This window comes from Embleya sp. NPDC055664 (assembly GCF_053618075.1).
Window position 1 is genome coordinate 337,514 of the sequence record NZ_JBSHGZ010000005.1, and the last position, 115,343, is coordinate 452,856.

102 protein-coding genes and 1 riboswitch (2 of these 103 running past the window's edge) are annotated in these 115,343 nt (G+C 71.8%); of the genes, 52 read left to right on the forward strand and 50 right to left on the reverse strand.

Annotated features, from left to right (window positions below; genetic code table 11):
• The 4 genes from ACWGR4_RS11720 to ACWGR4_RS11735 all read left to right on the forward strand — a co-directional run.
• Positions 1–452, forward strand: the 3' portion of a protein-coding gene (locus tag ACWGR4_RS11720; protein WP_379999300.1) for a DeoR/GlpR family DNA-binding transcription regulator. It extends 340 nt beyond the left edge of the window; the window shows 452 of its 792 coding nt (coding positions 341–792); its start codon lies off the left edge, out of view; its stop codon occupies positions 450–452.
• Between the two features lie 492 nt (positions 453–944).
• A complete protein-coding gene (locus ACWGR4_RS11725) occupies positions 945–2,270 on the forward strand; it encodes an extracellular solute-binding protein (protein WP_379999302.1) in 1,326 nt (441 codons plus the stop codon).
• A gap of 78 nt (positions 2,271–2,348) precedes the next feature.
• Positions 2,349–3,230, forward strand: a complete 882-nt coding sequence (locus ACWGR4_RS11730; protein WP_379999304.1) for a carbohydrate ABC transporter permease — start codon at positions 2,349–2,351, stop codon at positions 3,228–3,230.
• The gene (locus tag ACWGR4_RS11735) at positions 3,227–4,150 is read left to right on the forward strand and encodes a carbohydrate ABC transporter permease (RefSeq protein WP_379999306.1); all 924 of its coding nucleotides are present in this window, start codon (positions 3,227–3,229) and stop codon (positions 4,148–4,150) included. The genes ACWGR4_RS11730 and ACWGR4_RS11735 overlap by 4 nt, the downstream gene beginning before the upstream one ends.
• Before the next feature lie 121 nt (positions 4,151–4,271).
• Here the strand turns inward: ACWGR4_RS11735 and ACWGR4_RS11740 are convergent, their stop codons facing one another.
• Complete coding sequence (locus ACWGR4_RS11740; protein WP_379999308.1) at positions 4,272–4,616, reverse strand: cupin domain-containing protein; 345 nt, start codon at positions 4,614–4,616, stop codon at positions 4,272–4,274.
• A 160-nt stretch (positions 4,617–4,776) separates the two neighbouring features.
• Here ACWGR4_RS11740 and ACWGR4_RS11745 point away from each other — a divergent pair, with 160 nt between their 5' ends.
• The 3 genes from ACWGR4_RS11745 to otsB all read left to right on the forward strand — a co-directional run bounded on the left by ACWGR4_RS11745 (position 4,777) and on the right by otsB (position 6,800).
• Positions 4,777–5,112, forward strand: a complete 336-nt coding sequence (locus ACWGR4_RS11745) for a DUF3263 domain-containing protein (protein WP_379999310.1) — start codon at positions 4,777–4,779, stop codon at positions 5,110–5,112.
• A gap of 9 nt (positions 5,113–5,121) precedes the next feature.
• Positions 5,122–5,835: a LytR C-terminal domain-containing protein gene (locus tag ACWGR4_RS11750; RefSeq protein ID WP_452131287.1), complete on the forward strand. Its 714-nt coding sequence runs from the start codon at positions 5,122–5,124 to the stop codon at positions 5,833–5,835.
• A gap of 113 nt (positions 5,836–5,948) precedes the next feature.
• Positions 5,949–6,800 carry a trehalose-phosphatase gene (gene otsB / locus ACWGR4_RS11755; RefSeq protein ID WP_379999315.1) on the forward strand — a complete coding sequence of 284 codons (852 nt, stop codon included), beginning with the start codon at positions 5,949–5,951 and terminating at the stop codon, positions 6,798–6,800.
• Between the two features lie 8 nt (positions 6,801–6,808).
• Here the strand turns inward: otsB and ACWGR4_RS11760 are convergent, their stop codons facing one another.
• Positions 6,809–8,128, reverse strand: a complete 1,320-nt coding sequence (locus tag ACWGR4_RS11760; RefSeq protein ID WP_379999317.1) for a M14 family metallopeptidase — start codon at positions 8,126–8,128, stop codon at positions 6,809–6,811.
• Between the two features lie 336 nt (positions 8,129–8,464).
• Here ACWGR4_RS11760 and ACWGR4_RS11765 point away from each other — a divergent pair, with 336 nt between their 5' ends.
• Positions 8,465–10,618, forward strand: coding sequence for a HelD family protein (locus ACWGR4_RS11765; protein ID WP_452131288.1), 2,154 nt, complete (start codon positions 8,465–8,467; stop codon positions 10,616–10,618).
• A 188-nt stretch (positions 10,619–10,806) separates the two neighbouring features.
• Positions 10,807–11,469 carry an HD domain-containing protein gene (locus ACWGR4_RS11770; protein ID WP_379999322.1) on the forward strand — a complete coding sequence of 221 codons (663 nt, stop codon included), beginning with the start codon at positions 10,807–10,809 and terminating at the stop codon, positions 11,467–11,469.
• A gap of 69 nt (positions 11,470–11,538) precedes the next feature.
• Here the strand turns inward: ACWGR4_RS11770 and ACWGR4_RS11775 are convergent, their stop codons facing one another.
• The gene (locus ACWGR4_RS11775) at positions 11,539–11,808 is read right to left on the reverse strand and encodes a DUF4031 domain-containing protein (RefSeq protein WP_126640748.1); all 270 of its coding nucleotides are present in this window, start codon (positions 11,806–11,808) and stop codon (positions 11,539–11,541) included.
• Positions 11,809–11,886: 78 nt separating this feature from the next.
• Between ACWGR4_RS11775 and ACWGR4_RS11780 the strand changes: the two genes are divergently transcribed.
• Positions 11,887–12,270 (forward strand): hypothetical protein, encoded by a 384-nt coding sequence (locus tag ACWGR4_RS11780; RefSeq protein WP_379999325.1) that lies wholly within the window; start codon positions 11,887–11,889, stop codon positions 12,268–12,270.
• Here ACWGR4_RS11780 and ACWGR4_RS11785 read toward each other — a convergent pair.
• From ACWGR4_RS11785 to thrC, 7 genes are all read right to left on the reverse strand, one after another.
• On the reverse strand, positions 12,234–13,241 hold the full coding sequence (locus ACWGR4_RS11785) for an ARPP-1 family domain-containing protein (protein ID WP_379999327.1): 1,008 nt from the start codon (positions 13,239–13,241) through the stop codon (positions 12,234–12,236). The genes ACWGR4_RS11780 and ACWGR4_RS11785 overlap by 37 nt on opposite strands.
• The gene (locus ACWGR4_RS11790; protein ID WP_452131289.1) at positions 13,238–14,758 is read right to left on the reverse strand and encodes a hypothetical protein; all 1,521 of its coding nucleotides are present in this window, start codon (positions 14,756–14,758) and stop codon (positions 13,238–13,240) included. Before ACWGR4_RS11790 ends, ACWGR4_RS11785 begins: the two co-directional genes overlap by 4 nt.
• Before the next feature lie 279 nt (positions 14,759–15,037).
• Positions 15,038–15,607, reverse strand: a complete 570-nt coding sequence (locus tag ACWGR4_RS11795) for a Uma2 family endonuclease (protein ID WP_452131290.1) — start codon at positions 15,605–15,607, stop codon at positions 15,038–15,040.
• Positions 15,608–15,830: 223 nt separating this feature from the next.
• Positions 15,831–17,459 carry a chaperonin GroEL gene (groL, locus tag ACWGR4_RS11800; protein WP_379999334.1) on the reverse strand — a complete coding sequence of 543 codons (1,629 nt, stop codon included), beginning with the start codon at positions 17,457–17,459 and terminating at the stop codon, positions 15,831–15,833.
• Between the two features lie 881 nt (positions 17,460–18,340).
• Positions 18,341–18,544, reverse strand: a complete 204-nt coding sequence (locus ACWGR4_RS11805; protein WP_020557826.1) for a cold-shock protein — start codon at positions 18,542–18,544, stop codon at positions 18,341–18,343.
• Between the two features lie 421 nt (positions 18,545–18,965).
• Entirely contained in the window at positions 18,966–19,244 is a 279-nt protein-coding gene (locus ACWGR4_RS11810; RefSeq protein ID WP_452133832.1) for a MoaD/ThiS family protein, read from the reverse strand.
• Positions 19,241–20,515 carry a threonine synthase gene (gene thrC, locus ACWGR4_RS11815; protein WP_379999340.1) on the reverse strand — a complete coding sequence of 425 codons (1,275 nt, stop codon included), beginning with the start codon at positions 20,513–20,515 and terminating at the stop codon, positions 19,241–19,243. The genes ACWGR4_RS11810 and thrC overlap by 4 nt, the downstream gene beginning before the upstream one ends.
• 16 nt (positions 20,516–20,531) lie before the next feature.
• Positions 20,532–20,685, reverse strand: a riboswitch (SAM riboswitch).
• 192 nt (positions 20,686–20,877) lie between these two features.
• Between thrC and ACWGR4_RS11820 the strand changes: the two genes are divergently transcribed.
• On the forward strand, positions 20,878–21,855 hold the full coding sequence (locus ACWGR4_RS11820; RefSeq protein WP_452133831.1) for a glucosyl-3-phosphoglycerate synthase: 978 nt from the start codon (positions 20,878–20,880) through the stop codon (positions 21,853–21,855).
• Positions 21,856–22,070: 215 nt separating this feature from the next.
• Entirely contained in the window at positions 22,071–23,552 is a 1,482-nt protein-coding gene (locus ACWGR4_RS11825) for an alpha,alpha-trehalose-phosphate synthase (UDP-forming) (RefSeq protein ID WP_452133830.1), read from the forward strand.
• An 89-nt stretch (positions 23,553–23,641) separates the two neighbouring features.
• Here the strand turns inward: ACWGR4_RS11825 and ACWGR4_RS11830 are convergent, their stop codons facing one another.
• The 4 genes from ACWGR4_RS11830 to ACWGR4_RS11845 all read right to left on the reverse strand — a co-directional run bounded on the left by ACWGR4_RS11830 (position 23,642) and on the right by ACWGR4_RS11845 (position 29,255).
• Complete coding sequence (locus ACWGR4_RS11830; protein WP_452133829.1) at positions 23,642–24,808, reverse strand: hypothetical protein; 1,167 nt, start codon at positions 24,806–24,808, stop codon at positions 23,642–23,644.
• A gap of 42 nt (positions 24,809–24,850) precedes the next feature.
• Positions 24,851–25,870: a hypothetical protein gene (locus ACWGR4_RS11835; RefSeq protein WP_452133828.1), complete on the reverse strand. Its 1,020-nt coding sequence runs from the start codon at positions 25,868–25,870 to the stop codon at positions 24,851–24,853.
• Between the two features lie 739 nt (positions 25,871–26,609).
• Positions 26,610–28,001 (reverse strand): hypothetical protein, encoded by a 1,392-nt coding sequence (locus tag ACWGR4_RS11840; protein ID WP_452133827.1) that lies wholly within the window; start codon positions 27,999–28,001, stop codon positions 26,610–26,612.
• A gap of 189 nt (positions 28,002–28,190) precedes the next feature.
• Positions 28,191–29,255, reverse strand: a complete 1,065-nt coding sequence (locus tag ACWGR4_RS11845; RefSeq protein WP_452132282.1) for a hypothetical protein — start codon at positions 29,253–29,255, stop codon at positions 28,191–28,193.
• A gap of 406 nt (positions 29,256–29,661) precedes the next feature.
• Here ACWGR4_RS11845 and ACWGR4_RS11850 point away from each other — a divergent pair, with 406 nt between their 5' ends.
• The gene (locus ACWGR4_RS11850; protein ID WP_452132283.1) at positions 29,662–32,079 is read left to right on the forward strand and encodes a helicase-associated domain-containing protein; all 2,418 of its coding nucleotides are present in this window, start codon (positions 29,662–29,664) and stop codon (positions 32,077–32,079) included.
• A 40-nt stretch (positions 32,080–32,119) separates the two neighbouring features.
• Here the strand turns inward: ACWGR4_RS11850 and ACWGR4_RS11855 are convergent, their stop codons facing one another.
• The gene (locus ACWGR4_RS11855; protein WP_452132284.1) at positions 32,120–32,965 is read right to left on the reverse strand and encodes a hypothetical protein; all 846 of its coding nucleotides are present in this window, start codon (positions 32,963–32,965) and stop codon (positions 32,120–32,122) included.
• Positions 32,962–33,846 carry an ABC transporter ATP-binding protein gene (locus ACWGR4_RS11860; protein ID WP_379999360.1) on the reverse strand — a complete coding sequence of 295 codons (885 nt, stop codon included), beginning with the start codon at positions 33,844–33,846 and terminating at the stop codon, positions 32,962–32,964. The genes ACWGR4_RS11855 and ACWGR4_RS11860 overlap by 4 nt, the downstream gene beginning before the upstream one ends.
• Positions 33,847–34,139: 293 nt before the next feature.
• Between ACWGR4_RS11860 and ACWGR4_RS11865 the strand changes: the two genes are divergently transcribed.
• Complete coding sequence (locus ACWGR4_RS11865; RefSeq protein WP_452132285.1) at positions 34,140–35,786, forward strand: DNA repair helicase XPB; 1,647 nt, start codon at positions 34,140–34,142, stop codon at positions 35,784–35,786.
• A gap of 40 nt (positions 35,787–35,826) precedes the next feature.
• On the opposite strand, the gene ACWGR4_RS11870 is transcribed toward ACWGR4_RS11865, so the two are convergent.
• Positions 35,827–36,036 carry a hypothetical protein gene (locus ACWGR4_RS11870; protein WP_452132286.1) on the reverse strand — a complete coding sequence of 70 codons (210 nt, stop codon included), beginning with the start codon at positions 36,034–36,036 and terminating at the stop codon, positions 35,827–35,829.
• Between the two features lie 190 nt (positions 36,037–36,226).
• Here ACWGR4_RS11870 and larE point away from each other — a divergent pair, with 190 nt between their 5' ends.
• On the forward strand, positions 36,227–37,651 hold the full coding sequence (gene larE / locus ACWGR4_RS11875) for an ATP-dependent sacrificial sulfur transferase LarE (RefSeq protein WP_452132292.1): 1,425 nt from the start codon (positions 36,227–36,229) through the stop codon (positions 37,649–37,651).
• Positions 37,652–37,689: 38 nt separating this feature from the next.
• Here the strand turns inward: larE and ACWGR4_RS11880 are convergent, their stop codons facing one another.
• On the reverse strand, positions 37,690–37,926 hold the full coding sequence (locus ACWGR4_RS11880) for a hypothetical protein (RefSeq protein WP_078976717.1): 237 nt from the start codon (positions 37,924–37,926) through the stop codon (positions 37,690–37,692).
• 203 nt (positions 37,927–38,129) lie between these two features.
• Between ACWGR4_RS11880 and ACWGR4_RS11885 the strand changes: the two genes are divergently transcribed.
• Positions 38,130–38,513, forward strand: coding sequence for a cold-shock protein (locus ACWGR4_RS11885; protein WP_078976718.1), 384 nt, complete (start codon positions 38,130–38,132; stop codon positions 38,511–38,513).
• A gap of 52 nt (positions 38,514–38,565) precedes the next feature.
• Here ACWGR4_RS11885 and ACWGR4_RS11890 read toward each other — a convergent pair whose 3' ends face one another.
• From ACWGR4_RS11890 to ACWGR4_RS11905, 4 genes are read right to left on the reverse strand one after another with little or no spacing between them, the layout of a single operon-like run.
• Entirely contained in the window at positions 38,566–39,402 is an 837-nt protein-coding gene (locus tag ACWGR4_RS11890; RefSeq protein WP_379999368.1) for a 1,4-dihydroxy-6-naphthoate synthase, read from the reverse strand.
• Positions 39,399–40,049: a futalosine hydrolase gene (locus ACWGR4_RS11895; protein ID WP_452132287.1), complete on the reverse strand. Its 651-nt coding sequence runs from the start codon at positions 40,047–40,049 to the stop codon at positions 39,399–39,401. Before ACWGR4_RS11895 ends, ACWGR4_RS11890 begins: the two co-directional genes overlap by 4 nt.
• A 3-nt stretch (positions 40,050–40,052) precedes the next feature.
• Positions 40,053–40,514, reverse strand: coding sequence for a DUF2771 domain-containing protein (locus ACWGR4_RS11900; protein WP_379999373.1), 462 nt, complete (start codon positions 40,512–40,514; stop codon positions 40,053–40,055).
• Positions 40,515–40,524: 10 nt separating this feature from the next.
• Positions 40,525–42,093, reverse strand: coding sequence for an MFS transporter (locus tag ACWGR4_RS11905; protein ID WP_379999375.1), 1,569 nt, complete (start codon positions 42,091–42,093; stop codon positions 40,525–40,527).
• A 134-nt stretch (positions 42,094–42,227) separates the two neighbouring features.
• Here ACWGR4_RS11905 and ACWGR4_RS11910 point away from each other — a divergent pair, with 134 nt between their 5' ends.
• Positions 42,228–43,079 (forward strand): DUF3027 domain-containing protein, encoded by an 852-nt coding sequence (locus ACWGR4_RS11910; protein WP_380000006.1) that lies wholly within the window; start codon positions 42,228–42,230, stop codon positions 43,077–43,079.
• Between the two features lie 200 nt (positions 43,080–43,279).
• On the opposite strand, the gene ACWGR4_RS11915 is transcribed toward ACWGR4_RS11910, so the two are convergent.
• Positions 43,280–43,537 carry a hypothetical protein gene (locus ACWGR4_RS11915; RefSeq protein WP_452132288.1) on the reverse strand — a complete coding sequence of 86 codons (258 nt, stop codon included), beginning with the start codon at positions 43,535–43,537 and terminating at the stop codon, positions 43,280–43,282.
• 246 nt (positions 43,538–43,783) lie between these two features.
• Between ACWGR4_RS11915 and ACWGR4_RS11920 the strand changes: the two genes are divergently transcribed.
• Positions 43,784–46,909 carry a sacsin N-terminal ATP-binding-like domain-containing protein gene (locus ACWGR4_RS11920; protein WP_452132289.1) on the forward strand — a complete coding sequence of 1,042 codons (3,126 nt, stop codon included), beginning with the start codon at positions 43,784–43,786 and terminating at the stop codon, positions 46,907–46,909.
• A gap of 62 nt (positions 46,910–46,971) precedes the next feature.
• Here the strand turns inward: ACWGR4_RS11920 and ACWGR4_RS11925 are convergent, their stop codons facing one another.
• Complete coding sequence (locus ACWGR4_RS11925; protein ID WP_452132290.1) at positions 46,972–49,311, reverse strand: HAD-IC family P-type ATPase; 2,340 nt, start codon at positions 49,309–49,311, stop codon at positions 46,972–46,974.
• Between the two features lie 106 nt (positions 49,312–49,417).
• Positions 49,418–50,221, reverse strand: a complete 804-nt coding sequence (locus ACWGR4_RS11930) for a hypothetical protein (protein WP_452132291.1) — start codon at positions 50,219–50,221, stop codon at positions 49,418–49,420.
• A gap of 177 nt (positions 50,222–50,398) precedes the next feature.
• Here ACWGR4_RS11930 and ACWGR4_RS11935 point away from each other — a divergent pair, with 177 nt between their 5' ends.
• The 4 genes from ACWGR4_RS11935 (at position 50,399) to ACWGR4_RS11950 (ending at position 55,052) form a co-directional block, all read left to right on the forward strand.
• Positions 50,399–51,853, forward strand: coding sequence for an NCS2 family permease (locus ACWGR4_RS11935; RefSeq protein ID WP_379999385.1), 1,455 nt, complete (start codon positions 50,399–50,401; stop codon positions 51,851–51,853).
• Positions 51,854–52,309: 456 nt separating this feature from the next.
• A complete protein-coding gene (locus ACWGR4_RS11940) occupies positions 52,310–52,711 on the forward strand; it encodes a MarR family winged helix-turn-helix transcriptional regulator (protein ID WP_235618661.1) in 402 nt (133 codons plus the stop codon).
• Between the two features lie 46 nt (positions 52,712–52,757).
• Positions 52,758–54,170 (forward strand): MFS transporter, encoded by a 1,413-nt coding sequence (locus tag ACWGR4_RS11945; RefSeq protein WP_379999387.1) that lies wholly within the window; start codon positions 52,758–52,760, stop codon positions 54,168–54,170.
• Positions 54,171–54,278: 108 nt separating this feature from the next.
• Positions 54,279–55,052 (forward strand): maleylpyruvate isomerase family mycothiol-dependent enzyme, encoded by a 774-nt coding sequence (locus ACWGR4_RS11950; protein ID WP_379999389.1) that lies wholly within the window; start codon positions 54,279–54,281, stop codon positions 55,050–55,052.
• A gap of 253 nt (positions 55,053–55,305) precedes the next feature.
• On the opposite strand, the gene ACWGR4_RS11955 is transcribed toward ACWGR4_RS11950, so the two are convergent.
• Positions 55,306–56,052, reverse strand: coding sequence for a 3-keto-5-aminohexanoate cleavage protein (locus ACWGR4_RS11955; protein ID WP_379999391.1), 747 nt, complete (start codon positions 56,050–56,052; stop codon positions 55,306–55,308).
• 156 nt (positions 56,053–56,208) lie between these two features.
• Between ACWGR4_RS11955 and ACWGR4_RS11960 the strand changes: the two genes are divergently transcribed.
• The gene (locus tag ACWGR4_RS11960; protein ID WP_379999393.1) at positions 56,209–57,258 is read left to right on the forward strand and encodes a hypothetical protein; all 1,050 of its coding nucleotides are present in this window, start codon (positions 56,209–56,211) and stop codon (positions 57,256–57,258) included.
• Between the two features lie 134 nt (positions 57,259–57,392).
• On the opposite strand, the gene serC is transcribed toward ACWGR4_RS11960, so the two are convergent.
• Positions 57,393–58,511, reverse strand: a complete 1,119-nt coding sequence (serC, locus tag ACWGR4_RS11965) for a phosphoserine transaminase (protein WP_452133167.1) — start codon at positions 58,509–58,511, stop codon at positions 57,393–57,395.
• Between the two features lie 175 nt (positions 58,512–58,686).
• Here serC and ACWGR4_RS11970 point away from each other — a divergent pair, with 175 nt between their 5' ends.
• The gene (locus tag ACWGR4_RS11970; RefSeq protein ID WP_452133168.1) at positions 58,687–61,533 is read left to right on the forward strand and encodes an FAD-binding and (Fe-S)-binding domain-containing protein; all 2,847 of its coding nucleotides are present in this window, start codon (positions 58,687–58,689) and stop codon (positions 61,531–61,533) included.
• Positions 61,534–61,865: 332 nt separating this feature from the next.
• A complete protein-coding gene (locus tag ACWGR4_RS11975) occupies positions 61,866–62,144 on the forward strand; it encodes a hypothetical protein (protein WP_395794118.1) in 279 nt (92 codons plus the stop codon).
• A gap of 457 nt (positions 62,145–62,601) precedes the next feature.
• Here the strand turns inward: ACWGR4_RS11975 and ACWGR4_RS11980 are convergent, their stop codons facing one another.
• Positions 62,602–63,255, reverse strand: coding sequence for an ATP-binding protein (locus ACWGR4_RS11980; RefSeq protein ID WP_452133169.1), 654 nt, complete (start codon positions 63,253–63,255; stop codon positions 62,602–62,604).
• A 113-nt stretch (positions 63,256–63,368) separates the two neighbouring features.
• Between ACWGR4_RS11980 and ACWGR4_RS11985 the strand changes: the two genes are divergently transcribed.
• Entirely contained in the window at positions 63,369–64,658 is a 1,290-nt protein-coding gene (locus tag ACWGR4_RS11985; protein ID WP_452133170.1) for a transcriptional regulator, read from the forward strand.
• Positions 64,659–64,913: 255 nt separating this feature from the next.
• Complete coding sequence (locus ACWGR4_RS11990) at positions 64,914–65,357, forward strand: NUDIX hydrolase (RefSeq protein WP_395794454.1); 444 nt, start codon at positions 64,914–64,916, stop codon at positions 65,355–65,357.
• Positions 65,358–65,471: 114 nt separating this feature from the next.
• Here the strand turns inward: ACWGR4_RS11990 and ACWGR4_RS11995 are convergent, their stop codons facing one another.
• Positions 65,472–66,419 carry a threonine/serine dehydratase gene (locus ACWGR4_RS11995; protein ID WP_379999407.1) on the reverse strand — a complete coding sequence of 316 codons (948 nt, stop codon included), beginning with the start codon at positions 66,417–66,419 and terminating at the stop codon, positions 65,472–65,474.
• A gap of 220 nt (positions 66,420–66,639) precedes the next feature.
• Here ACWGR4_RS11995 and ACWGR4_RS12000 point away from each other — a divergent pair, with 220 nt between their 5' ends.
• On the forward strand, positions 66,640–68,196 hold the full coding sequence (locus tag ACWGR4_RS12000) for an APC family permease (RefSeq protein ID WP_452133171.1): 1,557 nt from the start codon (positions 66,640–66,642) through the stop codon (positions 68,194–68,196).
• Positions 68,197–68,341: 145 nt separating this feature from the next.
• Positions 68,342–69,181, forward strand: coding sequence for a (2Fe-2S)-binding protein (locus ACWGR4_RS12005; protein WP_452133172.1), 840 nt, complete (start codon positions 68,342–68,344; stop codon positions 69,179–69,181).
• A 243-nt stretch (positions 69,182–69,424) separates the two neighbouring features.
• Here ACWGR4_RS12005 and ACWGR4_RS12010 read toward each other — a convergent pair whose 3' ends face one another.
• Entirely contained in the window at positions 69,425–70,537 is a 1,113-nt protein-coding gene (locus ACWGR4_RS12010) for a citrate synthase 2 (protein WP_078976741.1), read from the reverse strand.
• Between the two features lie 392 nt (positions 70,538–70,929).
• Here ACWGR4_RS12010 and pdxH point away from each other — a divergent pair, with 392 nt between their 5' ends.
• Complete coding sequence (pdxH, locus tag ACWGR4_RS12015; RefSeq protein WP_452133175.1) at positions 70,930–71,568, forward strand: pyridoxamine 5'-phosphate oxidase; 639 nt, start codon at positions 70,930–70,932, stop codon at positions 71,566–71,568.
• Positions 71,569–72,121: 553 nt separating this feature from the next.
• The gene (locus ACWGR4_RS12020) at positions 72,122–73,333 is read left to right on the forward strand and encodes an MFS transporter (RefSeq protein WP_452133176.1); all 1,212 of its coding nucleotides are present in this window, start codon (positions 72,122–72,124) and stop codon (positions 73,331–73,333) included.
• 23 nt (positions 73,334–73,356) lie between these two features.
• Here ACWGR4_RS12020 and ACWGR4_RS12025 read toward each other — a convergent pair whose 3' ends face one another.
• From ACWGR4_RS12025 to ACWGR4_RS12035, 3 genes are all read right to left on the reverse strand, one after another.
• Positions 73,357–74,160 (reverse strand): hypothetical protein, encoded by an 804-nt coding sequence (locus tag ACWGR4_RS12025; protein ID WP_452133173.1) that lies wholly within the window; start codon positions 74,158–74,160, stop codon positions 73,357–73,359.
• Positions 74,161–74,168: 8 nt separating this feature from the next.
• Positions 74,169–74,915 (reverse strand): sugar isomerase domain-containing protein, encoded by a 747-nt coding sequence (locus tag ACWGR4_RS12030; protein WP_379999415.1) that lies wholly within the window; start codon positions 74,913–74,915, stop codon positions 74,169–74,171.
• 80 nt (positions 74,916–74,995) lie between these two features.
• Positions 74,996–76,330, reverse strand: coding sequence for a cryptochrome/photolyase family protein (locus tag ACWGR4_RS12035; protein WP_452133174.1), 1,335 nt, complete (start codon positions 76,328–76,330; stop codon positions 74,996–74,998).
• Between the two features lie 272 nt (positions 76,331–76,602).
• Between ACWGR4_RS12035 and ACWGR4_RS12040 the strand changes: the two genes are divergently transcribed.
• Entirely contained in the window at positions 76,603–77,292 is a 690-nt protein-coding gene (locus ACWGR4_RS12040) for a metal-dependent transcriptional regulator (protein ID WP_078976746.1), read from the forward strand.
• Positions 77,293–77,415: 123 nt separating this feature from the next.
• On the opposite strand, the gene ACWGR4_RS12045 is transcribed toward ACWGR4_RS12040, so the two are convergent.
• On the reverse strand, positions 77,416–78,072 hold the full coding sequence (locus ACWGR4_RS12045) for a bifunctional DNA primase/polymerase (RefSeq protein WP_379999419.1): 657 nt from the start codon (positions 78,070–78,072) through the stop codon (positions 77,416–77,418).
• 445 nt (positions 78,073–78,517) lie between these two features.
• Here ACWGR4_RS12045 and ACWGR4_RS12050 point away from each other — a divergent pair, with 445 nt between their 5' ends.
• The 6 genes from ACWGR4_RS12050 to purU all read left to right on the forward strand — a co-directional run bounded on the left by ACWGR4_RS12050 (position 78,518) and on the right by purU (position 85,432).
• Complete coding sequence (locus ACWGR4_RS12050) at positions 78,518–79,894, forward strand: transcriptional regulator (RefSeq protein WP_379999421.1); 1,377 nt, start codon at positions 78,518–78,520, stop codon at positions 79,892–79,894.
• 209 nt (positions 79,895–80,103) lie between these two features.
• Positions 80,104–81,384, forward strand: a complete 1,281-nt coding sequence (locus ACWGR4_RS12055; RefSeq protein ID WP_452133972.1) for a hypothetical protein — start codon at positions 80,104–80,106, stop codon at positions 81,382–81,384.
• Positions 81,385–81,588: 204 nt separating this feature from the next.
• On the forward strand, positions 81,589–82,713 hold the full coding sequence (locus ACWGR4_RS12060; protein ID WP_452133973.1) for a uroporphyrinogen-III synthase: 1,125 nt from the start codon (positions 81,589–81,591) through the stop codon (positions 82,711–82,713).
• Between the two features lie 208 nt (positions 82,714–82,921).
• On the forward strand, positions 82,922–83,764 hold the full coding sequence (locus ACWGR4_RS12065; protein ID WP_452133974.1) for a hypothetical protein: 843 nt from the start codon (positions 82,922–82,924) through the stop codon (positions 83,762–83,764).
• Between the two features lie 201 nt (positions 83,765–83,965).
• Positions 83,966–84,412 carry an SCO4402 family protein gene (locus ACWGR4_RS12070; RefSeq protein ID WP_452134090.1) on the forward strand — a complete coding sequence of 149 codons (447 nt, stop codon included), beginning with the start codon at positions 83,966–83,968 and terminating at the stop codon, positions 84,410–84,412.
• Positions 84,413–84,523: 111 nt separating this feature from the next.
• Complete coding sequence (gene purU, locus ACWGR4_RS12075; RefSeq protein ID WP_379999429.1) at positions 84,524–85,432, forward strand: formyltetrahydrofolate deformylase; 909 nt, start codon at positions 84,524–84,526, stop codon at positions 85,430–85,432.
• Positions 85,433–85,453: 21 nt separating this feature from the next.
• On the opposite strand, the gene ACWGR4_RS12080 is transcribed toward purU, so the two are convergent.
• On the reverse strand, positions 85,454–85,672 hold the full coding sequence (locus ACWGR4_RS12080; RefSeq protein ID WP_078976754.1) for a hypothetical protein: 219 nt from the start codon (positions 85,670–85,672) through the stop codon (positions 85,454–85,456).
• Between the two features lie 426 nt (positions 85,673–86,098).
• On the opposite strand from ACWGR4_RS12080, the gene ACWGR4_RS12085 reads away from it, so the two are divergent.
• Positions 86,099–87,292, forward strand: a complete 1,194-nt coding sequence (locus tag ACWGR4_RS12085; protein ID WP_452134089.1) for an RtcB family protein — start codon at positions 86,099–86,101, stop codon at positions 87,290–87,292.
• A gap of 282 nt (positions 87,293–87,574) precedes the next feature.
• Here ACWGR4_RS12085 and ACWGR4_RS12090 read toward each other — a convergent pair whose 3' ends face one another.
• From ACWGR4_RS12090 to ACWGR4_RS12100, 3 genes are read right to left on the reverse strand one after another with little or no spacing between them, the layout of a single operon-like run.
• Entirely contained in the window at positions 87,575–88,114 is a 540-nt protein-coding gene (locus ACWGR4_RS12090; protein WP_452131451.1) for an anthrone oxygenase family protein, read from the reverse strand.
• Positions 88,115–88,152: 38 nt separating this feature from the next.
• The gene (locus tag ACWGR4_RS12095) at positions 88,153–88,632 is read right to left on the reverse strand and encodes an anthrone oxygenase family protein (protein ID WP_379999435.1); all 480 of its coding nucleotides are present in this window, start codon (positions 88,630–88,632) and stop codon (positions 88,153–88,155) included.
• A 2-nt stretch (positions 88,633–88,634) separates the two neighbouring features.
• A complete protein-coding gene (locus ACWGR4_RS12100) occupies positions 88,635–89,498 on the reverse strand; it encodes an NAD(P)H-binding protein (protein ID WP_452131452.1) in 864 nt (287 codons plus the stop codon).
• 91 nt (positions 89,499–89,589) lie between these two features.
• Between ACWGR4_RS12100 and ACWGR4_RS12105 the strand changes: the two genes are divergently transcribed.
• A complete protein-coding gene (locus ACWGR4_RS12105) occupies positions 89,590–90,612 on the forward strand; it encodes an AraC family transcriptional regulator (protein WP_452131453.1) in 1,023 nt (340 codons plus the stop codon).
• Positions 90,613–90,693: 81 nt separating this feature from the next.
• On the forward strand, positions 90,694–91,248 hold the full coding sequence (locus ACWGR4_RS12110) for a GNAT family N-acetyltransferase (RefSeq protein ID WP_379999441.1): 555 nt from the start codon (positions 90,694–90,696) through the stop codon (positions 91,246–91,248).
• Here the strand turns inward: ACWGR4_RS12110 and ACWGR4_RS12115 are convergent.
• Complete coding sequence (locus tag ACWGR4_RS12115) at positions 91,215–92,087, reverse strand: carboxymuconolactone decarboxylase family protein (protein ID WP_452131454.1); 873 nt, start codon at positions 92,085–92,087, stop codon at positions 91,215–91,217. The genes ACWGR4_RS12110 and ACWGR4_RS12115 overlap by 34 nt on opposite strands.
• Before the next feature lie 169 nt (positions 92,088–92,256).
• Here ACWGR4_RS12115 and ACWGR4_RS12120 point away from each other — a divergent pair, with 169 nt between their 5' ends.
• Positions 92,257–93,438: an SCO2583/SCO2584 N-terminal domain-containing protein gene (locus ACWGR4_RS12120; RefSeq protein WP_452131455.1), complete on the forward strand. Its 1,182-nt coding sequence runs from the start codon at positions 92,257–92,259 to the stop codon at positions 93,436–93,438.
• 37 nt (positions 93,439–93,475) lie between these two features.
• Here ACWGR4_RS12120 and ACWGR4_RS12125 read toward each other — a convergent pair whose 3' ends face one another.
• The 5 genes from ACWGR4_RS12125 to ACWGR4_RS12145 form a co-directional block, all read right to left on the reverse strand.
• Positions 93,476–94,387, reverse strand: coding sequence for a DUF2797 domain-containing protein (locus ACWGR4_RS12125; protein ID WP_452131456.1), 912 nt, complete (start codon positions 94,385–94,387; stop codon positions 93,476–93,478).
• Positions 94,388–95,055: 668 nt separating this feature from the next.
• Entirely contained in the window at positions 95,056–96,636 is a 1,581-nt protein-coding gene (locus ACWGR4_RS12130) for an acyl-CoA synthetase (RefSeq protein WP_452131457.1), read from the reverse strand.
• 2 nt (positions 96,637–96,638) lie between these two features.
• Complete coding sequence (locus ACWGR4_RS12135) at positions 96,639–97,553, reverse strand: SDR family oxidoreductase (protein WP_452131458.1); 915 nt, start codon at positions 97,551–97,553, stop codon at positions 96,639–96,641.
• Positions 97,550–98,254 carry a nitroreductase family protein gene (locus ACWGR4_RS12140; protein WP_379999461.1) on the reverse strand — a complete coding sequence of 235 codons (705 nt, stop codon included), beginning with the start codon at positions 98,252–98,254 and terminating at the stop codon, positions 97,550–97,552. Before ACWGR4_RS12140 ends, ACWGR4_RS12135 begins: the two co-directional genes overlap by 4 nt.
• A gap of 35 nt (positions 98,255–98,289) precedes the next feature.
• Positions 98,290–99,465 (reverse strand): CaiB/BaiF CoA transferase family protein, encoded by a 1,176-nt coding sequence (locus ACWGR4_RS12145; protein ID WP_452131459.1) that lies wholly within the window; start codon positions 99,463–99,465, stop codon positions 98,290–98,292.
• Positions 99,466–99,677: 212 nt separating this feature from the next.
• On the opposite strand from ACWGR4_RS12145, the gene ACWGR4_RS12150 reads away from it, so the two are divergent.
• From ACWGR4_RS12150 to ACWGR4_RS12170, 5 genes are all read left to right on the forward strand, one after another.
• Entirely contained in the window at positions 99,678–100,304 is a 627-nt protein-coding gene (locus ACWGR4_RS12150; protein ID WP_380042558.1) for a TetR/AcrR family transcriptional regulator, read from the forward strand.
• Between the two features lie 18 nt (positions 100,305–100,322).
• A complete protein-coding gene (locus tag ACWGR4_RS12155; RefSeq protein WP_380042559.1) occupies positions 100,323–101,495 on the forward strand; it encodes a cytochrome P450 in 1,173 nt (390 codons plus the stop codon).
• Positions 101,496–101,707: 212 nt separating this feature from the next.
• Positions 101,708–103,456, forward strand: coding sequence for a serine/threonine protein kinase (locus tag ACWGR4_RS12160; RefSeq protein WP_452131460.1), 1,749 nt, complete (start codon positions 101,708–101,710; stop codon positions 103,454–103,456).
• Between the two features lie 113 nt (positions 103,457–103,569).
• On the forward strand, positions 103,570–104,430 hold the full coding sequence (locus ACWGR4_RS12165; RefSeq protein ID WP_452131461.1) for a hypothetical protein: 861 nt from the start codon (positions 103,570–103,572) through the stop codon (positions 104,428–104,430).
• Between the two features lie 311 nt (positions 104,431–104,741).
• Positions 104,742–104,930: a DUF397 domain-containing protein gene (locus tag ACWGR4_RS12170; RefSeq protein ID WP_379999474.1), complete on the forward strand. Its 189-nt coding sequence runs from the start codon at positions 104,742–104,744 to the stop codon at positions 104,928–104,930.
• A 105-nt stretch (positions 104,931–105,035) separates the two neighbouring features.
• Here the strand turns inward: ACWGR4_RS12170 and ACWGR4_RS12175 are convergent, their stop codons facing one another.
• The 6 genes from ACWGR4_RS12175 to ACWGR4_RS12200 form a co-directional block, all read right to left on the reverse strand.
• A complete protein-coding gene (locus ACWGR4_RS12175) occupies positions 105,036–105,158 on the reverse strand; it encodes a hypothetical protein (RefSeq protein WP_020556480.1) in 123 nt (40 codons plus the stop codon).
• A gap of 407 nt (positions 105,159–105,565) precedes the next feature.
• Positions 105,566–106,477 carry a helix-turn-helix domain-containing protein gene (locus ACWGR4_RS12180; protein ID WP_379999476.1) on the reverse strand — a complete coding sequence of 304 codons (912 nt, stop codon included), beginning with the start codon at positions 106,475–106,477 and terminating at the stop codon, positions 105,566–105,568.
• Positions 106,478–106,700: 223 nt separating this feature from the next.
• Positions 106,701–107,639 carry a TauD/TfdA dioxygenase family protein gene (locus ACWGR4_RS12185; protein WP_452131462.1) on the reverse strand — a complete coding sequence of 313 codons (939 nt, stop codon included), beginning with the start codon at positions 107,637–107,639 and terminating at the stop codon, positions 106,701–106,703.
• A gap of 43 nt (positions 107,640–107,682) precedes the next feature.
• Positions 107,683–108,372: a TetR/AcrR family transcriptional regulator gene (locus tag ACWGR4_RS12190; protein ID WP_452131463.1), complete on the reverse strand. Its 690-nt coding sequence runs from the start codon at positions 108,370–108,372 to the stop codon at positions 107,683–107,685.
• A gap of 117 nt (positions 108,373–108,489) precedes the next feature.
• Complete coding sequence (locus ACWGR4_RS12195; RefSeq protein WP_126640807.1) at positions 108,490–108,921, reverse strand: hypothetical protein; 432 nt, start codon at positions 108,919–108,921, stop codon at positions 108,490–108,492.
• Between the two features lie 220 nt (positions 108,922–109,141).
• A complete protein-coding gene (locus tag ACWGR4_RS12200) occupies positions 109,142–110,116 on the reverse strand; it encodes a hypothetical protein (RefSeq protein WP_452131464.1) in 975 nt (324 codons plus the stop codon).
• Positions 110,117–110,427: 311 nt separating this feature from the next.
• Here ACWGR4_RS12200 and hemL point away from each other — a divergent pair, with 311 nt between their 5' ends.
• From hemL to resB, 5 genes are all read left to right on the forward strand, one after another.
• The gene (gene hemL / locus ACWGR4_RS12205) at positions 110,428–111,744 is read left to right on the forward strand and encodes a glutamate-1-semialdehyde 2,1-aminomutase (RefSeq protein WP_439675441.1); all 1,317 of its coding nucleotides are present in this window, start codon (positions 110,428–110,430) and stop codon (positions 111,742–111,744) included.
• 2 nt (positions 111,745–111,746) lie between these two features.
• Entirely contained in the window at positions 111,747–112,427 is a 681-nt protein-coding gene (locus tag ACWGR4_RS12210) for a histidine phosphatase family protein (protein ID WP_078976776.1), read from the forward strand.
• Between the two features lie 100 nt (positions 112,428–112,527).
• Complete coding sequence (locus ACWGR4_RS12215; protein ID WP_379999485.1) at positions 112,528–113,127, forward strand: TlpA family protein disulfide reductase; 600 nt, start codon at positions 112,528–112,530, stop codon at positions 113,125–113,127.
• 26 nt (positions 113,128–113,153) lie between these two features.
• Positions 113,154–113,888 (forward strand): cytochrome c biogenesis CcdA family protein, encoded by a 735-nt coding sequence (locus ACWGR4_RS12220; protein WP_380000016.1) that lies wholly within the window; start codon positions 113,154–113,156, stop codon positions 113,886–113,888.
• Positions 113,888–115,343, forward strand: partial view of a cytochrome c biogenesis protein ResB gene (resB, locus tag ACWGR4_RS12225; RefSeq protein WP_452131465.1) — the 5' portion only. It continues 269 nt past the right edge of the window; 1,456 of the gene's 1,725 nt are visible here — the first part of the coding sequence; its start codon is at positions 113,888–113,890; its stop codon lies beyond the right edge, outside the window. The genes ACWGR4_RS12220 and resB overlap by 1 nt, the downstream gene beginning before the upstream one ends.

The following is a 115,343-nucleotide window of genomic DNA, read 5'->3' on the forward strand; positions in this document are numbered from 1 at the left end:
CCGATCTGTACACCGAGGGCGACTCGAACGCGCAGGCGTTCACGATCGTCACCAACGCGCTCAACATCGCGGGCGAGCTCGCCGTGCGGCGGCACGTGAAGATCGTGCTCACCGGCGGGGTGGCGCGCCCGCAGTCGTACGAGCTGATCGGCCCGCTCGCCACCGGGATCCTGCGCGAGGTGGCCCTGGACGTGGCCATCCTGGGCGTCGACGCGATCGACGTCGAGCACGGCGCGAGCGCGCACCACGAGGGCGAGGCGAGCATCAACCAGTTGATGGCCGCCGGCGCCGGTCGGGTCGTGGTGGCCGCCGACTCGTCCAAGCTGGGCCGCCGCGCGTTCGCCCGGATCTGTCCGCTGGACAGGGTCGGCGTGCTCGTGACCGACACCGCCGCCCCCGAGGAGGCCACCGCGGCGTTCGTGGACGCGGGCGTGCGGGTCATCCGGGTCTGACACGCGGGTCGTTGGGGTCCGTTGGGGTCGTTCGGGTCGTTCGGGTCCGAGACCCACCGAAACTCCGGCCGAAACCCCGGGCATTGTCGCCTGTCAATGCTGCCGAATCGTTTTTCCAACCAACTCTCCGGCCGGTGCGACGCACAATTCGCGCACAACCGGAATGGATCATTCGAAGAAGCGTCGATGGACCACTTCAAGATCCAATAGGCGTCCTCCGTGCCGGTTCTCCGCATCCGCGCCCGCACGGGTAACGAATTGCCCGGCAAACTGCCTCGACCTCTCCAACCAATCGCAGGATTGGTGTAGACCTTTCTTCCGGCGAGGTGTTGACTGCCGACACGGCGAGTCCGCAAAATGCTCGATGCTGCTCAAGAGTTTTCTCCAAATCCGTGTTGCGAACAGTTTTGCGCATGTGCACGCATGGGGTTTAGCGCCACGAAACCCTGCCCAACGGTCCTGTTTTCCCGAAGGCATGAAGGCGGTTCTGCGATGAAGCGGCACCAGATGGCATTGGCGGCGACAGGACTGTCGGCCGCACTGCTTCTGTCAGCGTGTGGTGGGTCGGACGACGACAGCGACGACAGCAAGGGGGCGACCCCCGGCGCCTCCGGGCCCGGTGCTCCCGCCGGCGCCCCGAAGGACGGCACGATCAAGTTGGTCGTGGCGGACTACGGCAGCGGCGACGGCAGCATGCAGAAGTATTGGAACGGGGTGATTTCGAGCTTCAACGCGAAGTACCCCGGGATCAAGGTGAACCTGCAGGTCATCAACTGGGATGACATCGACAAGCAGGTCGCGACCATGGTCCAGAACAACGAGATGCCCGACCTGCTGCAGACCGGCGGTTACGCGGACAAGGTCGTCGACGACCTGCTCTACCCGGTCGACGACATCATGTCGCCCGAGACCAAGGCCGACTTCGTGGAGTCCTTCACCCCGGCCGCGACCGTGAAGGGCAAGCAGTACGGCATTCCCTTCACCTCCAGCACCCGGCAATTGATCTACAACACGGATCTGTTCACCAAGGCCGGCATCACCGAGCCGCCGAAGACCTGGGACGAGCTCAAGGCCGCCGCGACCAAGCTCAAGTCCGCCGGCGTGGCGACCCCCTTCGGCCTGCCGCTCGGCAAGGAGGAGGCCCAGGGCGAGTTCATGAACTGGGCGCTGGGCAACGGCGGCGGTTACCAGACCAACGGCAAGTACACGGTCAACAGCCCGGCCAACGTCGAGGCGCTGAACTGGGTCAACGACAACCTGGTCAAGACCGGACTGACCGAGTCCAACCCCGGCACCAAGAACCGCAAGGACGTCTACACCGACTTCTACGGCGGCAGTGTCGGCATGGTGAACAGCAACCCCACCATGATCGCCACGCTGAAGAAGGACTACCCCAACCTCAAGTACGCGACGGCGCCCATCCCCGGCAAGACCGGCCCGCTGAACGAGACGCTGGGTGTCTGCGACTGGATGATGGCGTTCAAGAAGAACGGCCACAAGGACCAGATCAAGGCGTTCGTGGACCACGCGTTCAGCACCGAGCAGCAGATCAAGTTCCAGGAGCAGTACAGCTTCCCGCCGGTGACCAAGTCGGTGATGGCCAAGATGACGGCCAACCCCGCCAACGCCGGCCTCAAGCCGTACATCGACCTGCTGCCGAAGGCGAAGTTCTACCCGCTCAACGACGTTGCGTGGGACGTGCTCTCGCCCAAGATCAAGGAGCAGCTCGGCAGCGCGGTCTCCGGCAAGTCCCCCAAGGACGTGCTCGACCAGCTCCAGAAGGAAGCCGAGTCGGCCGTCGCCCAGCAGAAGAGCTGACGCCGCACCGGACAAGTCCGCGCACCGAACGAGGAGGACGGCCCCGTGGCCGAAACCGCCGTACGCAGAGCGCCTTCCGTGGGCACCAGAGTCAAGAAGGCGCTCGCCCCGCTGCCGTGGATCGGCCCGGCCGTCCTCCTGATCGGTCTCGTGGTCCTGTGGCCCGTGGTCGTGATGGTCTGGAGCTCCTTCCAGCGCATCCGCCGCACCGGCATCGTGGTGGGCCCCAACGGCACCGACAACTACACCAAGCTGTTCGACGAACCGGACTTCGTGGCCGTGTTGTGGAACACCGTGGTCTGGGTGCTGGTGGTGGTCGCCATCACGCTCGTGTTGTCGCTGTTCCTGGCCCAGCTGTTCAACCAGCACTTCCCGGGCCGACGCTTCGCCCGCTGGGCGATGATCGTGCCGTGGGCGGCGTCGGTCTTCATGACCGCCGTCGTGTTCAAGTGGATGCTGCACGAGACCCACGGCGTGATCAACACGCTGATGGTCGACCTGCACCTGATGGACGCGGGCAAGGACTGGCTGGGCAGGCCGTCCACCGCGATGCCGTGGATGATGGCGGTCGCCGTCTTCGTCTCGCTGCCGTTCACCACCTACACCCTGCTCGCGGGGCTGCAGACGGTGCCCGGTGAGGTGTACGAGGCGGCCCGGATCGACGGCGCGTCCACGTGGCGCACCTACCTGTCGATCACCCTGCCGCTGCTCAAGCCCGCGATCCTGGTCGCGGTCGTGATCAACCTGATCAACGTGTTCAACTCGTTCCCGATCATCTGGGCGATGACCAACGGTGGTCCGGGCTACGAGACCGCGACGACCACGGTGTTCATGTATCAGCTCAAGGCGTCGGACATCGGCGAGAGCGCGGCGATGTCCGTGGCCAACTTCGCGATGATCATCATCCTGGTCGCGTTCTTCCTCGTCGTCAGCCGCGGGAACAAGGAGACCGACCGATGAGCACCGTCGTGACCGCCGAGCCGGACGCCGGCGCCCCGCAAGGACCTGCGGGCGTGGCCGGCGGCAAGGGGAGCAGGCGCGGGAAGCCCGTACTCGGGGGCTCGAAGTACAGCCAAAAGCAGCTGTGGTTCGGTGCGCTCGCGTGGGTGATCGCGATCGTGTTCGTGGCGCCGTACATCGAGATGGCGATCACCGCCCTGCGACCGAAGGACGAGTTGACCAGCGACGGCTATGTGCCGTCGAAGTTCGAGTGGGCCAACTTCGTCGACGTCTGGGACAAGTCCACGCTCGGCGACAACCTCAAGGTCTCGTTGCTGGTCGCGGGCATGTCGACGCTGCTCGTGCTGGTGGTCTCGCTGCCCGCGGCCTACTACACCGCGCGCAAACGGTTCCGCGGCCGGGGCGTCTTCCTGATGCTGGTGCTGGTCACCCAGATGTTCCAGCCGACCTCGCTCCTGGTGGGCCTGTACCGCGAGTTCTACATCCTGGATCTGCTCGACTCGTACTGGGCGCTCGTGCTGGTCAACGGCGCGTTCAACCTGGCCTTCTCGGTGTGGATCCTGACCGCCTACTTCAGCGCGATCCCGGTCGAGCTGGAAGAGGCCGCGATGATCGACGGTGCCTCCCGTCTCGGGGCACTGCGTCGGGTCACGCTGCCGCTGGCGATGCCGGGCATCGTCACCGCGGTCATCTTCACCTTCATCGCGGCGTGGAACGAGTTCACCGTCGCGCTGGTCCTGGTGACCACCCCCGACAAGCAGCCGTTGACGGTCGGGATCAACAGCTTCCTCGGCGCCTACCGGGTCGAGTGGCAGTACCTGTTCGCCGGGTCGGTGGTGGCGATCGTGCCGGTGGTGATCCTGTTCGCGTACATCGAGAAGCACGTCGTGTCGGGGTTGACGGCGGGGTCGGTGAAGTAGGTCGGGAGCGGTCGCCCGAATCGTTTCGGGCGGTCGTGCTCGACCCCGGACGACGCGAAGCCCACAGGTCTCGGGGGCCTGTGGGCTTCGGCGTGTCCGGGCGCGGGTCCTGGTGGGGCGGTTACGGCAGGGTGATGTGGTACGCCTTGCGCAGCGTCTCGTGCACGGTCCACACCGTCTCGTCGCCCTCCTGGAGCACGCACGCGTCGCCGGGGCCGACCTCGATCGTCGCGCCGCCGCGGATCTCGATCGTGGCGCGGCCGGAGACCACCACGAACAGCTCGTTGGCCTCGGTGTCGGTCACCACGCCGGGGGTGATCTGCCAGATGCCGCGGATCTGCCTGCCGTCCTCGGACTCCCACAGGACCTTGCCCGAGACCTCGGGCGTGCCGGAGACGATCTGCGCCGGGTCGAGCGGGTCGGCTTCGAGCTCGGCGTCGGGGATATGGACGGCAAAGGTAGACATGCGGCGGAGCATATAGGCCAACCGGACGGCCGCCGCCGGCGGGTGATTCGTAGGCTTTTCCGGCGAATCACCGTGCCGGTGCGGTCCCGCGTCGGTATCGGCGGGCACAATGCCCGAGAGCGGGTCGACGGGCCCGCCCGAGGCACCGAAGGGAAGACCGATGGGTGAGGAGCACGACGTGCGGCCGGAGCCGCCCGTGATTCCCGGGCAGGGCGCCGCGGCGACCGCACCCGACGCGACCCCGGCCGGCGGCCTGTCCGAGCGGGACCGGGACATCCTCGAATTCGAGCGCCAGTGGTGGAAGCACGCCGGGGCCAAGGAACGTGCCGTGCGCGACCGCTTCGGCTTCTCCGCGACCCGCTACTTCCAGGTACTGAACACCCTGCTCGACCGGCCCGAGGCGCTCGAACACGACCCGATGCTGGTCCAGCGGCTGCGTCGGCTGCGCGAGGCCCGCCAGCAGGCCCGCTCCACCGTGCGTCGTACCGGGCACTGAGAGGCCCGGGTGTTCACGCGCCGCAAGGACGAGTACGACGTATTCGACGGCTTCGGCCGCTACGGCCTGATCTGGACCAACGAGAACCCGGGAGCACCCGACCCGGAGCAGGCCGCCCCGGGAGAGGGGGAGGCCGAGGTGGACGCCGGGCGCGAACTGATCGGCGGCCTGCGGATCGACGACTCGCCCGCGCCGACCAGGTCCCGGCGAAGCCTGATCGTGCCGGTGGCCGTACTGGCGGCCCTGGCCCTGGCCGGCGCGCTCGCCATCGCGCAGGAGGAACCCGCGACGCGGGCGGCGGCGGGTCGGGAGGGCCGGCACACTCGGGCGGCGGCGCCCGCCCCGGTCCCCGCGCCGGCGTCCGCCCGCCCGGTACCGCCCGCCCCCGCGCCCCCGGTCCCGAGGGGCAGCCGAGGCAAGGTCGTCGTGCTCGACCAGACCAAGGTCCCGGCACTGGCCAAGCGCATGGCCCGCCGCCTGGAGGCGGCCGGCTGGGAGGTGACCGGAACCGACACCTTCCGCGGCGCCGTCCCGGCGACCACCGTCTACCACCCCGCCGACCTGGCGCCGCAGGCCCGAGCCCTGGCTGCCGCCCTCCCGGGGATCAGCCGCGTCAAGCCCGCCTTCGCCGGCATCCCGCGGCACCGGCTGACGGTGATCGTGGTCGACGACCAGGTGGTCCCGTTGGCGGATCGGATGCTGGGGTCGCTGACCACGCGGTAGCGACCGGGGCGCGGGAGGAACGTGATGCCCGCGCGGGCTCGTAGGGAGCGCGGCGCCCGGCGGCGTGGCCGGGAATCCGCGTCGCACTCCGGCGGCGGGTTAGGTTGGTCGGCATGACCTCGAACCGGTCCACGCTGCCCGAACCCACCACGCCCGCCGGCCGGGTCGGCCTCGCCGCGCTGCTCGACGCACCCGCCCAGGCGGTCGTCGCGCTCGATTTCGACGGCACGCTCGCCCCGATCGTCGACGATCCGGAGCATGCCCGCGCCGATACGCGCGCGGTCCTGGCGCTGTCCCGACTGACCCCGCATCTGGCCGCGGTGGTGATCGTCACCGGGCGGCCCGCCGCGGTCGCGGTGGAGTACGGCCGCTTTCGCGGCGTCGCCGGTCTGGAGAACCTCGTCGTGCTCGGCCACTACGGCCTGGAGCGCTGGGACGCGGCGACCGGGCGGGTCAGCGCCCCGGAGCCGCCGCGCGGGGTGCACGAGGTGCGGCTCGAACTGCCCGACCTGCTGCGCTCGCTCGACGCGTGGAGCACCACGTGGACCGAGGACAAGGGCAGCGCGCTGGCCGTGCACACCCGCCGCGCCCCCGATCCGCAGGCCACCCTCGACCTGCTGCGCGGCCCGCTCGGCGAACTGGCGAAGCGGCACGACCTGGTCGTCGAACCCGGGCGCTACGTGCTGGAGTTGCGCCCCCGGGGGATGGACAAGGGGCGCGCGCTGACCGGCTTCCTCGCCGAACGCCGGGCCGCGACGGTGTTGTTCGCCGGGGACGACCTCGGCGACCTCGCCGCGTTCGAGGCCGTCGAGGACCTGCGCGGACAGGGCGTGGCCGGGCTCACCGTGTGCAGCGGCTCGGCCGAGGTGCACGCCCTCGCCGAACGCGCCGACCTGGTCGTGGCCGGCCCGGAGGCAATCGCGGACCTGCTCGACGCGCTCGCCGACGCGGTGGAGGGCCGGTAGAGCCCGCTTTACGCATCCCCCTCGCCGCACGGCTCCGGTGTGCCGTCCGCGATCGCGAAGCGGGCCCTGGGGTCGAGCAGCAACGTGACCTTCACGCCCGCCGGTTGAGCCGTACGCACGCTCAGGTCCGGGGAGACCCGGATCCCGTGTTCGGTCAACGTCGCGCGCGCCGCCGCGTATTGGGCCGGGGTCAGGCGGTAGGCGCAGGGTGGTTCGAGCGGCGCCGCCCGGGTCGCGGGCAGGTCGTCGGCGCCGTCCAGGTACACCCGCTCCGGGCCGTGCTCGGATCGGGCGCGCGAGGCGCGGACCGCCGACGCGACGGCCTCGCCGCGTTCGGCCGCCATCCGCAGCGTGGCGCGGGCGGCCACCAGGTGCGCCCCCACCCGACGGCGGTGGAGCAGGGCCGCGTCGGCCCGCTCCAGGGCCGATGTGGGGTTGGCGTCGACCTCGACCAGGACCGCGACCGCGTGGTCGAGCGCCGCCGCATTGCGCAGCAGGCGCTCGTCCCCGTCGCCGCCGAGTCGGCGCCCCGCCGGGTCCACGCCGTACACGTCCGACGCCCACCCCGCCGCGCGCAGCGCCGATCCGATGCGATCGCGCGCCAACTCTGTGGCCAGTCCGCGCAGTTCGGGGTCGACGTTGAGATTGCGCGGCCACAGATACAGGGTCGGCGCGACGTAGGCGTCCGCCGGCACGTCGAACTCGTGCAGGTCGTGCACGATGTGCGGACGCGTCTCGCGCAGCACCCGCCGGACGGCCCGCGCCTCGGGCGAGGCCACCGCCAAGTGGTCGCGGTTGAGGTCCACCCCCTCGGCCGTCGCCCGGGTGCCCGCCGCCAGACCGTCGGGGTTGGGCGTGGGCAGCACCAAAACGGTGACCCGCTCCAGGAGTCGGCGACCGGCGGCCGAGCGGTCGTCGGCCAGGTCCCGGACCAGCTTCAGGCACGCCTCGCGCCCGGCCGGCTCGTCACCGTGCTGGCCGCACACGAACAACACCCGGATCGGCTCGGGCACCGTACGCACCCCGGATACCGTGATCAGCTCCACGTCCCGGCCGCGCGCGCTGCCGCCCACCCGGGTCACCGTCACCCGCGCCGGCGCCCACCCGGCGCGATCGGGGCCCGGTGCCGCCGCGATCAGCTCGCGCATGAGGTCCCGCTCCTCCGCCGGGGTGGTCCAGGACAGGCCGCCCCGACGCTCGAACCCCGTGGTGGTCCGGCCGCCGCGACCGCCGCTCGCCGGTGCCGGGCCGAGCGCGACGCCGGCCACCAGCGCCACCAGCAGCATCGATCTCGCCGCGCGCGTCGTCCACGTCCGCCACGCCCTCATCCGTGCACCACCGTCCCCTCCCACGCGCAAGTCCCCCGACCCCTGCGGGACTTGCCCGAATTGCACACCCGGAACGGCGGGAATCGCGCACCCGGGACACCGAGCATGGCCCGGCAAAGGGAGTTGATGGCAGAGCCCGACTGGCCTAGGCTCGCTGATTCCGCTGTCCCACCCAGTGCAGTGATCGGGAGCCGTGATCGGTGCCCGGCACCGGTGGGCCGCGCGGGCCGCCACCCGAATCGGGCAGCCGGCCCGTGCCCTCGCAGGGGCGCACCAGGACGGGCCACCGAGCCCGGCCGGGCTCCGATATGTCAGCGCCACGAATCGGAGACAGTCATGTCCGCGCCCGCCGCCGTCCCCGACCCCACCCTGCCCGCCGACCCCGCCCCGACCGCCGCCGACCGGGCCGAGGCGAACCCCGGCACCGACGCGCTCGCCGTCGAACGCGCCTACCTGGACGCCTCCCGCGCCGCCCTGCGCCGCATGCGCGAGGAAACCGAGGCACTGGACCTGCGCGACGTCGGCGCCACCGCCGTCGCGACCGAGACCGCCCGGCACCTGATCGCCAAGCGGCTCGCCGCGCTCGGCGACCACGCCGGATCCCCGTTGTTCTTCGGCCGGATCGACGGCCGCTTCGCCGACGGCGTCGAGGGTGTCGAGCCGATCGAGGTCACCGCCGACCCGGACAAGGCCGTCGAGTCGTTCTGGATCGGCCGCCGGCACGTGCACGACGAACTCGGCGACCCGATGGTGGTGGACTGGCGCGCCCCGCTGTCGCGCTCCTTCTACCGGGCCAACCGGGCCGATCCGCTGGGCGTCGAACTGCGCCGTCGGTTCGGCTGGACCGCCGGCGAGCTGACCGCGTTCGAGGACGAGCACCTGACCGACCCCGACGAGGCGGAGAGCGCCAGTGGGATCCTCGCGGCCGAGATCGAGCGTCCCCGCGTCGGCCCGATGCGCGACATCGTCGCCACCATCCAGCCGGAGCAGGACGAGATCGTACGCTCCGACCTCGGCCACACGCTCTGCGTCCAGGGCGCGCCCGGCACCGGCAAGACCGCCGTCGGCCTGCACCGCGTGGCCTGGCTGCTCTACGCCTACCGCGACCGTCTCGCTCGCAGCGGCACCCTCGTGGTCGGCCCGAACCGCTCCTTCCTCGACTACATCCAGCAGGTGCTGCCCGCTCTCGGCGAGGTCGAGGTCGGCCAGACCACCGTCGAGGACCTGGTCACCCGCACCTCCAAGATCAAGGTCCGGGCCCTCGACGAAGCGGTGCCCGGCACGATCAAGGGCGACGCGCGGATGGCCGCGGTGCTGCGCCGCGCGGTCTGGTCCGGTCTGAGCGAACCGCGGGAGTCGGTGGCCGTGGTCCGCGACTCGCGCACCTGGCGGCTCGCGGTGTACGAGGTCGAGGAGCTGGTCACCGCGCTGCGCGGGCGCGACGTGCGCTACGGCGCCGCGCGCGACATGCTCCGGCAGCGGATCGCGCACGCATTGTTGACCAAGATGGAGGAGCGCGGCGAATCCCCCGACGACCGGGTGCAGGACGCGGTCGCGCGCAGCCGGCCGGTCAAGGCGGCGGTGGACGCGATCTGGCCGGCGGTGGACCCGCTCAAGCTGGTCTTCCGGCTGCTGAGCGAACCCGAGTTCCTGGCCGCCTGCGCGGACGGCATCCTGACCGCCGACGAACAGGCCGCGATCGTCTGGGCCAAACCCCCGCGCTCGGCGGGCGCCGCGCGCTGGACCGTGGCCGACGCGGTGCTCGTGGACGAGACCGCCGACCTGCTCCACCGCACCGGCGGCTACGGGCACGTGGTGATCGACGAGGCGCAGGACCTGTCCCCGATGCAGCTGCGCGCGGTCGGCCGGCGCTGCCCCACCGGCTCGGCCACCGTGCTCGGCGACATCGCGCAGGGCACCACCCCGTGGGCCACCCCCGGCTGGGCCGAGACGCTGCGCCACCTCGGACACGAGGGAGCCAGGATCGAGGAACTGACCCGGGGCTTTCGGGTGCCGCTGCAGATCCTGGAGTTCGCGAGCCGGTTGTTGCCGCTGATCGCCCCCGGCCTGGCGCCGGCCTCCTCGGTCCGGCAGGCGGCGGGTGCCCTGGAACTGCGCGCGGTCGAGCCGGACGAGCTGGCCGCGCGGTCCGCCGAGGCGGCCGTCGAACTGCTCGACCACGAGGGCTCGATCGGCCTGATCTGCGCGGACGCGCGAGTACCCGAGGTCGCCGCCGCCCTGCGGGCGACCGACGTCGCACACCGGGTCCTGGGTACGGACGGCGATCTCGCCGCGGCCCGGATCAGCGTGGTCCCGGCATCGCTGGCCAAGGGCCTGGAGTTCGACCACGTAGCGGTCACCGAGCCGGCCGAAATCGTCGCCGCCGAAGCCCAGGGCCTGCGCCGTCTCTACGTGGTACTGACCCGCGCGGTCTCCGGCCTGATCGTCCTACACGCAGCCCCCCTGCCCACCCCCCTGACAACCCCTTAGCCCTCGGGCCGCCGCCCGCCGGCACACAGGTCCCCCATCGCGGCCACCCCCATGGCGCGTCAGCGCCCACGCCCCCGGCCGGCCGACCCCTCGCGAGCAGGCGCAAAGCGCCCAACAATCCGAGTGAACCGCGTGTGTCGAACCGGTTGGTGGTCGGCTTCGCTCGCTCGTTCTGCCATGCTGGCCAAGTGGAACGCATCCAGGAGTCCGCGACCGTGACGCTGCGGGACCAGTGGGCCCGGCTCGTCGGTGAGCACGCCGAGGCCGGCGCCGTCGTCGAGAGCCTGCTGGCGCGCTATGCCGAGCCGCACCGCCGCTATCACGACACCGACCATCTGCGCACCGTGCTCGACCTGATCGGCGAACTGGCCTACGAGGCCGACGACGCCGACGCGGTCATGCTCGCCGCGTGGTTCCACGACGCGGTCTACGACCCGGCCCGGGCGGACAACGAGGAGCGCAGCGCGCGCCTCGCCGAGCGCGGGCTGCGCGAGGCGGGCGTGGCGCCGGCCCTGGTGGCCGAGACGGCGCGCCTGGTCCGGGTGACCGCCGAGCACGCGCCCGGCGAGCACGACCACAACGCCCACGTGTTGTGCGACGCCGACCTGGCCATCCTGGCCGCCGACCGGGAGCGCTACGAGGCGTACACCGCGGCGGTGCGCGAGGAGTACGCGTTCGTCCCGGACGAGGCGTTCCGCGCCGCCCGGGCCGCCGTACTGCGCGACCTGATGTCGCTGCCCCGGCTGTTCCACACCCGCCTGGGCGCGGCGCGCTACGAGGAGGCGGCCCGCTTCAACATGCGCGCCGAACTGGAGCGTCTGGAAGGCAGCATCCCGCGCCAACAGTCCTGAACCCGGTCCGCCGGATCCCGATCCGAGCCCCGGCTCGGCGCCCGGGCCCCGCGGCGCGCCCGGCCGGGGTCAGCGCGGGCTGTACCGCTTGCGCCGGCGCAACCCCGCCCTGGTCAGCCGGACCACCAGCTCCCGGCTGGAGACCGGCTCGGCTCCCCGCTCCAGCGCGCGGGCGTACAGATCGGCCGGCACGTCGTAGTGGTCCCGGTCGAACGCGCGTTCCGGTGCACCGAGTTCGCGCGCGAACTCGTGCAACTCGGCATGCGAGACGTCACTGACCAGGTGCGACCACAGCCGCCCGCGTCCGGGCCAGGCCGGGGGATCGATGAGAAGAGCCACGGGCTCGATTCTCGTACACATTCGGCTCCGCCGCGGTCGGGCGCCCGCCGGCCCCCCGCGATCACCCACACTGGGCACATGAGCAAGGATCCCACCGACGTCGCCCTGCTGACCGCCCGCGCCCTGGTCCTGGCCGACCTGCGCACGCACGGCGCCGAGACCCCCGAGACGGTGACCGTCGTCGAGCACGCCCTGGTCGAGCGCAAGTGGTGGGTCGAGCAGTGGCCCGACGGCGCCGCCTACGTGCCCGGCCTGATCGGCCAGGACGTGCAGGAGGCGCTGGCCGAGCAGGGCCGGGTGTGGCCGCCGTGCCCGCTGCACGACGACCACCCGCTCTACCTCGAACCCGAACTCGGCGAGGACCCGCACTGGGTCTGCGAGCGGGCCGGCACCGTGATCGCCCCGCTCGGCGCGCTGACCTCGACTCAGCCGCCGAACGAGCGCGCGGTCAAGGACGCGTAGATCGGCCGGTCGGCGCCCACCGCGTACGCGCCGACCCAGCCCTCGCCCTCGGCCCGACCCACGGTGACCCCGGCGTGGACGACCTCCCGGGTCGTGGTCACCACCTGGTCGGCGCCGGCGCCCAGAGCCGCCTCGGCCCGCCGCTGCTCCTCGGCGTCGGCGGCCCGCAGCGCCTCGGCGAGCACGTCGTACGGGTCGCCGGCCGCCGCGCCGTCGCCGCCGGGCAGGGTCAGTACGGTCCGACTCGGCGGTGGGTCGGCCGGGTCGTGCAGACCGTGGCGGATTGCCTCCGCGCCGTAGCAGAACCGGATCAGCGGCGCCCACATCGCCGACCAGTACGCCCGCGAGGGCGCCCGCTCGATCCCGGCGACCTCGCCGTCGAGCAGCACCACCGCGCCGACCTGATCCGGCACGCACTCGAACTCGGCGACGAAGCGCTCCAGTTCGAGGGCGTAGTGCTTCGTGAACAGCACCAGGTTGCCGGTCTCGGCGAGGCCGGCGGAGGCGTTGAACCGCTGTACGGCCGGCCACAGCCGGCTGTACCCGTCCGTGTCGGCACTCGCCGAGGCGGCGGCGCGCAGCGTGAGCGGCAACACGGCGAGCGGCTGCGGCCCCGCCGGGATCAGCCCGGACTGGGTCTGCTGCACGCACATCGCCGCGTCGAACGCCAGCTCGCTCGAGGGCTCGACCAGCGCGGCCCGGGGCATCGCGTGGTCCTGCGCGCTGCGCTCGACGAGCACCGCGAGGTGACACGGGACCAGCGCGACATGCGGGCTGTGGTTGACGAAGGTGAGCGTGCCGTAGCCACTGGTGCCGATCCACAGATCGGTGGGCACGGTGACGGTCGGCGCGTCGACGGTGTCGCCGAGCAGCGGCAGCACCTGCATCCGACCGACGCTCTGCACCCGTCCGAGGGTGCAGTCGGCCAGCAGGTCGCCGATCGGCAGCGTGTCGTGGGCGAGGGTGGTCATGCGGTCACCTCCGGGTGGGCCAGGCGCAGCAGCGCGGGTATGGCGGCGGTCGGGTCGGCGGCCAACATCAGTCGGCACCAGGCGAGTTCGAGGGCTTCGGGACGGTGGACGGGGGCAAGCGGCAGGTCCGGCGCGTAGCCGCGCAGGCCGCCCGCCTCGGCGGCCAGGACGGGGGAGAGCTGGACCACCGGCACCGCGACGCCGAGGGTGCGCGCCGCGTCGAGCACCTGGGCGAACCGGCCGGCGGGCGCGTTCTCGTAGCCGTCGCCGACCACCACGATCAGCTCCGCGCCGGTACGCAGCGCGGCGACCAAGGCCTCGGCGGCGGCGGTCGGGCCGGCGGGGTGGACCAGCCGGCCGTCCGGGACGCCGCCGACCCACACGTCGTGGCAGGTGCTCGCCGCCGCCCGCAGTGCGTCGCGCAAGGCGAGCACGGCGGCGATCGGCCGCAGCGGCTGGTCGGTGCCGCCGCGCATGGAGGCGGAACCGTCCAGGACGAGGGCGATCCGGCGGCCGGCCAGGTCGAGTCCGGCCGCGGTGCGCGCGGCGCGCCGGTCGAGCGCGGCGGCGACCTCGGCGGTCATGCCCTCGGCGAACGCGTACAGGTAGAGCCGGACCGCGTCGTAGCGGTCGAGGTCGACCTCGACCGTCACGCCCGCCCGAGCGGCCTGCCGCTGTCCGGCCAGCCGCTGTCCGACGGTGAGCCGGGCGGCGGTCAGCTCCAGGACGCGGGCCGGCTTCTCGTTTGGGTGGAACCGGCCGCGCAGCCCCTCCAGGGTTTCGAGCGGCAACGCCGCGCCCGCGTCCAGGTCGGTGCGGGCTGCCCGGTACGCGACCGGGAGCGGCAGCGTGTACGGCCCCTCGGCGCCGAGCACGAACGCGACGCACTCGCGCACCGCGGCGGGATCGGCCCGGTCGGCCGCCCAGCGGTCGATCTCGCGGGCGAGGATGCGGTGTTCCTTCGGGTCGAGTTCGCCTCCGGCGAGTCGCTTGGTCAAGATCGCGCGCAGGATGCCGCTCAGCCGCAGACCCCACGCGTGCCGCAGGGCGCCGGCCAGCTTGTCCCGGTAGCGCACCGACCACAGTTCCAGGGAGGTGGAGCCGAGCACGGTGCGCAGGATCAGTCGGCGCACCCGCGCGTTGTTCACCCGCCGCTCGGCCAGCAGGGCGAACAGCTTGAGCCGGCGCGGCACGGTCAGCGCGGCGACCGCGGCGTGGACGGCGTCGCCGTCGTGCTCGTGCGCGGGCGTGCCGAGCAGGTGCAACACGCCGAGCTGCCGGCTGCGGTCGGTGGCCCCGGGGGAGCACACCAGGCCCGCGTACAGCCGCCGGTCCAGCGCGGCCATCGCGCGGTGCGCGTCCTCTTCGAGGGCGAGCTGCTCGTCGCGGGTGTTGTAGAAGGAGGCTCGTCCGGTCGCTGCCACGGCGACGTCCAGGAAACGCACGACGGTGGCGGCGGCCTCGGCACGGGCGGGGTTGTCGGCGCTGAGCGCGCGCACGATCTCGGTCTCGGTCATCGAAATGGGCTCCCCCGTGGGCACCCGGGGCAGGTCGCGGGTCCGGTGTTGGTCTCGGTACGTAGCCGGGACCGCTTCCAACCCATGGGAAACGGCACTGTACGAACACGCAGTTCCCCGGGTGCGATGGCATGCGACTTCGGGCAGGTCACGGGTCCCGGATAGGGATTCGAACCCCAAGCACCCCAAAAGCGCTTGTACGCCATGACAGAAGGAACACGTAGTTCCCGAAGTCGCGTCACGAGCCTACGAGCGAGCGACCGGCGATGCCGGCGAATATCACCGCGGCGGGAAGCCCGAGGTGTCCAACTCGATCCCGAAGGGATCGGGGATGACGACCAAGCCGCCGAAATCGACACGTTGCACCCGCTGATAGACCTTGCCGTCGGGCTCGGAGTACAGCGTTGCCGCCGGGCCGTCCTTGTCCCACCGATCGACGAGCAGGTACAGCGGAATCGGTCCGTGTGCGTACGCCCGCAACTTGTCGACGCGGTCGATGCTCGCATTGCTCGGGGAAGTGATCTCGGCGACGAGAAGAATCCGATGCGCCGGTGTCGGCGTGGCCACGTCTTCCCGGGCCATCACCACCAGGTCGGGAACACACAGGCGACCCACCGACATGATCTCCACACCGAGATGCTGAAACGCGCCGCATCCGGCGGGAGCGGCCCGGCGCAGCTGCCAATGGATGTCGTCCGCGATCAATTCATGCTGGTGCGCGGGTGGCGGCGACATCGTGATGTTCTCTCCGTCGAACTCGGCGCGCCAGCCTTCGGGCACGTCCAATCCCTGCCACATGGTTACGATTTCGCGCCAGGCGGTGCTCACCTCGATCACGGGTGCGGTCATCTCGTCCACCTCGCCTACCTCGATCCATGCCGTACAAGAACGACGCTACGGTCGCCCGGAGACCATTTCAGGGTAAGTCGCCTGTGCCACTCGAACGAGCGAACACGCTTCGAACAGCGGTGGAAGGACCCGCAGGGACGCGAAAGAGGCGGCCCCCCGAAGGGGACCGCCTCTCGCGTGGAGCTACCGACCGGGTGGGTCGGGACTACCGATCCTCAGCGGATCAGAAGTCCATGCCGCCCATGTCCGGGGCGCCGCCGCCGGCCGGAGCGGCGTTCTTCTCCGGCTTGTCGGCGATGACGGCCTCGGTGGTCAGGAACAGCGCGGCGATCGACGCGGCGTTCTGCAGCGCGGAACGGGTGACCTTCGCCGGGTCGATGATGCCCTCGGCGATGAGGTCCACGTAGTCGCCGGTCGCGGCGTTGAGGCCGTGACCCGGGGTCAGGTTGCGCACCTTCTCCACAACCACGCCGCCCTCGAGGCCGGCGTTGACCGCGATCTGCTTGAGCGGGGCCTCGACGGCCAGGCGCACGATGTTCGCGCCGGTGGCCTCGTCGCCGTCCAGGTCGAGCTTGTCGAACGCGATGGTGGACGCCTGGAGCAGGGCCACGCCACCACCGGCGACGATGCCCTCCTCGACGGCGGCCTTCGCGTTGCGCACCGCGTCCTCGATGCGGTGCTTGCGCTCCTTGAGCTCGACCTCGGTCGCGGCACCGGCCTTGATGACCGCCACGCCGCCCGCGAGCTTCGCCAGGCGCTCCTGGAGCTTCTCGCGGTCGTAGTCCGAGTCGGAGTTCTCGATCTCGGCGCGGATCTGGTTGACCCGACCCGCGACCTGGTCCGAGTCACCGGCGCCGTCGACGATGGTGGTCTCGTCCTTGGTGACGACGACCTTGCGGGCGCGGCCGAGGAGTTCGAGACCGGCGGTGTCGAGCTTGAGGCCGACCTCCTCGGAGATGACCTGGCCACCGGTGAGGATGGCGATGTCGCCGAGCATGGCCTTGCGACGGTCGCCGAAGCCCGGAGCCTTGACGGCGACGGACTTGAAGGTGCCGCGGATCTTGTTCACGACGAGCGTGGCCAGGGCCTCGCCCTCGACGTCCTCGGAGATGATCATGAGCGGCTTGCCCGACTGCATGACCTTCTCGAGGAGCGGGAGGAGGTCCTTCACCGAGGTGATCTTCGAGTTGACGATGAGCACGTAGGCGTCTTCGAGGACGGCCTCCATGCGCTCCATGTCGGTCGCGAAGTAGGGCGAGATGTAGCCCTTGTCGAAGCGCATGCCCTCGGTGAGCTCGAGCTCGAGACCGAAGGTGTTGCTCTCCTCGACGGTGATGACGCCTTCCTTGCCGACCTTGTCCATGGCCTCGGCGATCATCTCGCCGATCAGGGGGTCAGCGGCGGAGATCGAGGCGGTGGAGGCGATCTGCTCCTTCGTCTCGACGTCCTTCGCGAGCGCGAGCAGCTGCTCGGAGACGGCCTCGACGGCCTTCTCGATGCCACGCTTGAGGGCCATCGGGTTCGCGCCGGCGGCCACGTTGCGCAGGCCCTCGCGGACGAGCGCCTGGGCGAGGACGGTCGCGGTCGTCGTACCGTCACCGGCGACGTCGTCCGTCTTCTTGGCGACCTCCTTGACCAGCTCGGCACCGATCTTCTCGTACGGGTCCTCGAGCTCGATCTCCTTGGCGATGCTCACACCATCGTTGGTGATGGTGGGCGCACCCCACTTCTTCTCGAGCACGACGTTGCGGCCCTTGGGGCCCAGCGTGACCTTGACGGCGTCGGCGAGCTGGTTCATCCCGCGCTCGAGGCCGCGGCGCGCTTCCTCGTTGAACGCGATGATCTTGGCCATGTGGTGAAGTCCTCCCAGAACGGGGGTGAGTGCCGGACCGCACAGGTGCCCGCGACGGACGACCCGACCACCGCGAGGATCCCTCCCTCACGGGTGCCGAGCCTCACCGGCCCGGTCCGTTTCTGTCACTCTCACATCCAGAGTGCTAACGCCAATGATTAGCACTCGACCATGCCGAGTGCAAGCGCAACGAGCGGGTCCGGGCCCCTCGGCCCACACCCGCGCGTGTCACACACCACCCCAACCCCCCACCCGGGCCCCGAGGGCGCAGCCCGTCCACATGCCGCGGGGCTCGGCCTCGGCCGCCCGACACGGGTACGTGTGCGCCCCCGCCCGCCTGCACGGCCCCCGGCCGGGCCCGCCCGCCCCGGCACGTCCGGAGCGGCCCCGGAACGGGAATCCAGGCTGCCGGGCCTGCGGTGGTTGCGTGGTCGCGTGGTTCGGACCCCGGCGTTGCCCGCACGGCCGGGACGGGTTCGGATGTGCCGCCCCTGGGCCTACATCGGGTTCGGGCGTCGCGCCGCCCCGGCTCACGTCGGGTCCGATCGTGCCGCCGGGTCGTCTGTGGCCATGCCGAGTTCGGGTGCCGTGCCTGTGGTTGTGCGGGGGCGGGTGGCGGGCTCGGCCGCGTCGTCCGCATCGCTCTGGTGGGCCGCCTCCCGCCGGAGCGGATTCGCGTGTACCGCCGCACCCGCGCCCCGCCGCCGCCCGCACGTCGGGGCCGGGGGACAACGACCGGGGCCCGGCCCCCGCTTGGCGGGAAGGCCGGGCCCCGGTCATGGATCCGACAGGATCGGGCGCGTTATGTGCCGCGATGTGTCGTGCAGTCCGTGGTGTGGACCGTTTCAAGCAGAGGAGCAGAGGAGCGCATGGCTCCCGGTTCAGGCGGTGACGCGGACCATGTCGGCCTGCGGCCCCTTCTGCCCCTGCGAGATCTCGAACTCGACTCGCTGCCCCTCCTCGAGCGTCCGGTACCCGTCCATCTGGATCGCGCTGTAGTGGACGAAAACGTCCGCCCCACCGTCGACCGCGATGAAGCCGTACCCCTTCTCCGCGTTGAACCACTTGACGGCGCCCTGAGCCATTCCTAACTCCCCTGTTACTGGCCCTTTCACGGATACTGCACGCCGCAGCTCCGGGTTCGTATCCAGAAGGACCCGGCCCTCTGCTACGACCGCGGCTGAATGTATCCGGACGGATGCCCGGAGCAACAGGTCAATCGGACGAGAATTCCCGAGCGAATAAAGCTCGCATTCTTCGCGAGTCTTAGAAAAAGCCGTATTTCAATCCACCAGGAAAACGACTTTCCGCACATATCGGATGTGATCCCGACCACGGGTTTACCGACGCGCCGCCGCCAAAGACGGGAAATGGAGCCGGTTAAACCCGGGTTACGCACAACCTTCGGCAGGAACGAAGAAATCCGCCGCGCGGTGCTCGCGCGGCGGATTTCCCGGTTCCGTTTCGTGCCCGATCGAGGAAGATCGGGACGCTCGGCCTATCGCGTCAGCAACCCCCGGCGACCGCCGGGATGATCGAAACGGTGCCCTTGTCGGGGATCGCCGTGGCGAGCCCGTCGGCGAAGCGCACGTCCTCGTCCTCCACGTACAGATTCACAAAGCGACGCAGCTTGCCCTCGTCGTCGAGGATGCGCGCGCGAATTCCGGTGTGGTCCTTTTCCAGCGAGTCCAGGACCTCGGCGAGCGTGGTGCCCTCGGCGGACACCTCCGCCGCCCCGCCCGTGTAGGTGCGCAGGATGGTCGGGATGCGAACGGAGACGCTCATGCGAGGCCGGCCTTTCGGAAGGAGTCCAGGGTGGGTCGAATGGTCGCGGTGGGTCCGGTCGTCGGCGTGACCGCGTCCAACGTCTTGAGGCCGTCGCCCGTGTTGAGCACGACCGTCTCGGCGTCCGGGTCCAGCGCGCCGGACTCGAGCAGCTTGCGCAGGCAGCCCACGGTGACCCCGCCCGCGGTCTCTCCGAAGATGCCCTCGGTACGCGCGAGCAGTTTCATCGCTTCGACCACCTCGACGTCGTTCACGTCCTCCACCGCGCCGCCCGTGCGCTTGCACACGTCGAGCACGTAGGGGCCGTCGGCGGGGTTGCCGATCGCGAGCGACTTGGCGATCGTGTCCGGCCGCACCGGGCGGATCACGTCGTGCCCGGCCTTCCACGCGGCGGCCACCGGGGAGCACCCCGTCGCCTGGGCGCCGAAGATCTTGTACGGCGCGTCCTCGACCAGACCCAGCGCGATCAACTCGCGAAAGCCCTTGTCGATCTTGGTCAGCTGCGACCCCGACGCGATGGGAATGACGATCTGCTCCGGCAGTTTCCAGCCGAGTTGTTCCGCGATCTCGTAGGCCAGCGTCTTGGAACCCTCGCCGTAGTAGGGCCGCAGGTTGACGTTGACGAAGCCCCAGCTCTCGCCGGCCGGGTCGCCGATCAGCTCCGAACAGAATCGGTTGACCTCGTCGTAGGTCCCCTCGATGGCGACCAGCTCGCCGCCGTAGACCGCCGCCGTGACGACCTTGCCGGCCTCCAGGTCGGACGGGATGAACACACAGCTGCGCAGACCCACCCGGGCGGCGGCGGCACCCACCGCGCCGGCCAGGTTGCCGGTGGACGAGCAGGACAGCGTGGTGAAGCCGAAGGTGCGCGCGGCCTCGACCGCGATCGCCACCACGCGGTCCTTGAAGGAGTGCGTCGGGTTCCCGGAGTCGTCCTTGACGTGCAGGTTGCGCACGCCCAGCTCGCGGCCCAGGTTCTCGGCCCGCACGAGCTTGGTGAAGCCGGGGTTCAGGCTGGGCCGGGACGCGACGTCTGCGGACACCGGCAGCAGCGGCGCGTAGCGCCAGATGTTGTGCGGCCCGGCCTCGATCCGCTCCCGCGTCACGGTGCCGAACTCGTAGGCGACCTCCAGGGGGCCGAAACAGGACTCGCAGGCGTACTTCGGGCCGAGCTCCGTGCGCTCTCCGCACTCGCGACACGACAGCGCGACGGCCGGACCGAAGGAGGTGGGGATGGCGCTGGTGGTGCGGGTGGCGGTGGGTGTCGCCATGGCGAGGGCCTTTCTGTCCTCATCTTTACCCGTGGGGTCCCACGGGCCGGACTTGGCACCTGTCCGACTCGTCGGCCGCTCGCTCGCGCCGAAAGCGCGTCACGAGGAATGACGATCGGATGGTTGCCGGGGCTTCAACGGGCCGTTCCCTCTGCCCCTCTGGATGAGCTGCTATGGCGGTGGACACACCCTTCGCCGGGTGGCCGGTCCGCGTTTGTCCGGTCCGACGTGCGATCGTCGTAACCGGTGACGACGACTGTAACCGAACCGGTGCCGCGTCGATCATCCGGTCCACCTCGCGAGACGATAAAGGGTGGAACGACCGAGGCCGGAACACCGGCGACGACAGGGGATCTTCGAACGTGACGCACGAGGTGGGCGACTGGCTCCGACGGCGGTCCTCCGCCGCCGCCGACTGGCCCGTCGACAGGCTTCTCGACGCCAAACGCGACACCCGGGTCAGCGTCGTCCTGCCCGCGTTGAACGAGGCGGCGACCGTCGGCGACATCGTCAAGGTGATCCGGACCGAGCTGGTCGAGCGGGTACCGCTGGTGAACGAGCTGGTGGTGGTCGACTCCGGCTCCACGGACGACACCGCGCGGGTGGCCGCCGACGCGGGCGCGCGGGTGGTGCACCGCGACGACATCCTGCCCGCGCTCCCGGCCGTGCGCGGCAAGGGCGAGGTGTTGTGGCGCTCGCTCCTGGTCACCGACGGCGACATCGTCGCGTTCGTGGACGCCGACCTGAAGGACTTCTCGGCGGACTTCGTCACCGGGATCCTCGGCCCGCTGCTCACCGACCCCTCGGTCCAGCTGGTCAAGGCCATGTACGACCGGCCGCTGGAGATCGGCGACACGATCGTGCCCGCCGGCGGCGGCCGGGTCACCGAATTGGTCGCCCGCCCCCTGCTCAACCTGCACTGGCCCGAACTGGCCGGCTTCGTGCAGCCGCTCGGCGGCGAATACGCGGCCCGCCGCACACTGCTCGAACAACTGCCCTTCCCGTGCGGCTACGGCATCGAGACCGCGATGCTCGTGGACGCCCTGCGCCTGGTCGGCCTGGACGCGATGGCCCAGGTGGACGTCGGTGTGCGGCGGCACAACCACCAGGACGAGGCGGGCCTGGGGCGGATGGCGGCGGAGATACTCCAGGCCGTCGAGCGCCGACTGCGCCGCGGCCCCGCCGGCGCGCACCCGGCCGCGCCGAACACCGTGCTGACCCAGTTCGAACGGGACGAGGCGGGCTTTCGCGTACGCACCCACGACATCGCCGCCCGGGAGCGACCGCCGATGGCCACGGTGCCCGAGTACCGGGCACGAACCCGCCTGGTCGGGCGCTGACCCCCGGCCCGGGGGTTTTCCCGGCGTTCGGCCCGGGTTTCCCCGGCATTCGGCCCAGGTTTCCGCCTCGGTGGCCCGGGGTCCGCCGATGCCCGAGAGGCACAATCCGACTACGTGTGGTAGTGGTCGATGGGCGTGATACTCGCCACACCGTTCGAACCGAGGGCACGGTCGGCCCGGGTTTGCGCACCGGGATGCGTGGCTAGGGTCGGGGCATGAGTGCTCCCCCTCCCGCCACCCCCTCTCCCGCCGGGGTGCTGGTCGCCTCCAACCGCGGTCCCGTCTCCTTCTCCCTGGAGGACGACGGCACGCTCACGGTGCGGCGCGGCGGCGGCGGACTGGTGTCCGGCCTGTCCACCGCCGGGCAGGGCACCGGCGCCGTGTGGGTCTGCTCCGCGCTCGGCGAGCCCGACCGCACCGCGACCCGCGCCGCGCCCTCGGGCCGGCTGGATCTCGCCGGTCACGACACCGGCGGGCTGGCCGTGCGGATGCTCGACATCGACCCCGGCACCTTCGCGCGGGCGTACAACGCCATAGCGAACTCGACCCTGTGGTTCGTCCACCACCTGCTCTACGACACCCCCTCCAAGCCGGTCTTCGACGCGCGCTTCCGCAAGGAGTGGGCCTCCTACGAGGCGTACAACCAGGCGTTCGCCGAGGCCCTGGCGGAGGAGGCGGCCGAGGGCGCGAAGGTGGTCGTACAGGACTACCACCTGACCCTGGTGCCGGTACTGCTCCGCCGACTGCGTCCCGACCTGCGGATCGGCCACTTCGCACACACCCCCTGGGCGCCGCCGGACTACTTCCGGCTGCTGCCCGACGACATCGCCCGCTACGTGCTCGAAGGGGTGCTCGGCGCGGACCACGCCGGATTCCATTCCCGGCGCTGGGCGCTGGCGTTCCTGGACTGCTGCGCCGACGTGCTGGGCGCCGAGGTGGACCGGGACGCGATGACCGTCAAGCACGCGGGCCACGTGACCGAGATCGGCGTACACGCGCTGGGCGCCGACGCCGAGTTCCTGCGCGAGCGCGCGTCCCGGGCCGACGTGGACACCCGCCTCGCCGGGCTGCGCGAGGCGGTCGGCGACCGTCGGGTGATCGTCCGGGTGGACCGTACGGAGTTGTCCAAGAACATCGTCCGGGGCCTGCTGGCCTACCGCGAACTGCTGCGCACCCGACCGGAATGGCTCGGCCGGGTGGTGCACGTGGCGTTCGCCTATCCGTCGCGGCACGACCTGCCGGAGTACCGCGAGTACACCGCCGCGGTGCAGCGGGTGGCCAAGGAGATCGACGACGAGTTCGGCACCGACGACTGGCAGCCGCTGATCCTGCACGTCAACGACGACTTCCCGCGCTCGCTCGCGGCGTATCGGCTGGCCGACGTCGCGCTGGTGAATCCGATCCGGGACGGGATGAACCTGGTCGCCAAGGAGGTGCCGGTGGTCTCCCTCCTGGACGAGGGACACGGGGGTTGCGCGCTGGTGCTCTCGCGCGAGGCGGGCGCGTGCGAGGAGTTGGGCGAGGACGCGATCGTGGTCAACCCGTTCGATGTCTCGCAGACCACCGAGGCGCTGCACGAGGCGCTGACGATGGACACCACCGACCGGCTCCAGCGCACCAAGCGGCTGGCCGCGGCGGCGGTGGCGCTCAACCCGCAGCAGTGGTTCTTGGAGCAACTGGACGCGTTGGACGTCTGACCGGGTGGGTGACCGGGCCGCCGTATGCCTGTCGAACCGCGCGGTTCGGCAGGCATATGGCGGTGGGCTCGGTGCTCGGGGTTCGATGCTCAGGCCGCGGTCGGCGCGGCGGCGCGGCGTCGGCGCGCGGTCACCACCGCGACCGTGCCGGCGGCGACCAGGGCCGCGCCGACGGTGCCCGCGGCGGCGAGGCCGGCCGGGCCGGTGAGCGCCAGGTTGCCGCCACCGGACGTGCCGCCCGAGCCGCCGGTGGATCCCGCGGCCCCGCCGGCTCCGCCCGAGGTGCCGGCCGACGTGCTGCCCATGCTCGCCGAACCGGTGGTGCCTGCGCCGGTGGTGCCCGCGCTCGTCCCGGCGGTCGTGGTCGAGCCGTCCTTGAAGGCGACCTTCACGAAGGCGTCCTGGCTGCGGTCGGGGGAGCCGTGCGCGGCCATGGTCAGCACGTAGCACGCGGTCTTGAGGCAGTCGACGTCCTTGCCCGCGCCGTTCTTGTACGCGGCCTTGACGTCGGTGAGCGTGACCGAGAACGTGCCGTCCGGGTCGACCCCGTCCGCGCCGTATGCCTTGATCCACTTCGAGGCGCCGTAGTTGCCCGCGTTGGTGGTCCAGTCGGCCTCCTTCGGGCCGAACACCACGTAGATCCCGTTACCGCTGCCGGCCGCGTAGCCGGAGCCCTTGACGGTGATCGAGGCGCCCGCCGGGTCCAGGCCGGTGCTCGGAGTCACGGTCAGCTTCACCCCACCGGCGGCCCGAGGGGCCGCGGCCGGTGCGGCCTGTGCCGCCGTGGCCGCGCGCAACGATCGGGGTGCCGCGGCGGTCGGCGCGGGCGCGGCGAAAGTCAGCCCGACCCTCGCGGTGGCCCCGCCCTCGGCCCCGACCCGGACCTCGAACGCCGGGGCGTCCGGGGCGAATCCGGTGCCGACCACGAGCGGGGTCGCGACGAAGCCGTTGCCGTCGGCGGTGAGCACGCGGCTGGCCTTGGAGTCGACGGTGTCGCCGCCGTACAGCGCGACGGTGACCTTCGCGCCGGGGGCGAAGCCGCGAGCGGTCACGGTGATCTCGTCGCCGCCCGGGGCCAGTTCGGCGCCGCGCGAGACGGTCGCGGTGGGGGCGGCCGACGGGGTGGTGGTCGATGGCGTCGAGGTCGACGGGGCCGCGCCGACGGCCGGCGCGGCCAGGATGCCGGCGGCGGTCAGGCCGACGGCGGCGGCTGCGGTGAGCATGCGCCGAGCGGGCGGAGTGTGCGGGGTGAACATGGCGGCTCCTGAAGGGATTTCGGGCAACGCGATGGCGGGTCGTCAGCCGGTCGGGTCGGCGGTGGCTTCGGTGCGGGTGTCGGCGGGGTTGCCGGCCTCGGCGGCGGCGCGTCCGCGGCGCCGGACGACCCGAACGATCCGGCCGATCAGCGCGCCGAGCAGCAGCACGATCGCGCCGAGGAGCAACCACGGCGGCGCCCATATGGCGGTCGACTTGCCGGCCGCGGTCGCCGGATCACCCGTCACCTTCACGTCGGCGGTGAGGCGCCCGGCCGGGACGACGCCGGCGAAGCGCTGGACCACCTCGTGCGTGGCCCCGGGCAACAACTCGGGCAGCGTGGTGTGCTTGGGGCCGCCGAGTCGCCGGCCGCCGAGGCCGGAGATCGTGGTCTGCGCCCGGGCGGTGGTCCGTACGTTGCCGGTGTTGCGGACCCGGTAGCGCACCACCGCCTCGGCGCCGCCGAACATCGCGAGCGGGTTGTCGTAGGACAGTCGCAGGTCCTCGATCGCCAGCCCCGGCAGCGCGGGACCGTCCACGCGCAGGTACACCCGGGCGCCGACCCGCCGGTCCACGTCGAACCGCTGCTCGCCGGGCCCGGTCGCGGCGGCCTTGATCGAGGCGACGATGGCGCCGGTGTGATCGCCGGGCGTGGCGCCCACCGGGACGGTCAGCCGGAAGGGGATGTCCGCGCGCTTGCCCGGCGCGATCGTGTACGACTCGGCGTCGAAACCGATCCACGAGCCGACGTCCCGGGGCTGCTCGGCGCCGGTCAGCAGGGTCATCCCGCCGTCCACGGCGAGCACCGCGTCGGTGGCGTAGACCCGCAGGGTCAGCGGCTCGGCGCCGAAGTTGGACACGCCGACCACGTCGACCAGGGTCTGGCCCGGGGCGGCGGTGAGCACGAAGTGGTCCCGGCTGCCTGCTGGTTGCACGCCCCAGGTGAACTCGTCGGCGGCTCGGGCGGGGGTGGCCGGGAGGAGGACGAGCGCGACGAGGGCGACGAGGGCGATCAGGACGGCGGAGAGGGCACGAAGCGGTGGGGCGAGCGGGGCGGCGGGCATTGCGGGGCTCCCGGGGCGGCTTTGCTGCGGGGTGGGTGGCACGGTGGGTCGAGTGGTCGGAGTCGGATGTGTGGTGAGCGGATCCGCGCACCGGCAGCGGAGCCGCAACCCACTGCGCAACCGGTGGAGCACAGCGGAGCCGGAATTCGGTAGGCGCCGCGCAGCGGCAACGCCCCCCTCCCGCGCGCCGACGGAGCGAAGCGGAGGAGAAGCCACTTCACAACTGCGCCGACGGTTCGTGGACTCATCAAGGGCTCGGACGGAGGGTTTTAGGTAACCGGAGTCGGGACGTGAGCAGGTCGGGTAACCGGAGTCGCGACACGAGCAAAGGGCGAAGCCAGAGTCGTGTCCGCAGCGTTGCTTCTTTTTGGGCGCTTCGCGCCGGCTCGCGAGGGGCCGCTTTTTTCTCTCCCCCGCTTCGCTCCGGGTCACCCAGCCCGAGTTCTGCGGCTCCGCCGCTCTCCGCGCTGCGCGCGTCCCTTGCCGTGATGGCCCGCGGGGCCAGGTCGGGTCGGGGACGAGGCTCGTGGAACCGCAGCCTTCGAGGTGAACGCAACGGGTGGAGCGGGTGGGTAACCGGCCAATCCGGGCCGCGATGGGTCGCGGGGCCCCGTCGGGTCGGGGACGGGGCCTGTAGAACCGCAGCCTTCGGGGTGAACGCAACGGGTGGAGCGGGTGGGTGAAACCGGCCCGGGACGGGCGGCGCCGAGGGCGTTGGGGCCCGCCCGGGCCGGGGTGGTCAGATGAGCGTGAGCGTGAGTGTGCCCGTGTACGTGCCGGGGACGGTGGTGCCGGGGACGCCGAGTTCGAGGGTGCCACCGCATTCGAAGGAGCCCGCACCGGCGCCGGCCGCCGACGCGCACAACGTGCGTGCCCGGCCGAGACCCGTGCCCGGGTCGGCCGGAGCGCCCGGGGTCACCGAGGCGGTGGCGCCGCCGGTGGGGAGCGTGCCGGTGACCGACTTGGCGGTGGGGGTCCAGCCGAGGTTGTCGCCGACGATTCGGCCGCCGGCCGAGGTCAGGTCACTGGCCTGGCCGGTGAGCGTCCATCCGGCGTTGGTGCCGCGCGCGTCGGAGACGGTGAGCGGGTTGAGTGCGCCGCCGGTGAAGGTGTCCTTGCCGTTGAGGGTGACGCCCGGGAGCGCGACGTCGGTGCCGCCGACGCCCAGGGTCAGCGGGCCGCCCCGCACGTCGGTGGTGATCACCTGGTAGCCGGTGCCGGGGCCCGGGTTGGTCGGGGCCTTGAACGCGACCGGGACGAAGGTGTCCTGGCTGCGGTCCGGCGAGCCGTGGGCGGCGAAGGCCACGACGTGGCAGGTGGTGACGGCACAGTCGTACTCGACGCCGTCCTTGTTCCGGTACTTGGCCTTCATGCCGTCGAGCGTCAGCGAGAAGCTGCCGTCGGCGTTCAGCTTGGCCTGGCCCGGCGAGTTGCCCGGGGTGGTGCGCACCCACTTGGTCGCCTGGTACGGCGCGGGGTTGGTGTTCCAGTCGCTGCCCTTGGGGCCGAACGCGACGTAGACGCCGTTGCCGCCGTCGCGGACCGGGTCGAAACCGGTGCCGGTGACGGTGAAGTTCTGGCCGTCGGGGTTCGCGCCCGCGGCCGGGGTCACCGTGAGCTTGGGCGCCGGCGGCGGGGTGGTGTTCTTGAACGCGACCGGCGTGAAGGTGTCCTGGCTGCGGTCGGTCATGCTCGCGCCGTGCGCGGCGAAGGTGACGACGCGGCACTCCTGCTTGAGGCAGTCCACCTCCTTGCCGTTGCCGTCGGTGTACTTCGCCTTGACGTCGAGCGTGGTGGTGAAGGCGCCGTCGGCGCTCATCTTGCTGCCGGCGACCCACGCCTGGGCGCCGTACGCGCTCGCGTTGGTGTAGTAGTCGTCGATCTTCGGGCCGAACAGGACGTAGACCCCGTTGCCGGAGTTGCGGGTCTTGTCGAAACCGGTGCCGGTCACGGTGATCGTCGCGCCGTCGGGATCGATGTCGACGGCGGGCGACACGCTCACCGCCGGGGTTGTGGCGGCCCGCGCGGGCGAGGCGAGGCTCACGCCGGCCACGGCCAGGGCGCCGGTCGCGCCGATCGCTCCCCAGCGGATCAGGCGGCTCGCGGGCCTGTGCCGCGTTCCGTTGGTCATCCTTGGCTCCTCATCTGGCAGTGTGCACAGGGCGGCGCCCGGACCTATTAGCGGTAGGTCCGGGCGCCGCCCTGTGCAGATGAGGTAAGGCTAACCTAATTAATGGAATCGTAAAGAGCGGAAATCCCGCTCCCGGCGGCGGAGTACATCACACCGGGGGCGGGTCGCGACACGGGCCCGTCCCCGCGTCTACGTGGTGAGTCGGCGCCGGTTCAGCCGCCACAGCAGGTACAACGACGCGGCGATCGCGGCGACCCGGACCATCGCCGGTACCAACTCGCCGAACCGGTCCCAGGCCTCGTCCCGGGTCAGATCGGTGCCCAGGTGCCCGGTGGCCCGCAGCCACATCCCGATGGCGAAGGCGAGCGCCGTCGTGCCGGGGATGTAGAACGCGGCGAACCGCCGTTCCTTGAGCGACCACGCGGCCGCGGTGAAGACCACGAGCAGGCCGAGCACCACCACCACGGTCGAGGCGACGATCGCCCCGACCGTCATCAGCGCGATCGCGAACACCTCGCGCAGTTGGGTGCGCAGCGCGCCCGGGCCGCCGAACACACCCATGACCGGGGTGGGTTCGGTCAGCGAGGCGTCGTCCCAGCCGGCCGAGGGGTCCGAGGCCACGCCGATCGGATACGCCGGCGCGTGCAGCGAGCCGTCGCCGTACATGTCGGGGGTCGGCCGCTCCGGCATGTCGCCCTCCGGGGGCGAACGCCACCACAGCGGCTCCTCCTCCGGATCCGCGGGCGCGGCGGGCTTGGTCGTCGTGCCGCCACCGCCACCGCCACCGGCCGCGGTCTCGGCGAGTGTGGGCGGACCACCCTCGGGCGAGACCCGGGGCGCGGGCGGCGTGGGCGGGGAAGGCGCGGGCGCGGGCGCCGCCGGCGGCGGCCGAGACGGATCCCGTATGGCCGGAATCGGCGTGGCGTCGGCGCGGAAGCCCATCTGGCGGGCCACCGTCGCATGCCGCGACCCCCGCATCGACATCGCGCCGACCCCGTCGTCGGCGCCGCTGTCGCGCAGGTCGCCGAGCCGGTACAACTCCTGGCCGACCACCGCTTCCGGCGTGCCGAGCCGATCGAGGATGGCCTGTACCGCGCCGGGGTTGTGCGCGTTCAGCCGCTCGCGCTCACTGTTGATCTGGCTGCGCAGCCGCTCCACGAGCCGGGCCCGGTCGGCGGGGCGGAGTTTGCGCTGGGCCGCGTCACCGACCTCGCCCAGGTATTGCAGAACCAGATGATCGCTCTCGAAGTTCACGCCCCCACCTCACCCCCGCCGAAGGTTCGTCTGCGTCGGTGCCGCGCCCGCCGCGTCATGCGTCGGTAAAGCGACAACTCAGCGTAGGGGTGCGGGCGTAGCGGAGCGAGAGGTTGGCGGAAATGGTGATCGTAAGGGTGCGCGCCGCGGCTTTCGCGGCTCGATCCGGGCCCGTGATCGGGGTCGCGGTCGGCGTCCGCGCCCCGGGTCCGGGAGCCCGTACCACCCATGGTCCGCGGTCGTGCCGGACCGGGTGCCGGTCGGGCGTTCGGGCCGCGCGAGCGGGGTTCGCGCAGGCGCCCGCGACCGGCTCCGGCGGCCCGATCCGGGGCGCTCGCGCGCCGACCGGGCACTCGGATTCCGGGAGCGGTGATCGCCGGCGGGCGGACCGTCTAACGTTGATGGGATGACCACAGCTGCGTCGCCCACCCGTGCCGAGGCGGATCGGGCCGCCGAGTCCGGCCCCCGGACGCTCGCCGAGGATCTGCGCGGACGCACCGACGCGGACCTCGGCGCGTTGTTGCGCGCCCGGCCGGACCTGACCACCCCGGTCCCGGTGGACCTGACCCAGCTCGCCACCCGGGCCACCACCCGGGCCTCGATCGCGCGCGCCCTGGAGCGCCTGGACCGGTTCACCCTCCAGGTCGTCGACGCCGCGGTGGTGCTGTCCGACGGCTTCGCCGTGTCCCGGCTGCACACGCTGATCGGCACCGCCCCGGACGAGGTCGGGCGGGCCGTGGCCGCGCTGCGCGAGCAGGCCCTGCTGTGGGGGCCCGACAACGCGCTGCGGGTGGTGCGTACGGTGCGCGACCTGGTCGGCGCGAGCCCGGCGGGCCTGGGCCCGACGCTGGCCGGCGCGCTCGCCGCGACGGCGCCGTCCCGGCTTCAGGACGTGCTCGCCGACCTCGGTCTGGGCTCCACCCACGACGCGGTCTCCGCGATCGCCGCGATCACCGACCTGTGCACCGACCGGGCGCGCCTGGACGCGCTGCTCGGCCAGGCCCCGGAGGCCGCCCGCGAGGTGTTGGACAAGCTGGTCTGGGGTCCGCCCACGGGCAGTGTGCGCGGCGCCGACCGGCCGGTGCGCGCCGACGCGGCCCGCACCCCTGTGGAGTGGCTGCTCGCCCGGGCCCTGCTCGTGCCCGCCGGGCCGGACGCGGTGGTGCTGCCCCGCGAGGTCGCGCTGCATCTGCGCGGCGGCCGGGTGCACCGGACGCCGCTGCCCACACCCCCCGAGCTGCCGGTGCGCGCATACGATCCACAGGCTGTGGACGACCTGGCGGCCGGCTCCGCGTTCACCGCGGTGCGGCGGGTCGAGGACCTGCTCGAAGCATGGAGCGCCGGCGGCCCGCCCGTGCTGCGCGCCGGCGGCCTGGGCATGCGCGACTTCAAGCGCGCGGCGGTACAGCTGGACGTGCCCGAGGCCGAGGTCGCGCTGTGGCTGGAGGTGGCCTACGCGATGGGCCTGGTCGCGGGCGACGGCGAACCGGACGAGCAGTGGCTGCCCACCCCCGCGTACGACACCTGGCGGCGCACCCCGGTGGGAACCCGGTGGGCCGCGCTGGCCGGCACCTGGCTGGAGACCACCCGGGTGCCCGCCCTGGTCGGTACCCGCGACGACAAGGACCGCCCGGTCGGCGCGCTGGGCACCCAGGTCGACCGGACCGCCGCGCCCGAGGTGCGCCGCCGGATCCTGGCCACGCTTGCCGCACTGCCCCCGGGCGCGGCCACCGACGCCGACTCGCTGCTCGCCCACCTGACCTGGCACCAGCCGATCCGGGCCGCGCGCCTGCCCGAGGCGCTGTTCCGGGCCATGCTCGTGGAAGCCGAACTGCTCGGGATCACCGGCCGCGGCGCGTTCGCCGACTACGCCCGCCCGCTCGTCGAGGGCCGGGTCTACGAGGCCGGCGACGCGCTGACCCCGCTGCTCCCGGAGCCGCTGGACCACGTCCTGCTCCAGGCCGACCTGACCGCCGTGGCCCCGGGCCCGCTGGTGATGGACCTCGCGCACGAGTTGCACCTGGCCGCCGACGTGGAATCCACCGGCGGGGCGACCGTGTACCGCTTCACCGAGGAGTCGGTGCGCCGCGCGCTCGACGCCGGCCGCACCGCGACCGACCTGCACCACCTGCTCGCCACCCACTCGCGCACTCCCGTGCCGCAACCGCTGAGCTACCTCGTGGACGACGTCGCCCGCCGGCACGGCCGGATCCGGGTCGGCACCGCCGCCGCCTTCCTGCGCTGCGACGACGACGCGCTGCTCGGCGAACTGCTCGCCGATCGCCGCGCCGCCGGGCTGCGCCTGCGTCGTCTGGCCCCCACGGTGCTCGCGGCCGAGTCCGCGCCCGACACGGTCCTGGAGAAGTTGCGCGCGATGGGCCTGGCCCCGGTCGCCGAATCGGCCACCGGCGACCTGGTACTGACCCGCCCGGACACCAGACGCACCCCACCCCGTTCGGCCCCGCCCCGCGTCGCGGGCGAACCGCCGACCCCGACGGAGGCCCTGCTGGTCGCGGCGGTGACCGCGATCCGCGCGGGCGACTCCGCCGCCACCAGCCGCGCCGACACCACCCCCGAACGCGACGGCGAACCGGTCGAACTCCCGCGCACCTCCGCCGCCGAAACCCTTCTGGCGCTCCAGGCCGCGCACGCCGACCGCCGCGCGGTGTGGATCGGCCACGTCACCCGCGAGGGCCGGGCCACCCAGCACATCGTGATCCCGCTACGCCTGGAGGGTGGCTACGTCACCGCCCACGAACAGGCCACCGGCGAAATCCACACCTACCCGCTGCACCGCATCACCGGCGTCGCCGAGGTGGCCTGAGCCGGACGGCCCCAAGGCCCCCAAGGCCCCCGTCCGGTCCTCACATCTCCCGCCGCCCGATGCGCCACACCGCGAGCCACACGCACAGCCCGGAGATCAGCAGCGCCATCACAAGGCTGTTCGTGTACTCGCCGGCGGAGTGTCCGCGCAGCAGTTCGATCGGGGCGGTGCTCAACTCGGTGGGCTGCCAGGACCGCAGCGGCCGCCACAGCGACGCGAGCGGCATCAGGATGACGACGACCAGCCCCGCGCCGAAGATCGCCACCGGCCGGCGCAGCAGCGCGGCCATCCCGGCGACCACGCTGACCTGTACGACCGTGCCCATCAGCCCGTAGAACGCCCCGTAGAGCACGGAGCGCGCGGACAACGAACCGAACATCCAGTGCACCTGCGCCCACGCGATCAACATGCCCAGCACGTAGGCGATCGCCACCGCCGTCAGGGTCACCGTGTAGCGGGGCAGCACCAGATCGCGCGCGTGGTGCATGCGGGTGCGATGGAACGCGGCCAGGCCCGCTCGATGGTCCACCGCGAGCGCGCTGGCCATCAGCGCCAGACCGACCAGGAGCCCGACCTGGGCGGTGCCGTACACGTACACCGCCATCCCGCTGTCGGCCCGCATCCCGGTCGCCGGCGGCACGCCTTCGATCCGCAGCGCCTCCAGGATCTGGTCGCGGTGCCGGGCGAACACCGGGCCGACCAGCCCCACGCCCGGATAGGCCACCAGGAGCAACAACCACCGCCGGGTACGGGTCAACCGCAGCCACTCCAGCCGCCACAACCCCAGCCGGCGCGGCCCGCGCGGGACCCGGTCGGGCGCGGCCACCACCGCCGGCACCGTCGGCGCCGACGACGCGGGCGCCTGGACGGCCCCCGAGCGCGTCATCGCGGACCTCCGGTGATGGACAGGAATGCCGCCTCCAGGTCCGACTCCTCGGGCGCGACCGACACCACCCGCGCCGAGCAGCGACTGAGCACCTCGGCCAGATGCCGCTCGCCCGCCTCCAGCGAACGCGCCTCCACCCGGAACAGCCCCGGTCGCATCGACGATACGCGCGCCACCCAGTTCTCCGCCGCGAACGCGCGCAGCAGGTCGGTTCCCCCGCCGCGCACCCGCACCAGCCAACTCGGTCGCATGTGCGTGTCCACGAGTTCGGCGGTCGAGCCCTGATACAGCAGCCGACCCGCGCGCACCACGCCGACGTGATCGCACACCCGCTGTACATCGGCCAGGATGTGACTGGAGAAGACCACCGTGGTGTGCTCGCGCAAACTCGCCACCAGGTCCAGCACATCGGCTCGACCCCGCGGGTCCAGGGCCGAGGTGGGCTCGTCCAGGATCAGCAGTTGGGGGTCCGCGACCAGGGCCGCGGCCAGTCCCAGGCGCAACGTCATGCCGCGCGAGAGCGAGCCGGCCTTACGATCGCCGCAACCGGACAGGCCGGTGCGGTGCAGCGCGACCTTCACCTTCTCCCGGGGCAACCGTCGATCGACGAGGTTTCCGGCCAACTCGACCACCTCGGACGCGGTCAACCACGGTTCGAACTCGGGCACATCCGTCGACACCGCGACCCGGCGCCGATCGACACCGAACACCACCTCGCCCGAGTCGGCCCGCCGGGTGCCGCCCATGATCGACAACAGCGTGGTCTTGCCCGCGCCGTTGGGTCCCACCAGGCCGTACACGCAGCCGCGCGGCACCGTCAGATCGATCCCGAAGATCCCGGTGCCACCGCCGTAATCCCTGGTCAGGGCGCGCGTGAGCACGGCGGGACCAGTCGGTTCGCCGGCGTGCTCGGGGGTCTCGACGGCGGTGCGACCGGGACGGGGAGCCCGATCGTCGGAGGCCGACGACATTGGTTGCGCCATCAAGTATCCAGGGTAGGTAGGCCGGCCGGTTTGTGTGTTCCTCCGTAAGGATGGGTCTCGCGCTCCTCCCTGGGCAGTACGGGCCCCGAACCCTGCTCCCGACGGGGACGAGGGTCGTTCGGAACACGCGCACACCGCGAATGGTTGACACTTGTTGGTCCCGTCCCCTCCACCCGCGGAAAGGTTGGCCCGTGCCCGACGGCCCCCTGATCGTCCAGTCCGACAAGACCCTGCTTCTCGAAGTCGGGCACGAGACCGCCGCCGAGTGCCGCCGGGCCATCGCGCCGTTCGCCGAGCTGGAGCGCGCCCCCGAGCACGTGCACACCTACCGACTGACCCCGCTGGGCCTGTGGAACGCGCGCGCCGCGGGCCACGACGCCGAGCAGGTCGTGGACGTACTGCTGCGGCACTCGCGCTACCCCGTGCCCAACGCGCTCCTGGTGGACGTCGCCGACACGATGGGCCGCTACGGGCGCCTGCAGCTGTCCAGGCACCCCACCCACGGCCTGGTGCTGACCACCACCGACCGGGCGGTGTTGGAGGAGGTGCTGCGCAGCAAGAAGATGGCGCCGCTGGTCGGGGTCCGGGTCGACCCGGACACCGTGATCGTGCACCCCTCCGAGCGCGGCCAGATCAAGCAGGTGCTGCTCAAGCTCGGCTGGCCCGCCGAGGACTTCGCGGGTTACGTGGACGGCGAGGCGCACCCGATCGAGCTGGCCGAGAACGGCTGGAGCCTGCGCGCCTACCAGCAGGAGGCGGTCGAGGGCTTTTGGCACGGCGGCTCGGGCGTGGTGGTGCTGCCGTGCGGCGCGGGCAAGACGCTGGTCGGCGCGGCGGCGATGGCGACCGCGAAGGCGACCACGCTGATCCTGGTGACCAACACGGTTTCGGCCCGCCAGTGGAAGTCCGAGCTGGTCAAGCGCACCTCGCTGACCGAGGACGAGATCGGCGAGTACAGCGGTACCCGCAAGGAGATCCGGCCGGTGACCATCGCCACCTACCAGGTGGTGACCACGCGGCGAAAGGGCGTGTATCCGCACCTGGAGCTGTTCGACTCCAGGGACTGGGGTCTGATCGTCTACGACGAGGTCCACCTGCTGCCCGCCCCCATCTTCCGGTTCACCGCCGACCTGCAGGCCCGGCGCCGGCTCGGTCTGACCGCGACGCTGGTGCGCGAGGACGGCCGCGAGGGCGACGTGTTCTCGCTGATCGGTCCCAAGCGCTACGACGCGCCGTGGAAGGAGATCGAGAACCAGGGATACATCGCGCCGGCCGACTGCGTCGAGGTCCGGGTGACCCTGACCGAGACGGAACGCCTGGCGTACGCGACCGCCGAGCCCGAGGAGCGCTACCGGTTCTGCGCGACCACCGCGAGCAAGACCCGCGTGGTCAAGGACCTGGTCGAGCGGCACCGCGGCGAGCAGACCCTGGTGATCGGCCAGTACATCGACCAACTCGACGAGCTGGGCGAGGTGTTGGACGCGCCGGTGATCAAGGGCGAGACCACCAACAAGGAACGCGAGCGGTTGTTCGACGCGTTTCGCACCGGCGCCGTGCAGGCGCTCGTGGTCAGCAAGGTGGCGAACTTCTCGATCGACCTGCCCGACGCCACGGTGGCGATCCAGGTGTCCGGGTCGTTCGGCTCGCGGCAGGAGGAGGCCCAGCGACTCGGTCGGGTGTTGCGGCCCAAGGCCGACGGCCGGGGCGCGCGGTTCTACTCGGTGGTCGCCCGGGACACCATCGACCAGGACTTCGCGGCGCACCGGCAACGGTTCCTCGCCGAACAGGGCTACGCGTACCGGATCGTCGACTCCGACGACGTGGACACCCAGATGTAGCGGACGACGGCGGCGACGCCGGGGGCGGTCCGGCGCGCGGTCACGGCACCGCGTGCCGGCCGAGCAGGGTGACCCGCACCGCGGTACTCGTGAGGATCCACGTGCCGCGCGCGATCCGCGCGCTCGTGTGCGCGGGCCTGCGCAGCCGGGCGCGGACCAGGTCGGCGAACGGGATCGCGGCGGGGGCCGAGCCGCGCAGCGGGGGAATCCGCAGGGAACCGTGGGCGGGGAGATGCGTCATCGTGCTCATGTCCTCGACGCTACGACGCCCGACACGACGGACGCGTCAGCATCCGGGCGCCCGCTGCGCTACCTCTTGTGGGTGACCATCCCCTAGGAGTGGCCCGTCCGGCCGACCCGCTCGGGTCGGGGGCGGGGGCCGGAAATCGGTCATCGGCATGCACCGTGCCGCGTCGTAGGCTGAACGGGTGAATGCCCTCATCGTTGGCTTCGACCTGGACATGACGCTCGTCGATTCGCGCCCCGGCATCGGGGCGGCATGGTCCGTGCTCGCCGCGGAGACCGGTGCGGCGATCGACATCCCGCTGATCGTCTCCCGGCTCGGGCCGCCGCTGGAGATCGAGGTGGCGAACTGGTTTCCGGCGGACGAGGTGAGCGCCGTCGCCGCGCGCTATCGCGAGATCTATCCGCACCACGCCGTGCACGGCACCGACGTGCTGCCCGGTGCGCGCGAGGCGCTGGCCGCGGTGCACCGACACGGCGGTCGCACCATGGTGGTCACCGGCAAGCACGAGCCCAACGCCCGGCTGCACCTGGATCATCTGGACCTGGCCGTGGACCACCTGGTCGGCGATCTGTGGGGCGAGCAGAAGGGCGTGGCGCTGCGCGCGTCGGGTGCGGGGGTGTACGTCGGCGACCACCTCGGCGACCTGATCGGGGCCCGGGCGGCCGGCGCGATCGCGGTCGGGGTGGCCACCGGGCCGATCTCCGCCGAGGAGCTGCGGGCGGCCGGGGCCGACGTGGTGCTTCCGGACCTGACCCGCTTTCCGGCGTGGCTGGACGCGCACGTGGCCGACCTGCGGCTGGGCGCGCTGCGCGAGCGGTTGGCCTCGCTCGGGAGCGTCGCGGTGGCGTTCTCCGGCGGCGCCGACTCGGCGTTCCTGCTCGCGGCGGCGGTACGCACTCTGGGGGCGGCCGACGTGCTCGCGCTGACCACCGACTCGGCCAGTCTGCCCGCCATCGAACGGGACGCCGCGCGGGCCTTCGCCGCCGAGCTGGGGGTGCGGCACGAGCTGGTGCCCAGCGACGAGATGGCCCGGGCGGGCTACCGCGACAACAACGGCGACCGGTGTCGGTTCTGCAAGACGGAGCTGATGGCGGTGCTCGCCCCCGTGGCCCGCGCGGCGGGGATGGCGCACCTGGCCACGGGCACCAACGCGGACGACGCGCGCGCGGGTTTTCGGCCCGGGATCGCCGCGGCGGCCGAGGCCGGCGCGGTCACCCCGCTGCTCGACGCCGGATTGACCAAGGCCCAGATCCGGGCGATCAGCCGGACCTGGGGCCTACCCACCTGGAACAAGCCGGCCGCGGCCTGCCTGTCCAGCCGGGTCGCCTACGGGGTGGCGATCACCCCGGCCCGGCTGGCCCGGGTGGAACGCGCGGAGACCGCGTTGCGGGTGGTGCTGGCCCGGGACGGCATCGCGGTGCGCAATCTGCGGGTGCGCGATCTGGGGCAGTTCGCGCGGATCGAGGTGGACGCCGCGCTGAGCACCGCCGTGGCCGGCCACGAACCGGCCCTGGCCGCGGTCCGCGACGCGGGCTTCGCCCGGGTCGAGGTGGACCCGCTGGGCTACCGCGAGGGCGCGATGAACGAACTGCTGCCCGACCCGGAGTCGTACCGATGAGCCGATGAGCCGACGCCGCCGAGGCTGCTCGGCGTGGGTCAGAGCAGTTTCGGCACCGGACGGCGGCGGCTGCGGATCGACCTGACCAGGCCCGCGGCGGCGATCGCGAAGCCGATCGGCATCAGCGCGCTGAGCAGATACACCGCGGTCGGCAGCGCGTGCGCGCCGATCAGCATGGGGGTGACGGTGGCGAGCGTGGCGACCGTACCGAGGGCGAAGAGCAGCGCGCCGACGCGGACGAGCCGATCGCCGGGGCCTGCGGATGCGTTGGACACCGACCCAGGGTAGATGCCCCGACCCGGGCCGCTCGCGCGCGGGGCGGTATCCCGATGTCCGGCCGAGAAGGCGACCATTAGCCTGGACGAGTGAACGGGGTCACTACGCGTTCCTGCTCGGATTCGATGTGTGCGCCCCACCCAGCCTGGTAAATGCTCGTAAAAGTCCCGACGAAGCCGTCCCGACACGATCGAGGTCTCCCGTGCCCACCGGCAAGGTCAAGTGGTTCGACACCGACAAGGGCTTCGGGTTTTTGTCCCGGGACGACGGAGGCGACGTGTTCGTGCACGCGTCGGCACTGCCGCAGGGCCTGGACACGCTCAAGCCCGGCACCCGGGTCGAGTTCGGGATCGTCGAGGGGCGCCGCGGCGAACAGGCCCTCTCGCTCCGCGTCCTGGACCCGCGCCCCTCCGTCGTCGCCGCGAGCCGCAAGAAGCCCGACGAGATGAGTTCGATCATCCAGGACCTGCTCAAGGTCCTGGAGGGGGTCGACAAGACGCTGGAGCGCGGCCGTTACCCCGACAAACGGGCCACCGCGAAGGTCGCCGAACTGCTGCGCGCCGTCGCCGACGAACTCGATACGTGAGTACGGGCGCCGGGTGGGCCCACGCGGCCCGCCCGGCGATCCCCCGTACGGCCTAGGGGAGTTCGAGGGCGCCGGCCGGGACGGGCGGGACCAGGCCCTCGGCGGCGGCGCGGTCGAGCAGCGCGGACACCGCCGCGTGCCCTTCGGTGCCCAGGTCGCGGGTGAACTCGTTGACGTACAGGCCGATGTGCCGATCGGCGACCGTCGGATCCATCTCCTGGGCGTGTTCCAGGACATAGGCGCGCGACGCGGCGGGGTCGGCCCAGGCATGCTCGACCGAGGCGCGCGCGGCGGCGGCCAGGGCGGAAAGGTCCAGCGAGCGCTTGGCGATGATCGCGCCGAGCGGGATCGGCAGGCCGGTGTCCGACTCCCACCAGTCGCCCATGTCGGCGAGGCAGGTCAGGCCGTACCGCGTGTAGGTGAAGCGCGCCTCGTGGATGACAAGCCCCGCGTCCACCACGCCGTCGCGCACCGCGGGCATGATCTCGTGGAACGGCAACACCCGGATCTCGCCGACCCCGCCGGGCACGTGCCGCGCAGCCCAGAGCCGGAACAGCAGGTACGCGGTGGAGCGTTCGCTCGGCACCGCGACCACCTTGCCCGCCAGCGCCTCGGGGGTGCTCGCGCCCAGGCTCAGCACGAGCGGGCCGCAACCGCGCCCCAGCGCCCCGCCGCAGGGCAGCAGCGCGTACTCGTCCAGCACCCACGGCAGCGCCGCGTAGGACACCTTCAGCAGGTCCAGCTCGCCGCGCTCGGCCAGGCCGTTGGTGATGTCGATGTCGGCGTAGCGCACCTCGACGGGCGGCGCGTCCGGGAGCAGGCCGTGCGTCCAGGCGTGGAAGACGAACGTGTCGTTCGGGCACGGCGAATAGGCCAGCGACAGGGTCACGGCGTCAGGCTCCCTTCGAGCGCGGCGAAGGCCGCGGTGAGTGCGCGCAGCGCGTCCGGGATGCGCCAGGCCGCCCGATCGCGCGGGCCCACGGCGTTGGAGACGGTGCGCAGTTCGAGCATCGGCACCGCGTGGGCCGCGGCGGCGGTGGCCACGCCGAAGCCCTCCATGCCCTCGACCGCGGCGCCCGCGTGGCGGGCGGCCAACTCGGCGGCGCGCTCGGCGGTTCCGGTCACCGTGGAGACGGTGAGCGCGGGGCCGGTGGCGAGCGGGACGCCGGCGGCGCGCAAAATGTCACCCACGTGGGTGACCAGTCGCGGGTCCGCCTCGAACCCGCTCGTCCCGAAGCCCAGTTCCTCGATCGGCACGAACCCGTCGGCGGTCTGTGCCCCCAGGTCGGCCGCCACCACCCGGGTGGCGAGCACGGTCGAGCCGACCGGCGCCACCCCCGGGAAGCCGCCCCCGATACCGGCGTTGACCACCAGGTCGTAGGAGCCACGCGCGAGCGCCGTGGCGGTGCCCGCGGCCGCATGCGCCGGGCCCGCGCCGACCGCGAGCACGTCGGGGCCGGGTATGCGCCACGAACGCGAACCGCCGAGCACGGCGTCGCGCTCGGCGGCCACGGCGGTGATCACCAGGATGGGCAAGGGTTACTTCTTCGCGACCTTGAACGACCAGATTCCCCGGTAGCCCTGCTTGCCGTCCGGCTGCACGACCTGCACCAGCAGCGGCTCGCTCTCCTTCTCCGGCGTGCCGTAGCTCAGCCGAAGGCCCGAGTAGTACGTGGTCTTGATCGGCGACTGGGTCTGCGGCTTGCCGTCGACCAGGAGCACCCAGCCGTCGTCGGCGAGTTCCTTGTCCACGCCGATCGAGAAGCCGCCGCCCTCGGACACCGAGAGCTTGGTGAGGCCGTCGGTCTTGTTCAGGCAACCGTCGACCTTCTTCTCGTCGATCGAGCCGTCGTCCTTGTAGCACTCGGCCTCGGAGTGGACCGACGTCGTCCCGCTGACCATGGTCACGATCGGCGTGGGCTTGTCGAGGTTGCAACCCGTCAGGGCGAGCGCGCCCAGGACGGCGGCACCGGCGAGGGCGGCAGGGCGGCGAGTCTTCATGATCGGAAGATTACCGGGCGGTTCGCAGCCGCATGCCGGGGGACCGCTTGCGGCGCGCCCGGCGCGTCGTCAGTTTGCGGCCCACGATCACCAGCGCCAGGGTCAGCACACCGGCCGCCACGCTCATCCCGAGCGTGCCGTTCAGCGGCAACGCGATGCCCACGCCGCCGCCGACCACCCACGCCACCTGGAGCGCGGTCTCGGTCCGGGCGAACGCGGAGGTGCGCACCGCCTCGGGGATGTCGCGCTGGATCATCGCGTCCAGCGACAACTTGCCCAGCGCCTGGGCGAGACCGGCCACCGCCGCCACCGCGAGCACCGTGACCAGGCTGTACATCACCGCCGCCCACGCCGCGCAGGACGCGGACGCGAGCAACACGGCGGTGATGATCACCTCCGGCGCGCGGGACTTGAGCCACGCGCCGAGCGCGGTGCCGATCGCGTTGCCGACCGCGGCCGCGATCACCACCGCGATGGTGGCCTGGGTGGCGGACAGGTCGGCGACCGGGTGCTTGCGCATCAAGAAGCCCAGGAACATGATCAGGAACCCGGAGAAGCCGCGCAGCGCCGCGTTCGCCCACAACGCCTGGACCACCGACGGGCCCACGCTGCGCAACCGCCGCGAGGTCTTGACCCGGATCGGCTTGCGCCCGGATTCGCGCTCGCCGCTCGCCGCGGCCGGGCCCTCGCCCGACTCCTCGGTCCGGGGCTCGGGCACCGTCTCGGTGCTCGTACCGCCCTTGCCGCCGCGCAATTTGGCCAGCGACACCTTGCGCTCGTGTTCGACGCCGGGGGCCTCGGCGGTGAACGACGCCCGGTCCTCGCCCTCGGCCGAGTCGACCTTCGACGGCAGCGTGAAGGACAGGATCGCGCCGAAGGTGAACACCACGCAGGCGCCGTACAGGATCCCGGGCGTGCCGAACGCGTATTTCAGGCCGCCCGCCACCGGCGCCGCGCCCATCGTGCCGATCAGGCCGAACATGGTGATCCGCGAGTTCGCCTTGACCAGCGAGACCGAGCGCGGCTGGAGCCGGGGCACCACCGCGCTGCGGCTGACCCCGTACACCTTCGAGGACACCAGCACGCCGAACGCCGCCGGGTACAGCTCCAGGCCGCCGTCGTTCACCGAGCCGGCCATCAACCAGCACAGCCCCACCCGGACCAGCATCGCCAGCGCCATCGCGAAGCGGCGACCTCGGCGCATCCGGTCCAGGATCGGCCCGAGCACCGGCGCGAGCAGCGCGAACGGCGCGAGGGTGATCAGCAGGTACATCGCCACCCGGTCGCGCGCCTCGCCGGTGGGCACCGAGAAGAACATCGTGGTGGCCAGCGCCATGGTCACCAGCGCGTCGCCCGCGTTGTTGATCAGGTGCAGCTCGATCAGCTTGGCCAGGCCGCTCTCGCCGGCGCCCTTGGCCCGGGCCGCGCCGCGGAGTTTCCCGAAGCCGCCGGTGAACAGGCCACCGAACCGGCCGAGCGCACGTCGCCCCGGACCTCGGTTCCTGCCGGACGACCCGCGGGTGGAGCCGGGCGCGCGAATGGTGCGCCGTGATGCGGTACTGGTCTTGGAGGCTGCCACGCCGGGATCCTGCCCTTGCTCCCTCGGATGATGCGGTCGCGACACGCCAGGAAGGGCTCGCTCCGCGCGCCCGTTCGGGAATCGGACGTGTTTTGAGGGTATCGGCGGTGGAGACCTTCGACGCGTGAGAGAGAATCACTCTCGTGAGTGCCGCGACCCGTAGTCGAACCCCGGACCGCCTCTGCGCAGAGGCGGTTGATCTTGCCTTCGCCGCTGCCGAGGAAGCCGCAGGTCAGGACTCCGTCGGCGAGCATCTGGGTGTACAGGTGGATGGTGATCGCCTGGTCACCCACCTGTTCGCGTGCCGCGAGTCCGCCTACCACGGCTGGCGCTGGGCGGTGACCGTTGCCCGGGCGCCCCGCGCCAAGCTGGTGACCGTGGACGAAACGGTCCTCGTACCCGGCCCCGAGGCGCTGCTCGCGCCCGCGTGGGTGCCGTGGAACGAGCGCCTTCGTCCCGGCGACCTCGGCGTGGGCGACCTGTTGCCCACCGACGCCGACGACCCCCGTCTCGAATTCGGTTACACCGGAGCGGACGAGACAGAGGAGGAATCGACCGAGCCGATCGGGCTCGGCCCCAAGGCGGTCGCGTACGAGCTGGGGCAGGGGCGCGCGCGCGTACTGTCCCCGGTCGGGCGCGATCTGGCCGCCGACCGCTGGGACGAGCATTTCGGCCGAGCCACGCCGATGGCCCAGGCCGCGCCCGCGCACTGCACGAGCTGCGGCTTCCTGGTCAAGGTCGGCGGGCCGCTCGGGCAGGCGTTCGGCGTGTGCGCCAACGAGTATTCGCCCGCCGACGGCCGGATGGTCTCGCTGGCCTACGGCTGCGGTGGCCACTCGGAGGCCGCGGTGATGCCCGCCGCGACGCCGGCGGCCGAGCTGTCCCTGGACGAGTACCGGATCGAGACCGTGCGGATCCGCCCGGTCGAGAGCGCGGTGGACGAGGACGGCATGGAGCCCGGAGAGGACCAGTTGGGCCACTCCTGATCGACCGCGAGATGCAATTAATCCGAATTACGCTGAATATCCGAAATGTCCGCAGCGTGCGATCGGGTCCGGGTCCTGTCCGGCGGACACGGCCCGGTCCGGTCGAGCGCACGACGAAGCCGCCACCGAATCGGTGGCGGCTTCGATGCGTTCGTGGGATCGACTCGGCTCGCGCGGCCGACTCGGTTCCCGAGGTCGACTCAGCGGGCCGTGCCCCGGTAGGCGACCGGGCCCTCGCCCGGGAACTGCGCGGCGCCCTGGAAGCTCGCGCCGTCGTCGAAAAACGTGATCGATCCGTTGCCCTGCGGGCCGGACCAGGTGACCTGGGTGCCCGTCGCCGGACGTGCCTTGTCCGGCGCGACGGCGTTACGCGTCTGGATGACGATCGCGAGGTCCGCGTCGTCGTGCCAGGGCGCGTTGGGCGCCCCGTACTGGATCTGCGTGCGGTAGGTAGCCACGTTGTCCCCTTCCGTAGCCGACTGGGGTTGCCCCCACGGATGTGTCCACTCCCGTAGCGGCCGGGTCGACCAGAGGACTGTCGTTTGTCGTTTGTAGGGGTTTTGTGTGACTTGATCCACTGCCTGTCCGCATCGTCCCCACGCCGTTTCGCGCGGCTTTCCACGGACCGGGATCGCCGAGCGGCCGCGGCGCCGGAAACGCAATAGGGTTCCGGCCACATCCGCGATCGAGGGACGGCGCACGGCATGGGCATCGACGACCGCTTTGGCACCGCTTCGCTTCGGCGAGCCGTACTGGACGCGTGGGGCGCGTCGCCCGCACGTTTTCGGGAGGACGCGAACGCCGAGGAGGAACTCGCCCTCGGCGGCTATCGCGATCGGCTCGTGGTCGAACTCGCGCAGAACGCCGCCGACGCCGCCGCCCGGGCCGGCGTGGTGGGCCGGCTCCGGCTGACCCTTCGCGACGGGGTCCTGGTCGCGGCCAACACCGGCGACCCGCTGCACGCGCCGGGCGTCGAGGCGCTGTCCACGCTGCGCGCCTCGGCCAAGCGCGACGACGGGCCGGAGGCGGTCGGCCGGTTCGGCGTCGGCTTCGCCGCGGTGCTCGCGGTCACCGACGAGCCGTGTGTGCTCTCCCGGACCGGTGGGGTGCGCTGGTCCCTGCACGAGGCCCGCGACCTGGTCGCGGAACAGGCCCGGGACAACGCCGGACTGGCCGACGAACTGGCCCGGCGCGACGGCGGCGTGCCGGTGCTGCGGCTGCCGATGCCGGCCGAGGGAACCCCGCCGGAGGACTACGACACGTGCGTGGTGCTGCCGCTGCGCGACGGCGCCGCGGTGGACCTGGCCGCCCGGCTGCTCGCCGAGGTCGACGACGCGCTGCTGCTCACCCTGCGCCGGCTCGGCGAGATCGTGATCGAGACACCGGAGGGTGTGCGGACGCTGACCTGTCGGGCCGACGGCGGCGCCCTGGTGGTGACCGACAACGGCGTGCAGACCCGCTGGCGGGTCGCCGAGGACGGCGGCGCGTTGGAGCCCGCGCTGCTCGCCGACCGGCCCACCGAGGAGCGCCGGCGGGCCGCCTGGTCGGTGTTGTGGGCGGTGCCGCTGGACGCCGCCGACCATCCGCGCCGGCCGAGCGTACGACCCGTCGTGCACGCGCCCACGCCCACCGACGAGCCGCTGGGGCTGCCCGCCCTGCTCGTCGCGTCCTTCCCGCTGGACCCGACCCGCCGGCACACCGCGCCCGGCCCGCTGCGCGACTTCCTGATCGAGCGGGCCGCCGAGACCTACGCCGGGCTGCTCGGCACCTGGCCGGTGACCACCACCGCCGTGCTGAGCCTGGTGCCGGGGCCGACCGGCGAGGGGGAGTTGGACGGCCTGCTGCGCCGGGCGGTGCTCGATCGGCTCGCGGAGACCGCGTTTTTGCCGGCCGCGGCGCCGGGCGCCGGGTTCTCGGGCGCCTTCGACACCGCTGCCTCCGCCGACGGGTCCGTCGTGGAGGCGGAACCCGACGATCGCGACGCGCTGTTGCTCGACCGGGGCACCGCGGCGCGCGACCGCGATCTGCTGCGCCCGCGCGACGCGGTGCTGATCGAGACGGCGGGCCCGCGACTGGTCGAGGCGCTGGCGCCGGTGGTGGCCGGATTGCTGCCGGCCGGTCTGGATCGCAGCGCCGCGTTGCGGGTGCTGGGGGTGCGTCGGCTGCCGCTGGCCGAGGTGGTCGACCAACTCGCGGGGATGGAGCGGGAGCCGAGCTGGTGGCGGGATCTGTACGACGCCTTCGACCCCGCGGCCAGGGACGCGCTCGGGGCGTTGCCGGTGCCGCTGGCCGACGGTCGGATCGTGCGCGGGCCGAGGGGGGTCCTGCTGCCCTGCCCGGAGAGTCCGGACCCGGCGGTGCTGGACGTGCTTCGGCTGCGGGTGGCCCACCCCGACGCGACGCATCCGCTCCTGGAGCGGCTCGGCGCGGTCCGGGCCACGCCGCGGGCGGTGCTGGCCGATCCGGCGGTGCGGGCCGCGGTCGGCGAGGGCGAGGAGGGCGACGACATCGCCGACGCGGTCCTGGAGCTGGTCCGGGCCGCCCGGATCGCCGCCGGCGACGAACCGTGGCTGGCCGCGCTGCTGCTGCCGGACGTGGACGGCGACGCGGTGCCGGCGGGCGAGCTGATGTTGCCCGGCAGCCGGATCGCCGCGGTGGTCGAGCCGGACGCGCTCGGCGTCGCGCACCCGGATCTGGTCGAGCGCTGGGGCGAGGACGTGCTGGAGGCGGTCGGCGTGCTCGGCACGTTCGGCCTGGTCCGGGAGGAGGACGTGGTCCTCGACCACGACGGCTGCGACCACGACCTGGACGCCGAGGACGACTGGCTCGACGACGTGCTCGACCACCTGCCCGACCAGGGCGTGCCGCCGGTGCTGGCCGGGTTCGCCGCGGTGCGCGATCTGGACCTGGTCGCGGACGACGCGTGGGACGAGGCCCTGGAGGTGCTGGCCACACCGCCGCTGCGGAACGCGGTGACCGAGCCGGCGCACGTGCTGCTGCCCGACGGCGGCCGGGCCCGGGTGCCGTCGTACACCTCGTGGTGGCTGCGCGGGCACCCGGTGCTGGACGGCCGGCGCCCGGCGGGGCTGCTCGCGCTGGACGGGGACCGGCTGCTGCACGGCCTCTACGACCGGGTCCGGGCGAGCCTGGATCCGGTGTTCCTGACCGCCCTGGGCGTGCGTACGACGCTTCCGGCGCTGCTGGCCGACCCGGACGGCCCGGACGAGCTGCTGGAGCGCCTGGCGGACCCGGACCGGGCGGTGACCCGGGACCAGTTGCGCGCGCTGTACACCGCGTTGGCCGAGGTGACCCCGGAGCGGCTGTCCGCGCCGACCGAGCTGCGCGGGGTCTGCGGCGGCCGGATGACCGTGGCCGACGTCGCGGACGCGCTGGTGGGCGACGCGCCGGACCTGGCGGCGCTGGTCGCGGACGACGCGACGCACGTGGTGCTGCCGGTGCGCCCGGACCGGGCGGAGGCGCTGGCCGACCTGCTGGACGTACCGCTGCTGTCCGAGACCATCCCCGGCAAGGTGCTCTCCGAGGGCACCGTGCACGAGGTCCCGGACGACGTGCTGGTGGCGATGCCCGACGCGCCGAAGGAGTACGTCGAACACGAGGAGCTGATCGTCTCCGGCCCGGACGGCACCGAACTGGAGGCGGACTGGCGCTACATCGACGGCAAGGTGCACGCCACCACGTTCGAGGGCGTCGCCCGCGGCCTGGCCTGGGCCGCCGGCGAATGGCACCGCCGCTTCGAGGTCGAACAACTCCTCACCCACCCGGAAAACGCCGCCCACTTCGCCACGGAACGCGACTTCGACGGCGTCTGACCCCGGGGGGAGGGGCGGCTCCTGGGCGAGCCGCCCCCACCCGGGGCGCGGGTCGTGCGGGCCTACCCGTCGTCGCCCGTGCGGCGGCTGAGCCAACCGGATACGTGCCAGCCCGCCTCCAGGAGGGCGGCGGCGGCGATGGCGATGCCGATCGCGGTGCCGTTGTTGCCCTGGTCCTGGGGGTAGAGGGCGAAGAAGTCGGCGGCGAAGGGGACGTAGAGGGTGAACAGGAAGGCCGCCGCCATCGCCGCGATCAGGGCGATCTTCCACCACGCGTAGGGGCGGGCGACGATGGCCAGGATCCACATCGCGACCAGGAACAGGGTGATCACCGCGGTGGTGCGGTCCTCCTTCAGGTCGGTGCCGCTGTTCAGGTGGGCCAGCCAGTAGGACAGGAATGTCGCCCCCGCGGCCACCACGCCGCCCGGGATCGCGAAGCGCAGGACGCGCGGGACGAAGCCCCGGCGGGCGCGTTCGGCGTTGGGGGCCAGCGCCAGGAAGAAGGCCGGTACACCGATCGTGAGCGAGCCGATCAGGGTGAGATGGCGGGGCAGGAACGGGAAGACCACGCCCGCGACACCGGTCAGCAGCGACAGGAGCAGCGCGTACACGGTCTTGACCAGGAACAGGTTCGCGACCCGCTCGATGTTGCCGATCACCCGTCGCCCCTCGGCCACCACCGAGGGCAGCGTGGCGAAGCGGTTGTCCAGGAGCACGATCTGGGCGACCGCGCGGCTCGCCCCGCTGCCCGAGCCCATCGCCACCCCGATGTCGGCGTCCTTGAGCGCGAGGACGTCGTTCACGCCGTCGCCGGTCATCGCCACCGTGTGCTCGCGGGCCTGGAGGGCGGCGACCATGGCCCGCTTCTGCTGCGGGGTGACCCGGCCGAAGACGGTGTTCTCCTCCAGCGCCTGCCCGAGTTCGGTGCGGTCCTCGGGCAGTCGGCGGGCGTCCACGGCGTGTTCCGCGCCCGCCAGGTCGAGTTTGGCGGCGACCGCGCCGACCGCGAGCGCGTTGTCCCCGGAGATCACCTTGGTCGCCACGCCCTGACCCGCGAAGTAGCGCAGCGTCTCGGCGGCGTCCGGGCGCAGCCGCTGCCGGAGCACCACGAGCGCGGCCGGGTGGGCTCGCGCGCCGGCCTCGTCGGTCAGCGCGTCGGCGGTCGCGAGCAGCAGTACCCGCAACCCCTTCGCGCCCAGTTCGTCCACCTCGGCCGGCACCGGATGCCCTTCGGGCAGCAGTACGTCGGGCGCGCCCAGCAGCCACGTGCCGCGCTCGGCGAAGCTCGCCCCGCTCCACTTGCGGGCCGAGGAGAACGCGGCGACGTCGGTGATCGACCACCCCCGCGGCGCCGGGTAGGCGTCCACGATCGCCTGGAGGCTCGCGTTCGGGCGCGGGTCGGAGGTGCCGAGGGCGCCGAGGGCCTGGCCGATCGGCAGGGTGTCGTCGAGCGTACGGACCTCGGCCACGTCCATGCCGCCCTCGGTGAGCGTGCCGGTCTTGTCCAGGCACACCACGTCCACCCGGGCCAGCCCCTCGATCGCGGGCAACTCCTGGACCAGGCACTGCTTCCGGCCCAGCCGCACCACGCCGACCGCGAACGCGACCGAGGTGAGCAGCATCAGCCCCTCGGGGACCATGGTGACCAGCCCGGCCACCATGCCGCGCAGCGCGTTGGGCAGGCCGTCGTCGGTGCGCAGTTGGCTGATGATCAACAGGATCCCGACCGGGATCATCAGCCAGGTGACGTAGGTGAGGATCCGATTCAGCCCCTGACGCAGTTCCGAGTCGACCAGGGTGAACCGGCCCGCCTCCTCGGCGAGTCGGGCGGCGTACGCGTCGCCGCCGACCTTGGTCGCCCGGTACGCGCCGTTGCCGGCGGCCACGAAGCTGCCGGACATCACCGGGTCGCCGATCCTCTTGTGGACCGGATCGGTCTCGCCGGTCAGCAGCGACTCGTCCAGTTCGAGCGCGTCGGCCTCGACCACCACGCCGTCCACCAGGACCTGTTCGCCCGCGCCGAGCGCGCAGACGTCGTCCAGGACCAGTTCGCGCGCGGACACCTCGACCGTGTGCCCGCCGCGGCGCACCCGCGGTTTGGCCTCGCCGATCACCGCCAGGGTGTCCAGGGTGCGTTTGGCGCGCAGTTCCTGGATGATGCCGATGGCCGTGTTGGCGACGATGACCAGGCCGAACAGGCCGTCCTGGACCGGGCCGACGACCAGGATCACCACGAACAAAGTGCCGATGATGGCGTTGAACCGGGTGAAGACGTTGCCCCGAACGATCGCCGAGGCGCTGCGGCTCGAACGGCCGGGCACGTCGTTGACCCGGCCGGCCGCGACACGTTCGGCAACCTCGGCGTCGGTCAGCCCGGTGATGGTGACGGGGGCATCGATCATGCCCTGACGTTACGTCAGTGAATGTCGGATTTTGTGGCTATTCCAGGCGGGTTGCCGAGTACATTCACCGGAGGCCCGGAACGGGGCCGAGGCCGGCCGACGCACCCTAGTCGTCGCGCGCGCTCTGCAGGCGGCGGCAGTACCAGAGGCCGAACAGGCCCAGGCCCGAGCCGGCCAGCGCGCACCACGGCCACCAGTCGCGGCCGTCGTCGGTGAGCGAGTCGCGCATGAACCAGGCGACCACGAACAGCGCGAACCAGATCACGCTGCCGACGGCGACGAGCTTGATGATGTCGCCTTCGAGCGGGGGCGGGGCGGGCCGCATGCCGGTGTCTGCGGCGGGCGGCTCCCGGTCGGCGGGCGGCGCGGGCTCGTCGGCGGGATCGGCGACACCGGCGGCATCCGCGGCATCGGTGACGGCGGCGAACTCGGCGGTTCCCCCGCCCAGGGCCGGGTCGGTCGCCGGGTCGTAGGCGCTCGCGCCGTACTCGGGCGTCGTGTGGTTCCCGGAGTCGTACGCGTCGGGCTCGAAGGCCGGTACGGCGGCCTGGTAGCCGCCGGAGCCGTAGGCCGCCTCGGGGGCCGTGTAGTCGTTCTGCGGGTAGTCGGCGGCGTAGTTCGCGGCGGCGTACTCGCCGGAGGTGGCGGTGTACTCGCCTGAGGTCGCGGCGTACTCCCCGGAGCCGTAGTCCGCCGAGCCGTAATCCGCAGAGCCATAGTCCGCGGTGCCGTGATCCGGCGCCGGGTAGGGCTCGCTCCCGTGCGCCGCGTACTCACCGCTGCCGGGGGCGCTCGCGTCGAACGTGTCGTCGACCGGATCCGGCGTCGCGGCCGAATCCGTCCGCGCCACGCCCGTGTCGTCCGGATCCGGCGAGGTGCGCCGTCGTTTCCCGCTCCCGTGCCTGCTCACGAAAACAAGGCTACTTGGCGGCCCGCACGGGGCCCGCGCGTGCCCCGACGCACAAGCGGAGAGACCGGTTCCCGTTTCGGCTGTGGTCTCTGGCACCCTTTTGGGGTCTCCCGGCACGCGTCCCCCTCGTGCCGTGCGCGTGTCTTGACCACCCGTTCCCACGCTCCGAGGATGCGCATGCCCCGCCAGGCCCCCGCCGTGACCGTCCCCGAGGTCCCCGCCACGCGGAGGAGCGGCCTCGACCGCTTCTTCAAGATCTCCGAGCGCGGCTCGTCGCCGCTGCGCGAGATACGCGGTGGGCTCGCCACGTTCTTCGCGATGGCCTACATCATCGTGCTGAACCCGATCATCCTCGGCAGTGCGACCGACAAGTTCGGCAACCACCTGTCCCAGCCGCAGCTGGTCACCGCGACGGTGTTGGTCGCCGCCGTGATGACCATCCTGATGGGTCTGATCGGCAACATGCCGCTCGCGCTGGCCGCCGGGCTCGGGATCAACGCGATGGTCGCGTTCCAGATCGCGCCGCAGACGACCTGGGACGAGGCGATGGGCCTGGTCGTACTGGAGGGCGTCGGCCTGCTGATCCTGGCCGCCACCGGGTTGCGCGAGGCGATCATGAACGCCATCCCGCTGGTGCTCAAGCAGGCGATCGGGGTCGGCATCGGCCTGTTCGTCACCCTGGTCGGCCTGGTCAGCGCGGGCATCGTGACGCGCGTGCCGGACAAGGTGAACTCCACCGTCCCGGTCGCGCTCGGCGCGGGCGGCACGCTCAAGGGCTGGCCGGCGGTGATCTTCTGCTTCGGCCTGCTGCTGACGTTCGTGCTGGTGGTACGGAAGGTGCCGGGCGCGATCCTGATCGGGATGGTCGCCTCGACGGTGCTCGCGGTGATCGTGCACAACGCCGCCGGCCTGGACAAGGCGGCCTGGGGGCTGACCGCGCCCGAGGCGAACGGTGTGGTGGATACGCCCGACTTCGGGCTGATCGGCGACGTCGACCTGTTCGGTGCCTTCGGCCGGGTCGGCTTCATCACCGCGTCGTTGTTGATCTTCACCCTGCTGCTGTCCAACTTCTTCGACGGCATGGGCACGATCATCGGGGTCAGCCGCGAGGCCGGGCTGCTCGACGAGCAGGGCAAGGTGCCGGGCCTGGGTCGGATCCTGACCGTCGAGTCGGTCGGCGCGATCGCGGGCGGCGGTGCCTCGGCGTCGTCCAACACGGTCTTCGTGGAATCCACCGCCGGGGTCGGCGAGGGCGCCCGGACCGGACTCGCCAACCTGGTCACCGGCGGCCTGTTCGCGCTCGCGCTGCTGTTCACCCCGCTGGCCAAGCTGGTACCCGCGCAGGCCGCGACGCCGGCGCTCGTGGTGGTCGGCGCGTTGATGATGACCCAGATCAAGCACATCGAGTGGGACGACCTGACGGTCGCCGCCCCGGCGTTCGTGACGATCGCGCTGATGCCGTTCACCTACAGCATCACCACCGGGATCGGCGCCGGCTTCATCCTGTACGTGGTGCTGCGCACGGCGGTCGGCAAGGCCCGGGAGATCCCGCTGCTCCTGTGGATCGTCTCCGCCCTCTTCGTGATCCACTTCGCCATCGACCCGATCGAACAGGCCCTCGGCGTCAAGTAACCGGATGGCCGGGCGGCCACCCCACCCCCCGCCCGGCCACCCACGTAGCGCGGATGGCCCCGGACACCCGCTCCGCGCGGAGCGGGTGTCCGACACCCCGTCCCGCCCGCGCGGCATCCGCCCACCCCGCCCACCACCGCGCGGCCCCTGCCTCGCCCCCGCGCCCGGCCGCGCGCCGCCCGTCCCGCCCGCCGCGCGCCCGCCGCGCGGAATCGCCGCCGGGCACCCACACCGCCCACCCGGCGTCCGTCTCGCCCCGCCCGCCCGCCTCGGGCCTGCGTCGGCCGCGCCCGCTCCGTGCGCTTCGGTTTTGCCCCCTTCGGATGGGTTCGCCCCCGCCGTGCGGCAGGCGTTGCGGGGCGGTGGAATATCCCCGGCGGGGAAAGCATTGGAAGTTAGCGAGAGTAAAGAGTTAAGCTAAAAAACGTGTCCCCGTCCGAACCCGACCGTGCCACGGTGGCAGCCCTCCGTGCCTCGGTGCTGAAACTCTCTCGTCGCCTGCGCAACCAGCGGGCCGACGAGACGCTGAGCCCCACACAGCTCTCGGTGTTGACCGTGCTCGTCGTACGCGGTGCCATGACTCCGGGCGAACTCGCCCGGCAGGAGAAGGTGCAGCCGCCGTCGATGACCCGGGTGATCGCCGGCCTGGAGGAGCGCGGCCTGGTCCGGCGCGAGCCGCACCCCGACGACCGCAGGCAGGTCGTGGTCTCCGCGACCGAGCCCGCCGCCGCCGTGGTGGAGGAGAACCGTCGATTGGGCAACGCCTGGCTGGCGGAACACCTGGCGCGGCTCACGCCGGAGGAGAACGAGGCGTTGCGCGCGGCCCTGCCGGTGCTGGAGAAACTGGCGCAGGCGTAGCAGGCTCGGCGCGCCCCGCGTCGCGGTCGGTTCGGTTCAGGGACGGATGCACATCCGGCCTCGGCCGATCCGTACGACGAAGGGGGAGCCCGTGGCGGCGACAGCCGGCACTTTCCAATCACTACGAAACCGCAACTTCAGACTGTTCGCCGCCGGCCAGACCGTGTCGAACACCGGCACGTGGATGCAGCGCATCGCGCAGGACTGGCTGGTGTTGCAGCTCACCGGCAGTACCACCGCGCTGGGCGTGACCACGGGCCTGCAATTCCTGCCCATGCTGCTGTTCGGCCTGTGGGGCGGGGTGATCGCCGACCGCTACCGCAAGCGTGTGTTGCTGATCGGTACGCAGACCGTGATGGGCCTGCTCGCCGCCGTGATGGCCGTCCTGGTGCTGAGCGGTGCGGTCGAGGTCTGGCACGTATGGCTGCTCGCCTTCGGCCTGGGCCTGGCCACCGCCGTGGACAACCCGGCCCGGCAGTCCTTCGTGATCGAGATGGTCGGGCGCAAGGACCTGGCCAACGCGGTCAGCCTGAACTCGGCCAACTTTCAGCTCGCCCGCATCGTCGGCCCCGCCGTCGGCGGTCTGCTGATCACCGCGATCGGCACCGGCTGGGTGTTCGCGCTCAACGCGGTGTCCTACATCGCGGTCCTGCTCGGCCTGGTGGCCATGCGCGAGGCGGAACTGCGCACGATGCCCGTGGTGCCGCGCGAGAAGGGCCAGTTGCGGGAGGGGTTGCGCTATGTGCGCGGTCGGCCCGATCTGCTGGTGGCGATTGCGCTGGTCGGGTTCATCGGTACCTTCGGCTACAACTTCGCGGTCACTCTCGCGGGGTTCTCCAACAACGTCTTCCACGCCGGGCCCGGTTCGTTCGGGCTGCTCAACACGGTGTTCGCGGTCGGCTCGCTGGCGGGCGCGCTGCTCGCGGCCAAGCGCGGGCACACCCGGCTGCGCGTACTGGTCGCCGCGGCCGTCGTGTTCGGCCTGCTGGAGACGGTCGCCGCGTTCATGCCGGGCTACTGGAGCTTCGCGCTGCTGCTCGTGCCGATCGGGATCGCCGGCCTGACGTTCAACACGGCGGCGAACTCCACCGTGCAGTTGGGCAGTGATCCGGCGATGCGCGGTCGGGTGATGGGCATCTACATGCTCGTCTTCATGGGCGGCACCCCGCTGGGCGGCCCACTGATCGGCTGGCTCGCGGAGAGCTTCGGTCCGCGCGTGGGGTTGTTCGTGGGCGGGCTGATCTCGCTGATCGCCGCGCTTACGGTCGGTGTGCTGCTGGCTCGGCACAGCGGGATCCGGCTGCGGCCGCGTGCGATGGTGCGCGCGATGCGCCCGGCCGGCGCGACCGCGCCGGTCATCGCCGCGGAGAGCGCTGCGCCCACGGCTCCGGCGACTCCAGCCGGCGCCGGCGTCACGGCGACACGGTCGGGGTTCGGTAATCCTGCGGTCAAGATCTGACACAGCGTCAGCACATCTGTGCGATACACCTTTTCTTGACGTGGGATTCACGCTCTGGGGTGACGCAGGCCATCGACACGTCACCCGAACCGCTGGAATCCTTGACGAATGGACTACGTGCGGTTCCAGCACCTGTTCCAGGCGGAGGGCCTCCGCCTGGGCCAGGCGGCCGTCACGGACATGGACGCGCCGGTACCGTCCTGTCCCGGTTGGACGGTCGCCGACGTCGTACGACATTCCGTGCTCATGTACACCGACGCCACCGGGCAACTGCGCTCGGACGGTCGTCCGGAGGGCCGCTCACAACCGGGCGGCCCGAGCGGCAAGGGGGATCTGCTCGACACCTACACCCGGGCGCACGCCGCGCTCGTGGCGGAAATGGCCAGGCGGGACCCGCTCGACCCGGTCGAGGCGGACCTGCCCGAAGCGGCCGTCCCGGAGGTCCTGGAGCGCGACGGGCCCGATCCGGGCACGGCCGGCTTCCTGGCCCGCCGGATGGCGCGCGAGGCGGCGGTACACCGGGCCGACATCGAGATGGCGGTCGGCACCCCGGGACCGCTGGACGCGCAGCAGGCCCTGGACGGCATCGACGAGGTGCTGGGCGTACTGCTCCCGGCGCATTACGACGGGGGCACGCGCGACGGTGCGAGCGGGCGCACCATCGGCGTACACAGCAACCGGCACCACTGGCGGCTGACCATGCGGCGCGGCGGTGTCACCATGTCCCGCGAGCCGGGCTTCGCCGACGCGGCGGTGTCGGGCGAGCCCGCCGAACTGCTGCTCTACCTGTGGGGCCGGCGGCCCGGCACGGTCGTCTCGCGGACCGGCGACCGCACCGTGCTCGCGGCCTTCCGCCGCCGTCTGGCCGCCTCCATGGTCTGACCGTTCGACCCGACGACTCGGAGCGGGTCCGCGGACCCCGCGGCGCGGGCGCCCGACCGGCATTCGACCGGGCGTTCGCGCCGCGTAGGCTCTGAGGCGTGAATCCCCGCACCCGAACCCGCGTCGTCACGGCCACCCTGGCCCTCCTGCTCATCGCCGTGATCATCGGCGCGTTGATGCGGTAGGGCGGGGCTCGAGGGCTTGCGTGCCGCGACTCGGCGACGCCGGTCGGGCTCGCCGCGGACATCTGCGGTCAGTGCGGGTTCCCCGCCGCGCGGGCCGCGTGTACCCGGTCGGCGGCGATCCGTACCAGCGCCGCGTTGCCCGGGACCCGACGGCCGTCCGGGTCGAGCAGGGTGTCCTCCAGCCCGATCCGGGTGTCCAGGCCGGCCGCGATCGCCGCGTCCAGGACCGGCCACGCGGACGCGTCGGCGCCGTGCAGCAGGCGCGGCACCGCGACCTCGTACCGATCCAGGACGGCCAGGATCCGACCCGCCTCGTCCAGGGCGTCCCCCGGTTCGCCGCGCTCGACCTCGACCAGGATCCGCGTGCACACCGCGGCCAACTCCCGCTCGACCAGCAACTCCGCGTCGGCCTCGGTCCACACCCCCGCCTCGACCCCGACCCCCAGGTGCGCCAGCGTGTACGCGAGTTCGACCGAGCCCTCCTCGCAGAGATTGACCGAGGCCAGGTCGGGCAGCACCGTCCAGGAGCGCACCGACGCCAGCCGGGAGGCCGCGTCCGACTCGATCCACGCGCCGGTGCTCACCCCGATCGGCACACCGGGCGCCGCGCCCCGGATCGCCCGGACCACCGAGGTCAGCACGTCCGGCGCCAGACTCTCGCGACCCCGGCGATCACGCGGATGCACATGCACGATGGATGCCCCCGCGGCCACCGCGGCCCGACTGTCCGCGGCGATCTGTGCCGGGGTCAGCGGTAGCGCCGGGTGCTCCTCGGGGCGCCGCGTTCCGTTCAGACAGGCCTTGATCAGTGTCATGGAAGACTCCCGATGCCGACGCCCACGAGCCCCCATCCCATCCCCGATCCACGGCAAACCGCAATGGATTCGGCCGACCTGTCGCAAAATGACCGGAGGAGTCGAACGGGAGCCCGGAGCGGGCCGGCAGGCTGGACCCATGACACGGCGGTACGCGTGAAGCGCGTGAGACGAGGCCGGTTGCGCGTCCTGGGTGCGCTCCCGGCGGCCCTGGCCCTGGTGGTGGCGCTGCCCGCGGCGGCGACGGCCGATTCCGACGTGGCGTTCACCATCAAGGACGAGCGCATCGGCGAATCCAGCGGCCTGGTGGCGAGCGCGCAACATCCCGACGTCTACTGGACGCACAACGACAGCGGGGACTCGCCCAGGATCTACGCGATCGGCAAGGACGGCGCCACCAAGGCCACCATCACGCTGTCCGGGGTGGACGCGCGCGACTGGGAAGCGATCACGATCGGCAAGGACGACGCGGGCAATCCCGCCCTGTTCGTCGGCGACATCGGCGACAACTTCCACGGCAAGTGGCCCGAGGTGTGGATCTATCGCTTCGCCGAACCCGCGACGCTGGCCGACGCGACGGTCAAGCCGACCAGGTACCGGGTGAAGTACGACAACGGGCCGCGCGACGCCGAGGCGATGCTGATCGACCCGAGGACGAACAAGCTCTACATCGCGAGCAAGGAGTCCGACGGCGGGCTCTACGAGCAGCCGGAGCAGTTGTCCACCACCGGGATCAATACGTTCCGGCGAATAGCCGCCGGCGACTCGACGGTGACCGACGGCGCGTTCGCGCCCGACGGGTCGCGGTTCGTGCTGCGCGGCTACTTCTCCGCCACCGTGTTCTCCGCGCCGGGCAAGCAGGTGGGCCCGGTCAGCGTGCCGCTCCAGCGCCAGGGCGAGTCGGTGGCGTGGAGTGCGGACGGCCGAACCCTGCTGTTCGGCAGCGAGGGCAAGGGCAGCCAGGTGCGCCGGGTCGAGCTCAAGGGCGACAACCGACCGGACTCGGTACGCAACGCGCCGGGCGGCGGGGCGAAGTCGGACGCGAAGTCGGACTCGGCGGGCAGTACGGCCGGCAGTGACAAGAGCGACGGCGATTCCGCCGCCGACAAGACCAAGGCGTACGGGCCGGGGCTCCTGGCGGTGGCGGGTCTGGTGGTGCTGTTCTTCGCGTATCGCCGACTAGGTGGGCGGCGGAACCGGGACTGAGTGCCGAACGGCCGCCGCCTCGGACCCCCGTCGGGGATCCGAGGCGGCGGCCGTTCACGCGTTGTCGGCGTGGACCGGAGCTGCTCGATCCGGGTCGGAGCCGCCCGGTCCGAGTCAGAGCCGCCCGGTGCGGGTCAGAGCTGCTCGATCACGAAGTCGATGCACGCGGTCAGCGCCTCGACGTCGGCCGGCTCGACCGCCGGGAACATCGCCACGCGCAGCTGGTTGCGGCCCAGCTTGCGGTAGGGCTCGGTGTCCACAATGCCGTTGGCGCGCAGCACCTTGGCCACCGCGGCGGCGTCGACCGCGTCGGTGAAGTCGATCGTGCCGACGACCTGCGAGCGGGCCGCGGGGTCGGCCACGAACGGGCTCGCGTACGCGGACTTCTCGGCCCACGCGTACAGCCGGCCCGACGAGTCGGCGGTGCGTGCGACGGCCCAGTCCAGACCGCCCTGCCCGTTGATCCAGTCGAGCTGGTCGGCGAGCAGGAACAGGGTGCTCAGCGCCGGCGTGTTGTAGGTCTGGTCCTTGACCGAGTTGTCGATCGCGGTGGCCAGGTCGAAGAACGGCGGGATATAGCGGTCGGAGCCGGCGATCCGGCCGGCCCGCTCCAGCGCGGCCGGCGAGAACGCGGCCAGCCACAGACCGCCGTCGGCGGCGAAGTTCTTCTGCGGCGCGAAGTAGTACACATCGGTCTCGGCCGCGTCCACCGGCAGCCCGCCCGCGGCCGACGTCGCGTCGACCAGGACCAGCGAACCCGCGTCGGCGCCCGCCGGCCGGGCGATCGGCATGGCGACACCGGTCGAGGTCTCGTTGTGGGTCAGGGCGTATACGTCGACGCCCGCCTCGGCCCGCGGCAGCGGGTGGGTGCCCGGCTCGGACTTGATCACGGTGGGCTCGTCCAGCCACGGCGCGGCCTTGACCGATCCGGCGAACTTCGAGGAGAACTCGCCGAAGGACAGGTGCTGGGACTTGCGGTCGACGAGGCCGAACGCGGCGATGTCCCAGAAGGCGGTGGCACCGCCGTTGCCCAGGATCACCTCGTAGCCCTCGGGGAGGGAGAACAGGCTGCCGACACCTTCGCGGACCCGGCGGACCAGGTTCTTCACCGGCGCCTGCCGGTGGGAGGTGCCCAGGAGGGAGGTACCGGTCGCCGCGAGGGCGGCGAGCGCCTCCGGACGTACCTTGGACGGGCCCGAACCGAACCGGCCGTCGGCGGGCATGAGCGCTGCGGGAATCTGGATCTCGGCCACGCCAAGAGCGTAGTCGTGTCCGTTTCGTGGGTGATCTGTATTCCGCACAATGAGACGAATGTGGCCGACATTCGGCCGGCGGCGGTCTCGACCGGTGGACGGTACGGGGCGTGGCACGCCGTTTCGGCGGGGGTCGCGCGCCCTGGCCGGGGCCGGTTCGGGTGAGGATGGCGGGGTGACGACACAGCTCGGGGATCTGGAAGAGGCGTTGCGGGCGCGGGTGCGCGGGGAGGTCCGGTTCGATCCGCAGGCCCGGGCGCTGTACTCGATGGACGCCTCCAACCACCGCCACGTGCCGCCGGGCGTGGTCGCCCCGCTGGACGCGGACGACGTGGTCGCCGCGCTGGCGGTGTGCCACGAACTCGGGGCGCCGGTGACGGTACGCGGCGGCGGCACCAGCATCGCCGGCCAGGCCACGGGCAATGGTGTGGTGCTCGACCTCGCGCGGCACCTGAACCGGATCCACGCGGTCGACCCGACGACCCGGATCGCGCACGTCGAGCCCGGCGTGGTGCTGGACGACCTGCGCCGGGCGGCGGGCCGGCACGGGCTGACCTTCGGCCCGGACCCCTCCACACACAGCCGCTGCACCCTCGGCGGCATGATCGGCAACGACGCGTGCGGGTCGCACTCGGTCGCGTGGGGCCGGACGAGCGCCAACGTCGAGTGGCTGGACATCGCGACGGTGGACGGCACCCGGATGCGGGTCGGGCGGGGCGAGCCGGTGCCCGCGACGGGGCGGGCGGCGGAGATCCATGCCGCGCTCGGGGCGCTGGCCGACGCCAACCTGGCGCTGATCCGGCGGGGCTTCTCGGCGCTGCCGCGGCGGGTCTCCGGCTACCCGCTGGATCGGCTGCTGCCGGAGCACGGGCGCGATCTGGCCCGGGCGCTGGTCGGTACGGAGGGTACCTGCGCGGTCGTGCTCGGGGCGGGCGTGCGCCTGGTCGAGGCGCCGAAGGCGCGTGTGTTGGCCGTGCTCGGGTATGCCGACGACTTCGCGGCGGCCGACGCGGCGCCGACGCTGCTGCGGTACGGGCCGCTGACCGTGGAGAGCCTGAGCGCGGGGCTGGTCGCGCTCGCGTCCTCCGCGCGCGGGGTGGCGCTGCCGCCGGGCGCGGCCTGGTTGTTCGTCGAGGTGGGCGGGGACACGGTCGCCGAGGCGGCCGGGAAGGCGCGCGAGTTGGCCGGCGGTGGGCCGTCGCTCGTGGTCACCGATCCGGCCGGGCAGCGGGCGCTGTGGCGGATCCGGGAGGAGGCGTCGGGCACCGCGACCCGGATGGCGGACGGCTCCGAGGCGTGGCCGGGCTGGGAGGACACGGCGGTGCCGCCGGAGCGACTGGGCGCGTATCTGCGGGAGTTGGCCGAGTTGATGCGGCGGCATGGGCTGCGCGGGTTGCCGTACGGGCACTTCGGCGAGGGCTGTGTACACATCCGGATCGACTTCGACCTGCTCACCACGCGCGGGATCGCGGCGTATCGGGCCTTCGCCGGTGACCTGGCCGATCTGGTGGTCGCGCACGGGGGCTCGTTGTCCGGGGAGCACGGGGACGGGCAGGCCCGGGCCGAGTTCCTGCCCCGGATGTACGGGGCGGAGATCGTCGAACTGTTCGGCCGGTTCAAGGCGATCTGGGATCCCGCCGGGCTGTTGAATCCGGGCGTCCTGGTTCGTCCACACCCTGTGGACGGTGATCTGCGGTTCACCGGGATGCGTAGTCCGGTGTCGGTGGAGTTCGGCTATCCGGCCGACGGCGGCGACTTCGCGGCGGCAGTGCGGCGCTGCGTGGGCGTGGGCAAGTGCCGCGAGTCGGCGGAGAACGCGTCGGGCGGGGTGATGTGCCCGTCGTTCCGGGTCACCGGCGAGGAGGCGCATTCGACGCGCGGCCGGGCCCGGTTGTTGCACGAGATGTTGATCGGCGAGGTGATCACCGACGGCTGGCGGTCCACCGAGGTGCGGGACGCGCTCGACCTGTGCCTGTCCTGCAAGGGCTGCCGCAGCGACTGTCCGGTGGATGTGGACATGGCCACGTACAAGGCCGAGTTCCTGCACCACCACTACCGGGGCCGGGTGCGGCCGGCGGCACACTACGCGCTGGGCAATCTGCCGCTGTGGGCGCGGGCGGTGGGGGCGGTGCCAGGACTCGCGGGCGCGGTGAACGCGGTGACGGGGGTGCCGGCGGTGCGGCGGGTGGCGTTGGGGGCGGCCGGGTTGGACCGGAGCCGGGAGATTCCGCCGTTCGCCGCCGTGCCGTTCACCCGTTGGTGGCGCGATCGGCCCCGGGTGGTGGGGAGTTCACGGCCTCGGGTGGTGTTGTGGCCGGACACGTTCACCAACCGCTTCCGGCCTTCGGTGGGACGTGCGGCGGTCGAGGTGCTGGAGGCGGCCGGGCTGGAGGTGGTGGTGCCGCCGGGGTCGGTGTGCTGTGGGCTGACGTGGGTGTCGACCGGGCAACTGGGCGTGGCGAGGCGGGTGATGGCCCGCACGGTGCGCACGCTGCGGCCGGCTCTGGACGCCGGGCTGCCGATCGTCGGCCTGGAACCGTCCTGCGCGGCGGCGTTGCGGACGGATGTCCCCGAACTGCTCGGCGCGGGGGCCGCCGCGGGGTTGGCCGGGTCGGTGCGGACCTTCGCCCAGGCGCTGGAGGAGTACGCCCCGAACTGGTCGCCGCCGGCGGTGAACCGCGAGGTGACGGGCCAACTCCACTGCCACCAGCACGCCGTACTCGGCGACGCCGCCGACCGCCGCCTGCGCGCCCGAGCCGGCCTGACCGGCGACCTGGCGGGCGGCTGCTGCGGCCTGGCCGGCAACTTCGGCTACGAGGCGGCCCACGGCGACCTGTCGAGAGCGGTGGCAGCCGACCGCCTGGTGCCGGCGCTGTCGGCGGCCGGCCCGGAAGCCCTCACACTGGCCGACGGCTTCAGCTGCCACACCCAGATCACCCACGTAAGCGCCCGCCGACCGCAACACTTGGCGGAGGTCTTGGCCGAGGCCCTGCGCCCGGGCGCAGGGGCGCGCGGGGCCTGACGCGGCGCCGCGAACGGCCCGGGCGGCGGGGCACACGGGGCCGGGGGGTGAGGCCATGCGGTTGGGCGGCAGGGCGCGGTCGAGCGGCGGGGCGCGAGAGACCCAGGCGTGATGGGGTGTTACGGCGGGGCGGCGGCCGGGTGCGCCGTTCGGCCTCGTCCGTGTCGAAGGGTTGGGGTGGGGTCTTGCAACAGGTGGTCTCGGCGTCGATCAGGTATTTCGCCGTGTGTCAGGACTGCGCGGCGCAAGCGGAGTGGTGGGGCGTCCAGGCATTGGTGGACGATTCGCTCCGCTGGGATGTCGAATGCCGGTGCACGACGTGCGGGTTCGCGGTGGCGACATGCGATGGCGATCTGCCCGCCCACCTGCGGAATCGGCTGCTCTCCGAGCACGGAAAGGCAACGTTGCGGGTGATCCCGAGCGCGCGGAGGGCCAAGCTCATGCAGGTGCTGCGCGCCGAACTGAACCTCGACCTCACGGACGTCCGAGCCGCCCTGGACCGGGTACTGACCGGCACCCACTCGGGCACCCTCCCCGAGGTCGAGCACCTGGCCCGCCGACTCCGAGCATCGGGCATCGACGCCACCGCCCTGCCTCCCACAGCCGCCTGACCCTGACGCTCGGCACACACGTCGCTCGGATTCCGCCGGATGAGCGGCGGGACGGGTCTGTGCCACGCCGGGCTCCGGGAGCCGACGCGCGCCGTGACCGGTGACCGGTGGCCGGGCTGCCGTGGGCCGAGGTGGCTGTGGGTGCATTGGCAGGCGAACCAATGCGTGAGAGCCGGCCAAGGCGCGCACCCGACGAGTACCGATCCCGAGCGGTCGGAGACGGGACAAGATCACGCATCACCGCGCTTCTCCGCCTGACGAAGCCGCCACCACTCCTCGTGATCCCACTCCCGCGCGGCTCGCACATGCCAGGCTCGCCGAACGGCCCGTGCACGCCGCTCGGCGGGTGTGACGTCGTCGCCGGTGCGATCCGGCGCGGATCGCGTGGAGGCGTCACCGGTCGGGCGGTTCGTCGTGTCATCCATCCGATCACCCTCCCCGACGGCACCGGTGGCCGTCAGCGGTTTCCGATCATCGTGAACGGCCGTGCCAGTCCCCGTGGTTCGAGGTCGAAGCGGCACCACACGGCCTTGCCGCCCGTCCCGACCGGGCCCCACGACACCAGATCCGAGACCGCCTCCACCATCCGCAACCCCCGCAACGACCCGCCGAGCCGCTCCGGCGCCGCCGCCGACGGCTCCATCACCCACCGCCCCGGCACCACCGGCGGCCGAGGATCGTCGTCCCGAACCTCGATCGCCACCGCCCGCTTCGGCCAAAACGACAACCGCACCGTGAACGACCGCCGCATCCACCCCACCTGCCGATCCGGCATCCCCGCGTGCACGATCGCGTTCGTCGCCAGCTCCGAAGCGCACAACATCGCATCGTCGGTCAACTCCAGCAGATTCCAATCCGCCATAGCCGCCCACGTCAACGCCCGCACCTGTCGCACCGCCTCCGGATGCGCCTCCCAAGCCCGCTGCCGAACCCAGACCGGCACCCACCCCGGCCCCCGAAGCACAGCCCCCAACCACCGCTCCCCAGGACTGAGCAGCCCGTCAGCCTCCAACCACGCCTGCTCCGGAGCTTTGTCCGACTTTTCCCGCTCAGCCGACTCCCGCTTGATCACATGTCGAATTCGTGTCTGTCCCGCCTGTGTTCCGGCCATGGAGCGAGCATGGCCGGCCCGGAGGATCGTTGATCAGCCCACGATGGGGATGCTCCCCGTGGGTAGACTCGCCACACGGTGTGACGAAGCAGCGACCAGGAGGTCTGCGAGTCGTGACGACCGACGTAACACCCGCCGCGCTGCCGCGTCACGTGCTCGACCGTGAGGATGTGCGCCGCGCCCTGCGTGATCACGACTTCGGCACGGTCTTTCGGTTGGCTCGCAAGTACGGCGGCATCAGCTACCAGAAGATCGCCGACGCGTGCGACATCAAAGCGGAAAGGGTCGGCACCCTTGCCCGGGGCGAGGGCCGCGTCACCACCGTCGAGAAGATGCGAAGCATCGCCGATGCCCTCCGAGTGCCCGGGGCCATGATCGGCATCGCGCCACGCGACTGGGAATCGGCCCCCGGGTCTGCGGCGGGCGCCCCGGAGACCTCGGTGACGGATGACGAACTCGACGCGGTGGAGTTGGGCCGCCGGGCCGCCGCGAGCGACGTGGGTGAGGAGACGCTCAACCGGCTGGAGAGCGCCTTCGACGAACTTGCGGTCGACTATGCGCGGCTGCCCCCGCGTGATCTCCTCGTGCGAACACGCCGGTATCTGTCCTATGCGTCGCACCTGTTCGACGCCCGCAAGACACTGGCCGAGCATCGTCGTCTGGTCACTGTCGCCGGCCGGCTGTCCCTCATCGGCGCGACGCTACAGATCGACCTCGGACGGCACGAGGCGGCCACGGCCGGCCTGAGAACGGCCGTGGACCTGGCCAGGCAGGCCGACCGGCCCGAACTCGAAGCGTGGTGCCATGAAACAGACGCCTGGAGGGCGCTCGTCCGAGGCGACCACCGGCGCTGCCTGGAGCTTTCCCGGGCCGCCAAGGCCCTGGCACCGAAGGGAAGTTCGGTGGCCATCCAGGCAACCGCCCAGGAAGGGCGCGCGCATGCCCGGCTGGGCCTGCCTCGGGAAACCTACGCCTCGATAGCGCGAGTCCACGCATTCGTGTCCCGGCTGCCGCCGACGGATCGCCCGGAGCACCACTACCACTACGACCCGGACAAATCGACGTCCTACACCGCGACCACGCTCTCCTGGCTCGGCGACCCGGCCGCCGAGGACTACGCACGCGAGGTGATCGCCCGACTCACCCCGACCCCGGACACCAAAATGACCCGCCGAGCTGCCGTCGCCCACCTCGACCTGGCCCTGATCCTGCTCACCCACGAACGCCTCGACGAAGCCTGCGCCACCGCCCACCGCGCGATCCGTTCCGGCCGAGTCGCCCCCTCCAGCCACTGGCGAGCCCTCGAAGTCGTCAAGGCCGTCGAAGCCCGAGGCCTCCCGGAAGCAGCCGAACTCGGAGCCGCATACGAAGAGTTGAAGCGACCCCGTACCGAGGCCACTTGAGATGTTCGGCAACGAGCGCAGGATTCTCGCCGCCGGTCGCCGTGTCCCACGGGCGATGACTTCGATGATCCTGATGTTTCCTTTGTTTCCTTGCGTGTTCGCGGTGCCCAAGCGGCAACCGACCATTGGAGGACCACCCGCGTGCGCTGGAAGAGCCATGGACGTCGTCCTGTCTACCGAAGCGACTACGTCGATGTATGGGTCGACGACGTCGAGATCCCCGGGGTGGGGAGGGTCGATCATCATGTGTTGACGATGCCGCGGGCGTCGAACACGGCCGTGGTGACCGACGAGGACGAGCGGATCCTGATGTTGTGGCGGCACCGGTTCATCCCCGACGCCTGGGGATGGGAGGTGCCGGCCGGCTGGTCGGATCCCGGAGAGGATCCCGAGCAGGCCATCCGACGGGAGATCGAGGAGGAGACCGGTTGGCGTCCCGGGCGGGTGCAGCGGATGACCGCCTACAACGCGCTCTCGGGCATCTCCACGATGCGCTTCACCGGTTTCCACGCCACGGACAGTCGCTACATCGGCCCGCCGACCGACCCGAGCGAGGCGTCCCTGGTCGAATGGCTTCCGATCGAGAAGGTCGCCGAGTTGGCCGCGACCGGCGAGATCTCGGACGGGCCGTCCCTCACCGCCATCGCCTACTACCTCGGCATCCACCGGCCGGGGCACGGAGGCAACCGGCGGGACTGACATGCGGTCAGGACGCGCACGGACCGCTGCGACGACCCGATGCACCCCTGGCCGGCTCGCTCGTCGAGGGTGGCGACCGACCCCGCGCGAGTGGTCGCCACCTCGGGGTGTCGGCTAGACCAGATCGCCCGGGTCGGTGTTGGCGCCGCACAGTATTACGGCGACCTTTTCGCCCTGGGCCGGGGTGTACGCGCCTGTGGACAAGGCGGCCAGTGCCGTGGCGGCGGCGTGTTCCACGACGATGCGGAAGTTGTCCCACAGGGCCTGGCGGGATTCGATGATGGCCTTGTCGGAGACCAGGACCGAGAAGGCGCCGGTGCGGCGGGCGGTGGCCAGGGCGGTGGTGGAGACGCGGCGGGCGCCCAGGGAGTCGGCGGCCACCGAGTCGACCGGGACGTCGACCACCTCGCCCGCCTCCAGGGCCGCGTTCAGGGCGCGGCAGTTCTCCGGCTCGACCGCCACCGTGCGGATCCCGTGTTCCTCGGCGGCGGTGGCCACGCCCGCGAACAGGCCGCCGCCGCCCACCGCGACGACGATCGTGTCCAGCTTGCCCGGCACCCCCGCGACCAGTTCCGGGACCAGCGTGCCGGCGCCCGCCGCGATCAGCGGATTGTCGTACGCGTGCGACAACAGCGCGCCCGTCTCCTCGGCGAACCGCGCGGACGCCTCCAGGGCGTCCGCGTACTCCCGGCCCACCAGCAGCACGTCGGCCCCGTACGAGCGCAGCCGCTCCACCTTGATCCGCGGCGCCGTCTCCGGCAGGAACACCGTCGCGCGCACCCCCGCGCTGCGCGCCGCCCACGCGCAGGCCAGTCCCGCGTTGCCGCCGGAGGCGATCACCACGCCGGCCTCGGGCATGGTGCCCGCCTCGATGTGCGCGGTGGTGAAGTTCGCCGCGCCGCGCGCCTTGAACGACCCGGTGTGCTGGATGTACTCCAGCGCCAGCCACACGTGCGGCGAGGGGTGGATGGGCATCAGGGTGACCGGCTGGGTCAGCCCCACGATGCGCTCGGCGGCGTTCCTGATGTCGCCATAGGTCAGTTCCGGCGTGGCGGTATCCATGACGACCGACCCTATGGCTTGCCGGCCCGCCCGGTCCCGGCACCCGGCGGGGTCGAGCCGGTGGCAATGCGGGAAGGCTCCCGCACGGCGTGTCACCGCACCGACAGCGCAAGGGGCGAATCGGTCCGATCCCTGACAGGCTGTCAATTGTGACGGTGTGGCCCCGGGGTCGAAGCTGACACGCCATCAGTTCTTTCCCCACGCACAGTAGGGAGGTGGGATGTCCGGCCACTTCGACGCGGGACAAACCCCCGAGGTCGCATCCCCGGCGCCACCGCAGGTCCAACGCCTGAAGGCGAATTCGGTCGGGCTCGTCGGCGTCGTGTTCATGGCGATCGCCACCGCCGCACCGATCACCGCGATGACCGGAAACCTGCCGATCGCGGTCGGCTTCGGCAACGGCATCGGCGCCCCCGCAGGCTATCTGTTCGCGACCCTGGTGCTCAGCGTGTTCTCCATCGGCTACGTCGCGATGGCCAAGCACATCACCTCGGCGGGCGCCTTCTACGGCTACATCTCACACGGCCTGGGCCGGGTCGTGGGCATGGCCTCCGGACTGCTCGCGGTGCTGGCGTACGTGGTCTTCGAGGCCTCCATCGTCGGCATCTTCGCCTACTTCGCGGACACCACGGTCAACGCCCAGTTCGGCGTCGACCTCAACTGGTCGATCTACGCCCTGGGCATGCTCGCGGTCACCGCGGTGTTGTCCTGGTTCGACATCCACCTCACCTCGCGTCTGCTCGGCGTGCTGCTGGTCGCCGAGGTCGCGGTGCTCGCCGCTATGGCGATCGCGGTGCTGGTCCAAGGCGGCGGGCCCGACGGGCTGTCCGCCGAGCCGATCAACCCGGCCAACGCGTTCAAGGGCGCGGCAGGGCTCGGTCTGTTCTTCGCGTTCTGGTCGTGGGTCGGCTTCGAGTCCACCGCCATGTACGGCGAGGAGTCGCGCAACCCGAAGAAGGTCATCCCGCGTGCCACGCTGATCTCGGTGATCGGCGTCGGCCTGTTCTACGTGTTCGTCTCCTGGATGGCGATCGACGGCAGCGGCCTGGAGAAGTCGAAGGAGATCGCGAGCGGGTCCGCCCCGCTGGACGTCTTCTTCGGCCCGACCGGGGACTTCATCGGCGGCTGGGCGGTGGACTGGTTCCAGTGGCTGCTGATCACCGGCTCGTTCGCCTGCGGCATGGCCTTCCACCAGTGCGCGGCGCGCTACCTGTACGCGATCGGCCGCGAGGGCTTCATCTCCCGCAAACTCGGCAACACCCACCCGGTGCACGGCTCGCCGTACTTCGCCTCGTTCGTGCAGAGCATCATCGCCACCGGCATCGTGCTGCTGTTCCTGATCACCGATCAGGACCCGTACATACACCTCTACACACTGCTCGCGATCCTCGGCACGATGGCCATCCTGATCGTGCAGACGTTGTGCTCGTTCGCGGTGATCGGCTACTTCCACGTCGGGAAGAACCACCCCGAGACGGCGCACTGGTTCCGCACCTTCCTGGCCCCGCTGCTCGGCGGCGTCGCGATGATCGCGGTGGTGGTGCTGCTCCTGCAGAACATGGAGACCGCCGCCGGCGCCGCCTCCGACTCGCTGCTGTTCACGCTCACTCCGTACATCGTCGGCGGCGTCTTCGTCGGCGGCATCGCGCTGGCGCTGTACATGCGGGCCCGGAGCCCGGAGCGCTACGAACTGATGGGCCGGATCATCCTGGAGGAGGCCGGCGAACGGGTCGACGACGAACAACCCGACGATGCCCCGGTGTCGGTACGCTCCTGACCCGCGCGTCGGGTCGTTCGCGGGGCGCGCGCGTGCATCGTGCGCCCCGCGAACGGCTCCCCCGGAAGGGTGGAGCCGGCCCCGAGGGGAGAATGTCGGGCCGACCCGTGTGGACACGAGGTTAGGCAAGGCTTACCTTCGGATCATGTCCGTGCTCGATCTTCGTCAGCCTGCGCCGTGCCCCGCGTTCGCGGAGACCTTCCGTGCGCTCGGTGCCGCGTGTGCGCTGATCACCGTCGAGCCCGGACGCCCCGCCGTCGGCATGCTGCACGCCTCGCGGATGGCCGAGGACCCCGACGTGCTCGCCGAGATGCTGGCCGCCGAGCGCACCCGGATCGGCGCGACCCTGGCGGCCGAGCCGCGCGCCGACGCGATCGCGATGTGGGCGCTGCACGGCTACGCCTGGTACGCCTGCCTGATGCTGACCGGCCCGTGGTTCCTGTGCCGCCGGGTCCCGCTGGTGGCCTTGGACGAGGTGTGGATCGCGCCCGGGTCCGAGCGGGTGGGCCGCTCCTTCACGGTCACCTCGAACACCTTCGCCTGTCTGCCCGACGACCCCGACGCGAACGCGCCCGGCGCGCGGGTGGTGGCCGACGAGGCGGCGCTGCGGGCGTTGCTCCTCGACCGGGTGGCCGAACACGTCGAGCCGCTGCTGGCCGCGTTCCGGCCGCATCTGCGCCGGGGGGAGCGGGTGTTGTGGTCGATGGTGGCCGACGAGGTGGTGAGTGGCGTCTGGTATCTGGGGCGCACGCTGGGTGAGGGTGACCGCGCGGTGCGCGAACTGGGGGAACTGCTTCCGGGTGATGTCGGTCGCTTCAAGCGGGAGGCGGGCTTTCGGGTGCTTGCGGGGACCGAGGGGCGTAGCCACTGCAATCGCACGCAGAGCGTGTGCTGTCTTTGGTACACGCTTGATCCGGATGCGCTGTGTAGTACGTGTCCGCGGGCGTCCGATGCGCGGCAGGTGGCGATCCTGGAGGGGCGTTGATCCCCGCTGCGCGGGGGGTTTGTGCCCACCGGCCCACCCGTTGCGTTATCGGCGAAGGCTGCGGATTCACGGCAGTGGGGCGGCCTGATCGGGCCTTGCGGCCGAGGGTCGGCTTCGGGTGCGGGCCCGGTTTCGGTTTTTGTTTCGGTTTTGGCGTGACGAAGCCCCGCTCCCTCGGGTGGGGCGGGGCTTCGTGGGGTTTCGGGCGGCAGCGATCCGTGCTCGGTGATCGATGCCCGCCGGTCAGTGCTTCAGGTTGCGCACCGTGTCGTCGTATCCCGCGACCTCGGTGATCGGGCGGGTGCCCGGGCCGATGTAGCGGGCGGCCGGGCGGACCAGGCGCGAGGTGCGCTTGTGCTCCAGGATGTGCGCGCTCCACCCGGCGGTGCGGGCGCAGGTGAACATCGAGGTGAACATGTGCGCCGGCACCTCGGCGAAGTCCAGCATCACCGCGGCCCAGAACTCCACGTTGGTGGCCAGGATCCGGTCGGGACGCCGAGCCTGGAGCTCTTCGAGCGCCGCCTTCTCCAGCGCCGCGGCCACCTCGTAGCGAGGTGCCCCCAGCTCCTTGGCCGTGCGCCGCAGCACACGCGCACGGGGGTCCTCGGCGCGATACACCCGGTGGCCGAAGCCCATCAGGCGCTCGCCCCGGTCCAGGACACCCTTGACGTACGCCGTGGCGTCGCCGGTGCGCTCGATCTCCTCGATCATGTGCAGTACGCGCGAGGGCGCGCCGCCGTGCAGCGGGCCGGACATCGCGCCGACCGCGCCGGACAGACACGCCGCGACGTCGGCACCGGTGCCCGCGATCACGCGCGCGGTGAACGTCGACGCGTTCATGCCGTGCTCGGCCGCCGACGTCCAGTAGGCGTCGACCGCCTTGACGTGCTGCGGGTCCGGCTCGCCACGCCAGCGGATCATGAAGCGCTCGACGATCGTCTGCGCCTTGTCGATCTCGCTCTGCGGCACCATCGGCTTCTCCAGGCCGCGGGCCGACTGGGCGACGTACGACAGCGCCATCACGGCGGCCCGGGCGAGGTCGTCCCGCGCCTGGGCGTCGTCGATGTCGTGCAGCGGTTTCAGACCCCACACCGGAGCCAGCATGGCCAGCGCGCTCTGCACGTCCACGCGGACATCGCCGGAATGGATGGGAATCGGAAACGGCTCGGCCGGCGGCAGACCGGGGTTGAACGCCCCGTCCACCAGCAGGCCCCACACATTGCCGAACGAGACGTGGCCGACGAGGTCCTCGATGTCCACACCTCGGTACCGGAGCGCGCCACCCTCCTTGTCGGGTTCGGCGATCTCCGTCTCGAACGCTATGACTCCTTCGAGCCCGGGTACGAACTCGGACATCAGGCGGCTCCTCATGCGATCTCGACTGACTTGTGGCCGGGTCCTTCATACCCCGCCCCGCCACACCGTGTCTTCCCCCGAACGAGGCCGGGGAGCAGGGTGCCGATCAGGCTTCGCACCTGGGATCCACCGGTGGTTCGGGGAGGTGTTCCGGTCGGTCCGGGCGAGGCCGGGATGGTGCCTCGCCTGAAGGTATGGGCCGATCGAAGTCCGTTGTTCAGGATATCTCTCGATATCGAGACGACCTACTTCGGAACGCGCCGGGGCGAGTGAGGTGGGGCACAAACCCACCCGGGACGGGATTGCCGGACGTCACCCGGTCGGGGGTGGTCGTGCCGCCGGTCGGCCCCGAGTGGTACTCGTTGTCCGTGGAGTTCACCGAGCTTGCCGCGATGCGTCGGCATTACCGAGGCGAGGGCATCGACGTCGGCGCCCTGCCCGCCACCCCTTTCCCGATGTTCACCGCCTGGCTGGCCGAGGTGGCCCGGGCCGAGCTGCCCGAGCCGAACGCGATGGTGGTCGCGACCGCGATGCCGGACGGGCGGCCGAGCACCCGCACGGTCCTGCTCAAGGAGTTCGACGAGCGGGGCTTCGTCTTCTATACGAACTACGGCTCGCGCAAGGGCGTCGAACTCGGCGCCAACCCGGCGGTGAGCCTGCTCTTCCCGTGGCACGCGCTGGCCCGCCAGGTGATCGTCACCGGTTCCGCCGAACGGGTGTCCCGAGAGGCGACCACCGAGTACTTCCGCTCCCGACCTCGCGGTTCGCGGATCGGCGCCTGGGCGAGCGAGCAGTCGAGGCCGGTCGCCGGGCGCGAGCAGTTGGAGAAGCGGTACGCGGAGGCCGAGGCGGGGTTCGCCGACATCGACGACATCCCGGTGCCGGAGTTCTGGGGCGGCTTTCGGGTGGTGCCCGAGACGGTGGAGTTCTGGCAGGGGCGGGAGAACCGGATGCACGACCGGCTGCGCTATCTGCGCGAGGGCGACGGCGGCGGGGACGTGTCGTGGCGGGTCGAGCGACTCAGCCCGTGAGGCGGGCTCTGCGGAGCAGGCCCCGGTAAGCGGGTCCTGCCGGCCGATCCGGAAAACCGGCCGGAAACGACAGCGACCCGCAGGTCGCTTCTCCGTCCACCTCGGTGAGGTGGGACGAAGGCCGGGGGACGATCCCGGCGACCTGCGGGTCGGGTGTCTGCCTGGTGTTGCCGGCCGCCTGCCTGCGTCCGTCGCGGTGCACTCACGACGGGGCCTGCCGAGCCGGTAAACCGGAGTGGCGGCTAGCGGGCAGCCACCTCACGCGTCCGAATGCTATGCAACTTCAGACCACCTCCTCTCCCGTGTGCCAGTGAGATTAGATCGGCGTCGGGGCGGGTGCAACGGATTTACGGGGTGCCCGATCCCACACCGGATCCAGGAATAGATGCAGGGCACACTGGACTTGGATGTGGGGATGCCCTCTGCCCCTGACACCTCGAAGAACCCGGCGCGGAACGCATCGCCGAACGCATCGCCGAACCCGCCGCCGGACGCATCGCGGCCCGCCGCGAGGAAGCCCTCCGGACGCCGCGCCGGATCCGTGCTCGTGGACCTGGGTCCACTGCGCGAGTTCCCCGACTTCCGCCGCCTGTGGTTCGGCCACTCGGTGTCCTCGCTGGGGCAGCAGATGACCGCCGTCGCGGTCGCGATCCAGGTGTACGACCTGACCGGCTCCAACTTCGCCGTCGGCGTGGTGGGACTGTGCGCGGTGGTCCCGCTGATCGTGTTCGGCCTGCTCGGCGGGGCGATCGCGGACAGCCTGGACCGGCGCCTGGTCGGCCTGGTCACCGCCGGCGGGCTCTCGGCGGTGTCGGTCGTGCTGGCCCTACAGGCCTTTCTCGACCTCGGCCAGGTGTGGCTGCTGTATACGGCGGTCGCGGTGCAGTCCGGCTTCTACGCGGTGAACAATCCGGCCCGCACGTCGATGATCCCCAAGCTGCTGCCCGCGGACCGCCTGCCGTCGGCCAACGCGCTGAACTCGATAGCCATGGCGTTCGCGATGACGGTCGGGCCCATGTTCGGCGGTCTGGTGATCGGCCTGTGGAGCTTCCAGGCCGCCTACCTGATCGACGCGATCGCGTTCTCCGCAGCGCTGTACGCGATGTGGCGGCTGCCGTCGATGGCGCCGGACCGTACCGAGGGCGGGCCCAAACGGGCCTCGGTACGCGAGGGGCTGCGCTTTCTGCGGAGTCGGCCCAACATCCGGATGACGTTCCTGACCGACATCGTCGCGATGGTCTTCGGCATGCCCCGCGCGCTGTTCCCGGCGATGGCCGCGGGCCTGTACGGCGGCGGGGCGAGCACGGTCGGCCTGCTGGTCGCGGCGCCGGCGGTCGGCGCGCTCGTCGGCGGGCTGTTCTCCGGATGGCTGGGTCGGGTGTACCGCCAGGGACGCGCGGTGGTCGTCGCGGTGATCGCGTGGGGGTTGTGCATCACCGCGTTCGGACTCGGCGGACCGCTGTGGCTCGGGCTGATCCTGCTCGCCTGCGCGGGCTGCGCGGACACCGTCGGCATGGTGTTCAGGAATACGATCATGCAGGTCGGCACGCCGGACGCGATGCGCGGGCGGCTGGCGGGCGTGTTCATCGTGGTGGTCGCGGGCGGGCCGCGCCTGGGCGACTTCGAGGCCGGGTCGGTGGCCTCGCTGACCACCGAGCGCATCTCGGTGGTCAGCGGCGGGATCGCGTGTGTGGTGCTGGTGATCGTGCTGTCGCTGAGGTGGCGCGACTTCTGGCGCTACGACGGGCGCGACCCGAAGCCGTAGCGCGGGCGCCGCGGCGCGGCGGGTCAGGTGCGCGGCGCGATCCACACCTGTTCGGCGTGTGCGGCCGGGCGGCCCTCGGCGTCGTAGAGCGTGGTGGCGGTGCGTACCTTGCGCCCGTCCCGGCCCAGAAGCCGGCCGAGCACCACGCACGGCTCGTCCGGATAGGGCAGCGCGTACACGTGCGCGGTCATCCGGCCGAGCAGGAGCGCGGTGTCGCGGTCGATCCCGGTCCAGCCGCCGGGGCAGTCCAGCGCGGCCCAGATGAACTCCGGCGACACCTGGCCGGTGTCCGGCGCGACCAGCGAGCCGTGTGGGGTCCACACGCACGCGTTGGTGTCCGGGCGGTCGGCGAGCATGCCCGGGAACAGCCGCAGGCCGTCGCCCTCGGCCCGATCCGGGCCGCACACGAAGCAGTCGGTGTACGGGTTCCACGTCGCGAAGCCCGGGTAGGACCGGCTCGCCTCGGCCGCCTCGGCGGGGGTGACCGGGTCGATCGGGGTGGGCAGCGGCAGCGCGGGGTCGACCGGGATCGCGTCCGCGATCGCCCCCGCGTCCTCCGCCAGGGTCAGCGTCCCGCTCGCGGCGTCGTGCGCGAGCGCCAGCGGACGGTCCAGCGGCACCGCGCGGCGCAGCGTCACGGCCACGCCCGAGGCGATCCCGCCGACCGCGCGCGTGGCCAGCAGGCCGGCCAGGTAGCCGCCGTTGCCCATGCCCGGCGGCCCGTTGAAGCGGCCGGGGACGACCAGCGGGGCACAGCGGGGGTCGGCCGCGTCGCCCGCGCCGGACGAGGTCTGCTCGGGGGAGTGGGACCGTGCGTTGGGATGCACTGCCGGGTTCACCTCAGATAGAAGATCCGGTCCGCGTGTTCGGCCAGCAACCGCTCGTTCCACGCGTTGCCGCCGTCGATGTTCGCGGACATGAACACCGGGGGTTCGATCCCCCGGGAGACCAGGTGGCCGATCACGCCGACCATGAGTGTCTGCATCACCGCCGAGCACACCACACCCGAGGTCGGGCCGATCCGCTGGGGCACACCCTCCACCTCCAGCGCGGCGTCGCCGACCGCGATCGCGGTGTCCAGGACGATGTCGCAGTTGTCGAGGACCCTGGTGCCCGACGGGTGCCGCGCCGGCTCGGCCTCGCTGGCCTCGACAGAGGTCAGGCCGATCACCAGCGCGCCGCGCTCACGCGCCCGCCGGGCCAGCTCCACCGGCAGCCCGTTGCGCCCGGACAGCGAGATCACCACGAGCGCGTCGCCCTCGCGCACCCCCGCGCCGTCCAGCACGGGACCGGCCAGCTCGGCCAGCTTCTCCACCGCGCTGCTGACGGTGATCGGACGCACGGTCAGCTCGTTGCCGGGGGCGATCAGCGGGTTGGCCAGGATCAGGCCGCCCGCGCGGTAGACCACGTCCTGCGCGGCGAGCGCGGAGTGCCCGCCGCCGAACACGAACAGCCGGCCGCCCTCCGCCAGGGCACCGGCGATCCGGTCCGCGGCCCGGTCGATCGTGGGCAGTTCGACGTCCCGCAGCCGTTCCAGCAGCCCGATCGCCGCGTCGAGGTAGCGTGCGCCCAGCTCGACCATCCCCGGTCCTCCCGTTCGTCAGGAACTTCGTCCTCGGAGCTTCGTATACGGATCCGCCGTGCGAACGCGGATCCGGCACCCTACCGCCGGATCGCCTGGTAACGGTCGAGTGCGACGCGTCTTTCCTCGGCGTGCTCCACGATCGGATCGGGATAGCCGTCGACCCCGATCCGCCACGGCTCGTGCACCGCGCGGCCCGCGATGTGCCGCAACTCGGGCACGTACCGGCGCACGTAGTCGCCCTGTGGATCGAACCGGCGCCCCTGCTGAATCGGATTGAACACGCGAAACCACGGCGACGCGTCGGTGCCGCAGCCCGCGGTCCACTGCCAGCCGTGGCTGTTGGACGCGGGGTCGCCGTCCACGAGGTGTCGCATGAAGTGCGCCGCGCCGCGCGTCCACTCCTGATGCAGGTCCTTGACCAGGAAGGACGCCACGACCATGCGCACCCGGTTGTGCATCCAGCCCTCGGCGAGCAGCTGCCGCATGCCCGCGTCCACGAACGGGAAGCCGGTTCGGCCCGCGCGCCACGCGTCGAAGAGCACGTCGGCGTCCGGGCCGGTGTCGTAGGCCATGCCGGCCAAGTCCCGGTTCAGGTATTCGTGCGTCGTCTCGGGGTGGTGCCAGAGCACGTCGCCGTAGAACTCGCGCCAGGCCAACTCGGACCGGAACGTGGCGTCGGGACAGTCGGCGAGCAGCGTGCGCGGGTGGATCTCGCCGAACTTCAGGTGCGCCGACAACCGCGAGGTGCCGGGCAGGTCGGGCCGGTCCCGCAGCTCCGCGTAGCGGTCCAGGCCGTGCGCGCGAAACCCCCGCCAGGCGGCCAGCGCCGCCCGCTCGCCCGCCTCGGGCAGGTCCACCCCGGCCGGCTCGGGGGCGGCGGGTAGGTCGTCCGAGTCGGCGTGTGCCCAGGCGAGGTCGCTCGGTCGCGGCAGCGGCTCGCGCCACCCGTGCTCGGCCCACGCGCGCAGGAAGGGGGTGAACACCCGATACGGCGTCCCGTCCGCCTTGCGCACCCGGCCCGGGGCGACCGCGTACGGCGATCCGGTGGCGCGCAAGGGTACGTCCAGCGCCTCGGCCACGGCCGCGTCCCGGGTCCGGCCGTAGGGACCGAAGTCCGTCGTGACGTGCACCTCGGCGGCGCCGCTCTCGCGCACCAGTGCGGGCAGTACCCGGGCCGGCTCGCCCGCGCGGACCACCAGCCGCCCGCCCGCCTCGCGCAGATCGGCGTCGAGGGCGTGCAGCGAGCGGGCCAGGTGCGCCCGACGCGCCGGCCCCGCGGCGTCCCACACCGCCGGGTCGAGCACGAACAGTGGCAACACCCGGGCGGGCGCCCCGTCACCGGTACCGGGGAAGCCGGTGCCGGCCGCGGCGTGCAGCGCGGGGTGATCGGACAGCCGCAGATCGCGGCGCAACCAGAGAACATGGACGCGGCGCACTCGATCGGTGGATTCCGCGCGACGCGAGGTCTTCCGGGATGGCAATGGCATATCGGAACGTTATGACCGTACGCACCCGACAACGTGTACCCACCGGGGCTGGGCACACGTACGGATGACGCGGCGGAGTGCACGGGACGGCGTGTGCCGGGAAAAGCCGCGGGGACCCGATCGGCCGGACGTCCGCATCGGCGGTCCAGGTGCGTCAGAATTGCACGGCAGGACCACCAAGAACGGAGCCGCTGGTCGTGAGTGGACTCATCGACACCACGGAGATGTACCTCCGGACGATTTTCGAGCTGGAGGAGGAGGGTGTGGTCCCGCTGCGGGCGCGGATCGCGGAGCGGCTCGAGCAGAGCGGGCCGACCGTGAGCCAGACCGTGGCACGAATGGAGCGGGACGGGTTGTTGACGGTCGAGGGCGACCGTCATCTGGAACTGACGGCCGAGGGGCGGGGAATCGCGACGCGGGTCATGCGCAAGCACCGACTCGCCGAGTGCCTGCTCGTGGACGTCATCGGGCTGCCCTGGGAACAGGTGCACGCCGAGGCGTGCCGTTGGGAGCACGTGATCAGCGAGCAGGTGGAGCGTCGCCTGCTCGAACTGCTGCGCTATCCGAAGGAATCGCCCTACGGCAACCCGATCCCGGGCCTGGAGGAACTGGACCGGGAACTGCACGCCGACTCCTTCAAGGAAGGCGGCCTCGTCACGCTCCTCGAGTCGGCGGGGCCGGAAGGAAAGAACGTCGTGGTGCGGCGGCTCGGCGAGCCGCTGCAGACCGACGCGCAGTTGATGTACACGCTGCGCCGGGCCGGGATTCGTCCCGGTGCGGTGGTGAGTGTGCACGAGTCCGCGGGCGGCGTGATGGCGGGCAGCGGTGGCGAGGCCGCCGAGCTGCCCCCCGAGGTCGCCTCGCACGTGTTCGTGGCGGCGCGCTAGGCGCGGCTCGCCGGCCGCGGCGCGCGTCGCTCGCGGCCGGCCGGCCGTGGTTCGCGCGAGGGCCCTCCCCACCGAGTCGTCTCGGTGGGGAGGGCCCTTCGCCATACGTCCGGTGCGCTCGGCCTAGCGTGCCTCGGCCATTGCCCGGCCGCACGCGTACGCGATCGGGCTGACCAGTTCGCGGGCCTCGGGGAGCCAGCGGTTGAGCTCGGTGGGTTCGCGCGCCCACGCGGCGCTGCCGGAGGTGCCCATGCGCGACGGCGGGGCCACCACCCAGTCGCCCTCGCCCTTGGGGATCAGGTCGATCGAAGTGGCGCCCCAGCCGATCCGGCGCAACATCTCGCCCATCTTGTCCCGCGCACCCGGCAGTACGAGGAACTGCAGCCGCCGGGTGGGGGTGGCGATCACCGGGCCCGGCGGCAGGCCCATCCGCTCCAACCGGGCCAGCGCCAGACAGCCGGCCTGCTCCGGGACGTCGATCACGTCGAACCCGCGCCCGGTGGGCAGCAGGATCGCCGCGTCGGGGTGCTCGCCCCACCAGCGTCGCACCAGCGCGGGCGAACTGGCCGCCTGTACCGCCCAGTCGCGCAGGATCGGATGCGCGCCGGGGGTGGCGCACCCGGGATGGCCGCAGTTGCACCGACGCCCCGCGCTGTGCTCGACCACCGAGGCGCCGGGAACCACGTCCCAGTGCCGGTCCTCGGCGTAGCGGACTGCGGTCTCAACAAGCGTGTCGCGGGCGATCTGCCGGGCCCCCAGGGTGTCTTCCACGTGCTGCACAACTGTGGGACCACGGGATGGTTACGGCCGGGCGAGGGCGCACTCGCGGCCACCCACACGGCGCACCGGCACCGGCACCGGGTCGCACGTCGCGCGGGCGCGCGCCGGCCGACGGAAACGGGGTGATCAGGGGCGATGGGATCATCGCCGGCCATCCGGCGCAAGGGGGGCGCATGGGTGCAGATCGGGGGGCGCAGTGAAGGGTGCCCTATCCGCTGCTCTATATGGGTCACTACGCTCCGTACGCGGATGAACCATTCGTCCGACTGCCGGGCGGCAACGGCGATTCCCCGTACCAGGGGCCCCGGCGGACGGACGACGTCCGCTCGATTCGCACAACGGACTCACCAGGCATCGGGCGCGCACCCGACGGGACCGGGCAAGCCCCCGTCGCGCCGATCCCGCATGTCGCAAACCCGCACCAACGGTCGGGGAGGGAACACCGATGGCCGCGCGAACGCAGGCGACAAGGCAGCCCAACGAGAGATTGACGGCACTGATCCAGGAGGCCGGCTGCTCGAATGCGGGGCTGGCCCGACGGGTGAACATGTGCGGGGCCGAACACGGCATGGACCTGCGCTACGACAAGACCTCGGTGGCCCGTTGGCTGCGCGGTCAGCAGCCGCGCGGCGCGGTGCCGAACCTGATCGCCGAGGCGATCGGGCGCAAGCTCGGCCGGCCGGTGACTGTCGAGGAGATCGGCATGGCCGACGGTCGCAGCCTGGCGACCAACGTCGGCCTGCAGTTCGCCGCGACCCCCGCGGCCACCGTCGAGGTGGTCACCGAGCTGTGGCGCAGCGACGTCAACCGGCGCGACTTCCTGCTCAACTCCTCGGTCGCTGTGGCCGCCCTGGTCGCGCCCAGCCGGGACTGGCTGATCACCGAGCCGGATCCGCAGGTGGCCCGGATCGGCGGACCGCGCGTGGGCGTCTCGGACATCGAGGCCGTGTGCGCGACCACGGACATGTTGTCCGCGCTCGACCACCGCTTCGGCGCCGGGCACATCCGCCCGGTCGTGGTGCACTACCTGGGCAGTGTGGTGACGCAACTGCTCAACGGGACCTATTCCGACGAGACGGGACGTGCCCTCTTCGCGGCCGTGGCCCGGCTCACCGAGCTGGCCGGCTACATGGCCGTGGACACCGGCCAGCCGGGACTCGCCCAGCGCTACTACATCCAGGCGCTGCGGCTGACCCAGGCCGCGGGGGACCGGGCCTACGGGGGCTACGTGTTGGCCGCCGGGATGAGCCATCTCGCGGGCAGCCTGGGCAATCCGCGCGAGATCACCCAGCTCGCCCGCGCCGCGCAGGAGGGCGCCAAACACGAGGCCACGCCGACCACCCAGGCGATGTTCCACGCCGCCGAGGCGCGCGGGCACGCGCTGCTCGGCGACGCGCGCGCATGCGAGGGCTCGTTGGCCCGGGCCCAGTCCGCGATGGACCTGGCGCTGCCGGACGAGGACCCGGCGTGGATAAGCCACTTCTCGCAGGCGTACCTGTCCGACGAGTTCGCGCACTGCTACCGCGACCTGGACCGGCCCCGGCAGGCGGAGGCCGCGGCCCGGGCGGCGCTGGAGGGGCACGCCGACACGCGGGTGCGCCGGCGGGCGGTCGACACGCTCCTGCTGGCCACCGCGCACCTGCAGCAGAACCGGCTGGACGAGGCGTGCGCGGTCGGCGCGGAGGCGCTGGACCTGGTGGGCCGGCTGCACTCGGCGCGCGGGCTCGAATACCTCAAGGACTTCCAGCGCCGGCTGGAGCCGCATCGCGACGAACCCCTGGTCCGGGAATTCGCCGAGGCGGTGCACGCGGTCCCGGTCTGATCGCCCGACACCGCCGCCCACCTGCGGCGGGCCGTCCCACCGGGGTCGCCGAACACCCTTGCTCGGGCCCGGTCGCGGCACGCGCCGCTGTTCGTCACTCGAACGACTGAGTTACCGTCGGGCGGACCGGGGGAGCGGCCGCCGGACGATTCGGCCGGTCGCGCGACGCCCCGGTGCGACGGCTTCGAGGCGACGAACGGGTGGGTGGCATGGGATCCGGTGCAGCGGACGGCGGCACGGGCGGACACGGTCCGAACGGCGGGCAGCCGGGGCCGTCGCCTTTCGGCCCGCTCGAACTCCCGCGCGACGAGACCGAGGTGTTGCCGAGATTCGACGACTACGCGGATCAGGGGCCGCCGGAGCAGTACGGGCAGGGGGCGTATCCGGGGCAGCAGCAGGCGTATCCCGGGCAGCAGTCGTATGCGGGGCACCAGTCGTTTCCCGGGCAGCAGGGCTACCCGGGGCAGCCGCAGCCGCCGGCCGCGCCCGGGCAGGTGCCGCCGCGGCCCATGCATACGCCACCGGGTGGGGCCGCGGCCGGCTCGCCCCTGGCGCCGCCCGGAACCGGGCCGCAGCCGGCGGGGCCGGCCGACCCCACCCAGGTGTTCGAGGTGAGCCTGTTCCGGGACGAGGTGGCCGGCCCGCCGTCCGCCGGCACGGGGCCGGTCGGCATTCCCGCGCCGCCGATCCGGCCGGCCTACTCGGGGCAGCCCGCGCCGCCGTCCGGCGGGTATCGCGCCGCGCAGTCCGCCGGGTATGCCGCGCCGCAACCGGCCGCCCCGCCGTACGGGCCGCGTACCGTCCCGCCCGTCGAGCACGGCGACCCAGGGCCGGGCCGGAACCGCACGCCGCTGATCGCCGCCGGCGTCGGGGCGCTCGTGGTGGTCGCCGCGATCGGGGTGTTCGCCAGCGGCGCGTTCGGCGACGACGACAAGGGCGACAAGGCGGACAAGGGCGCCGCCGCGACGGCCGGTCCGAAGCCGGAGACGTCCGGGAGCGCGGCGCCCGGGACGTCGGCGCCGCCCGCCAAGGCGAGCGAGAGCGCCGCGCAGGCGTCCGCCGTGGACCGCCTCCTCCAGTCGGGAGCCGGCTCCCGACAGGTCGTGTCGCAGGCCGTGCAGAAGATCCAGAAGTGCGACGACCCCGCGGCCGGCGCGCAGTCGCTCAACGAGGCGGCCCGGCAGCGCGACGAGCAGCTCGCGGGCCTGGACAAACTGGCCACCGACAAGCTGACCCGCGGCGCCGACCTGGTCGCCGGACTGCGCGAGGCGTGGACCGCATCCGCCGAGTCCGACCGCGAACTCGCGGCCTGGGGCACCGAGATGGCCCGCGGCGGCTGCAAGGACCACAAGGCCGAGTACACCGACCACAAGCGCGCCGCCGACCGCGCGGGCGGCCGGGCCACCACCGCCAAGAACAAGGTGGTCGGCCTGTGGAACCCGATCGCGGCCGACAACAACCTCGGCAAGCGCAGCGCCGGCGACTTCTGAGCCACCGCCACGCCGCGCAGGCGACTTCCGAGCGCCCACCGCGCCGCGCAGGCGACCCGGGCGCCGCGGACGCGAACCGACCCGAGCCGCGTGGGCCGCGCGCACCGGCGCAGGCCCCGGCCGACCCGCCCATCGACCCACGCGCTAACTCCCGCGTGACCGTCCGGCAACAGGGACGTAACACACGTCGGCGAGTCTCACCCCATGGAGACAGGCACGGGGGCCGCGCCGCTGGTCGGGTTCACCATCGGCGTCACCGCGGCCCGGCGCCGCGACGAACTCGCCGCGCTGCTCCGGGACCTGGGCGCCAAGGTGGTGGACGCGCCCACCGTACGGATCGTGTCGCCCGCCGACGATCCGATCCTGCGCCGGGCCACCGAACGGGCCCTGGACCGCCGCCTCGACTACGTGGTGGCCACCACCGGAGTGGGCTGGCGCGGCTGGTTCGGCGCCGCCGAGGGGTGGGGGCGCGGCGCCCGACTGGCCGGCGCCTGCCGGGCCGCGGCGGTGGTCGGGTGCGGGCCCAAGGCGACCACGGCGGTGCGCGCGAGCGGGCTGCGCGAGGTGTACTCGCCCGGCTCGGACTCGCGCGGCGAGGTATTGGCCTGGCTGCTCGCGCGCGATCTGCGCGGGCGGCGGATCGCCGTTCAGGAGCACGGCGCGCCGGCCCCGGGCTTCGCCGAGGGGCTGCGCGAACGCGGCGCCGAGGTGGTGGAGATCCCGGTGTTCCGCTGGGGGCCGCCGGACGATCCGGGCGCGGTGCGCCGGTTGGTGGAGCAGACCGTGCGGCACGAGGTGCACGCGCTCACCTTCACCAGCGCGCCCGCCATCGGCGCGTTCCTGGAGACCGCGCAGACGGCCGGCCGGCACGCCGAGGTGCTGGCCGCGCTGCGCGCCGACGTACTGCCGGTGTGCATCGGCCCGGTGTGCGCGCGTCCGCTGGCCGACCTGGGCGTCGAGTCGGTGTGGCCCGAGCGCGGGCGGATCGGCTCGCTGGTGCGCACGATCGCCGAGGCGCTGCCCGCGCGGGCCCGCCGGGAGCTGGACACCGGCACCCGGCGGCTGGTCGTCCAGGGCAACGCGGTCCTGGTCGACGGGCGGACCATCTGGCTGCCCCCGGTCCCGGGCGCCGTGTTGCGCGCCCTCGCCGAGAAGCCGGGCTGGGTGCTGGGCCGGGCCGAACTGCTGCGCCGGGTGTGGGCGGACCCCAGGACCGACGAGCACGCCGTCGAGGCGGCGATCGCCCGACTGCGCGCCGCGCTCGGGCCGTACGCGGACCTGGTCCTCACCGTCACCAAGCGCGGCTACCGCCTGGCCGTGGATCCCTGACCCCGCCTCGGCCGGGTGTCCCGGCCCGGCCCGGGCGCCCGTCATGGGCGAAAGGTGCCGGTCGAGGCGCCGGCAAAGCGGTATATTTCCTCCGCACGCTACCCCCCGCCTGGTAGGAGCCGAGGACCAACCCGCACCATGGCTGGGTGACAGGGGGTGAACACGAACCTTGATACGCATACGGAAGCGCACACGACTGTCCGCGGTCGTGCTTCTCGCCACCACCGTGGTGGGAGCCGCGGCGTGTACCGGATCGCCGGACGCCGGCAAGGTCGCCGACACGGTCGCCACCGCGGGACCGAGCGCGGCGCGGATCGGCACGCCCGTGCCGAAGACGGTCGCGGCGGACGGCGCACCCGCGACCGTGCCGCCGGGCGGCACACCCGCCACGGTGCCGCCGGTCGTGCCGCCCGCCGCCGCCGGCGACACCCCCGAATCGGGGGCATACGGGAGCGAGTTGCTGACCCACCTGCGGACCACGGCGCACGGGGGCCACGTCACCAAGATCCGGGTGGTCAGCTCGTACAAGGTCTACAAGGTCACGCTCGAAACCGACCTGGTCCGGGGCAACGGCTCGAACACGCAGGCCGAGGAACTGGTCCGGGACCGGGCGGGCAAGCTGCTGACCGAGACCGCGCAGTGGGCCGAGGACCATCCGGCGCTGTGGGTGGGCGGGATCGAGATCCTGGACTCGGACCGCGACGCGATCGACTTCCGGCTCGGCGCCGAACGGGACGACCGCAAGCCGGCCGCGGACGACTACGGGGCCACGATGCTGGCGGCGCTGCACACCACCGCGGAGGGCGCGCACCTCCAGCAGGTGCGGCTCACGCTGGACCACAAGGGCAAGTACGAGGTCGCGATCGACACCGACCTGTCCTCGCACCTGCCGGGGGACTATTCGACGGAGGCCGCGCAGGTCTTCAACAGCGCGGCCCGGATCCTGCTCGCCGCGCAGAACTGGATGCGCGACCACCCGGGCTTCGCGGTGGCCGCGCTGCGGGTGTTCGACGACGAGCGCGGGCTGATCACCATCAAGGTGGTGGACTGACCGCGCCGGACCTCGGGGACCGGGTCGATCCCGCCGGCCGGGCCGTCGCCCCGCCAGCGGGATCGACCCGGTCTGCGGCATGATCGGTGGCGATTCGAGGCGATCCGGGCGATCCCGACCGGATCCGGTCGGGATCGGATCCGGAACGCGACCGGATCGGATCGGTGAAACCGAAGCGGGGACAGGGGAGGAGGCGCCACGATGGCAGGTATGCGCCAGAGCACCGTTCCGTGGTGGCGTTGGCGGGCCCAGGTCCGCTCCGCGCTGCACATGTTCGGCGACCCGACGTTCCAGCGCGAGTCCTGGCTGGCCGGCCGCCCGGACTACGGCTCGATCACCGACGCCGTCTATCGCCTGGTGGGCGACTCCTGGCTGGACCGCTGGTCCGCGACCACCTACATCGGTTGCCTGGTCACCGACGCCGAGGAGGCCGCCCTGGTGGACGCCGCGGTGCGGGAGATCCTGGGTGTCCTGCACGACGTCGGCGAGGACGCCCCGGCGCCCGCCTACCTCACCCACCCGCGCTGGCCCGACGTGGTCACCGCCTCGCGTGCCGCGCACGTGGCGCTGGCCCGCGCGGACGAGGACGACCCCGACGCGCCGCCGGACTCGCTCGACGTGTTGCGTATTCGTACCGGTGGGCGCTGAGCCCGCACCGGACGTGGGATCCTGTACGACCGGCCGCCGCGCCACGTCGACACCGCGCACCTCGGCGGATGGCGGGTGGACACGGGCAGACATCGGAAAGAAGGGCGCGTCATGACCGAGCAGACCCAGCAGCCTCTCGACGGCACCGACGCCGGCGACGCGTCGCCGGGTGCCGGCCAGTACGTGCTCACGCTGTCCTGTCCGGACAAGCGCGGCATCGTGCACGCGGTGGCCAGCTTCCTGATGATGACCGGCTGCAACATCGTGGACAGCCAGCAGTTCGGCGACCGCGACACCGGGCTGTTCTTCATGCGCGTGCACTTCGCCGCCGAGCCGGGCGTCGAGTTGGACGCGCTGCGGGCGGGCTTCACCGCCGTCGGCGCGTCCTTCCACATGGACTGGCAGATCCACGACGGGGACGCGCGGATGCGCGTGTTCGTGATGGTCAGCAAGTTCGGGCACTGCCTCAACGACCTGCTGTTCCGCAGCAGCATCGGCGCGCTGCCGATCGAGATCGTCGGCGTGGTGTCCAACCACCGCGACTTCGAGGAGCTGTCCCGCTCCTACGGGGTGCCCTTCCACCACATCCCGGTCACCCGCGAGACCAAGCCCGAGGCGGAGGCGCGGCTGCTCGCGCTGGTGCACGAGCACGACGTGGAACTGGTGGTGCTGGCGCGCTACATGCAGGTCCTGTCCAACGACCTGTGCAAGCAGCTCGAGGGCCGCGCGATCAACATCCACCACTCGTTCCTGCCGAGCTTCAAGGGCGCGAAGCCGTACCACCAGGCGCACGCGCGCGGGGTGAAGCTGATCGGCGCGACCGCGCACTACGTCACCGGCGACCTGGACGAGGGCCCGATCATCGAGCAGGAGGTCGAGCGGGTGGACCACGCGGTCACCCCGGCGGCGCTGGTCGCGGTCGGTCGGGACGTGGAGTGTCAGGCGCTGGCGCGCGCGGTCAAGTGGCACTCGGAGCGGCGCGTCCTGCTCAACGGGACCCGCACGGTCGTCTTCACCTGACCCGGCCCGCGCCCGGGCGCCTCACCTGACGCTGAGCACGAACGCCGCCGAGCCGACCAGGGCCGCGGCGGCGCCGGCGATCCACCCGGCCCGGGCGGGTCGGGGGAACTCGGTGCGCTCCAGCGGCCCGTCGCCGTCGAAGTCGCGGACCACCGGAGGCACCCGCTGCCGATGCCGATCGCGCCCGAACACGACACAGGCGACGGCGGTGATCCACGCGGCTACCCCGACGACGAACATGCATCGGGAATGTACGCCCGCCCGGGTCGGGTGTCACAGCGGCGCGCGGTGTGTCCCGGGGGCGTGCGCGGGGCTCGTCGCGCGCACCGGAAAACCCTTTGCGAGGTGCGGCGTTGCCGTGGCTTGATGGAGGCCGAGCCAACGACGGGGCCTCCGTGTGTCCCGTCCCGTAGGGAGAGGAGCGAGCCGGTGCGGTTCCGTGACTTCGGCCGACGCCCCGTCAAGGGTGCCTCGGCCCGCCGCGTGTAACCCCTGCTTCGTTTCCCGCTCCGCGGGTCCCGCAGTCGCCAACCCTGCGGTCCCCGCCACCGGCTGCCCCGTGGCGCACCCGGGCCCACTACCCGGGGTGCGCCGGGGCGGCCACCCAAGACTTCGAGCCGCCGTGCTCACGTTTGACCACCATCCACTCAGGAGAGTGACCCTCCCATGTCGTACACCGAGGTCCCCGGCACCCGGGTACCGATTCGTATGTGGACCGACCCGGCCGCGGTCGAGGGCCAGGCCATGCAGCAGCTCCGCAACATCACCACCCTGCCGTGGCTGCACGGCCTCGCCGTGATGCCCGACGTGCACTACGGCCGCGGCGCCACGGTCGGCTCGGTCATCGCCATGCGCGACGCCGTCTGCCCGGCGGCGGTCGGCGTGGACATCGGCTGCGGCGTGTCCGCCGTCCGTACGTCGTTGACCACCAAGGACCTTCCCGACGATCTTGCCGACCTGCGATCGCGGATCGAGGCGAACGTGCCGGTGGGGCACGCAGGCCACAAGGAGCCGGTGGACGTGCGGAAACTGCGTTCCTTTCCGGTCGCGCGGTGGGACTCGATGTGGAGCCGGTTCGGCGAACTCGCCTCCGAGGTGCACTTCCGGCGGGAGCGGGCGGCAAGCCAACTGGGCACCCTCGGCGGCGGGAACCACTATCTGTCGCTGGACAGCGACAGCGAGGGCCGGTTGTGGTTGCAACTGCACTCGGGTTCGCGCAACATCGGCAAGGAACTCGCCGATCACCACATCGGTGTCGCGCAGTCGTTGCCGCACAACCAGGACCTGGTGGATCGCGACCTGGCGGTGTTCGTTGCGCATACGCCGGAGATGGACGCCTACCGTGCCGACCTGTATTGGGCGCAGGAGTACGCCAGGCTCAACCGTGATCTGATGCTCGCGTTGTACGGAGACGTCGTGTCCGCGTACTTCACGAAACGAGAGGTCACCTTCGATCGAGCCATCTCGTGCCACCACAACTACGTGTCGGAGGAGACGTACGACGGGGTGGACCTGCTGGTCACCCGCAAGGGTGCGATCCGGGCGGGCAGTGGCGACCTCGGGATCATCCCAGGATCGATGGCGGTCGGTTCGTACATCGTGCGCGGCCTCGGCAACACCGACGCGTTCAACTCGGCGTCGCACGGCGCGGGCCGGAAGATGAGCCGGAACGCAGCCAAGAAGCGGTTCACGGTGAAGGACCTGGTCGAGCAGACCCAGGGCGTCGAGTGCCGCAAGGACGCGGGCGTCGTGGATGAGATCCCCGGCGCGTACAAGAACCTGGACCGGGTCATGCGGCAGCAGTCCGACCTGGTCGAGATCGTGACGCATCTGAAGCCGTTGATCACGGTCAAGGGCTGACCGAGCGTCACGAGAACAGAGCCAACTGCGGGGGAGCCGGTTCGACGGGCTCCCCCGCTTTGGCGAGTCGCCACCGGCGCATCCTGCAACTCGCGATGGTCCGACCGAGCAACACGGCCGCGGTATCGGCCGGATGAGCCCGGACCACCACGTCGTCGACTTCGGTCCAATGCCTCGGTGGCGGAGAAGTCGCAGGCTGGAGCGATTGATGGATGGCTCGACGCAGGCACGAACGCGGCCCCGGTGAGCAGGTGCTCACCGGGGCCGAACGGTGCGTGCCAATCAGTGGGCGCGGGTGGTTCGGGCGAAGAGGTGGGTGGCTCGGGTGAGGGTGGCCAGGGCGGCGGTGGCGAAGAGGGTGCGGGCTATGTTCCAGGCTATCCAGGTGTTTTCGACGTCTTCGCGGAGTTTGGCCGGGTCGGCGACCTTCGCGGGGTCGCCGGCGTCGTCGATCTTGTTGTTGAGCGGGATGTTGCCGCCCATGGTGATCAGCATGCCGACGAAGGCCAAGGCGACGCCGGCGACGACCCAGCGGGCGGCCTCGGGGGTGCCGAGCTTTCGGATCTGCACGATGGAGATCACGCCCAGGATCGGGGCGCCGAAGAAGCAGGAGAAGAAGACCGGGTTCTCGATGCTCCTGTTGACCTGCTGGAGGAAGTCGATGAAGGTGCGGTCGTCGACGTGGGCCAGGGCCGGCATGATCGCGACCGCGAAGCAGAAGTAGACGCCGGCGACGAGGCCGGTGGTGACCAGGCCGGCGCCCAGCACGATGGCGGCGGTGCGGGTCGGTGGTGTGGACGACTGTGTGGATGGCCGAGTCATGCCGGGGTCCCCGTTTTCGGATGGGTGGTCTCGAGAGGTCAGCGGGTGAGGGCGAGGGTCAGGCAGACCGCGGCGGCGACGCCGCCCAGCGCGCGCAGGTGGTTCGCCCGGGTCCACTCGGTCGGGAACGTGGCCCAGAGGCGCTCCTCCGCCTGCGAGTTCGGCTCGACCCGGTCCAGCGCGTTGTTGCGCGGCACGTGGTAGCCGGCGGTCAGCCCGAGCGGGCCGATCAGGTAGCTCAGTGCGCCGGCGATGAGGTAGCCGGAGTACGCCCCGTCCCAGGAGACCAGCGCGGTCACGCCCAGGCCCGCGCAGAGCACGGAGGTGCCCAGCAGGCCGATCATCAGGGGCGGCTTCGGGGCCTCGACGTTGAGCGCACGCATGGCCGCGGCCCCCTGGTTCGCCGGGAGCCGGCCCAGACCGGCCATCACGAAGGAGGAGAAGCCGTAGAAGACTCCGCCCATCGTGGCGCAGCCGATGGCCGTGACCAGGGTCAGGACGAACAGGGGGCCGCTCATGGTCACACCTTCCAGACACCGCGGGCGGCGGCGTCGCGTGCGTAGTCGGAGAAGTCGCGGGGGTCCCGGCCGAGCGCGCGGCGCACACCGTCGGCGACGTGCGCGTTGCGTCCGTCGAGGACCTCGCCGAACAGGAAGGCCAGCAGGTCGACGACCTCGGCGGGAACCCCGTGCCCGGTCAGGGCCGCCGAGTATGCCTCCAGGGGCACCTGGACGTAGCCGATCTCGCGGCCCGACGCGCGGGCGATCTCGGCCACCGCGTCGGCGAAGGTCAGCAGCCGCGGCCCGGTCACCTCGTACACCTGCCCGGTGTGCCCGTCCTCGGTGAGCGCGGCGACCGCGACGTCGGCGATGTCCTCCACGTCGATGAACGGCTCGCCCACCGCTCCGACGGGCAGCGCCAACTCGCCCTCCAGGAGCGGGCCGAGGAACTCGCCCTCGTCGAAGTTCTGGGCGAAGAAGGAGGCCCGCACGATGGTCCAGTGGGCGCCGGAGGCACGCACCCGGGCCTCGGCGTCCTGCGCCTCGGGCTCGCCCCGGCCGGACAGCAGGACCAGGTGCCGCACGCCGCTCGCGGCGGCGAGGTCGGCGAACGCGCCGACCGTGTCCGCGCCGCCGGGGGCGGCGATGTCCGGCTGGTAGGAGATGTACACCTTCTCGACGTCGCGCAGCGCCGGGGCCCACGTGGTGCGGTCGGTCCAGTCGAAGGGGATCGGCGCGGAGCGCGAACCGAGGCGGACCGTGTGGCCCCGCTCGATCAGTTTCGCGGCGATCCGGCGGCCGGTCTTGCCGGTTCCGCCCACGACCAGCGTGGTGGAGTAGTCGGTGCCGGCGGTGTTCGCGAGGTGCTGTTCGTTCGTCGTCATGGCTCTATTCAAGGGCCTGGCGGTGAGAGTGAACATCGCTGAAGCGCCCAATAACATGTTTGATCGTCTCGATCTTCGCTAGGATTCGGGCATGGATGCTCTCGCGAGCCTGCTCAACGGACCCCGGGCGCAGGGCGCCTTCCTGCTGCGTTCGATGCTCAGCGCGCCGTGGGCCATGCGCATCCACGACGAGGCGCCGCTGACCGTCGTGGCGGTGGTGCGCGGCCATGCGTGGATCGCGCTGGATCGCGGCGAATCGGAGCGACTGACCGCCGGCGACGTGGCGATCGTGCGCGGGCCCGACCACTACCGGGTCTGCGACGAGCCGGACACGCAACCGCAGATCATCATCCATCCCGGCCAGCGCTGTTCCACCCCCGACGGGCGGGACCTGGCCAAGGAGATGGCGCTCGGCGTGCGCACGTGGGGCAACAGCGCCGAAGCCGAGACGATCATGCTGACCGGGACCTACCAGCTGGCCGGCGAGGTCAGCCGTTCGCTCCTGGAGGCACTGCCCGCCCTGGCGGTGATCCGGGCGGACGAGGTGGACTGCCCGGTGATCCCGCTCCTGGCCACCGAGATCGTCAAGGACGAGGCGGGCCAGGAGGCGGTCCTGGACCGCCTCCTCGACCTGCTGCTGATCGCGATGTTGCGCTCGTGGTTCGCCCGTTCCGGAACGGACGCGCCAGGTTGGTACCGCGGCTACCGCGACCCGGTGATCGGCCACGTGTTGTGCCTGATCTACAACAACCCCGAACAACCGTGGACGGTCGCGTCGTTGGCCGCCTCGGCCGGGGTCTCCCGGGCCGCGCTGGCGCGGCGGTTCAGCGAACTGATCGGCGAGCCGCCGATGGCCTTCCTCACCGCCTGGCGGCTGTCGCTGGCCGCGGACCTGCTGTGCCAACCGGAGGCCACGGTCGGGGCGGTCGCGGAAAAGGTGGGCTACGGCGACGCGTTCGCCCTCAGCACGGCGTTCAAGCGGGTCCGGGGGATGAGCCCGCGCGAACACCGCACCCGGGCCCTGCGCCGCGAGGGTGTGGGCATCGACGGATCGCGCCACCAGCGGGCCGAGGGGAACGAGCCGATCACCCCCGACGATCATCGGATCGTGTGATCGGGTGATTAGGCTGGGCGGGCACGAAACCCGCGGTACAGACCCCCCTGTCGCACCTCGAACGAATCGAACGGCACGCGCGTGACGACTCGCATCACGGTCGCCGAGACCGAACGGCTGGTCCTGACCAGGCCCCACCCCGACGACGCGGCGGCGGTGTTCGCCGTGCACGGGGATCCCGAGACCAACCGCTACAACCCGCTGGGACCGATGCCGTCGGCCGAGGCGGGCGTCGAGTTCCTACGGACGATGATCGAGGACTGGGAGCGGGACGGGATCGGCTACTGCGCGGTCGCGCCGCGCGAGCGCCCCACCGAGGTGTTCGGCTTCGCCGGGACCCAGTTGACCCGGCGGTTGCGTCCCGACGGTGTCCCGGTGTTCAACCTCTACTACCGCTTCTCGCCCATCGCGTGGGGTCGGGGCCTGGCCCGGGAGGCGGTCGACGTCACCGTCGCGTTGGCCCGCCGTACGCTACCGACGATGCCGATCTTCGCGGTGATCAACGCGGACAACGTGCCGTCGCTGACCCTGGCCCGCCGGGTCGGTTTCCGCCCGAGCGACGCGTTCGTCGACGTGGAGGGCCGGGATGTGTACCTGCTGCCTCAGGACTCGGTCGCGGAGGCGGTCGACGCCTGACCGGCGGCGGCCCGCTCGGCGAACACCGTGCGGGCGACCGCGATGCCGTTGAGCGCGGCGGGGAAGCCGGCGTAGCCGACCATCTGGGTGATCGTCTCGACCACGTCCTCCTCGGTGCCCCCGACGTTGAGCAGACCGTGGATGTGCACCGCGAGTTGCGGCGCGACCGTGCCGAGCGCGGTGCACATCGCGACCGTGGCGAGTTCGCGGGTACGCAGGTCCAGGCCGGTGCGCGAGTAGACGTCGCCGAAGGCGAACTCGATCACGTAGCGGCCCAGATCGGGGGCGATGTCCCGGAGCGAGGCGACCACCTGCTCGCCGGCGTGCCCGTCGATCTCGGTGAGCGCGGCCAGCCCGCGGCGGTAGCGGTCGGCGGTGGTCTCGGCGGCATCCGGGCCCTCGCCGGCGACCTCGGCATCCTCGGACGCGGTGTCCGGGTACGCCTCGAACACCTCGCGCGCCACGCCCAGTCCGTTGAGCGCGGCCGGGAAACCGGCGTAGACGGACACGTGGATCAGCGTCTCGACGATCTCGCGCCGCGTGCAGCCGACGTTGAGCGCGCCGGCCAGGTGGAAGCGCAACTGCGGCGCCGCGTTGCCGAGCGCGGCCAGCCCGGCGACGGTGGCCAACTGCCGCTCGCGCAGCGTCAGTCCGGGCCGTGCGTAGACGTCGCCGTAGCCGAACTCGACGACGAACCGGGTCAGGTCCGGCGCGATCTCGGCGAAGCCGTCGAGCACCGTCGACTGCTCGGGGCCGGCGACCTGTCGAAGGACGGCCAGGCCGCGCTCGTAGCGGTCGTTGGTGCCGGTGAGGATGGTGGTGTTTCCCGTGCTGTTCATGATCGGGAGCCTACGAGTTGGAGTGAACTCAAAGTCAAGGCGCGTGTGAGTCCGACTCCGGTGTCCGTGCCGCCAATGATCCGTGTCCGCGAGATGCCGTTTCGGCGGCAAACCATGATCCGGGTCACATACGCCCGGACCTGTCGGTTGGCGCGGCTATCTTGCTCCGATGTCCGATCAGAGGGGGAACCGGGACGCAGGCGACGGCCGCGACCGGATGGATGGACCGGCGGGCGCCGGGTCGGGTGGGGCCGACCCGAACGACCCGTTCGCCGGGTACGTGTTCGACGAGGACTTCGTCCGGGGCGCGACCACGACCGAGGGGTCCGCGCGGGCGCGCATGCTTGCCCGGAAATGGGCGAACGAGCCGCCGCAGCATGCCCCGTGGCGGGCCGACGGGCCGAGCCGGCCGCCGCGCCGGCGCCGGTGGCGGACCGTCCTGGTGACCGTCGCGGTGCTCGCGCTGGTGGCCTTCGCCGCCGCGCCGGACCGGGTGTTCGGCTGGTTCGGCACGTCGAACACGGCCGCGGCCGACGATCCGATGGTGCAGCCGCCGGTCGTTGGGGTGGCCACCTCGGTGCCCTCGGCGGGGGAGCGCCGGGATGTCGATCCGGACCGGCCCACCCGGAAGAATCCGTTCGCGGGCTCGCCGGCCGTGAACTACGCGGACAACGAGGCGGGCCTGACCCTGCCCGAGGTCAAAACGGTGCCCGGGTACAGCGCGGCCGAGGTCACCGAGGCGCTGGAGCTGACCCGGCGGCTGCTGATCGCCGGCAACCTGGATCGCGACGTGCTCGCGGGCGGGCGTCCGGCAGGCTATCTCGCGCTCCTGGATCCGGCCGACGGCCAGGTCGCACGGATCGAGGACGCGCTGCGGGCGAACCGATGGGAGCCGGACAACCCGGTCTCGTGGGTGACCAGGTTCGATCCCAAGGAGATCGAGCAGGTGGGCCGGGTGGTCAAGGTCAACGGCATCACGAGCTACGACGTCGACGGCGAGGGCACCTTGACGGTGCACGCCGACTACTCGTTCGTCTACCCGGTGGCCAAGGCCGGCAGCGGGGCGGACGCGGCGGTGACCCGCTCGGTGGTGCGTCGGGTGTTGGAGACGAAGGTCTATCGCGGGCCCCGCTATCAGGCGACGGTGCGCGGCCGGATCGCGGTGGCGCAGGTCGGGTTCGACGCCGCGAACAGCTCGTGCACACGCCTGGACGGCTTCGTGCGGCCGGAGTTCCCGGACGACGACTCGACGACGCCGTCGGGGTCGCCGAAGACGGTCGACCCGTACGACCGCAGCAAGCCGATCGAGGACGGGGTGCCGGGGGAGTGTCAGCGGGTGAGCCGGGTTTGATCCCTGTGGTGGGGAGGCGGGGGTTTGAAGGCACGCGCTAGAACAGGCCCTCCTGGACCGAGCCGTCCGGGGCGCGGCCGGTGTCCAGGGGCTTGAGGGTGAGGCCGGAGGGGGTGCCGCGAGCCGGGGTCAGGTGCCAACCGGTGAGCAGGCGCAGATCCACGAACAGCGGGCCGGTGTCCGTGGTGATCAGTGCGTCGTGGCCCGCCACGCAGGTCAACTCGCCGTACAGCAGCGCGTTTTCGGTGAGGCCGGTGACCTGGTCCCGGGTCGGCGGCGGGGCGTCGGTCAGGCCGTAGAAGCGGCTAAGGTCCTGGACGTCGCACGGTGCGGGGGTCATCGTGTCCGGAAGCAGCGGGGTCAACCGGGCGTGTGCGGCGGTCAGTTCGGCCGGGGAATCCAGCTCGCGCGGGCGCCACCAGGCGGTGGTCTTGGCCCGGTGCGGGATACGTTCGCGGACGGTGCCCGTGGCCGAGCATCGGCGTTCGGTGCCGCGGACCGGGATCAGCGGGCCGTGGCCGAGCCAGGTGAACATCGGCGCGCCCTGGTCGGCGAGGCGGGCCGCGCGGCGTTCGGTGGCGGTGAGGCCGACCTTGACCAGGCCGGGGCCGAACCAGGCGAGGTAGAGCGAGAACGGGCGTGGGTCGTCCATCGCCTGATCGCGGGCGAGTTTGCGGCCGGGGTCGGCGAGCGCGCATGCCTCGCACTGCGAGCGGGGGGCGGTCGCGGGCAGCGGGGTGAGGGTGGGGCAGGGGGTGCGGCGGCCGGTCTTGCGGCGGATGCCGACGCAGGTGCGGGGGCCGGTCAGGCGCCAGCCGATGGGGGCGCCGAGGGGTAGCGGTTGGCGGGACTGTTCGTCGCCGGGGCCGGTCAGGGCGAGGTGGGCGCGGCCGTCGTGCCAGTGGATGCCGGTGGCCAGGGGGCCGGTTCGCTGGTGGGGGACGGTCATCGCCACACGATACGCGAAACGCGCGGGGTGGTAGGGGTGGGCTGTTTGGTGGCCGGCTTGTCCTCAAGCGCCGGACGGGCTGGGTGGGTCGTGGGGGGGGGGGTGGGGGGGGGGGGGGGGGGGGGGGGGGGGGGGGGGGGGGCGCGGTGCGGGGCGCGGGGCGCCTTGGATTGGGTTGGTTTGCGCTTGGTGGGTCGCTCGGTGGCCGGTGCCTCCGGCCGGCCTGCGGCCCGCTTGTCCTCAAACGCCGGACGGGCTGGTTTTGGGTTGGGTTGGTGATGCTAGGTCGCGGGTTGCCCGGTGCCTCCGGCCGGCCTGCGGCCCGCTTGTCCTCAAACGCCGGACGGGCTGGATTTGGGTTGGGTTGGTCGTTCTTGTGGCGTGGGTGGTGTGGTGCCCGGTGCTTCCGGGTGGGTTTGCGGCTTGTTTGTTCTCAAACGCCGGACTGGCTGGTTTTGGGTTGGGTCGGTCGTGCTTGTGGCGCGGGCTGTGTGGTGCCCGGTGCTTCCGGGTCGGTCTGCGGCTTGTTTGTTCTCAAGCGGCGGACGGGCCGGCGTTGGTTGGGTCGGTTGTATTTGTGGCGCGGGCTGTGTGGTGGCTGATGCTTCAGGGCCGGCCTGCGGTCTGCTTGTTTTCAAGTGCTGGGCTGCGGGCCGCAGGGGGTGGGTTTAGGGAGTGGGTGATGTTTGGGCTGTTGATTTGGCCCAGCGGTAGTCGGGTTTGCCGGCTGGAGTGCGGGGGATTTCTGGAACTATTATCAGACTTCGGGGGGTTTTGTAGCCTGCCAGGTGGGTTTGGGTGTGATTGGTGAGTTCCGGCAGGGTTATGGTGTGGGCCGGGCGTAGGGAGACCACTGCGGTGACTCGTTCGCCGAATCTTGGGTCGGGGAGGCCGACCACTACCGCGTCGTAGATTGCCGGGTGGGCCTTGAGGATGCCCTCTACCTCTTCGGGGAAGACCTTTTCGCCGCCGGTGTTGATGCAGACCGAGCCGCGGCCGAGCAGGGTTACGTCGCCGTCGTCCTCGACGCGGGCGTAGTCGCCGGGGATCACCCAGCGCACGCCGTCCGGGTCGACGTGGAAGGTGTCGGCGGTCTTGACCGGGTCCTTGTAGTAGCCGAGCGGGATGTGGCCAGTGCGGGCCATCCGTCCGGTCTCGCCCACTCCCACCGGGCGCAGGTCCTCGCCCAGGATCGCGGTCTTCGGCTTCATCGGGAACCGGCCGCCGGCGGTCTGCGAGCTGCCCGCGCCGAACTCCGAGGCGCCGAAGCTGTCGGCGATGTACAGGCCGGGGATCAGCCGGGTGAGTTGGGCCTTGACCGTGGGGGAGAGCAGGGCGCCGCCGGAGCCGATCACCTTGAGCGTGTCGACGGCGTACGCGCCGCTCTCCAATTCGTCCGCGATCGGGCGGGCCATTGCGTCGCCGACCAGCATCATCGTTACGCAGCCCTCACGGGCGACGGTGCGCAGGATCTCGGCCGGGTCGTAGCGCGGACCGGTCCACAACACCGCGGTGCCCGCGCCGAACAGGGTGATCCAGGTGATCCACTGGCCGTTGCCGTGCATCAGCGGCGTGGTCAACATCTGCACCAGCGGCGCGCCCTTGGCCTTCTCGGCGAGCAGTTCGGGGTCGGCGATCGGCTCGCCGCCGAAGTTCCCGCCGCCCATCGCCGAGCAGAAGATGTCGTGCGCGCGCCATTCGACGCCCTTGGGAAAGCCGGTGGTTCCGCCGGTGTAGACCATGTAGCGGTCGTCGGGGGAGCGCGGCCCGAAGTCGCGGTCGGCGCTCTCGGCCGCGAGCGCCGCCTCGTAGTCGATCGTGGCGTCGAGCGTGTCGTCGTTCTCGTCGGCCAGCACGAACACCGGCCCGAGCGCGGGCGCGTCGGCCCGCACCGCGGCGACCTTGGGCAGATAGCCGCGCTCGACGACCAGGGCCGCCAAGTCGGCGTTGTCCACGATGTAGCGCAGTTCCTCTTCCACGTAGCGGAAGTTGATGTTGATCGGCACCATCCGCGCCTTGAACGCGCCGATCATCGCCTCCATCCACTCGGCGCGGTTGCGCGAGTAGATGCCGATGTGCGCGCCCACCGGCAGACCCGCCGAGGCGAAGGCGTGTGCGGCCCGGTTGGCCCGCTCGTCCAGTTCGCGATAGGTCAGCCGTACCTCGCCCGCGACCAGCGCGAGCCGGTCCGGACATGCGTCGACCACCACCTCGAAGAGGTCGGCCAGGTTGAACACCCGCTGGGTCATTGTCAGTTCCCTTCCGCGACGATGCCGCGCAGGCCGTCCGCGCCGAAGACCGGCTCCAGGAAGGCCCGGAAGTCGGGCCCGCGGCGCAGGTGGTGGCCGCCGTCCACGTTGATGTTCTGGCCGGTGATCCAGGTCGACTCGGGGCCCACCAGGAACGCCGCGAGCGCGGCGATGTCCTCGACCCGGCCGACCCGCTCCAGCGGGGTGCAGGCCAGGTAGTCCTCCAGCACCGGGCCGCCGGCGGTGACCGCGCCGACCATGTCGGTGGCCACCAGGCCGGGCAGGATGCCGTTCACCCGCACGCCGCTCGCGCCGAGTTCGTCGGCGGCGAGCCGGACCAGGTGGTCGATGCCGGCCTTGCTCACCCCGTACGCGCCGAACCAGCGGTGCGTGACGGCGGAGGCGATCGAGGAGATGGCCACGAACGAGCCGCCGCCGCCCGCCGCCATCAGCCGGGCCGTGTGCTTGAGCACGAGCATCGTGCCGGTCAGGTTCAACTCGACCGTCTCGCGCCACTTGGCGGTGTCGATCCGGGTCAGCGGGCCCATCGTCGAGTTGCCCCCGGCGGAGGCCAACACCGCGCGTACCGGGCCGAGTTCGGCAGCCGCCACCACCGCGGCCTCGACCTGCGCCTCGTCGGTCACATCGGTCACCGCGTACCCGACGCGCACGCCGGCCGCGGCCACCTTCTCCAATTCGGCCACCGCGCCGCGCAGCCGGTCCTCGCTGCGGCCGGCGATCAGCACATGCGCCCCGTCGGCGGCGAACCGCAGCGCGCAGCCGAGCCCGATCCCGCTGCCCCCGCCGGTCACCAGCGCCACCGAACCCCGCAGCGGCGGCTCGCCACGTGTCACCGCGCCCGCCGTGCCCGCCGCGCTCTCGGCGCTCTCGGCGCTCGCCACGTGCTCCGCGCTCATCGCCCGGCTCCTTCCACATCGGTGGGGGTGTACGCCGCGCCCCCCGCGGGCCACAGCGGTGCCGGCACCTCGAAGCCGACCGGCTCGCCCCAGGTGTTGCGGTAGGCCACCTCGTGCGCCGGGGTTCGCGGTGCGATGCCCCACGTGCCGGTCGGGTAGCCGAACGACACGCAGCACGCCATGTGCCAGCCCTCGCCGGCCGGCACGCCCAGGACGTCCGCCACCGCGTCGCGGTGCGCGATCCCGAGCACCGCGGTCAGCGCGCCACCCACCCCCTCGGCGCGCGCGGCCAGCATCGCGCTCCACACCGCCGGGAAGATCGAGCCGCCGGTGGGGTCGTGCCGGGCGAAGCCGAACAGGAACAGCGGAACCTGCTCGAAATTGTCCGCGAGCCACTGCGAGGAGCGGCGCATCCGGACGAACGACCGGCTCTCCGCGCTGTCCGGATCCGCCTCGGCGGCGGCCACGCGCGATGCGTACACGGTCGTCCACAGCGCGTCCATCGCCTCCCGGTACAGCGGCCCGAGTCGGCCCTTGACGCCCGGGTCGTCCACCAGGAGGAAGCGCCAGGCCTGGGCGTTGCCACCGCTGGGCGCGCGCACGGCCGCGTCCAGGATCCGGGCCTGGACCGTTGCCGGGATCGCGTCCGGGGCCACCCGGCGCATCGCGCGAGTGCTGTACAGCGCCTCGTGTAGTTCCATGGAATCCCTTACCTGTACTGGGTGGTGATGCGGCGTCAGACGACCGCGCCGGCATCCCGGAAGTGCTCGACCTCGGCCGGGGACAGGCCCCACGCGGCGAGCGCGGCATCGGTGTCGCCGCCGGCGGCGGCCGGGCCCGGGTGCACCGGGCGGGAGGGTACGGCGGCGACGGTGCGGGAGAACCTCGGCGCGGGAGCCGGTTCGGGCAGACCGTCGGCGTGCAGGAACGTGCCGCGGGCCACGTGGTGCGGGTGGGCCGGTGCCTCGCCGGGCGAGAGCACCGGCGCGAAGCAGGTCTCGGTCCCCTCCAGGAGCGCGCACCACGCGTCCCGGGTGCGGGTCGCGAACACCTCGGCGAGCCGGGCCTTCATCGCGGGCCAGTGCGCCGGGTCGTGTTGCCGGGCGAGGTCGGCGAACACCGGATCCTCGGCCAGCCCGAGCCGGTGGATCAACTCGGCCCAAAACCTCGGCTCGATCGCCCCGACCGCGACATAGGCGCCGTCCTCGGTCGCGTACACGTCGTAGAACGGCGCGCCGCCGTCGAGCATGTTGGTGCCGCGCGGGCCGAGCATGCCGGAGGCGCCCATGGTGAACCAGGTCGCGCCGAGCGTCGCGGCGCCGTCGATCATCGCCGCGTCCACCACCTGCCCCAGTCCCGAACGGCCGGCCTCCACCAGCGCGGCGACCAGGCCGAACGCGAGCAGCAGACCGCCGCCGCCGAAGTCGCCGACCAGGTTGAGCGGAATGCTCGGCGGTTGCCCGGCCCGGCCGATCGGCTCCAGCATCCCGGCCAGCGCGATGTAGTCGATGTCGTGCCCGGCGGCGGCCGCGAGCGGACCGGTCTGCCCCCAGCCGGTGAGCCGGCCGTACACCAGCCGCGGATTGTGCGCGGCGACCACGTCCGGTCCCAGGCCCAGGCGCTCCATCACGCCCGGCCGGAACGGCTCGATCAGCGCGTCGGCGTCCGCGCACAAGCGCAGCGCCAAGGCGACGCCGTCCGGGTGCTTGAGGTCGAGCGCGATCGAGTGTTTGCCCCGGTTCATCGGGTTGCGCGGCGGTTTGGCGTAGCCCTTGCGGGCCTCGGCGGCGCGGTCGATCCGCAACACGTCGGCGCCGAGATCGGCGAGCAACATGCCGCAGAACGGGCCCGGCCCGAGGCCGACGAACTCCACGACGCGGATTCCCGCGAGCGGTCCTGCGGTGGCGGTCACGGCGGCTCCGGCGTCGATCGGGTGCGGAAGCGGGTCCGAAACGGGCCCGGAAATTACTGGAACACGTTCTCAGCAGATCTGACGAGACGTCAGACTAGACTTCCGTCTCATCCGTGGGCAAGATCGCCGCGGAACGAGTCGGCGCCCGATCCGACCGCCCGCGAACATCCCGCCCGACCCGCGTGCACGACCCCCACAGGACAGGCTCACCGGTGGCCGAACCCCGTACCGAATCGACGATCACCCTCACCAGATCGCTCACCCGCGACCAGCAGGCGCGGCGCGAGCGGCTGGTGCGCGCCGCGTGCGATCTCGCCCTGGAAGGGGGCTACGCCGCCGTCACGATGCACGATGTCGCCGACCGCGCGGGCGTGGCCCGGGCCACCGTGTACCGCTACTTCACCTCGAAGAACCACCTGCTCAGCGAGGTCTCGGCGCTGTGGATCGGCGAGTTGTCCGACGAACTCGCCCGTCGACCACTGCCCGCCGACCCGGCCGGGCGACTGGCCGCGCTGCTGTGCCGGATCGTCGAGGTGAGCGCGGAGAACCGCCTGTTGACCGAGGCGGTGGTGCAGGCCGCGACCGCGCCGGACCCGTCCGCCGGACAGTCCCAGGAGAACTTCCACCAGAGCATCCACCGGATCACCGGCCTCGCCTTCGGCGAGCCCGGTGAGGACGCGGACGGCGCCGCGGCGGCCCGACGGCACGACATCGAGACGGTGCTCGGCCACGTCCTGCTCTCCGGCCTGGTCAGCCTCACCGCCCGCGGTCGCGCACTCGACGAGGTCCAAGACCTGATGCGCACCGCCGTCCGCCTGTTCGTACCGCTCGACACGTGATCACCCCGGAGGCCTGCCGTGACGACTCCCGCGATCCGCGACATCCATCTGCTCGATCGGGACTGGTACGCCGGTGACCCGTACGCCGACTACGCCTGGCTGCGCGAGCACGCGCCGGTGTACTACAGCGAACGCGCCGGCGTCTGGGGACTGACCCGGCACGCCGACCTGTCCTGGGCCGAGCGCAACCCGGAACTGTTCTCCTCTGCCAAGGGCTCGCGCCCGCTCGGCTATCCGCAACCGTCGATGATCGACTCCGACGACCCGCTGCACTACCGCCGCCGCAAGCTGGTCTCGAAGGGCTTCACGCCCCGGCAGATCGCCGCGATGGAGGACCACGTCCGGGACATCGTGACCTCGCTGATCGACGCGATGCTCGCCGGCGGGCGCAGCGCCGAGCTGGTCCGCGCCTTCTCCGCGCCGCTGCCGATGACGCTGATCGGCGAACTGCTCGGGGTCGGCGCCGAACACCGCGACCAACTCCAGCACTGGGCCGACGTGATGGTGATGCTCTCCGACGGCGGCGAACTCAGCCACAAGGCCGGCGAGGCGTTCACCGAATACGTCGCCTACACGACGCAGGTGATCGAGGACCGGCGCAAGACCCCCTCCGACGACCTGATCGGGATCCTGGTCGACGCCGAGATCGACGGCGGGAAGTTGTCCTTCGAGGAGCTGATCGGCGAGTCCCTGCTGCTGCTCGTCGGCGGCAACGAGACCACCCGCAACGTGATATCCGGCGGCATCGCCGCGCTGCTCGCCGACCCCGGGCAACTGTCCCGATTGCGCGAGGACCCGACGCTGATCCCGAGCGCCGTGGAGGAGTCGCTGCGCTGGGTGTCGCCGGTGGTCAACATGGCCCGGCACACGACACGTGACGTGGAGCTGCACGGGACGGTGATCCCGGCCGACTCGACGGTGATGATGCTCTACGGGGCGGCCAACCGGGACGCCGAGGTGTTCGCCGACCCGGAGCGCTTCGACGCCTTCCGCTCGCCCAACCCGCACATCGCGTTCGGGAGCGGACCGCACTTCTGCCTCGGGTCCTCGCTGGCCAGGCTGGAGATCCGGGTGGCCTTCGAGGAACTGCTGCGCCGCCTGCCGGACCTGCGGTTGGCGCCCGGCGCCACGCTCGCGCACGGGCCGTCGTCGTTCATCCGGGGGCTGGTCGAACTGCACGTGGAGTACTGAGCCGGCGGCGGCCCGCCTCCCAGGCCCGGCCGTCGTCCCGCCTTTGGCCCCGTCCTCCGCCCCGCCTTCCGCCCCGACTTCGGCCCGGGTCCGGTCCGGGTCCCGGTGCGAGGGAAGCACCTCGGATCAGGGTCGAACCGCTCGTGATCCGCCCGCGCAAAGTGGACACCCGCGTATTCTCGGGCCAACTGCCGGACGACGAGGGGGGCGCCGTGAAACCGCTCGAACCCGCGGATCCGCGGCGGATCGGCGGATACCGGGTGCTTCGCGTGCTGGGGGCGGGCGGGATGGGCCGGGTCTACCTCGGCCGCAACCCTGGCGGTCGGGTGGTCGCGATCAAGGTGGTGCGCTCCGAGTGGGCGGACGACCCGGGATTTCGCGAGCGGTTCCGGCGCGAGGTGGACGCCGCACGGCGGGTCGGCGGCGCGTGGACCGCGCCGGTCCTGGACGCGGACACCGAGGCGGACACGCCCTGGGTGGTCACCGGCTACGTGGCCGGACCCAGCGTGTACGAGGCGGTGTCGGGCCGCGGTCCGCTGCCCGAGGAGACCGTACGCACGCTGGGTGCGGGTCTGGCCGAGGCGCTGACCGCGATCCACGCGGCGGGCCTGGTGCACCGCGACATCAAACCGTCGAACGTGCTGCTGTCCCTGGACGGGCCGCGTGTGATCGACTTCGGCATCTCGCGCGCGATGGATGCCTCGGTGCTCACCCGGACCGGGCACACCGTCGGCTCGCCGGGCTTCATGTCGCCCGAGCAGGTCGACGGGCGCGACATCGGCCCGGCGAGCGACGTGTTCTCGCTCGGCTCGGTCCTGGTGTTCGCGGCGACCGGTACCGGGCCGTTCGGCGAGGGCAGCGGCCAAGCGCTGATGTATCGGATCGTGGCCCAGGAGCCGCGCCTGGACGGCCTGCCGGAGTGGTTGCGCGAGGTGGTCGTGGCGTGCCTGACCAAACACGCCGGATCCCGGCCGAGCCCGGCCGAGGTGCTGGCGGCGCTGGCGCCGCAGGGTACGGGCGACCTGGTCGCGGGGAACTGGCTGCCGGCGGACCTGACCACCGCGCTGTCCCGCCGCGCGGTCGAACTCCTGGACTTGGACGAGGACGGGCCGCAGGACGCGCGCGGGTTCGTGGCGACCGGCAGCGGATCGTCCACGTGGGACGACCGGCCGGCGGGGGCGCCGGCGGAGCCGACCGGGCCGACGCCTGGCTCGGCGGAGTCGGTCGGTGCGGCGTACGCCCTGCCGGGGCCTCCTCCGCAGTCCGCGGCCCCGCAGTCCGCGATCCCGCAGGCGCCGGGTGCGCCCGCGTTCCCCGGGGCGCCCGAGACGTACGGGGCGGACCGTACGCCGCCGCCGCACTCGCGCCGGATCGCCCCGTGGGTGTACGCGCTCGTCGCCGTGCTGCTGGTCGCCGGCGGCATCACGGCGGCGCTGCTGTGGCGGGAGGGCGGCGACAAGGACAAGCCGACGGCGGCCGGACACCAGGACACCCCGGGACCGTCGTCCTCGGCGGAGTCGTCGCCGAACCCGTCGTCGTCGGGGCAGACGTCCCCGGACCCGACCTCCCCCGGCAAGGTGTCCCCCGGCTCCGCGACGGGCGCCCTCCCGCAGTCCTACCAGGGCACCTGGACTGGTAGCACGACCTCGGAATACGGCAGTGTCACGCAGGTCACCGTCAGGCTGACCGGCGGCAGGGTGGGGGACAAAAAAGTCGGCGTCACCACGCTGATCGGTACACCGGTCGGCAGCCCTCCCACCTACTGCGACGCCGACCTGGAACTGCTGTCGGTGTCCGCGGACAAGGGCGTCGAACTGACCAGCCATCTGACCCGCAACCAGGGCTGTGTGGACGGCCGGGTCTTCGTCAAACAGCTGACGCCGACCACGATGTCCTACGAGTCGCCGGGCGACAGCCCATGGACCTCGACCTCCAGGGGACAACTGACGAAGAAGGGCTGACCCCGGCCGGGAACCATCGTTCCCGACCCATGCGTCAAACTGGACACCTGGCGAATGCGGAACGGCCGTCGGGCCGGTAATGCCCGGTCGAGTGGGGGATGGCGAGTTCGGACATGCGGCACAGCCCTGAGAACGCGGACGACGAGCACGGCGCCGACGTGCTCGACGAGCGTTTTCGCGAACTCGTGGTCGAACTCGCCCCGCAGGTGCCACTGCCGCCCGTCGCGGGGATCCGCCGGGTGGTGCGCCGTCGGCGGCTGCGCAACCGGGTCCTGGCCACAGCGGCCTCGCTGGTGGTCGTCGCGGGTGGGGTGACCCTGGCGAGCACCGGATTCGGCGGTGACGACGCGAAGCCGACGCACCGGGAACAGGCGGCCGTGACCCCGAGCGTGCCCCCGTCCCCGGCGGTGACGTCGGTCGGCCCGCCCACGGCGTTGAGCGAGACCTTCTACCCGACCGCCCAGGAGTTCCCGGCGGTGGCCGGGATCTACGACAACTGGCAGGTGGTGGAGACCCGCGAGGCGATGGGTGAGGAGCTGGGTCCGTGTGCCTCCGACACGATCGCCGGCCTCGGCGCGGTACAGACCGAGGAACGGCTGTACCGGCACGACGGACAGGGCGGCGGCCTGGTGCGGCTGGTCCGCTACCCGGACGAGCGCACCGCCGTGGTGGCTGTGGCCGACTTCACCGGCGGACTCGCCGGCCCCTGCCCGGCGAGCAACCGACCCAACGCGATGGCCGACGGCTCGTTGCGGATCACGGCGCTGAACGCGGAGGGCTCCGCCTGGCGGATCCAGGGCCTGGTCAGTGGCGAGGACCAGTACGCGGACTTCGGCGTCGTGCGCAACGGCTCGGTGGTGGCGGTGGTGCAGGAAACGACCATCGGTCCGGTGAAGGCGCCGCCCACGGATGGGTTCCTCCGGTTGGTCGACACCCTCCGGAAACGACTGGGAAAGCCCGGGTCCGGCCCCTGATGTTCCGAATTCCAGCTTTTCGTCGGGCAATACCGCGGGCAATAGGCGGCCCGGGTCGTCGAATGCTGCGAACAGGTGAGCGACGCGGCAATCCGACACCTGGCTATTCGCCACTCGGGCGAGCCGGCCGGATTTCACGCGTACGGCCCAGGGTGTATGCAACGCCGTGGCCGACAACAGGCGCTAAGCTGTGCGCGCGCCCTCGAAGTCGGTCAACCCGCAGAGGTGTCCACCCTGCATGGAATCACCCTGCACGGAATCATCCGGCTGCCGGCTCACCTATTCTCATCGGCTCTTTTCGGAGGCAATGCATGGCGGAGTTCGAGCCGCTGGGAAGCGCATGGCGCAAGAGCACCAAGAGCGCGGACGTGAACTGTGTCGAGGCCAGGCACCAGGACGAGGTCGAGGTCAGGGACTCGAAGGCGCCGGTGTCGCGGCTGGCTTTCGGGGCCGGGTCCTGGGGTTCGTTTCTCCATGCAACCGGTCGTTCGGCGAACTGATCCGGTCGCTCCCGGCGACTTTGCACGCCGATACGTGAGGCGGCCTGCCGTTCGGCAGGCCGCGATTGATATGGGCGCAGGGCCCGAGGACGGGTTTGGTATCCGTTACCCGATGAGGGTGAGCAGTCCGGCGGCCCGGAGCGTGTAATAAAGCGCTCCCGCTGTCACCGCGGCCACGGCTACCAGCAGAAAGATCACGCGGAGCATCCTCTCGAAGTCGTCCTGCACGAGTTCACCTCCTTTCCCCGATCAGGCGTCCTTTCATGTAGACGGTGTGTACCGTGCAAGGGCGGGGAGGACGGCGTTGTTGCCCTCATCTGTGATTGTGCATGCGGATGTCCGCTTTCGCCAGAGTGAGTCGAGTCTGCTATGCGTGGTCCCACGCAAAAAAGAACGAGTTGTCCCGATAAGTCATAAAAACTGACCTCGGGACAACTCGTTCGAAGCCTCGCAGTGGCCGCTGCGAAACCGTGCTGCTCATCGACATCGAGCAACGGATACGTACCTGTCATTATGCGCAGGGATGTGCAATCAGCCAAGTGGCTCTTGGCATGTAATCAACTCGCGTCGTGGCTCCGCGCGTGCTGTCGGCCGGCCTGCTGCCACAACGCCCGGTAGACCCTCCCCCGCGCGTGCTAATCCGGGGGATCGATGCCGGTGGGTGGCGGAGTCGAGCCCGGTGCGAAGCGTTCGAGCGCGGCGTCCAGCATCACCGGCGCGTGCTCTCGCGACGCGAGTTGTTCCAGGCCCCAGAACGTCTCCAGGTAGGAGAGCGGGGAAACGGTCGGCGGGTCCTCCGGGTTGCCCTCGCGGATGACGATGTTGCCGGAGGGGGTCTCGATGAACAGCACCGCCTCGTCCTCGAGGTCGGGGAACTCCATGAGCTGGTAGGCGATGCGGGCCCGGTGGTACAACCCGGACTCGAACGGCACCACCCGGATCGTGATGTTGGGCCACTCCGCGTACTTGCGGATGCGGCGGATCTGGTTGCGCATGACCGCCGGACCGCCGACCGCGCGATGCATCACGCTCTCGTCGACGATGAAGTGCAGTGTGGGCCCGTCGGGGCGCATCAGCCGCTCCTGCCGGTCCATCCGCAGGGCGACGTTCTCGTCCAGCGCGGGCCCGGCCGGCGTCATCACCCGGAGCACCTCGCGCGAGTATTCCTCGGTCTGTAACAGGCCGGGGACCAGGATCGGTTCGAAGTTGCGGATGACCGTGGCCGAGGACTCGTAGCCGAGGAAGACCTTCGCCTCCGCGGTGAGGATGTTCCGGTAGGCGTACCACCAACTGCGCTGCTTCGACGCCCTGGCCATGTCGATGAACTCGGCGACCCGGGCCGGCTCCACCACGCCGTAGTGCTGGAGCAGGGCCTTGAGGTCGGTGGTCGAGATGTTGACCTGACCGGTTTCGATCCGGATCAGCTTGGAGAGCGACCAATCCATCTCCAGCGCAACGTCCCGTTGGATGAAACCGCAGGCCTCGCGCGTCTGCCGAAGCAGGGCGCGGAGCCTGCGTCCCTGGAACATCGGGTCCCGTGTACCCATCGGCCGCCCCCCAAAGGTTGTCGGCAGCGATCTCGCATCCAGCGAGGGCGCAGAACGGGTGGTGCACAAATGCCACCCGGAGAACAGCATCGCGTCGAATCGGCCGACGCGACAAGCCCTCACCGAGGTCCGAAGCGTGCGGATCCGGCGCCTGGTCGGTCGACGCGGCGCCGGATCCGGGGGATGTTCGCGCAAGGGGGTCGAGCGGGGCGCGCGGGGGCGATCAGCCTTCCAGCGCGAAGGACTCGGCGCCGTCGGGGCCGACCGGCTTCGAGCCCTGGAGGGTCACCCGCTGCATGGAACGGCGCATGCCCGGCGGCACGTCGGTGGGTACGAGGTGCACCGTCGCGCGGTTGTCCCAGAACGCGATGCTGCCCGGCTGCCACCGGAAGCGCACGCTGAACTCCGCGTCGGCGATGTGCGCGTAGAGCATCTCCAGGACGTGGGCGCTCTCCTGGCGGGTCAACTCCCGGATGTGGCTGGTGAAGTTCGGGTTGACGAACAACACCTTCTCGCCGGTCTCCGGGTGCACCCGCACGACCGGGTGCACCGCGCGCAGCCCGTCGCCCAGGAACTGCCTGCCCAGCTTGCTCTGCATTTCGCCGCGCTTGATCGGCAGCGCGTTGTGGTGCACCGCGTGCAGCCCGTCGACCAACTCCTTGAGTGGGTCGGACAGTCGCTCGTAGGCCAGGGCCAGGTTGGCCCACTGGGTGTCGCCGCCGTACGGCGGCACGATCACCCCGCGCAGGATCGACGCGGTCGGCGGGTCGGGGATGAACGTCACGTCGGTGTGCCAGCGGCTCTCCACGAAACCGCCGCCGCCACCCAGGCCCAACTGCTGGTTGTCCAGCAGCAGGATCTCCGGGTGTTCGGGGAAGGCGGCGGGCAACGTCGGGTGTCCGGGGGCGAGTTCGCCGAAGGCGCGGCCGAACGCCTTGTGCTGTTCCTGGGTCAGGTGTTGGTCGCGGAAGAACACCACCTTCCACTTCAGCCAGATCGCCCGGATCTCGGCGACCGACTCGGCGCTCAGCGGCCGGGACAGGTCGACGCCGAAGATCTCGGCGCCGATGTGCCCGGCCATCGGCCGCACTTCCAGGCCGAGCGCGGCGGCCGCGGCGGGAGTGGGGTCCTCGTACGTGGGCTGGTCGATGATGCTCGTCATGGCCGAACCTCCTGAGCCGAAGCGAGGTCCCGTGGCGGGACCGCTATGCGGATGGGTCGAGCGCGGCCGCGGTCCGGGCGGAGACCGGGGCCAGATAGAGCGCGACGGCGGTGTCGGTCAAACCCGCCAGGAAGAGCTCCCGAGCGGTCGGGGTGTGCCGGCCGGGGTGGTGCAGCGCCATCTCGCGGTCGGCGAGGGCGTGGGTGAGGTAGGACGACATCAACAGCCAGCGGTCGTCGCCCAGTTGCGGGGGCACATCGGCGAGCAGGCCGCGCATGCGCTCGCGCACGGTGTGGATGCCGCGGGTCCACTCCTCTCGGGCGAGATCGCGGATGGCGGTGCCCTCCAGGAAGGCCGCGTGCACGCAAAAGCGCAGATACCAACTGGGTTTGCCGACCTCGCCGAGGGTGTCGGCGAGCGGGTACAGGAACGCCTCGACCAGGCCCCGGGCGTCGTATCCGCGTCCGGTGGCGTCGAGTTCGTCCAGCATTGCCAGGCGGCGCGCGTTCACCGGCTCCATCCGATGCCGGAAGACGGCGTCCACCAGGGCTTCCTTCGACCCGAAGTGATAGCGCGCGGCGGCGGTGTTGCGCTGCCCGGCCTGGGCGCCGATCTCGCGCAGCGAGACCCCGTTGATGCCGCGTTCGGCGAACAGCCGCTCCGCCGCCTCGATCATCAAAAGGCGTGCGCCGGCGCCGCGGTCCGACGCCGAAGCGCCGTGCGTCCCTGTCATGGCCGCACGTTAAACCGCGTGGGTTGATAACTCAAGTGGGTTAATCGAACCCGCTCGCCGGATCCCCCGTCGGATCAGCCCGTCGAACCGGGCCCGCCACACCCCGGCGGCGGGCGCTCAGGAGTGCATCAGGCAGTACAACTGGTGCCCCGCGTGGTGCAGATCGCGGGCGAACTTGGTCCAGTCGTGCAACATCCGATACAGCAGATACGCGTCACGCGGCACCCGACGATCCGGGAACGTCGACCAGATGAAGGCCGCCGCGCCCAACTCCTCCTCGGTCGCGTTGCGCAGCACGTCCATCAGCATCGGCGGCAACTGCATCACCGCGTGCGCGGGATGCAGCACGACCAGCTCGAGCGGTGGCGTCGCGTCGGGCGGGGTGTCCCCGAGCAGCGACAACACCATCGCGCTGACCGTCTCCGGCTTCACGATCGACACGTAGGAATTGGTGGGGCGTTCGACCGTGTCGGTCGGATCGATCAGCGGTGGCACCCGCGCGGCGGTCGCGCGATCGGGTGCGCCGAAGTACTCATATGTCACGCCCACGTGTGCACCTCCCGACCATGGCCGGTTCCGTGACACGTGCGCACACCCGTGGCGCCCGACGCCATCGCTCCCTGCTCGCTTGTCTCGGTCTGCTCGCTTGTTTCGATCCGAGGGGGATCGGGGGGACTCGTTGAAGATCGTCGCAGGTCGCGCGGGCTTCCCATACCGCGGTTGGGTAACAGGTGTGCACCACTCGGAACCGGTGCCGCGCCGGCATGCGTCAGGACTCCCGGCCAGGCGGCCCGCCCGCGAAGATCCGCGCGAGCGACATGTCGTTCAACGCCTTGACGAAAACCCCTGTTCGCACCGAACCCGCCGAACGCGCGGTGATCTTCACCACGTTCGTCCCGACCACCTCGGCCCGGACGTCGGTGAGCATCGCGTTCCACGGCACACCCTGCGCGGTCGGCTCGCCCCCGGTGAACACCCCGCGCAGCCGGTCGGCCTCGGTCCGGGCGGCCTGTTCCGACTCCCGGGCCACGCACAGCACGTTCGTGCCGGGCACCCCGGCCTTGCCCGTCACACCCACCGCGATCCGGGGCCCGCTCGGCTGCTCGCCACCGCCGGCGCGGTCGGTGAGCACCGCGGCCAGCGGCCGGTCCAGACAGTCGGCCAGCGCGCGGGTGGTCGGGTCGGCGCCGAGTCGGGCGCCGCCCCGGGACAGGTCGGCGCCGAGCAGGGTCGAGCCGTAGCCGATCTGCCGGTCGGCGACCCGCACCGCGTTGAAGTGGTCGACCACCGACGGCAGTTTCTGTGCCAGCGCGTCGTCGACGGACAACTCGTTGTCGGCGCGCAGGCGGTACACGCTCGCCGCGGTCGGGTCCGGCTTGCCGCCCAACTCCTTCAGCTTGCCGATCACCGCGCCCTTGTCGAAGCCGCCAGCGATCACCCCGCCCTGCTGCGGCGGCCGACCCGCCGACCACGCCTCGTTCGTCTTCGCCGGATCGAAGCCGAGCGCCGGCGCCACCTGGGGCCCCATCGCGGCCAGATCGGGATAACCGGTGCCGAGCAGCGCGCCGTACGGTCCGGTCGTGGCAGTGCCGCCGTTGGCCTTGGCGATCGCGGCGGTGTCGCCGTATTCGAACCAGCCCCGGGTCGACGCGTCGTCGCGCACCCCGTCCAGCGCACCGCGCAGGCCCGTGGACCCGGCGTCGTGGGAGCCGCCGCCGCCGCACGCCGCCGTCCCGGCCAGCATCAGCAGCGTCGCCAGTGTCGGAACGAGGCCGCCGGCTATCCGCCCGCGTCGCCCGGACCGCCCACTCCGACGTGTTCTCGCCGCCACGCGCGCACCCCGATCGTCGTGCTGCACCCCACCGGACATGCCTCACCCGTGGGCACGAGTCCGGGTGGTCCGATCATACTGCGCCATACCCCCGGTTTCGCTTCCCGGATCCCCGGGAACCAACGCGAATCCGCGCACACCCGCTCCGGTCGCCGTCGACCCGCTGCGCCCGGCGCCGCGGTGGGGAGCCGAGCGGGTCCGGATTTGTTTGAGAGCATGGCCGGGTGAGCTCTGCCAACGAGAACCCCGCACCCGCCTCCGCCGCCCTGTTCGCACGCGCCCGGGCCGTCACCCCCGGCGGTGTCAACTCGCCGGTGCGCGCCTTCCGCGCGGTCGGCGGCACACCCCGCTTCATGGTCTCCGGCACCGGTCCGTACCTGACCGACGCGGACGGCCGCGAGTACGTGGACCTGGTCTGCTCGTGGGGCCCGATGATCCTGGGCCACGCGCACCCCGCCGTCCAGGAGGCCGTCCGCGAGGCGGTCGCGCGCGGCACGTCCTTCGGCACCCCCGGGGCCGGCGAGGTCGAACTCGCCGAGGAGATCGTCTCCCGGATCGCCCCGGTCGAGCAGGTCCGCCTGGTCAGCTCCGGCACCGAGGCGACCATGTCCGCGATCCGGCTGGCGCGCGGCTTCACCGGCCGGGCCAAGGTGGTGAAGTTCGCCGGGTGTTACCACGGTCACGTCGACGCGCTGCTCGCCGCGGCGGGCTCCGGCCTGGCCACCTTCGCGCTGCCCGACACGCCCGGGGTCACCGGCGCCTCGGCCGCCGACACGATCGTGCTGCCGTACAACGACCTCACCGCGGTCGAGTCGGCCTTCGCCGCGCACGGCACCGAGATCGCCTGCGTGATCACCGAGGCCGCGCCGGGCAACATGGGCGTGGTCACCCCGCGTCCGGGCTTCAACGCCGGGATCAAGGCGCTGTGCGAGCGGCACGGCGCGCTGTTCGTCTCCGACGAGGTGATGACCGGCTTCCGGGTGTCCAAGGCCGGCTGGTTCGGTCTGGAGGGTGTGGTCCCGGACCTGATCACCTTCGGCAAGGTGATGGGCGGCGGCTTCCCGGCGGCGGCCTTCGGCGGGCGCTCCGACGTGATGTCCCAGCTGGCCCCGCTGGGCCCGGTGTACCAAGCGGGCACGCTGTCGGGGAACCCGGTGGCCACCGCCGCCGGCGTGACCACGCTGCGGCACTGCACCGACGCGGTGTACAAGCACCTGGACCGGGTCTCGCTCGCGCTGCGCACCGAGGTGTCGGCGGCGCTGGCCAAGGAGGGCGTCGCGCACACGGTCTCCACCGCCGGGAACATGTTCTCGATCTTCTTCACCGACGCGCCGGTGCACGACTACGACCAGGCGCGCACCCAGGAGTCGTTCCGCTTCGGCCCGTTCTTCCACGCGATGCTGGACGCGGGCGTGTACCTGCCGCCCAGCGCCTTCGAGGCGTGGTTCCTCTCGGCCGCCCACGACGACGCGGCCGTGAACCGTATCCTCGACGCGCTGCCGGCCGCAGCCCGCGCCGCAGCGAGTGCCCAGGAGAACTGACGATGGCTCAGAAGCCGCAGACCAACCGCGACGTGACGATCGTCCACCTCATGCGCCACGGCGAGGTGCACAATCCGCACGGCATCCTGTACGGCCGCCTGCCCGACTACCACCTGTCGGAGCTGGGCCTGAAGATGGCCGAGCGGGTGGCCGACCACCTGGCCGGGCGCGACATCACGCACGTGGTGTCCTCGCCGCTGGAGCGCGCCCAGGAGACCGCCGCGCCGATCGCCGGACGGCACTCGCTGGAGATCGCCACCGACGATCGCCTGATCGAGGCGGAGAACATCTTCCAGGGCAAGACCTTCGGGGTCGGCGACGGTTCGCTGCGCAACCCCGGGCACTGGAAGCACCTCACCAACCCGTTCAAGCCCTCGTGGGGCGAGCCGTACATCGAGCAGGTGGTGCGGATGATGGGCGCGCTCGGCGCGGCCCGGGACGCCGCGCGCGGGCACGAGGCGGTGTGTGTGAGCCACCAGTTGCCGATCTGGGTGACCCGCTCGTTCGTCGAGCGGCGGCGCCTGTGGCACGACCCGCGCAACCGGCAGTGCTCGCTGGCCTCGCTCACCACGTTCACCTACGAGGGCGACAAGATCGTCTCCGTCGGCTACAGCGAGCCCGCTCGGGACCTGCTGCCGGCCAAGCTCGCAGGCAAGAAGCAAAACAAGAGTTTCGGGGCATAGCCCCCTATTTATTTGGGGCGAATCGGGATGATTTAAAGCGGTGTCGGCGGCACGACGGACCCCGAGTGGAGCGGCCGTGAGGGCATGCGAAACTTTTCACATGCTCACACGCCGCCTCCCTCGTCGTGCCGCACTGCTCACCGCCGCGGCTCTGCTCGCCCTCACCGGTTGCGGCGGGATGAGCGCCGGCGGCAAGAGCAGCGGTGACGGCAAGGGTTATGTCGACAGCGACAAGACCGGCATCGTGCGGGCCAAGCCGGCCGACCGCAAGGCGGCCCCGAACGTCTCCGGCAAGACGCTGGAGGGCAAGGACATCACCCTCGCCGACTTCAAGGGCAAGGTCGTGGTCCTGAACGTGTGGGGTTCGTGGTGCAATCCGTGTCGGGCCGAGGCCGCCGACTTCCAGCGGGCGCACGTCGAGAACGCGGACAAGGGCGTGCAGTTCCTCGGGATCAACACCCGCGACGGCAGCCAGGAGAACGCGCTCGCCTTCGTGGGCAGCAAGGGCATCACCTATCCGAGCCTGTGGGATCCGGACGCGCGCGAGATCCTGAAGTTCACCGGCAACCTGAACCCCAACGCGATCCCCAGCACGCTGATCATCGACCGTGAGGGTCGGATCGCGGCCCGGGTGCTGCGTGCGATCGACATCGACGAACTGCGCTCGATGATCGACCCCGTGCTGAACGAGAAGGTCTGATCGCGGTGCTTCTCGCAGCCCAGGGGATGAACAACACGGTCTACACGGGGTCGCTGCTCGCGGCGATGCCGATCGCCCTGCTCGCGGGGTTGATCTCGTTCTTCTCGCCGTGCGTGCTCCCCCTGGTGCCGGGCTACCTCAGCTACGTCACCGGAGTCTCCGGCGCCGACCTCAAGGACGCCCGACGCGGTCGGCTCTTCCTCGGCGTGTTGTTGTTCGTGCTCGGCTTCACCGCCGTCTTCGTCTCCATGGGCGCCGCCTTCGGCTACTTCGGCCAGACCCTGACCGAACACCAGTCGACGCTCACCAAAGTCTTCGGCGGCGTCACCGTCGTGCTGGGCCTGTCGTTCATGGGCGTACTGCCCGGGCTCCAGCGCGAGTTTCGCGTGCACAAACGACCGACCATAGGTCTGGTCGGGGCACCCCTCCTGGGTGTGGTGTTCGGCCTCGGCTGGACCCCGTGCATCGGCCCGACGTTGTCGGCCGTGCTCACCCTGTCCACCAGTGAGGCGAGTGCCAATCGGGGAGCGCTGCTCACGGTCGCGTATTGCCTGGGCCTCGGCGTTCCGTTCCTGCTCACCGCGGTCGCGTTCCGTAAGGCACTCGGTGCGTTCGGTTGGGTCAAGAAGCACTACGTCTGGGTGATGCGCCTGGGCGGCGGCATGCTCGTGCTGCTCGGGGTGCTCATGCTCAGCGGGGCGTGGGACCACATGATGCGCGAGATGCAGTCGTGGGCCCAGCAATACACGATCGGATTCTGATGAGCATCGAGACCCATCCCGACGACGTCGTCCGGGCCGACCCCGGACCGGACGACGACCCCGAGCGGGTCGCGGCGAGCGAGGCGCGAGCCGGTGCCGGGATGTCCACGGCGCCCGCGCAGGACGACGGCGACGGGGAGATCCGCCAACCGCAGTTGGGCGTGGTCGGCTGGCTGCGCTGGCTCTGGCGGCAGCTGACCTCGATGCGCGTCGCGCTGATCCTGCTGTTCCTGCTGTCGATCGCGGCGACGCCGCCGACGCTGATCCCGCAGCGGCCGGTCAGCCCGATCAAGGTCAGCCAGTACTTCCGCGACCACCCCACCCGCGCGAAGATCATGGACAAGTTCCAGCTCTTCGACGTGTTCTCGTCGTGGTGGTTCGCCTCGATCTACATCCTGCTGTTCGTCTCGCTCCTGGGCTGTATCGTGCCACGCTGCTGGGCGCACGCGAAGACGCTGCGGGCCAAGCCCCCGGAGGCGCCGCGCAACCTCACCCGGATGCCCGCGTACGCCCGGTGGGAGACCTCGGCGGACCCGGACGCGGTGCTGGCCGCGGCGCGCGCCACGCTGAAGAAGCGGCGCTTTCGGCTCAACCCGGGCAGCGACACGATCGCGGCGGAGAAGGGCTACGCGCGCGAGAGCGGCAACCTGCTCTTCCACATCGCGCTGTTCGGCATCCTGGTCGCGTTCGCCCTGGGCAGTCTGTACAGCGTCAAGGGCGGCAAGATCGTGGTCGAGGGCGGCAGCTTCGCCAACGTGCTCACCCAGTACGACGACCGCCAGTTCGGCGCGCTGGTCGACGAGGACAACCTGGAGGCGTTCGGATTCCGGCTGAAGTCGGTCGACCAGACCTTCCAGCCGACCGGCGCCAAGCGCGGCGAGCCGCGCTCGTTCACCGCGCACATCGAGTCCTGGTACGGGCACGAGGGCAAGGACAAGTCGGGCACGATCCGGGTCAACCACCCGCTCGAAGTGGGCGACACCAAGGTCTTCATGATCGCCACGGGCTACGCACCCGAGGTGACCGTGCGCGACGCCAAGGGCAAGATCGCCTACAAGGGCCCGACCGTGTTCCTGCCGCAGGACGGCAACCGCACCTCGACCGGCGTGATCAAGGTCCCGGACGTCAGCGCCGGCCTCAAGCAGCTCGGCTTCGACGCGCAGTTCCTGCCCAGCGCGCCGATGGACCAGGAGGGCAACCTCCTGGTGGACCCCAAGCGCGGTCCGATCTCGGTCTTCCCCTCGCTGCTCAACCCCCGGTTGATGATCAGCGGTTACGAGGGCGACCTGGGCATGGACTCGGGCGTGCCGCAGAACATCTACGCGCTCAAGGCGAACAAGATGTCGAAGTTCATGGACGGCAACGACATCTGGCGCAAGGCGCTCAAGGTCGGCGACACGGTCGACCTGCCCAACGGCGCCGGCACGATCACCTTCGACGGCGTCAAGACCTGGG

Coding starts and splice junctions, on each gene's coding strand:
- ACWGR4_RS11725 (WP_379999302.1), top strand. CDS start 945: ATGAAGCGGCACCAGATGGCATTGGCGGCGACAGGACTGTCGGCCGCA.
- ACWGR4_RS11735 (WP_379999306.1), top strand. CDS start 3,227: ATGAGCACCGTCGTGACCGCCGAGCCGGACGCCGGCGCCCCGCAAGGA.
- ACWGR4_RS11740 (WP_379999308.1), bottom strand. CDS start 4,616: ATGTCTACCTTTGCCGTCCATATCCCCGACGCCGAGCTCGAAGCCGAC.
- ACWGR4_RS11745 (WP_379999310.1), top strand. CDS start 4,777: ATGGGTGAGGAGCACGACGTGCGGCCGGAGCCGCCCGTGATTCCCGGG.
- otsB (WP_379999315.1), top strand. CDS start 5,949: ATGACCTCGAACCGGTCCACGCTGCCCGAACCCACCACGCCCGCCGGC.
- ACWGR4_RS11760 (WP_379999317.1), bottom strand. CDS start 8,128: ATGAGGGCGTGGCGGACGTGGACGACGCGCGCGGCGAGATCGATGCTG.
- ACWGR4_RS11765 (WP_452131288.1), top strand. CDS start 8,465: ATGTCCGCGCCCGCCGCCGTCCCCGACCCCACCCTGCCCGCCGACCCC.
- ACWGR4_RS11780 (WP_379999325.1), top strand. CDS start 11,887: ATGAGCAAGGATCCCACCGACGTCGCCCTGCTGACCGCCCGCGCCCTG.
- ACWGR4_RS11785 (WP_379999327.1), bottom strand. CDS start 13,241: ATGACCACCCTCGCCCACGACACGCTGCCGATCGGCGACCTGCTGGCC.
- ACWGR4_RS11790 (WP_452131289.1), bottom strand. CDS start 14,758: ATGACCGAGACCGAGATCGTGCGCGCGCTCAGCGCCGACAACCCCGCC.
- ACWGR4_RS11795 (WP_452131290.1), bottom strand. CDS start 15,607: ATGACCGCACCCGTGATCGAGGTGAGCACCGCCTGGCGCGAAATCGTA.
- groL (WP_379999334.1), bottom strand. CDS start 17,459: ATGGCCAAGATCATCGCGTTCAACGAGGAAGCGCGCCGCGGCCTCGAG.
- ACWGR4_RS11805 (WP_020557826.1), bottom strand. CDS start 18,544: ATGGCTCAGGGCGCCGTCAAGTGGTTCAACGCGGAGAAGGGGTACGGC.
- ACWGR4_RS11810 (WP_452133832.1), bottom strand. CDS start 19,244: ATGAGCGTCTCCGTTCGCATCCCGACCATCCTGCGCACCTACACGGGC.
- thrC (WP_379999340.1), bottom strand. CDS start 20,515: ATGGCGACACCCACCGCCACCCGCACCACCAGCGCCATCCCCACCTCC.
- ACWGR4_RS11825 (WP_452133830.1), top strand. CDS start 22,071: ATGAGTGCTCCCCCTCCCGCCACCCCCTCTCCCGCCGGGGTGCTGGTC.
- ACWGR4_RS11830 (WP_452133829.1), bottom strand. CDS start 24,808: ATGTTCACCCCGCACACTCCGCCCGCTCGGCGCATGCTCACCGCAGCC.
- ACWGR4_RS11835 (WP_452133828.1), bottom strand. CDS start 25,870: ATGCCCGCCGCCCCGCTCGCCCCACCGCTTCGTGCCCTCTCCGCCGTC.
- ACWGR4_RS11840 (WP_452133827.1), bottom strand. CDS start 28,001: ATGACCAACGGAACGCGGCACAGGCCCGCGAGCCGCCTGATCCGCTGG.
- ACWGR4_RS11850 (WP_452132283.1), top strand. CDS start 29,662: ATGACCACAGCTGCGTCGCCCACCCGTGCCGAGGCGGATCGGGCCGCC.
- ACWGR4_RS11855 (WP_452132284.1), bottom strand. CDS start 32,965: ATGACGCGCTCGGGGGCCGTCCAGGCGCCCGCGTCGTCGGCGCCGACG.
- ACWGR4_RS11870 (WP_452132286.1), bottom strand. CDS start 36,036: ATGAGCACGATGACGCATCTCCCCGCCCACGGTTCCCTGCGGATTCCC.
- ACWGR4_RS11900 (WP_379999373.1), bottom strand. CDS start 40,514: ATGAAGACTCGCCGCCCTGCCGCCCTCGCCGGTGCCGCCGTCCTGGGC.
- ACWGR4_RS11920 (WP_452132289.1), top strand. CDS start 43,784: ATGGGCATCGACGACCGCTTTGGCACCGCTTCGCTTCGGCGAGCCGTA.
- ACWGR4_RS11925 (WP_452132290.1), bottom strand. CDS start 49,311: ATGATCGATGCCCCCGTCACCATCACCGGGCTGACCGACGCCGAGGTT.
- ACWGR4_RS11935 (WP_379999385.1), top strand. CDS start 50,399: ATGCCCCGCCAGGCCCCCGCCGTGACCGTCCCCGAGGTCCCCGCCACG.
- ACWGR4_RS11945 (WP_379999387.1), top strand. CDS start 52,758: ATGCACATCCGGCCTCGGCCGATCCGTACGACGAAGGGGGAGCCCGTG.
- ACWGR4_RS11950 (WP_379999389.1), top strand. CDS start 54,279: ATGGACTACGTGCGGTTCCAGCACCTGTTCCAGGCGGAGGGCCTCCGC.
- ACWGR4_RS11955 (WP_379999391.1), bottom strand. CDS start 56,052: ATGACACTGATCAAGGCCTGTCTGAACGGAACGCGGCGCCCCGAGGAG.
- ACWGR4_RS11980 (WP_452133169.1), bottom strand. CDS start 63,255: ATGGCCGGAACACAGGCGGGACAGACACGAATTCGACATGTGATCAAG.
- ACWGR4_RS11990 (WP_395794454.1), top strand. CDS start 64,914: ATGCCGCGGGCGTCGAACACGGCCGTGGTGACCGACGAGGACGAGCGG.
- ACWGR4_RS11995 (WP_379999407.1), bottom strand. CDS start 66,419: ATGGATACCGCCACGCCGGAACTGACCTATGGCGACATCAGGAACGCC.
- ACWGR4_RS12000 (WP_452133171.1), top strand. CDS start 66,640: ATGTCCGGCCACTTCGACGCGGGACAAACCCCCGAGGTCGCATCCCCG.
- ACWGR4_RS12005 (WP_452133172.1), top strand. CDS start 68,342: ATGTCCGTGCTCGATCTTCGTCAGCCTGCGCCGTGCCCCGCGTTCGCG.
- ACWGR4_RS12010 (WP_078976741.1), bottom strand. CDS start 70,537: ATGTCCGAGTTCGTACCCGGGCTCGAAGGAGTCATAGCGTTCGAGACG.
- pdxH (WP_452133175.1), top strand. CDS start 70,930: ATGCGTCGGCATTACCGAGGCGAGGGCATCGACGTCGGCGCCCTGCCC.
- ACWGR4_RS12030 (WP_379999415.1), bottom strand. CDS start 74,915: ATGGTCGAGCTGGGCGCACGCTACCTCGACGCGGCGATCGGGCTGCTG.
- ACWGR4_RS12050 (WP_379999421.1), top strand. CDS start 78,518: ATGGCCGCGCGAACGCAGGCGACAAGGCAGCCCAACGAGAGATTGACG.
- ACWGR4_RS12055 (WP_452133972.1), top strand. CDS start 80,104: ATGGGATCCGGTGCAGCGGACGGCGGCACGGGCGGACACGGTCCGAAC.
- ACWGR4_RS12060 (WP_452133973.1), top strand. CDS start 81,589: ATGGAGACAGGCACGGGGGCCGCGCCGCTGGTCGGGTTCACCATCGGC.
- ACWGR4_RS12070 (WP_452134090.1), top strand. CDS start 83,966: ATGGCAGGTATGCGCCAGAGCACCGTTCCGTGGTGGCGTTGGCGGGCC.
- purU (WP_379999429.1), top strand. CDS start 84,524: ATGACCGAGCAGACCCAGCAGCCTCTCGACGGCACCGACGCCGGCGAC.
- ACWGR4_RS12080 (WP_078976754.1), bottom strand. CDS start 85,672: ATGTTCGTCGTCGGGGTAGCCGCGTGGATCACCGCCGTCGCCTGTGTC.
- ACWGR4_RS12085 (WP_452134089.1), top strand. CDS start 86,099: ATGTCGTACACCGAGGTCCCCGGCACCCGGGTACCGATTCGTATGTGG.
- ACWGR4_RS12090 (WP_452131451.1), bottom strand. CDS start 88,114: ATGACTCGGCCATCCACACAGTCGTCCACACCACCGACCCGCACCGCC.
- ACWGR4_RS12095 (WP_379999435.1), bottom strand. CDS start 88,632: ATGAGCGGCCCCCTGTTCGTCCTGACCCTGGTCACGGCCATCGGCTGC.
- ACWGR4_RS12100 (WP_452131452.1), bottom strand. CDS start 89,498: ATGACGACGAACGAACAGCACCTCGCGAACACCGCCGGCACCGACTAC.
- ACWGR4_RS12105 (WP_452131453.1), top strand. CDS start 89,590: ATGGATGCTCTCGCGAGCCTGCTCAACGGACCCCGGGCGCAGGGCGCC.
- ACWGR4_RS12115 (WP_452131454.1), bottom strand. CDS start 92,087: ATGAACAGCACGGGAAACACCACCATCCTCACCGGCACCAACGACCGC.
- ACWGR4_RS12120 (WP_452131455.1), top strand. CDS start 92,257: ATGTCCGATCAGAGGGGGAACCGGGACGCAGGCGACGGCCGCGACCGG.
- ACWGR4_RS12125 (WP_452131456.1), bottom strand. CDS start 94,387: ATGACCGTCCCCCACCAGCGAACCGGCCCCCTGGCCACCGGCATCCAC.
- ACWGR4_RS12130 (WP_452131457.1), bottom strand. CDS start 96,636: ATGACCCAGCGGGTGTTCAACCTGGCCGACCTCTTCGAGGTGGTGGTC.
- ACWGR4_RS12135 (WP_452131458.1), bottom strand. CDS start 97,553: ATGAGCGCGGAGCACGTGGCGAGCGCCGAGAGCGCCGAGAGCGCGGCG.
- ACWGR4_RS12140 (WP_379999461.1), bottom strand. CDS start 98,254: ATGGAACTACACGAGGCGCTGTACAGCACTCGCGCGATGCGCCGGGTG.
- ACWGR4_RS12165 (WP_452131461.1), top strand. CDS start 103,570: ATGCGGCACAGCCCTGAGAACGCGGACGACGAGCACGGCGCCGACGTG.
- ACWGR4_RS12170 (WP_379999474.1), top strand. CDS start 104,742: ATGGCGGAGTTCGAGCCGCTGGGAAGCGCATGGCGCAAGAGCACCAAG.
- ACWGR4_RS12180 (WP_379999476.1), bottom strand. CDS start 106,477: ATGGGTACACGGGACCCGATGTTCCAGGGACGCAGGCTCCGCGCCCTG.
- ACWGR4_RS12185 (WP_452131462.1), bottom strand. CDS start 107,639: ATGACGAGCATCATCGACCAGCCCACGTACGAGGACCCCACTCCCGCC.
- ACWGR4_RS12190 (WP_452131463.1), bottom strand. CDS start 108,372: ATGACAGGGACGCACGGCGCTTCGGCGTCGGACCGCGGCGCCGGCGCA.
- ACWGR4_RS12200 (WP_452131464.1), bottom strand. CDS start 110,116: ATGCTGGCCGGGACGGCGGCGTGCGGCGGCGGCGGCTCCCACGACGCC.
- ACWGR4_RS12210 (WP_078976776.1), top strand. CDS start 111,747: ATGGCTCAGAAGCCGCAGACCAACCGCGACGTGACGATCGTCCACCTC.
- ACWGR4_RS12215 (WP_379999485.1), top strand. CDS start 112,528: ATGCTCACACGCCGCCTCCCTCGTCGTGCCGCACTGCTCACCGCCGCG.
- ACWGR4_RS12220 (WP_380000016.1), top strand. CDS start 113,154: ATGAACAACACGGTCTACACGGGGTCGCTGCTCGCGGCGATGCCGATC.